The organism is Leifsonia sp. P73 (genome assembly GCF_051059105.1).
In the GTDB taxonomy this organism is placed as follows: domain Bacteria; phylum Actinomycetota; class Actinomycetes; order Actinomycetales; family Microbacteriaceae; genus Leifsonia.
The window spans coordinates 166,574-277,857 of record NZ_CP194931.1; the positions used below are offsets into that span (position 1 = coordinate 166,574).

A 111,284-nucleotide genomic window follows, 5' to 3' on the forward strand; every position below is an offset into this window, starting at 1 on the left:
GCCGGCAACCTCCGCTGGTCCTGGCATGAGCCGACCAAGGAGCTGTTCGCCCGCATCTCCCCGGAGCTGTGGCAGGAGGTCGAGCACGATCCGATCGCGCTGCTCGGGTCCGTCGAACCGGCCCGCCTGGCCGAGCTCGCCGCCGACCCCGGCTACGTCGACTGGGCGAACCACGTCCGCGACGAGTTGCGCGCGTACATCCGCGATCCGCGCTGGTATCAATCGCTGGACGGCTCGGCGCCGGCCTCCATCGCCTACTTCTCGCCCGAGTTCGGCATCGCGTCCACGCTGCCGCAGTACTCCGGCGGCCTCGGCATCCTCGCCGGCGACCACCTCAAGGCCGCCAGCGACCTCGGCGCTCCGCTGGTCGCGGTCGGCCTCTTCTACCGCTCCGGCTATTTCGCACAGGCGATCACGCCGGACGGCTGGCAGGTCGAGAGCTATCCGGCGCTCGACCCCGACGGCCTCCCGCTGAGCGTCCTGCGCGACCCGGACGGGGCGCCGGTGCAGATCACGCTCGCCCTGCCGGCCGGCGAGCTGCGCGCCAGGGTCTGGCAGGCCGCGGTGGGCCGGGTGACCCTGCTGCTGCTGGACACCGACATCCCCGAGAACGACGAGAGCCTGCGCTCGGTGACCGACCGGCTCTACGGCGGAGGCGGCGAGCACCGCCTGCTGCAGGAACTGCTGCTCGGCATCGGCGGCGTGCGCGCGGTCAAGGCGTGGACCGAGCTCACCGGCGCGCCGGCGGCGGAGGTCTTCCACACCAACGAGGGGCACGCCGGCTTCCTCGGCCTGGAGCGCATCTCCGACCTGATCGGCGAGGGGCTGACCTTCGACCAGGCCCTCCAGGTGGTGCGCGCCGGCACGGTGTTCACCACGCACACGCCGGTCCCCGCCGGCATCGACCGGTTCGACCGGCCGCTGGTCGAGCGCTACTTCTCGACGGCGCTCCTCCCGGGCGTCGAGCCCGCCCAGGTGCTCGCGCTCGGCGCGGAGGACTACCCCGGCGGCTCCGACGCGGTGTTCAACATGGCCGTCATGGGCCTCCGCCTCGGCCAGCACGCCAACGGCGTCTCCCGCCTGCACGGCGAGGTCAGCCGGCAGATGTTCGGCGGCCTGTTCCCCGGGTTCGACAGCCCGGAGGTGCCGATCGACTCGGTGACCAACGGCGTCCATGCGCCGACCTGGACCGACCCGATGCTGCGCTCCCTCGCGATGGAGCGGCTCGGCACCGACGACACCACGCACGCCGACTGGGCGAACCGCGGCGCGGTGAGCGACCTCGATCTGTGGAGCGTGCGCACCCGGATGCGCGAGCAGCTCGTCAGGGACGCCAGGCACCGCGTCGCCGCGGCCTGGGAGGCGCAGAACCCCGGCGGGATCGCGCCGGTCTGGATCGGCGACCTCCTCGACCCGAACGTGCTCACCATCGGGTTCGCCCGGCGCGTGCCGACCTACAAGCGGCTCACGCTGATGCTGCATGACCCGGAGCGGCTGAGGAACATCCTGCTGCACCCGGAGCGTCCGGTGCAGTTCGTGATCGCGGGCAAGTCGCACCCGGCCGACGACGAAGGCAAGCGACTGATCCAGAAGCTGGTGCAGTTCGCCTCCGAGCCGGAGATCCGCTCGCGGATGGTGTTCCTGCCGGACTACGACATCGGGATGGCCCAGCTGCTCTACCCGGGCACCGACGTCTGGCTGAACAACCCGTTGCGGCCGCTGGAGGCCTGCGGCACCTCCGGGATGAAGGCGGCGCTGAACGGCGGGCTCAACCTGTCCATCCTGGACGGCTGGTGGAACGAGTTCTACGACGGCGAGAACGGCTGGGCGATCCCGTCCGCCGACGCCGCGGGCGACGGGGCCGAGCGCGACGCGCTGGAGGCCGAGGCGATGTACGACCTGATCGAGCACCAGATCGCGCCGCGGTTCTACGACCGAGACGGCGACGGCGTGCCGGAGACCTGGGTCGGCCAGATCCGGCACACGCTCGCGACGCTGTCCTCCCCGCTGAGCGCCGAGCGGATGGTGCGCGAGTACGTGGAGCGGCTCTACATCCCGGCCGCGGCCAACGAGAAGCGGCTGAGCGCCGACGACTACCGCGACGCGCGCGAGCTCGCCGCCTGGAAGGACCGCGTGCGATCCGCGTGGCCCGGCGTGAACGTGGCCCACGTCGACGCGGGCGGCCTCGACGCCGTGCCGCAGGTGGGCGACCACCTCCGGGTGCGCGCCCTCGTGCACCTGAACGGGCTGCGCCCGGAGGACGTGGAGGTGCAGCTCGTCTACGGCCGCAGCTACGACGGCGAGGACCTGACCGGCGTGCACTACGAGCGGCTGACGCTCGACCACCCCATCCCCGGCGCCGACCCGTCCGTCGCGCACGAGTTCTCCGGCGGCGTGACGCTGACCTGGGCCGGCTCCTTCGGCTACACCGTCCGCGTCGTCCCCGTCAACGACCTGCTGCTGTCCTCCGCCGAGCTCGGCCTCGTCGCGGCCGCCTGACGATCTACCTGACAGGACACGCCGCCTCCGCCCGGGCCGAGGCGGCGTGTCCTGTCAGTTCGTTCGCGCGATGGGCGCGTAGGTGGCGTGCGTCGCGGCGACGAGCGCGGCCGGCGCGAGCTCCAGGTCGAGGCCGCGGCGGCCTCCCGAGACGTACACCGTGTCGAAGAGCTGCGCGGTCTCGTCCACGACGGTGACGTGCCGGGTCTTCTGGCCGATGGGGGAGATGCCGCCGACGACGTAGCCGGTCCGCCGCTCGGCGACGGCGGGGTCGGCCATCACCGCGCGCTTCGCGCCGACCGCCGCGGCCAGCGCCTTGAGGTCGAGCATCCCGGTCACCGGGACCACGCCGACCACGAGCCCGAGCTCGGTGTCGGCCAGCAGGGTCTTGAACACCCGGTCCGGCTCCACGCCCAGCGCGTCGGCGGCCTCCAGACCGTAGGAGGGTGCCGCCGGGTCGTGCTCGTAGGCGTGCACGGCGAACGGGATGTCCGCAGCTCCCAGCGCGACCGTGGCGGGCGTGCCGGCCGAGGCCGGGCGCTTCGCCATCAGGCCGTCCCCGCCGGCGTCTCGACGCGCGGCCCGTTCGCCCGGTAGAGCTGCATCGAGGTGCCGCCCACGAGGCGTTTGCTGCCCGGCGCGAGCTCGACGCCGTCCTCCAGGATCGGCACCTCGGTCGCGCTGTCCCAGAGCAGTTGGTACGACTCCACGCCCGGCGCGACCGGGAGGGAGACCTCCACGTCGTCCTCCACGCCGTGCACGATGAGGAGCACGCGGTTGAACTCCTCCTTGTCGGGCGTGGAGGCCGCCAGGTACTGCAGGGTGCGGTTCTCCGGGGAGTTCCAGTCCTCGTCGTCCATGAGCGCGCCGGTGGCGTCGTACCAGTCCATGTGGCTGGCGTTGGGCGTGGTCTGGCCGTAGACGGCGAACCGGCTCGGGCGCAGCGCCGGGTTCTCGCGGCGCAGCTCCAGCAGTCGGCGGGTGGTGTCGAGCATCTCGCGCTGCTCCCTGGTGCGCAGCCAGCTCATCCAGGTGAGCTCGCTGTCCTGACAGTAGGCGTTGTTGTTGCCGCGCTGGCTGCGGCCGAACTCGTCGCCGGCGGTGATCATCGGCACGCCCGCGGAGAGCAGCAGCGTGCCCATCAGGTTGCGCATGGCCTTGTGCCGGTCGAGCAGCACGTGCTCGTCCAGGGTCGGACCCTCCGCACCGTGGTTGAACGAGCGGTTGTTGTCGGTGCCGTCCCGGTTGTTCTCGCCGTTGCCGAGGTTGTGCTTGACGTTGTACGCGGTGAGGTCGGCCATCGTGAAGCCGTCGTGGGCGGTCACGAAGTTGATGGACGCCAGCGGCCCGCGCTCGGGCGAGAACGTGTTGGAGGAGCCGGCGAGGCGGGTGGCGAAGCCGCCGATGCCGATCGGGGCCTGGCCGTTGCGGCGCGCCTCCGCGATGTCGGCCAGCCAGAAGTTGCGGACCCGGTCGCGGTAGCGGTCGTTCCACTCCGACCAGCCGTCCCTGCCGCACGTGCCGTCGGCGTTCTCGGGGCCGCCGGGGAAGTTCCCGGTCTGCCAGCCGCCGATCCCGACGTCCCATGGCTCGGCGATGAGCTTGACGTCGGCGAGCGCCGGGTCGCTCAGCATGTCGTTGATGAGCGGGTGGTCGCGGCTGTAGGAGGCGTCCTCCCCGCGGCCCAGCGTCACGGCGAGGTCGAACCGGAACCCGTCGATCTGCACCTCCCGCGCCCAGTAGCGCAGCGAGTCGAGCACCAGGCGCTGCGGGACCGGATGCCCGAAGTCCACCGTGTTGCCGCAGCCGGTGACGTCGATGTAGACGCCGTTCGCGTCCTGGCGGTAGTAGGTGGCGTTGTCGATGCCGCGCAGGCTCGTGCGCGGGCCGCCGATGCCCTCCTCGGCGGTGTGGTTGTAGACCACGTCGAGTATCACCTCGATGCCCGCCTCGTGCAGCAGCTTCACCATCCCCTTGAACTCCACCAGCACGGCCTCCGGACCCGCAGCCTGAGCGGCGCGGGTGGCGTAGGGGGCGTGCGGGCTGAAGAAGTTGAGGGTGTTGTAGCCCCAGTAGTTGGTCAGGCCCTCGCGGATGAGGCGCTGCTCGGAGGTGAACGCGTGCACGGGAAGCAGCTCCACGGCGGTGACGCCGAGGTGCTTCAGGTAGCCGATGGTGGACTCGTGGGCGAGCCCCGCGTACGTGCCGCGCAGCTCCTCCGGCACGTCCGGGTTCTGCCGGCTGATGCCGCGCACGTGCGCCTCGTAGACGACGGTGTGGTCCAGCGGGGTGCCTGGCTTGCGGGAGTCCCCCCAGTCGAAGCCGTCGGAGACCACGGTCGAGCGCCACTCCTCCGGGCCGACGCGCGTCAGGCCCTTCGCGTACGGATCCATCAGCAGCGACTCGGGGTTGAACATGTTCTGCGGGCCGGACGGGCCCGAGACGTTGATCGCGTACAGGCTGCCGACCTGGAGACTGCGGGAGCGGCCCATCCAGACGTTGTTGGCGTCCTTGACCATCGTCACGGTCTTGGTCCGCCAGTCCGGGTCGTCGCGGTGGAACAGCAGGAGCTCCATCGCGTCGGCGTGCTCGGAGTACACCCGGAGCTCACCGCCGTGCGGACCGATGCGTACACCCAGGTTGCGCAGAGGATCGGCGGACGTCATGCGTTCTAGAGTAGGACCACACCGCGCCGCACCCTGAAGGAGGCTCCGGTGCCCGTCTACCTCGACCACGCCGCCACCACCCCCATGCGTCCGGAGGCGATCGCCGCCTTCACGGACGCGCTGGGGCTCGTCGGCAACCCGTCGAGCATCCACAGCCAGGGCCAGCAGGCCAAGCGGATGCTGGAGGAGGCCCGCGAGGCGGTCGCGTCGACGCTCGGCTGCGACCCCATCGAGGTCGTCTTCACCTCGGGCGGCACGGAGGCGATCAACCTCGCGGTCAAGGGGCTGTACTGGGCGCGCAACACCGGCGCCGCGCGTCCGCGCATCCTCGCGCCCGGTGGGGAGCACCACGCGACGCTCGACGCGGTGGAGTGGCTGGAGCGCGCGGAGGGGGCGCGGGCGCAGTGGCTGCCGCTCGACCCGGAGGGGCGGATCGCGCCGGCGGTCGTCGAGGACGCACTGGCCTCCCCGTCGGATGCCGCGCTGCTGACGTTCCTCGCCGTGAACAACGAGGTGGGGACGATCCAGCCGGTCGCAGAGCTGGCCGCCCTCGCACGCGACGCCGGGGTCCCCGTCCACGTGGACGCGGTCGCGGCGTACGGCCACCTGCCCCTCTCGTTCGCCGAACTCGGCGTGGACGCCCTCAGCGTCTCCGCTCACAAGATCGGGGGACCGGTCGGGATCGGGGCGCTCGTCCTCGGCCGGCGCTCGGCGGTGGTGCCGCTCATCCACGGCGGCGGGCAGCAGCGCCAGGTGCGCTCCGGGACGCAGGACGTCGCAGCGGCCGTCGCGTTCGCTGCGGCGGCGCTCGCCGCGGAGGCCGAGCGCGCCGACGAGGCGCGCAGGCTCGCGGGGCTGCGCGACCGGCTGATCCGCGGGGTGCGGGAGGCCGTGCCGGCGGCGGTGCTGAGCGGCCCCGAACCCGCGAGCGGCGACCGGGTGGCCTCCAACGCCCATTTCGTCTTCCCGGGAGCGCAGGGCGACTCGCTGCTGTTCCTGCTGGACCTCGCCGGGCTCTCGGTCTCCACCGGCGCCGCCTGCACCGCAGGCATCCCGGAGCCGTCGCACGTGCTGCTCGCGATGGGGCGCAGCGAGCAGGAGGCCCGCAGCGCGCTGCGCTTCACGCTCGGCCGCACCTCCAGCGAGGCGGACGTGGACGCGCTGCTCGCGGCGCTCCCGTCCGCGTACGCCCAGGCGGCGCGCGCGGGCCTGGCCGAGCGCGCACCCGGGAGCCGCTCAGCCGCCACGGCGTAGACTCCTCGGGTGCGAGTTCTGGCAGCGATGAGCGGTGGCGTCGATTCCGCCGTGGCCGCCGCGCGCGCCGTGGAGGCCGGGCACGACGTCGTCGGGGTGCACCTGGCTCTCAGCAGGATGCCGGGCACGCTGCGCACCGGCAGCCGCGGCTGCTGCACCATCGAGGACTCGATGGACGCCCAGCGCGCCGCGAACATCATCGGCATCCCGTACTACGTCTGGGACTTCTCCGAGCGGTTCAAGCTCGACGTCGTGGACGACTTCATCGCCGAGTACTCCGCCGGCCGCACCCCCAACCCGTGCATGCGCTGCAACGAGCGCATCAAGTTCGCCGCTCTGCTGGAGAAGGCGCTCGACCTCGGCTTCGACGCCGTGTGCACCGGGCACTACGCGAGCATCCTGACCGACGCCGACGGCAACCGGGAGCTGCACCGCGCGAGCGCGTGGGCCAAAGACCAGTCGTACGTCCTCGGCGTGCTGACGGCCGACCAGCTCGCGCACGCGATGTTCCCGCTCGGCGCGACGCCCTCGAAGGCGGAGGTGCGCGCGGAGGCGGCCGAGCGCGGCCTGAGCGTCGCGAACAAGCCGGACTCGCACGACATCTGCTTCATCCCCGACGGCGACACGCGCGGCTGGCTGGCCGAGCACGTCGGCGCGGCGGAGGGCGACATCCTCGACCGCGAGGGCAACCGGCTCGGCTCGCACGAGGGCGCGCACGCGTACACGGTCGGCCAGCGCAAGGGCCTCAACATCGGCTACCCGTCCCCGGACGGCCGCCCGCGCTTCGTGCTGGAGGTCCGGCCGAAGGACAACACCGTGGTGGTCGGCCCGAAGGAGGCCCTCGACATCGCCGAGATCGCGGGCTCCCGCTTCACCTGGGCCGGGCAGGCTCCCGTGTCGGCGGAGACCCCCTTCGCGTGCGAGGTGCAGATCCGCGCCCACGCCGACCCTGTCCCCGCGGTGGCGCAGGTGCGGGACGGCGAGCTCGTCATCCGCCCCGACGCCCCCCTGAACGGCGTCGCCCCCGGCCAGACCGCCGTCGTCTACGTCGGCACCCGCGTCCTCGGCCAGACCACCATCGACCGCACCGTCTCCGCCGTCCCCGCCTGACCCGTCCTCCGGTGGCCGCTGGGTGGCGCGGGGGGTCGGTGGTCGTGAATATGCTTGCTGGGTGACCGACGAGCAGGACGCGCACGCACGCGCGGAGGCCCAGGACCTGACCACCCGCATCCTCGAGCTGCGCGACGCGTACTACGAGCGCGACACCGTGCTCGTCAGCGACGAGGAGTACGACCGCATGCTGCGGCGCCTCGAGGAGCTGGAGCGCCTGCATCCCGAGCTGCAGAGCCAGGACAGCCCCACCCAGACCGTCGGCGGCCGCGCGCAGACGACGCTGTTCGCGCCGGTGCAGCACGCCGAGCGGATGCTCAGCCTCGACAACGTGTTCTCGCTCGAGGAGTTCGAGGGCTGGGCTGCCAAGGTCGAGCGCGACGCCGGCCGCCGGGTCGACTACCTCTGCGAGCTCAAGATCGACGGCCTCGCGATCAACCTCCGCTACGAGAACGGCGTGCTCGTCTCCGCCGCCACCCGTGGTGACGGCGTCGTGGGGAGGACGTCACCGAGAACGTCCGCCTGATCCCGGCCATCCCGCAGCGGCTCGCCGGCGACGGCCCGTTCCCGCCGCTGGTGGAGGTGCGCGGTGAGGTGTTCTTCCCGGTCGCCCAGTTCGACGAGCTCAACGCCCACCAGCAGGAGGCCGGCGAGCGCGTCTTCGCGAACGCCCGCAACGCCGCCAGCGGCTCGCTGCGGCAGAAGGCGGAGGGCAAGAACGCCGCCCAGCTCGCCCTCATGCGCGACCGGCTGCGCCGCCTGCACATGCTCGTCCACGGCATCGGCGCCTGGCGGAACCCGCCGGTCGACGCGCAGTCGCAGGTCTACGAGCTGCTGAGCTCGTGGGGCCTGCCGACCTCCACCCACTACCGGGTCCTCGGCTCGGTCGCCGAGGTGGACGAGTTCATCCGCTACTACGGGGAGCACCGCGGCAGCGTCGAGCACGAGATCGACGGCATCGTCATCAAGGTGGACGAGCTGGCCCTGCACGACGAGTTGGGGGCGACCTCCCGGGCTCCGCGCTGGGCGATCGCCTACAAGTACCCGCCGGAGCAGGTCAACACCAAGTTGCTCGACATCGTGGTCAGCGTCGGCCGCACCGGCCGGGCGACGCCGTTCGCGGTGATGGAGAAGGTGCGCGTCGCCGGCTCCGAGGTGCGCCAGGCGACGCTGCACAACCAGGACGTCGTCAAGGCGAAGGGCGTGCTCATCGGCGACACGGTCGTCCTGCGCAAGGCGGGCGACGTCATCCCGGAGGTGCTCGGCCCGGTGGTCGAGCTGCGCGACGGCACCGAGCGGGCCTTCGTGATGCCGGAGAACTGCCCGGAGTGCGGCACGAGGCTCGCTCCGGCCAAGGAAGGCGACATCGACCTCCGCTGCCCCAACGCCGAGTTCTGCCCGGCGCAGGTGCGCGGCCGGGTGGAGCACATCGGATCGCGCGGCGGGCTCGACATCGAGGCGCTGGGAGAGGTCGCGGCCGCTGCGCTCACCCAGCCGCGCTTCCCGGAGACGCCACCGCTGCCGACCGAGGCCGGGCTGTTCGGGCTGACCCTGCGGGAGCTGTTCCCGATCGAGGTGGTCGTCCGCGACTCCGAGACGGGGCTGCCGAAACTGACCGACTCCGGCGCCGAGAAGGTGGACACACCGTTCCGCCGTCGTCGCCAGAAGAAGGACGGACCGTTCCACCCCGATTCCGCGGAGTTCGACGGTGACGAGTTGTACGTTCCCTCCAAGAACGCGCTGGAGCTGGTCGCGAACCTCGCCGCCGCCCGCACGAAGCCGCTCTGGCGCATCCTCGTGTCGCTCAACATCCGGCACGTCGGCCCGGTCGCCGCCCGCGCGCTGGCCGACCACTTCGGGTCGCTCGACGCCATCCGCGGCGCCTCCCGGGAGGAGCTCGCCGCGGTCGACGGCGTCGGCGGCATCATCGCCGACGCGGTGCTCACCTGGTTCGAGGTCGACTGGCACCGCGAGATCATCGAGCGCTGGGCCGCCGACGGAGTGCAGTTCGCCACGCCTGGGCACGCCGGACCCGGCGAGCAGGCCGACGCGGGCGGCGTCCTGGCGGGACTGACCGTCGTCGCCACGGGCTCGCTGGAGGGCTTCACCCGCGAGGGGGCGCAGGAGGCGATCATCGCCGCAGGAGGAAAAGCGGCCTCCAGTGTGTCCAAGAAGACCGATTTCGTCGCCGCGGGACCGGGCGCGGGGTCTAAGCTCGCCAAGGCGGAAGAACTGGGGGTGCGTGTCATCGACGCCGCCCAATTCGCGATCCTTGTCGAGAAGGGCCCCTCCGGGCTCGAAAACTAGTCCGTCACTTTGTGGACAGACCACAAGTTATCCCCCTGAATCGGGGGTAGAACGGCCATCCGTCCACCCCCGGATGCGGCTAGAGTCGTGGTGTGCGCTCGCCCGGTGCACGCAAGGGCTTAGCTCGCTCGCTCTCGGAGGGACCCGGACGGAGTGCTGGTCGGCTTTGCAGCAGCTTCCATCGTCACCTCGGTCGTCACAGGACTGACCGGGGCCTTCGTCATGCCTGCCCACGTTGCGCAGGCGGCGCAGCTTCCCGCGGTCGCTCACCCCGCGCCGGCGGCGGTCGGGGACGCGCCGGCCAGCTCCGGCCCGGCGGGAGCGGGCGCCTCCGCCGCGAGCGCCGCGGCCGTCCTCGGCTCGATCCGCGCGGTCGACCCTGCGGCGCTGCCCGGGTTCCTCGGCGCGCACGCCTCCGACCTGAACCGGCTGCTGACCAACCCGCCCGCGGCGAGCGACGTCAGCCAGCTCTGGAAGCTCCTCGACCCGTCCCGCCAGGCTGCGCTCGTGAAGTTCGCGCCGCATGTGATCGGCAACCTGGAGGGCGTCCCGTACGACATCCGCGGCAAGGCGAACGTGCTCGACCTCGACCGCACCATCGCCTCCGCGAAGTCCGACCTGCGCACCCAGCGCGGCAAGACCGAGCGCGTCGCCCTCAAGCGCCAGCTCACGACGCTCGGCAACGTCGAGACCGCGCTGAAGAAGAAGGACGGCGTCACGCGCACCCTGGTCTCGCTCGACACGTCGGCGGACGCCAGGGCCGCGATCGTCGTCGGCGACCTCCGCACGGCGCGCTACGTGAGCGTGCTGGTCCCCGGGATGTACATGGCGGTGGGGGAGCAGGTCGAGGGCTGGGCCGGCGTCGCGCAGGACCTCTACTCGCAGGAGACCGGCTTCCTCAAGCGCTTCCTCGGCTCCCGGTCGAACGGCACGGCCCCCGGCGTCGCGGTCGTGGCATGGATCGGCTACCAGACCCCGGTGCTGACGAACATCGGCGGCATGGATCTCGCCAGGCAGGGCGCCGACAGCCTGGAGCGCACCCTGATCGGGCTCCAGTCGCTGCGCCAGGCGGACCCGCCGTACCTGAGCGTCCTCGCCCACTCGTACGGCTCGACCGCCGCGCTGCTCGCGCTGGAGAAGGGCACAGTCACGGTGGACGCGCTCGCGCTGATGGGGTCGCCCGGGTCGGACGCCCAGTCGGTGCACCAGCTCGGCGTCCGCGGCGGCAACGTGTACGTCGGCAAGGCGTCGATGGACCCGATCGTGAACAGCGCGTTCTTCGGCAGCGACCCGGGGGCGCCCTCGTACGGCGCGAAGAAGATGGGCGTCGGCGGCGGGACCGACCCGATCACCCACAAGAGGCTCACCGGGTCGAGCGGCCACAACGAGTACTTCAGCGCAGGGACCGAGAGCATGCGCAACCTCGCGCTGATCGGCATCGACCAGGGCGAGCGCGTCCTCAGCTAGCGGACGCCTCCGAAGGCCGTCCGCCTGGCGCCCCGGGGGCGGGCGCGCGCGGTCGCGGTCACCCTAGAATTGACTCAGCCCACTCAGACACCACCACGGAGACGCATGTCCGAAATCAGCGCAGAACAGGTCGCGCACCTGGCGAGCCTCGCCAGGATCGACCTCAGCCCGGAAGAGATCGAGAGCCTCACCAGCGAGCTCGGCCAGATCGTCGAGGCGGTCGCAAAGGTGCAGGAGGTCGCAGGTCCCGACGTCCCCGCGACGAGCCACCCGCTCCCGCTCACCAACGTGTTCCGGTCCGATGTGGTCCGCCCGTCGCTGACCGTCGAGCAGGCGCTCTCCGGCGCCCCCGAGCGCGAGGGCGACCGGTTCAAGGTCGCCACCATCCTGGACGAGGAGTAAGCATGACGGATCTGACCAGGCTCTCCGCCGCTGCCCTCGCCGACCTGCTCGCCACGCGCGAGGTCTCCTCGGTGGAGGCCACCCGCGCCCACCTCGACCGCATCGAGGCGGTCGACGCCGACGTGCACGCCTTCCTGCACGTCGCGGGCGAGAACGCCGTCCGCACCGCCGCCGAGATCGACGGCCGCCGGGCCGCAGGCGACCCGCTCGGCCCGCTCGCCGGCGTCCCCGTCGCGATCAAGGACGTGCTCGCCACCCACGACATGCCGTCGACCTCCGGTTCGCGGATCCTGGAGGGCTGGATGCCGCCGTATGACGCGACCGTCGTCCGCAAGCTGCGCGACGCCGACCTGGTGCCGCTCGGCAAGACCAACATGGACGAGTTCGCGATGGGCTCCTCCACCGAGCACTCCGCGTACGGCCCGACCCGCAACCCGTGGGACCTGGAGCGCATCCCCGGCGGCTCCGGCGGCGGCTCGGCCGCGGCCGTCTCCGCCTTCGAGGCGCCGTTCGCGCTCGGCTCCGACACCGGCGGCTCGATCCGCCAGCCCGCCGCCGTCACGGGCTCGGTGGGCGTCAAGCCGACCTATGGAGGCGTCAGCCGCTACGGCGCGATCGCGCTGGCGAGTTCGCTCGACCAGGTCGGCCCCGTCTCGCGCAGCGTGCTCGACGCGGGTCTGCTGCACGACGTGATCGCGGGGCACGACCCGTTCGACTCCACGTCGCTGACCGACACCTGGCCGTCGATGGCCGAGGCCGCCCGCGCGGGCCTGCGCGACGGCGCGCTGAAGGGCGTGCGCGTCGGCGTGGTCCGCGAGCTGAACGGCGAGGGCTTCCAGGCCGGCGTCAAGCAGCGCTTCGTGGAGGCGCTGGCGCTCCTGGAGGGCGCGGGCGCCGAGATCGTGGAGGTCGAGGCTCCGAGCTTCGAGTACGCGGTCGCCGCCTACTACCTGATCCTGCCCGCCGAGGCGTCCAGCAACCTGGCCCGCTTCGACTCGGTGCGCTTCGGCCTCCGGGTGAACCCGGAGGACGGCCCGGTCACCGTCGAGCGCGTGATGGCCGCGACCCGTGACGCGGGCTTCGGCCCCGAGGTCAAGCGCCGCATCATCCTCGGCACCTACGCGCTGAGCGCCGGCTACTACGACGCCTACTACGGCTCGGCCCAGAAGGTCCGCACGCTGATCCAGCGCGACTTCTCCGCCGCGTTCGAGAAGGTGGACGTGCTGGTCAGCCCGAGCGCCCCGACCACGGCGTTCAAGTTCGGCGAGAAGCTCGCCGACCCGATGGCGATGTACCTCAACGACATCACCACCATCCCCGCGAACCTCGCGGGCGTGCCCGGCATGGGCCTCCCGATCGGCCTCGCGCCGGAGGACGGCCTCCCCGTCGGCATCCAGCTCATGACACCGGCGCGCGCCGACGCCCGGCTCTACACCATCGGCGCCGCCCTGGAGCGGCTCCTGGAGGAGCAGTGGGGCGGCAGCCTGCTGAGCCAGGCGCCCGATCTGAGCGCCACCGAGATGTTCGCGAGCGAAGAGGGAGCGGTCTGATGGCCAAGGCCCAGTTGATGGACTACGAAAAGGCCCTCGAGCTGTTCGAGCCGGTGCTCGGCTTCGAGGTGCACGTCGAGCTGAACACCGCGACCAAGATGTTCTGCGGCTGCGCGAACGAGTTCGGCTCCGGCGCGAACACGAACACCTGCCCGACCTGCCTCGGCCTCCCCGGCGGCCTCCCGCAGGTCAACGAGAAGGCGATCGAGTCGAGCATCCGCCTCGGTCTGGCGCTCGGCTGCGACATCGCCGAGTCGAGCCGGTTCGCTCGGAAGAACTACTTCTACCCCGACCTGGCGAAGGACTTCCAGACCTCCCAGTACGACGAGCCGATCGCGCACGACGGCGTCGTCACCATCGAGCTGGAGAACGGGCGCGAGCTGACCATCGAGATCGAGCGCGCGCACATGGAGGAGGACGCCGGCAAGCTGACGCACGTCGGCGGCGCCACCGGCCGCATCCAGGGCGCCGACTACTCGCTGGTCGACTTCAACCGCGGCGGCGTCCCGCTGGTCGAGATCGTCACCAAGATGATCGAGGGAGCGGAGGGCGACGCCCCGGAGGTCGGCCGCACGTACGTGCGCGCCATCCGCGACCTGGTGAAGGCGCTCGGCGTCTCGAACGCGCGCATGGAGGAGGGCAACGTCCGCTGCGACGCCAACGTCTCGCTCCGCCGCCGTGGCTCGTCCGAGCTCGGCACCCGCACCGAGACCAAGAACGTGAACTCGCTGCGCTCGATCGAGCGCGCGGTGCGGTACGAGATCCAGCGCCAGGCCGCGATCCTCGACGCCGGCGGCACGATCACGCAGGAGACCCGGCACTGGCACGAGGACACCGGCACCACCTCCGCCGGCCGCCCGAAGTCGGACGCCGACGACTACCGGTACTTCCCGGAGCCCGACCTGGTGCCCGTGGCCCCGAGCCGCGAGTGGGTCGAGGAGCTGCGCGGCACGCTCCCGGAGGCGCCGGCCGCGCGCCGCAAGCGCCTGACCGCCGAGTGGGGCTTCACCGCCCTCGAGTTCCAGGACGTGGACAACGCCGAGCTGCTGGACGAGCTGGAGGCGACCATCGCCGCCGGCGCGACCCCGGCCGCCGCGCGCAAGTGGTGGACCGGCGAGATCGCGCGCCTCGCGAACGCGCAGGGCGTCCCCGCCGGCACCCTGGTCAGCCCGCAGCACGTGGCCGAGCTCGCCGCCCTGGTCGACGCCGGCACCCTCACCGACCGCCTGGCCCGCCAGGTGCTGGAGGGCGTCATCGCCGGCGAGGGCGCGCCGCAGGAGGTCGTGGACGCCCGCGGACTCGCGGTCGTCTCCGACGACGGAGCGCTGATCGCGGCCATCGACGAGGCGCTCGCGGCGCAGCCGGACGTGCTGGAGAAGATCCGCGACGGCAAGGTCCAGGCCGCCGGCGCGGTCATCGGCGCCGTCATGAAGGCGATGAAGGGCCAGGCGGACGCGGCGCGCGTACGCGAGCTGGTGCTGGAGCGCGCCTCGCAGTGACCCCGGCGGTCGAACTCGTCACGGACGCGAGCGCTGCTGCGGCGGCGCTCGCGCCCGTGCTGATCGACACCGTGGAATCGGGCGCGAGCGTCGGCTGGATCGAGCCTCCCACGCATGACGAGGCGGTGCGGTGGTGGAGCGCGCTCCTCGCCGACCCCGACACCCAGACCTGGATCGCCCGCGACGGCGACCGTGTACTCGGCACGATCAGCCTGGTGCGCGCGGCCAAGCGGAACGGCCCGCACCGCGCCGAGGTGATCAAGCTCATGGTGCACCGGGAGGCCAGGGGCCGCGGCATCGCGCCGGCGCTCATGGCGGCGCTGGAGGAGCACGCGGCCGCGAGCGGGCTCACGCTGCTCGTCCTCGACACCGAGACCGGGAGTCTGGCCGAGTCGCTGTACGGCCGCTGGGGCTGGCAGACGGTCGGCGGCATCCCCGATTACGCGGTGGCGCCCTCCGGAGAGCTCGGCGGCACGACGATCATGTTCAAGCGGCTCGACCCCCGCTGAGCCCGGGCCGACGCGGGGACGCAACACGCCGCGTGCGCCAGGACGTAGCGGCGTGTTGCGACCCCTGTGCGAGCAGAGCGAAGGACCGTGCCGCGCGCTAGCGTAGGCGCATGGGCGTCTTCACACTCGGCGGGCTGACCACGGCCCCCGCCTCCTCCCGCACCGACCTGCTGGCCCCGGCCACCCTCGCAGCCCTGACCGGGCTCGGCTGGCTCGACGAGGTCGGTGTCGTGGAGATCGACCCGCGCGTGTCCGACACCGCCGCTACGCAGGAGCAGTTCGGGCTGACGGCCGACACGCTCGCCAACTGCGTCGTGGTCGGGGGCAAGCGCGAGGGCGTGGAGCGGATCGCCGCCTGCGTCGTGCTCGCGACCACCCGCGCCGACGTCAACAACACCGTGAAGCGGCTGCTGGACGTCCGCAAGGCGTCCTTCCTGCCGATGGAGCGCGCCGTCGAACTGACCGGGATGGAGTATGGCGGCATCACGCCGATCGGCCTGCCGCCCGAGTGGCCGCTGCTCGTGGACTCGCGCGTGGTGGCCGACGGCGTCGTGGTCATCATCGGGTCCGGCGTGCGACGGTCGAAGATCCTGCTCCCCGGCCGGCTGCTCGGCGAGCTGCCGTCCGCGCAGGTGATCGACGGGCTCGGCCAGGAGTTCGCAGCGCGATGACCGACGCCGGCGTCGACCGCCTCCTCGGCCCGGTGCGGTCGCACCTGATCGAGACGCTGTCCGGGCGCTCCGACCGCATCCCGAGCTGGGTGCTGCGCCTGGAGGACGGCGAGGACGAGGGCTTCTTCCCCGCGGGAGGCGCCGCCTGGACGGTCCACGGCGGGATGCCGACCCTCGTCGCGGGCGTCCGCGCCCTCCTGCTGCAGGCGCTCCACCCGGGCGCGCTCGCGGGGGTGCGCGACCACTCCCGCTACCGCGAGGACCCGCTGGGCCGCTTGGCCGGCACGATCCAATGGATCCACACGGTCACCTTCGGCAGCCGCGGCCAGGCCGTCGCCGGCTCCGAGCTGGTGAAGACCCTGCACGAGCGCGTGCACGGCAGCTACGTCGACGGGCACGGCATCACCCGGCCGTACACCGCGAACGACCCCGACCTGGCCGAGTGGGTGCACCTGGCCTTCACCGACGCCTTCCTGACGGCGCACGAGCGCTGGGGGTCGCCGATCCCGGGCGGCGCGGACGGGTACGTGGGCGAGTGGGCGACCGCGGCCGAGCTGATGGGCGTCGGCGACCCGCCGCGCACCGCCGCCGACCTGCGCACCCGCATCGACGCGGTGACCGACGCGGGGAGCTGCGCGGCGGCCCGGAGGTGGAGGAGATCGTGCGCTTCATCCGGCGCGCTCCGCTGCGCGCGACGCTGCGCCCGTCGTACCGGGTGCTGTTCCGCGCAGCGGTCTCCACGCTGGAGCCGCGGCACCGCGCACTGCTCGGGCTGCCCGTGGCCGACCGGCTGCCGATCCACCGCGCGACGGCCGTCGTGCTCGGGGGAGCGCAGGTGCTGCTGGGGCCGCAGACACAGGCGGAGCTGGCGGCCCGGAGGCGGCTGGCGCGGCTCGCGGCGGCGCCGGGAGGCTGACCCGGGCGCGCAGGGGCTGCCGTCGTCTGTGAGAACGTGCAACCCCGCGGCCCGGCTTCGGAGCTACGCTGTGCTCCGGTGGCCCGTTCACCGGTGAGCGGACCCGAGTCACCGGAGGTGTTGCCATGACATCCACCCGTCCAACCGCGCCCGACGAGGCCGGGAACAAGGGCCTCAAGGGGGCGCGCTCGGCCTGGTGTCGAGCGTCGTGGTGGGGGTCGCCTCCACCGCGCCCGCCTACAGCCTCGCGGCCAGCCTGGGCTTCATCGTCGTCGGCGGCACGCTCGCCGCCGGCGTCAAAGCGCCCGGCATCGTGCTGCTCGCGTTCGTCCCGATGTACCTGATCGCGGTCGCGTACCAGGAGCTCAACAAGGCCGAGCCGGACTGCGGCACGACCTTCACCTGGGCGGCGAGAGCCTTCGGCCCGATCACCGGCTGGATGGGCGGCTGGGGCATCGTCATCGCCGACGTGATCGTGATGTCCAACCTGGCACAGATCGCCGGCAGCTACTCGTACACGTTCATCGGCGGCTTCGGCCTCCCCGGCGTCGCGGCGCTCGCCAACAACAATGTGGCCGTGACGATAGCCGGGTTGATCTGGATCGCCCTGATGACCTGGATCTGCTATCGCGGCATCGAGGTGTCGGCGCGCGTGCAGTACGTCCTGCTCGGCTTCGAGGTCGTCATCCTGATCTTCTTCGCGGTCTTCGCGCTCGTGAAGGTCTACACCGGCAATGCGGAGCCGTACTCGCTGATCCCGCAGTGGTCGTGGTTCAACCCGTTCACCCTCGACTTCGGTCAGACGATCGCCCCCGCACTGCTGACGGCGATCTTCATCTACTGGGGATGGGACACCGCGGTCTCGATCAACGAGGAGACCAAGAACCCCGAGAAGACCCCGGGCCGTGCGGCCGTCATCAGCACCCTGCTCCTGCTCGCCACCTACGCGATCGTCACGGTCGCCACTGTCGCGTTCGCGGGCGTCGGGGACAAGGGCATCGGCCTGGCGAACCCGGCGAACTCGTCCGACGTGTTCTCGGCGATCGGTCCGACGCTGTTCGGCAGCGGTCCGCTCGGCTCCATCCTGCTGACGCTGCTCGGCTTCTCGATCCTGACCTCGGCGTCGGCCTCGACCCAGACCACGATCCTGCCGACGGCCCGCACGACGCTGTCGATGGCCGTGTACAAGGCCATCCCGGAGAAGTTCGCGAAGATCCACCCGAAGTTCCTGACCCCGACGTGGTCGACGGTCGGCATGGGGATCGCCTCGGCGGCGTTCTACCTGCTGTTCACCGCGATCAGCGTCACCCTGCTGACCGCGCTGATCGGCTCGCTCGGCCTGATGATCGCGTTCTACTACGGCCTGACCGGCTTCGCCTGCGTCTGGTACTACCGCCGCACGCTGTTCACGAGCTTCCGGCACGCGATCATGCGCGGGCTGTTCCCGCTGCTCGGCGGCCTGATGCTGGTGGCCGTGTTCATCTACGGGGTGATCCAGTTCGCCGCACCCGACTGGCTGACGGACGAGAACGGCAAGAACGTCACGATCTTCGGGATCGGGGCGGAGGCCGTGGTCGGCATCGGCGGCATCCTGATCGGCGTCGTGCTGATGATCGTCTGGCGGATCATCCGGCCCGACTACTTCAAGGGGCTCACCCTGCCGAGGAAGAGCGACGACATCATCCTGGAGCCCGTCGCGGTGGGCGACGACTTGCCGTTCGGCACGGCGGCCTCCCGGCTGCCGGCGACCGTCATCGCGCCGGACTTCTCCAACCTCCCCGAAGGACAGACCCCGGTCAATGCGGATACGCTCGAAACGGTCGACGAGCCGGCGGACCTGCCGCCGGCCGACCCCGACCTCCCGCGGAAGGAGAGCGAGTGAGCGAACGCAGCCGAACCGTCCACTGGGAGGACCCCGCACCGGGCGTCGCCGTCATGCCGACGATGAGCGGCCTGGCCTACCTGCAGAAGATGATCGCGGGGGAGCTGCCGCCGCCGCCCATCGCGAGCCTGATGGGGATGACGCTGACGGAGGCCGAGACCGGCCGGGCGGTGTTCGTCTGCGAGCCGGACGAGTCGCACTACAACCCGATCGGGACGGTGCACGGCGGCCTGGTCTGCACCCTGCTGGACTCGGCGATCGGCTGTGCGGTGCAGTCGACGCTGGCGCAGGGCCAGGGCTACACGTCGATCGAGATCAAGGTGAACTACCTCCGGCCGGTGTTCGCCGGCAGCGGCCCGCTCACCTGCAGCGCGACCGTGACCAAGCCGGGGAACCGGGTGGCCTTCGCGGACGGGGTCGTGACGGACGGGAGCGGGAAGACGGTCGCGACGGCGACGGGGTCGCTGCTGGTGTTCCCTATCGGCTGAGCGGGCCGATCGGCTGAGTTCAGCCCGCCGCCTCCTGCTGCGCCACGAGCTGGTCGCGCACCTTCCTGCGGATGACCTTGCCGACGATGCTGCGCGGCAGCTCGTCCACCTGCACGACGTGCTTCGGCACCTTGTACGCGGTCAGGCAGTCGCGCCCGTAGGCGCGGATGGCCTCCTCGTCGAAGGACGCGCCCGGCTCCATGACGACGGCGGCCACGACATCCTCGCCGCCGCGGCGGTGCGGGAGGCCGACCACGGCGACGTCGGCGACCCCCTCGAAGCTGCGCAGCGCGTCCTCCACCTCCGTCGGGGAGACGTTGAAGCCGCCGGTGACGATGAGCTCCTTGATCCGGTCGACGATCCGCACGAAGCCGTCCTCGTCCATCGTGACGATGTCGCCGGTGCGGAACCAGCCGTCCGAGGTGAGCACCTTGGCCGACTCGTCGGCGTTGCGCCAGTAGCCGGAGAACACCTGCGGTCCGCGGGCGAGCAGCTCGCCCTCCTCGCCGAACGCGCGGTCGACGGCCGGGTCGTCGGGGTCGGCGACGCGCAGCTCGGTTCCGGGCAGCGGGAGGCCGACCGTGCCGGCCTTGCGGGTCGCGCCGACCGGGTTCGCCATCAGCACGGGCGAGCACTCGGAGAGGCCGTAGCCTTCCACCAGGTAGCCGCCGGTCTTCGACTCCCAGAGGTCCACGATGGCCTGCGGCAGGCTCATCGCGCCGGAGATCGCGATGTCGATGCCGGAGAGCGACACCTTGCGCTTCTCTGCAGCCTGCACCAGCCGCTCGTAGATCGGCGGCACGGCGGGCAGGAAGGTCGCCGGCCGCTTCTTCACGACGTCCAGCACCAGGTCCGGGTCGAACTTCGGGAAGAGCACGAGCCGCGACCCCATGCTCATGGCGAAGGTCAGGCAGAGCGTGAGCCCGTAGGCGTGGAACAGCGGCAGGACCGCGTACACCACCGAGGTGCCGCGCTCGATCGTGGGCACCCACGCGCGCGCCTGCGCCGCGTTGACGGCGAGGTTGAGGTGGCTGAGCATGACGCCCTTCGGCCGCCCGGTGGTGCCGCTGGTGTACTGGATGAGCGCCAGGTCGTCGCGCTCCGGCCGCGGCACCGACGCCTTCAGCCGCCGGGACGAGACCAGCGACTCCCAGGTGACGGCGCCGGAGACCTTCGCGGTGAGCTGATCGCGCGCCTTGCGGGCGGCGGGCACCGGGAGGCGGAGGGCGAAGCGCTTGGTCGCGGGCATGGCGCGGGTGATGTCCACCGAGATGACGGTCGTCACGCCGAGGTCGGCCGGGAGGTCCTGCACCGTCGGCACGACCTTGTCCCAGACGATCGCCACGGTGGCGCCGTGGTCCTCGAACTGGTGCCGGAGCTCGCGCGGCGTGTAGAGCGGGTTGTGCTCCACCACGACGGCGCCGAGCCGCAGCGCCGCGTAGAACGCGACGACGTGCTGGGGGCAGTTCGGCAGCACCAGCGCGACGCGGTCGCCCTTGCGGACGCCGCGCTTGCGCAGGCCCTCCGCGGCACGCGCGATCTGGTCGCCGAGCTCGGCGTAGGTCGTCGTCGCGCCGAAGAACTCCAGGGCGACGTGCGTGCCGTAGGTCGCGACCGAGTCGTCGATCAGGTGGGCGAGGGAGCCCTCCGGCAGCTCGATGTCGGCGGGGACACCCGGCGCGTAGGCGGAGACCCAGGGGCGATCGCTGTAACCACTCACGGACAAGAGCCTAGGGGGCCGCCGTCAGGGTGCGCACGGCCTCCTCGATCGGGACGTCGCCGGAGACGACCTCCCAGGTGCGGCCGATCGTGGCGGGATCGGCCAGGCAGACGGCGATCAGCCGGGCGACGTCCTCGCGGGCGATGGTGCCGCGCGGCACGCTCTCGCCGAGCTGGATCTCACCGGTGCCCTCGTCGAAAGTCAGTCCGCCCGGACGCAGGATCGTCCAGTCCAGCCCCGAGGCGCGCAGGTCGGCGTCGGCGTCGCGCTTGGCCTCCACGTAGGCGCGCCACTGGGGGTCGGCGTCCTCCGCCACGGGTCCGTCGACGCCCCAGGCGCTCACCTGCACGAACCGGCGGATGCCGGCGGCGGCCGCGGCCTCGGCGGACTTCACCGAGCCCGCGTAGTCGACCGTGCGCTTGCGGGCGACGCCTGAGCCCGCCCCGGCGCCCGCGGTGAACACGACCGCGTCGCAGCCGACGAACGCCATGGCGATCGCACCGGAGTCGGCCTGCTCGATGTCGAGGACGTGGCCCTCGCCGCCGAGGCGGTAGACGTCGTCGGCGTGCTCGTCGCTGCGGACGAGGCCGACGAACTCGTCCCCCCGGTCGTAGAGCACCCGCATGAGCTGCTGGGCGACTTTTCCGTGGGCTCCGACGATCGCGATTCGACTCATGCCTCCATCTTGCTCCTGTTCGGGGTCGCTCCGCTCACGGCGAACGCGCAAGCGGCCCGGCGGGCGGATGCGTTACGGTCGTGCACATGACCGGTCTGCTGGAGTTCGTGGCGCGCATCTTCGCGCCGGGCTCCGGCCTGTCGGTGCTGTGGCACTCCGCGGCCTGGCCCGGCGGGCTCTCCGGGATCGTCGCGCTCGCCGGCCTGGCCGGCGCGATCGGGATCGTCGCGGTCGCCGCGACGGCGGTCGTGCGCTCGGTCGCCGCGCTGGCGGCTTCACTGCGCGTCCGCGCCGTCTGGTCGAACCCGCTGCAGCCCGCCGCCGGCTGGCTGCTGCAGAGCCAGGCCGACCCGGACGCCGACGGCCGTCCGCGCCCCAGGGCCCCCGGAATCCTCCTGCCGGTCGCGTAGCCGGGCGCTGTTCGCCCGTCCCTGCGCGGCCAGACGACGTCTTCGTCCGTTCCGACAGCAGGGATACCACCCATGGACTTCTTCTCGTGGCCGCCGATCGCGGCCATCCTCGACGCCGCCTACGGCTTCGTCACCGCCCTCTCCGCCGCCGTCGAGCCCGTCGCGGGCGCGGCCGCCGGCATCGTCGCGATCGTCGCCCTGACGGTGATCGTGCGAGCCCTCCTCCTCCCCGTCGGCGTCAGTCAGGTGCGCGCCGAGTACACCCGGCGCCGGCTCGCCCCGGCCCTCGCCGAACTCCAGCGCAAGCACGGCAAGGACCGGGAGCTCCTGGCCCGCAAGACGATGGAGCTCTACCAGGCCGAGCGCACCTCCCCGTTCGCCGGGATGCTGCCGCTCTTGGCGCAGCTCCCCGTGATCTCGCTGGTCTACGCGCTGTTCACGCACGCCACGATCGCCGGCCACGCCAACACCCTGCTCGACACGCACGTGCTCGGCGCGCCGCTCGGCACCAGCTTCGTCGGCCTCGCCGGCGCCGGCCCGGTCTGGCCCGGGTTCCTGGTCTACGCGGGCGTCCTCGTGCTGATCGCCGCCGTGACCACGGTGTCGCGGCGCGTGCTCGCGCTGCCGCAGCCGGACGGCACTCCGGCGCCGACCGGCGTCGTGCGGGCGCTGTCGTTCCTGCCGTACGTCACGGTGGTCTTCGCGGCGTTCGTGCCGCTCGCCGCCGCCGTGTACATTCTGACCACGACGGCCTGGACCGTCGTCGAGCGGGCCACCCTGCGCCGCCTGCTCGGCCCGGAGCGGGGGAGGACGGAGCCGTCGACGTCGCACTGAGATGGGATGCTTGAACCATGTGGAAGCGTGATCGTCCCCGCCCGCCCCGCGACCCCCGCGCGGCGACACCGGCCCTGGGCGTCGGCGTGCAGGTGTACGTCGTCGAGCAGGAGCCGCCCTCGTCCGACGACTGGCCGGGTGAGCCCACCGGGGTGATCATCGCCAACGGGGAGCGCACCATGCGGTCCATCTCCCTGCCGAACGACGGCTTCACGCACTGGACCGTCGCCTTCACCGAGCCGCAGCACCGCCGGGACGGGAGCGGTCCGTACGAGACCGCGACCATCTCCGCCGTGCTGCTGGTGGCCGCCGAGCCCGCGGAGGCCTGAGCCGTGCTCGGGGTCGGCCTGATCCGCGGCATCAACGTCGGCGGAAACGCGCGCGTCGCGAAGGCCGACCTGGCGGCCGCGTTCGAGACGGCCGGCTTCGAGGACGTGGTCACCCTGCTGCAGAGCGGGAACGTCGTCTTCCGCGGGCGGGGCGCACCGACGGCCGCGCAGGCCGAGGCCGTCACCGCGGCGCTGGCCGAGTCGTCGGGAGTGTCCGCCGGCGTCGTCCTGCTGGCGGAGGAGCGCTTCCGCCGGATCGCCGCGGACAACCCCCTGGTGGGCATCGCGGACGACGACTCCCGGCTCGTCGTGACCTTCCTGGATCACGACGTCCCCGCCGGAGTGAGCGCGCCGGACGACGCCGAGCTCGCCCCGGAGGTGGTCCGGCTGGGGGACCGCGCGATCTACCAGTGGAGCCCGCTCGGCGTCTCCAAATCGGTCGTCCCCGCGGCGTTCTGGCGCGCCGTGGGGCCGGTGGCGACGGGACGCAACCAGCGCACCGTCCTCCGTCTGATCGCCGAGCTCGACCGGCGCGGTTGAACGCACGAACCGGTGCACTGCTGGAGGTCACCGGCTGCTCTTACAATGACGGCATGTTCGTCGAGGGCACCCTTCGATGGCAGGTCACCGAGGACTGTCCCTGGGACCTGCTGATCGCGCTCGCCCTGCGCGACCTCGTGGGGCTCGACAACAGCCTGGAGCCCGCCCTTCCGCGCGTGTCGCCGGCTGTCGTGCCCGCTCTGCACGGGGCATCCGAGCGGAGCGGACCCGCCGCGACCCCGGCGGCGAAGGACGTGCTGGAGACCCAGTGGCACGCCCTGTTCGAGCGCGCGGCCGACCGCGAGCACCGCCCGATCACCCCGCTGCTGCAGCCTCCGCACTTCGCTGCCCTCGACCGCGCGATCGAGCTCCAGGACATCGTGCTCGCCCAGCACGAGACCGCGGCGCGCTGGGCGCGCGAGCGCCGCGCCGAATACGCCCGCGCGAGCATCGAGCACCACGCCACCCGCGCCGCCGACATCGTGGACGTGGTCCACGAGCGGGAGCACGATCTGCGACGCCAGGCCGGATACTTCCGCCTGGACATCGACGTGCTCCCGCTCGCCGAGCGCGGCGCGTGGATCGTCGGCCCGCACACCGTGGTCGTCAGCACCTCGCTGCGCGACGACTCGCAGGCGTTCCGGGACTGGTTCCGGCCGCTCGTCGCCGCGCTCGTGTGAGCTAGGCCACGCGCTGCGCCGGGGAGGTCGTCTCCGCCGGGTCGGTCACCGCAACGTCCCCGACCGCCTCGTCGATGCGGGCGAGCACGTCGCCGCTGAGCCGGACGCCCGCGGCCTTCACGTTGGAGGCCACCTGCTCCGGACGCGAAGCGCCGACGATCGCGCCGGACACATTCGGGTTCTGCAGGACCCAGGCGATCGCGAGCTGCGCCATCGTCGCGCCGAGCTCGTCGGCGATCGGCTTCAGCCGCTGCACGGAGGTGAGCACGTCGTCGCGCAGGAAGCTCTTGATCGCGTTCGCGCCTCCCTTGTCGTCCGCCGCCCGGCTGCCCTCGGGGAGGGCGCGCCCGGCAGGTACTTGCCGGTCAGCACGCCCTGCGCCACCGGCGACCAGACGATCTGCGAGATGCCGAGCTCGGCGGAGGTCGGGACGACCTGCTTCTCGATGACGCGCCAGAGCATCGAGTACTGCGGCTGGTTCGAGATGAGCTGGAAGCCGAGCTCCTTCGCCAGCGCGTGCCCGGCGCGCAGCTGGTCGGCCGTCCACTCGCTCACGCCGATGTAGAGCGCCTTGCCCTCCCGCACGATGTCGGCGAAGGCCTGCATGGTCTCCTCCAGCGGCGTCTCGTAGTCGAAGCGGTGCGCCTGATAGAGGTCGACGTAGTCGGTGCCGAGCCGGGTGAGCGAGCCGTCGATGGACTCGAGGATGTGCTTGCGCGAGAGCCCGGTGTCGTTGTGGCCCTTCGGGCCGGTCGGCCAGTAGACCTTGGTGAAGATCTCCAGCGACTGCCGGCGCTGGCCCTTCAGTGCGTCGCCGAGCACCTGCTCCGCGGCGGTGTTCGCGTACGCGTCGGCGGTGTCGAAGGTGCTGATGCCGGCGTCGAGGGCGGCGTGGACGCACTGCGTCGCCGTCTCGTTCTCGACCTGGGAGGCATGCGTGAGCCAGTTGCCGTAGATGATCTCCGAGATCTTGAGACCGGAGTTGCCGAGGTATCTGAATTCCATGCCTCCACGCTAGCCGCGTCAGACCGGATGTCGTGGCCGGATGGGAGGATTGACCCATGGGGCAGGTTCTCGGTGGGTAGGGCGGACGGCAGCGACCGGCGGGTGACGACCGCCGACGTCGACGACGCCGACGCCACGATCCTGCACGTCGACATGGACGCCTTCTTCGCCTCCGTCGAGCTGCTGGACCGTCCGGACGCCCGCGGCAAACCCGCCATCGTCGGCCACGCGGGCGGTCGCGGGGTCGTCACGAGCGCGACGTACGAGGCACGCCGGTTCGGCGTGCGCAGCGCCATGCCGGTCTCCCAGGCGCTGCGGCTGTGCCCGACCGCGATCATCCTGCCGCCGCACTACGAGAAGTACACCGAGTACTCCGGCAAGGTGATGGACATCTTCCACGAGGTGACGCCGCTGGTCGAGCCGCTCAGCATCGACGAGGCGTTCCTCGACGTCGCCGGCGCGCGGCGGCTGCTGGGATCCCCGCGGCGCATCGCCGAGCTCATCCGCTCGCGCGTCAAGGAGGAGACCGGTCTCACCTGCTCGGTCGGCGTCGCCGGCACGAAGTTCATGGCCAAACTCGCCTCCGGGCACGCCAAGCCGGACGGGATGCTCGTCATCCCGCCGGCCGACACGGTCGCCTACCTCCGCCCGCTCCCGGTCGGCGCGCTCTGGGGCGTCGGCGCGAGCACGCAGTCCTCGCTGGAGCGGATGGGCATGCGCACCGTCGCCGACCTCGCCGACGCGCCCCTGCCCGTGCTGCAACGGGCGGTCGGCGACGCGACCGCGCACCGGCTGCACGAGCTCGCCAACGGCCGCGACCCGCGCCGGATCGTCACGGCATCCCGCGAGAAGAGCATCGGCCACGAGAACACGTTCTCGGTCGACGTGGAGGACGCCGACACCCTGCGCCGCGAGCTGCTGCGGCTCTCCGGGAGAGTCGGCGAGCGGCTGCGCAAGCACGGGATGGTCGGCCGGACCATCGCCCTCAAGGTGCGCTTCTCCGACTTCCGCACCATCACCCGCTCGCGCACCCTCGCCGAGCCGACCAATGTCGGGCGGCGGCTGTTCGAGGAGGCCTGGGACGTCTTCGAGACGCTCGACCTCCGCCTGAAGGACACCCCGATCCGGCTGATCGGCGTGCGGGCCGAGCAGCTCGCCGACGCCGGCGGCGACGCGCTCGCGCTCTGGGACCCCGACGAGGAGTGGCGGGAGGCCGAGCGCACGCTCGACGCGGTCAGCGCCCGCTTCGGCCGCGGCTCGATCGGGCCGGCCTCCCTGGTGCGGAGGTCGCGCGACGCCGAGCAGGCCGAGCGTGACGGCCGCAACCCGCGCTGGCTGAGCGACTAGCGCTGCCGGAACCCACCGGCCCTGGTCACACCGGAGGCCTCCGAGTACGGTGATCCCATGACGCAACTCTCCCTCAAGCTCGCCGAGACGATGAGCTCCTCCGGAATCAAGTCGGTCTACGGCGAGCCGATCGTCGTCGACGGCACCACGATCGTCCCCGTCGCCGCGGTGCAGTTCGGCTTCGGCGCGGGCGAAGGCCCCGGCGACGACTCCGCGCCGGGAGGTGCGGGAGGCGGCGGCGCCGCGGTCCCGTTCGGCGCCTACATCAGCGACGAGACAGGCGTACGGTTTCGGCCGAACCTGATCACGCTGCTCGCGGTCGCCATCCCGTTCGTGTGGGTGGCCGGCCACGCCTGGGCGCGCGTCATCCGCGCGCTCAAGCGGTAGCGCTCACGCGCACCGCCGCCCGGCGGTCTACACTCGACAGGAATGTCCTGGGATCCTGACGAGCTGCCGGAGCTGTGCGAGCTGTTCGGCGCGGTCGCGGCCGCGCTGGAGGCGACCGGGGAGAGGCTCCCCCGTCGTCCTGATCGACGGCCCGAGCGGTGCGGGCAAGAGCTCCCTCGCCGACCTGCTCGTACGGCACTGGCCCGGCGCCGAACAGCCCCGCCTGGTCAGGATGGACGACCTCTACCCGGGCTGGGACGGCCTCCTCGCCGCGAGCGACGCGCTGGCCGCCGACCTCCTGGAGCCGCTCGCCCTCGCCGGGCAGGGGCGCTGGCGGCGCTGGGACTGGGCGGCCGGGCGCCCGGCCGAATGGCACGACGTGGCGGGCACGGCGCCGGTCGTGGTGGAGGGGTGCGGCACGCTGGCCGCCGGCAACGTCCGCTGGGCGCACCTCGCGATCTGGCTGGACGCCGACGACGGCCTCCGCAAGGCACGCGCGTTGGACCGCGACGGCGAGACGTTCGCGTCGCACTGGGATCAGTGGCAGTCCGAGTTCGAGGAGTACCTGGCCCGGGAGGACCCGCGGGAGCGTGCCGACCTCGTGCTGGACGTCACCGACTGGCCGATGGGTTCTGCACCCCGGCATCCCTCGGGGTCTACGGTGGTTCCATGAGCGAGACATCCCACTCGGACCCTGAGTACATCGTCGAATACGCGGACGGCCCCCTCGTCGGAACGGCGGAACGGCGCTACCTGGTCGGCGGGAAAGTGGACGACCGGATCGGCGCGGTGGCCGCCATCGAGGGTCTGGAGTCGCTGTTCTGGTACGTCGCGGGCGAGCAGCGCACCGTCAACGGCGAGCGTCACGTCTCGTACCACTTCGACGCTCCCGACAGCGACCCGGTCGAGACCGACAAGGACGAGGAGTCGCTTTAGCGACTCGCGACGATGCCCCGGGAGTCGGTGACTCCCGGGGCATCGTGCGTCGGCGACTCAGCCGGTCAGGCGGTCAGCCGCTCAGCCCTGCTTGCGGGCCGTCCTGCGTCGCGCGATCACAGCGAGTCCGGTGCCGGCGAGGGCGAGCAGGGCGGCCAGCGGCGCGAGCCACGACAGCACCTCCAAGCCGGTGTCGGCCAGCGGGTTCCCCGGGGCGGGTCCGCCGCCGGCGGGTTCGCCACGGGCGGATTCGGCGCAGGCGGGTTCTCGACGGGCAGGTGGACGGCGTCGACCACGGCAGTGGACGCGGCGGACTGGACAGCCGCGCCGGTGGGGTCGGTCGCGTCGGCCACGGCCGTGTTGGTGATGCTGCCTGCGGCGTAGTCGGCGTCCGTCGACTCGTAGTCCGCCGTGCAGGTCAGGGAGGCCCCCGCCGCCAGCGTGGCGTCCGCCGGGCACATCACCGTCAGCGGGCCTCCGCTGCCGGAGAAGCTCTGCTCGGTGATCCCGACGGCCAGCAGGGTGACGTTCCCGCTGTTCGTCACCACGAACGAGTACGTGATCGGCTGTCCGGCGCCGGTGATGCTGGTCGGGTCCGCCTTCTTGTCGAGGGTCAGGCTCGGCGCTTGGTCGGCGGTCACCTCCGCCGTCGCGGCCGGGCTGCTCACCGCTCCGGCCACCGCGTCCTGGCCTCCCGCGACGGCCGCGTTCGAGATGGTCCCTGTATCGATGTCGGCGGCTGTCGCGTCGTAGGACGCAGTGCACTGCTCGCTCTCCCCGGGCGCCAGGGTGGTGCTCGGGCAGCTCGGAACCGGGGCGGTCCCCGTGCCGGTGAAGGCCGTCTCGGTGATGCCGATGCCGGTCAGGGGCGTGTTGCCGGTGTTGGTCACGGTGTAGGTGTACGTCACCGTGTCGCCGACCTTGCGATCGTCGCCGGGCTCGCCGTCTTCGTCAGCGACAGCGACGCCGCGCGCGGGGTGTTCGTGAAGGTGCAGACCACAGAAGGCGACTCGCCCGCGTACGTCGCCAGCGGGAACGAGACCGAGGTCCCGCTGCCCGTGATCGGGAACTGCGGGTTCCCCGGGTTCACCGAGTCGACGCAGGAGTACGTCGAGAGGTATTGGGCCAGGTCCGTCGTGCCCGCCGCCGTCTCGGTGGCGGTGTACGTGTCGCCGAAGCGGGCGAGGGCGGGTCCGGCCTGGAGGAGGCGGCCGTCCGCCGTCTGCTGCAGTCCGGTCGCGCTGCCCGTTGTCACGGCCGTGGCGGGGAGGCTGACCGTGGGGCCGGTGACGCTCAGCGCGAACTGGTCCGTCGCGTTCACGCGGGACACGACGTTCTTCTGGGCGCTGACGGCCGGAGGGAACGCGCAGCTCGCGAGGTCCACGAGGCCGGTGCCGGAGGGGCCGGTCTGAGACGCGGGCAGCGGGGTCAGGTTTCCGTCGGAGGACCCGGTGCCCGGGTCGATCGAGAAGATGCCGTTGGTGCTGCCCTGGCTCAGGTAGAGCGTCCCGTTGCCGTCGAAGGCGATGCCGTTGACCGCGGCGCCGCCGGGGACGGTGAACGTGCTCAGGGTCGCCGGTGTCAGGGTCGCGGCCTGCGCGGCGGTCTTCGGGAGCGGGCCGCTGATCGCTTCGAGCGAGCCGTCGGTGGCCGAGGAGAAGACGAGGTAGAGGTTGCCGCCGCCGTCGAAGGCGATGTCGCCGTTGTTCTGGCCCGCCACTGCGGGAAAGGTGACCAGCGGCGTCGGGCTGACCATCTGACCGGTCGTGGTGTCGAAGCCCCAGAGCTGACCCGTGACGCCGTTGGTGCCGACGTCCCCGAAGTAGTAGATCCCCGTGATCGGGTCGACAGCGCCGACCGTGACGCCGCTGCCGGGAGCCGGCTTGCCCTGATACGCGAGCCAGTTCCCGCTGGCGGCGTCGTAGCCCTCGATCACCGTGCCGTTCTCGGAGGCCATGAACGCTCCGGTGCCGCCGACGGTGAGGCCGAGCCCGTTCGGGTTGGTCCCGGGGAACGAGCTCGTGGACGCGACCGTTGCGGCCAGCTGGGCGCCGCCGACGGAGGTGTCGTCGATGCGCAGCAGGTCCGCGACGTCCGGAGCCCCGAGGGTGCCGGGCACGAGGCCGTAGATGGACGTACCGGAGCAGTCGAGGGCGCCGGCGGCCGTCGCGGGGCCCGCGGGTCCGGAGGTCGCGGCGAGCGACACCAGGACTCCGACGACCGTCGCGAGGATCAGTCCGGGGCGAACCGCGCGTTTCACGGTGTTCGCGGATGTGGGCATTGCCACCCTTTCGTTCGTTGCGTGGCGCTCCCCGCGTGAGACGAGTCGCGTGAGGGGTTTATAGCAACGAGGCGGGGGCGGTATTCCGGTGTGCTCGGACTCTGACCGCGCTGAATTCCGAAGGATTCACCCGCGCGTTAGCACGATGCGCGCGCGGGAGCGGATGCCGGGTGCGGCGTCAGGCCCAGCCGAGCTCGTGCAGCCGGTCGTCGTCGATCCCGTAATAGTGCGCGATCTCGTGCACGAGGGTCACGTGGACCTCCTCGCGCAGCTCGTCCTCGTCGGCGCAGATCGACAGCAGCGGTTCGCGGTACAGGATGAGGCGGTCGGGCATCTCGCCGAAGCCGTACGCGTCCCGTTCGGTGAGGGCGACGCCGTCGTAGAGGCCGAGCAGGTCGAGCGAGCCGTCCTCCGGGCGGTCCTCGACCACGAACACGACATTGTCCAGCCCGTCGATCATCTCGTCCGGCAACCGGTCGAGCTCGTCGGTGACGAGCTCCTCGAACGCGTCGGCGTCCAGGTGCAGGGGCATCGTCACCAGGCCTCGGCGACGGCGGCGTGCAGGTCGAGGAGGCCGATCGTCCGCTCCGAGGGTCCCCGGCCGAAGCCGCACTCCGTCGCCACCCCGAACCGCGGCCGGGCGGTCGCCGCCGCCGCGGCACGGCGGCGCGCGCCGTCCACGCCGTCCTCATGGTGCAGGAGGCCGAGGTACAGCTCGGTCGGCTCGGGCAGCTCCAGTGCGGCGAGCGGGGCGAAGTACTCCGGGTCGTCGCGCTCGATCGGCACCGGGAGGTGGAAGAACGCGATCGGTCGCGGCGCGTCGGCCAGGATTCCGGCGATGACCGCCGCCAGGTTGCCGGCGTCCGTGGGCTGCACGAAGTGCTGCTCCTCGACGTCGCCATAGCAGAGGTGGTAGCCGACCTCCACGTCGCCGGGCACCGCGGCGGCCTGGCGCACGGAGCGCTCCACGACGCCGGCGAGCACCCCGGCCGTGCCGGGCTCGGCGAACCACGGCTCGACGCGCCCCTCCAGGAGCGCGAACTCCGCCGCGGTGTCCCACTGGATCGCGAGGTCCTCGTGCGGGATGCCGTCGAGGATGCGCGTCAGCTCGCCGAGGAGCGCACGCTCGTACGCCGGCTCCAGCGCGGCCCGGTCGCCCGGCACGACGAACGCGCCGATCACCGCGGCCGGCGTCGGCAGCGACACCTGGAACCGGGTGCCCTGAGCGATCGTTCCGGCCTCCCGGAGCCGCGCGAACTCCGCGTAGGAGGCCAGCGCGGCCTCCGCGTAGCCGAGGTCGGGGAAGACCAGGTCGCCCGGCGCGACGTCCGCGTCGAGCTGGAACGGCCGGCCGTCGAAGATCTCGCGCAGATAGTACGGCTCGACCGGGATGCGGGACAGCCCGGTCATCGTGTCGAACCGCGCGGTCTGGAACTGGATCCAGTAGAACCGCTCGCCCACCTCGCCGTCGGGGATGCGCCGGAGCCGGTCGCCGAGGTGCTCGCTCACGGCGCCGAACACGGCGCCGGCGTCGGGGAGGTTGACGCTGCCGACGAGGTGCGCTCCGCGGATCTCGGGGACGACGGAGGGGGCGGGGGCCGGGCCGGTGCTCACCTGGGCGAGTCTACCGGCGCGGCCGCCGCCCCCTCATGTCGTGGAGGTGCGGAACCGGCTCAGTACCAGTTCATGGCCTCCGAGTGGCTCCACGCGGAGCACGGGGTGCCGTACGAGCCCTTGATGTAGGAGAGACCCCACTTGATCTGGGTGGTCGCGTTGGTCGCCCAGTCGCTGCCGAACGTCGCCATCTTGCTGCCGGGCAGCGCCTGCGGGATGCCGGTCGCACCGCTGCCGCTGTTCGAGGCCTGGTAGTTCCAGCCGGACTCCTTGGACCACAGGCTGTCGAGGCACTGGAACTGGTCGGAGCCCCAGCCGTAGGTGCTGGACATGATGGACTGCGCGGCGGTGCGGGCGCCGTTCGGGGTGTTGGCGTTCGCCTGCGCGGCGGCGGCTGCGGCAGCAGCGGCGGCTGCGGCGGCCGCGGCCTTCTGATCGGCGGCGACACCGGCGGCGGCGAGGGCCGTGGTGGCGGCGTCGGTGGTGTCGATCTGCGCGCGGAGCTTCGAGTCGTCGAGCTTCTTGAAGTCGTCGAGACCGGCGATCGCGGTCTTCGCCGCGGTGGTGTCCGCCTTGGCGGCGTTCGCCTGCACGGTCGACTGCGCTTTGGTCAGGGTCTGCTGGGCGATGCCCTCCAGGCGGTCGCGCCAGAGCTTGTCGTAGACGCCGAGCTGGTCGTGGTGGATCCCGGTGGACTGGGACAGTTCGCGGGTGGCGCGTTCGCTCTCCTGCTGCTGCGCGACCATCGGGGCGACGATGCTGGCCGACATGATGATCGCGGCGGCGCCGGTGAGGACGCGACCGAAGGAGAGGTTGGATGAGCGGACGACGTGGCTGAGAGTGCTGAGCATAGATTTCCTGGGTCGGGCTTCCCCGCCGAGCCGCGCGGCCTCCCGGTCGGGAGGCGCACGGCTCAGAGCGCTCCCGGGGGAGAGCGCTCGGACGGGCTGGCAACCGCGCCGGGACGCACGGAAGCGCGACTGGACCGGGTGGTCCCGAGGCGCGGCGTTCGACGCGGATGTGCCGCACCAGGTTTTTCGGGGTGGCGTCCGGGGTTCGGGGGTTGGACGCACGGCGCAGCACGGACAGCATTCACCGCTGTCGATCGACCACGCTAGACGCCTACTCTGGACGACTCGGGCATGAACGCTGGCAAAGTCGTGTGCGCGCGCTCTCGCGGCGTCGTGACGCGCGCCTGGCGGCGCCCGAACCTGGCAGTGCGGTGTGCGGCGGTGCGGGTCAGCCGCCGAAGGCCGCGTGGTCGCGCTCGTCGGCCTTCTCGGCCGCCGTCTCAGCCGCCGCCATGCGCGCGTCGGTGACCCAGATCATCCCGATCAGCATCGCGAGCGCGACGACGCTCATGCTGAGGAACACCGCGGGGATGCCGAAGAACTGGGCGATCACGCCCGCTGCGGCGGCGCCGAGCGGCATCGTGCCCCACGCCAGGACGCGGTAGGCGGAGTTCAGCCGTCCGAGCAGCCGCTGCGGCGTCACGCGCTGCCGGAGCGAGACCGTGATGACGTTCCAGATGGAGACGGTGACGCCGCCGAGGAGAAATCCGGCCCCGATGATGTACGGGTTCGTGGTGAACGCCGGCGTCGCGACTGTCAGCAGCGAGCCGAGGACCGTGAGGGTGAGCGCTTTCGAGCGGCCGAGCAGCCGTTCGGCGGGCTCGGCCAGGAACGTCCCGGCGACGCTGCCGAGCGCCGAAGCGGTGAGCAGCAGGCCGTAGCCGGGATCGGTGAGCTTCATCGCGGAGGAGGGGCCGACCGCGTACAGCACGAAGACGGTGAAGACGGCGCTGCTGGCGAAGTTGAAGCCGCCCACCATGACCGCGAGCGTGCGCAGCAGCGTGCTCCCGCGCAGGAACCGCAGCCCCTCCACGATGTCGGCGCGGATGGTGGTGGTGCGCGGATGGTCGGTCGTGAAGCGCCCACGGACGAGCAGCAGCATCCCGATCGCGGCGACCCAGAGCAGCACCGGCGTCCCGAAGGCGAGCCCGATTCCGGCCGCGACCAGGAAACCGCCGAGCGGAGGCCCGACGAACTCGTTCGTGGTGAGCTCGGCCGCGTACAGCCGGCCGTTCGCCCGGGAGAGCGCGGCCTTGTCCACGAGCTGCGGGAGGATCGACTGCGACGACGTGTCGTAGACGGTCTCCGCCACGCCGATGCAGACCGCCGCGGCGTAGAGCAGCCAGATCGACCCGGCACCGGCGACGGCCGCGATCGTGAGGAACCCGAGGAAGGCGGCCCGCGCGACGTTGGCCACGAGCATCAGCCGGCGCCGGTCGTACCGGTCGGCGAGGGCGCCCGCGAGGAGGGCGAACACCAGCCACGGCAGGGTGAAGGCGAAGGTGAGGCCGGCGATGAGCGCGGGGGAGTCGGTGTAGCGGATGGCGACCAGCGGCAGCGCGACCTTCATCACACCGTCGGCGAGGTTGGAGAGGGCCGACGACGTCCAGAGCCTCCAGTAGCGCGAGCCGAGGGGAGCGGATGCCGCACGTTCCGATGTCACGGGGACAGCCTGACACGCTGATTGAGAAAACTCAATCGATATCAAGAAGCTCAATCAGGCGAGTATTCTCGGGGTATGTCGACCCCGACGTCCCAGGAGGCACAGACGCCCGAGGAGGCCGCGCGCAGCGTGCCCGGCCCGTCCGCCGACCCGGACGCCAAACGCCGCCCCGCGTCCGTTGCGGAGATCAAGGCGCTGTCGCATCCGCTGCGGGTTCGCATCCTGCGGCTGTGCGGCGACCGCGAGCTGACCAACAAGCAGCTCGCCGACCGGCTGGGGGAGGACGCAGGCACGGTCTACTACCACGTCCGCCAGCTGGTGGCCGCGGGCTTCCTGGAGCCGGCGCCGGTGCGGTCGGGGGCGAGCGGCGCGCTGGAGAAGCCCTACCGTTCGACCGGCCGGAGCTGGTGGCTGTCGATGGCTCTGGACGACCAGGACCCCAGCCGGACCGTCGCGCCGGTGGAGGCCTTCCAGCAGGAGCTCGCGGAGGCCGGCCCGGCCTCCATCGCGACGTTCGCGCGCTTCTCGCTGCACCTGTCGCCGGAGGACGTCGCCGAGCTGGACCGCCGCATCGTGGCCGTCATCGACGCGTACGTCGAGACGGACCACGAGCGCAGCCACCTCCCGGCGCACGGCGGCATGTTGGTGGTGCACCGCAGCGCGGACTGAAACGCCGAAGGGCACGTCATCAAGGTGACGTGCCCTTCGTAATTGGGGTGAGTAACGGGGCTTGAACCCGCGACCTCCTGGACCACAACCAGGCGCTCTACCAGCTGAGCTATACCCACCATGTTCCGCGGTCGGAGGTCATCCGGGATGACCGTTCCTCGCGAGGCAACTCATCGATTCTAGTACATCTTGGCGGCCCATTTTTCCACCACACCCGCAGCCGCCTCCTGGGTCTGCTCGGTGGTGGGTCCCGGCTCGCCCACAAAGGCTGCAGCGCGGTAGTAGTCGAGCTCGCGGATCGACTCGAGGATGTCGGCCAGCGCTCGGTGGCCGCCGTTCTTCTCGGGGGCGTTGAAGTAGATGCGCGGGTACCAGCGCCGGGCCAGCTCCTTGATGGAGGAGACGTCGACGTTGCGGTAATGCAGGTGGTTGTCGAGGCGCGGCATGTACTTGGCGAGGAACATCCGGTCGGTGCCGATGGTGTTGCCCGCGAGCGGGGCCGTGCGTGCCGTCGGCGCGTACTTGAGGACGTACTCCAGCACCTCGTACTCGGCCTCGGCGAGGCTTTTGCCGTTCGGGATCTCCTCGATGAGTCCGGAGGTGGTGTGCATGTCGCGCACGAAGTCGTTCATGTTGGCGAGGGCGGAGGCGTCCGGCTTGATCACGATGCTGAGCCCCGGGTCGAGCACGTTCAGCTCGAAGTCGGTGATGACCACGGCGATCTCGACGAGCTCGTCGACCGCCAGGTCGAGTCCGGTCATTTCGCAGTCGATCCAGACCAGTCGATCACTTGAGGCAGCCATGCCCGCAAGTCTAGTGCGGGCCTCCGACCATCCGCGGCCGGCCCGCGACCAGCGCCTGGCCGGCGACCAGGGCCTGGCTGCGCACCGGCAGCGCCTCGGGGAGCTTGGGGCTGAGCCCGTCGCGGACCATCCGCGGCTGGCCCGCGACCAGCGGCTGGCTGCGGACCGGCAGCGGCTCGGGGAGCTTGGGGCTGAGCCCGTCGCCGGAGGAGATGCCGCGCAGCCGCCGGGCCGCCCACGGGATCGCGTGCACGCGCAGCCGGGTGCGCAGCGGGAGGTCGTCCGGCGGGGTCGGCGGGTCCTCCACCGCGCCCGGGGGCGCGTCGCTGCTCTCGGGCGAGGTCGTCTCCGCGTACGGCACGCCCAGCGCGTGCGCGGCGTGCGTCGCCAGCAGCCGGTGCCCGCGCGAGCTGAGGTGGACCCGGTCGGCGCCCCACATCGCCGGGTCGCGGAACTCCCGCACACCCCACACGTCGAGCACGACGGCGTGGTGGTCGCGGGCGATGCTCCAGATGTTCGCATTGAACACCGCGGCGCGCCCCGGAACGGCTTGAGGAAGAACGCGAACTGCGGGTCGAAGAGGTTCGCCAGCAGCACGGTCGTCCCGTGCGCGCGCAGCATCCGCACGCCGTCGGCGAGACGTTCGGCGAGCGCGTCCGGGTCGGCGGTCGGGCTCATCAGGTCGTTGGCGCCGACCAGGACCGACACCAGGTCGGGCTGCAGCGCGAGCGCCCCCGGCACCTGTTCGCCGACCACGTCGGCGATGCGCCTGCCACGGACGGCGAGGTTGGCGAACTCCACGGTCCCGCCGGAGAGCCGCGCGTCGCCGTCGAGGATGCCGGCGAGGCGGTCCGCCCAGCCGAGCCAGGCCCCGGGCCGTGCAGGCGCGGGATCGCAGAGCCCCTCGGTGATCGAGTCGCCGAGGGCCACGTAACGCGTGTAAGTGGTCCTGCTCACGCCCCGATTGTCGGTCGCCGGGGTGACGTGCGGGTGACGCGCCGGGCGCTGTCGCGGGATGGTCGCCGGGAATTCGCCGGACGTACACTGGTCGTCGTGGATGCGACACCCGCCATTGACCGTCCCGTCACCCGGGAGGTCGGCCTCACCCTGTACACGTCGGCGTTCTGCGAGCCGTGCATGCAGACCCGCGCCGTCCTCGCCGAGGCGGTGCGGCTCGTGCCGGGCCTGCGCGTGACGGAGCGTGACGTCGCCCGCGACCCCGCCCGAGCGGAGTCGGACGGCATCCGCTCGACGCCCACCGTCATCGTGCTCTGCGGGGACGGCGCCGAAGTCTTCCGCGCCGAGGGCGTCCCCACCCTCAACCAAGTCCTCGTCGCCGCAGCCCGCGCTCTCTGACGCGCCGCGAGACGGCTGATTCTCCGCCGCCTCGCGCGATTCGGGCCCACTTTGTGCCGCCTCGCGGCACCAGGGTGCCCCCGGCAGGAATCGAACCTGCGACCAAGAGATGAGAAGCACCGCGAGTTGTGCTCCTGCGCATGGGTGCCCCCGGCAGGAATCGAACCTGCGACCAAGAGATGAGAAGCACCGCGAGTTGTGCTCCTGCGCATGGGTGCCCCCGGCAGGAATCGAACCTGCGACCAAGAGATGAGAAGCACCGCGAGTTGTGCTCCTGCGCATGGGTGCCCCCGGCAGGAATCGAACCTGCGACCAAGAGATTAGAAGGCTCCTGCTCTATCCGCTGAGCTACGGGGGCGCGGGCTCCACGATACCGCAGGCGGATCGGGCGCCCGGCGCTAGAGCGTCGCCCCCGCCTTCCCTGCCCGGTTCACGATCGCGATCACCGGCCGCCGCCCGCGCAGCCCGAACCGCAGCCGGAGGCTGGCGTGCCGCGCGATCATCCACGCGACCACGACCGCCGCCGCCGCCGGCACCAGCCCGGAGATCGCCATCGCGATGTGCGGCCCGACGGCCTCCACCACCCAGCCCATCAGCGGTCCGCCGATCGCCTGGCCGCCGAGCAGCACCAGGATGTACAGCGAGATGACCCGGCCTCGGATCTGGACGTTCGACGACATCTGCACCAGCGAGTTCGCCGCCGTGATGAAGAGCAGGTTGCCGACGCCGATCCCGACGAGGAGGACACTGAAGGCGATCTGGTCCGGCGCCAGTCCCGCGAGGGCCTGGACGACGCCGAGTGCCGCGGCCGTGCCGACCACCATCGACAGGCGCACCGACGTGCGGCGGGTGGAGGCCAGCGCCCCGGCGAGCGCGCCGGCCGCGACGAGCGCGTTGAACATCCCGTAGCCGCGCGCCCCGACGTCGTACACGTTGTTGGCGTACGCGGCCAGGAACACCGGCATGTTGAAGGCGAAGACCGCGAGCACCGCGACCATCACCACGGTCCAGAAGATGACCGGCTTGCCGCGCACGTACCGCATCCCCTCGGCGAGCTGGCCCTTGCCGCGCGGCGCCGCCGGGGAGTGGTGCAGCTCCTTCGTCCGGAGGCTGAGCAGCGCGCCGACCACGGCCAGGCAGGCGGCCGAGTTGATCACGAACGACCATCCTCCGCCCACCGCGGTGATCAGGATGCCGCCGAGCGCCGGGCCGATGAGGCCGCCGAGCTGGAAGATCGAGGAGTTGAGGCTGATCGCGTTGCGGAGGTACTTCGGGCCGACCAGTTCGTTGACGAAGACCTGGCGCGCCGGGTTGTCGACGACGGTGACGAGGCCGAGCACGAACGAGATCGCGTAGACGTGCCAGACCTGCACGGCGTGCGTGAGCGTGAGGGTCGCGAGCAGCGCGGCGAGCGCGGCCGCCGCCGACTGCGTGCAGACGAGCAGCCGCTGCTTCGAGTAGCGGTCGGCGATCACGCCGCCCCACAGCCCGAACAGCAGCATCGGCGTGAACTGCATGAACACTGTCACGCCGACCGCGGCGACGCTGCCGGAGAGCTGGAGCACCAGCCAGTCCATCGCGATGCGCTGCATCCAGACGGCGGTGTTGGCGACGAGGTTGCCTGCGGCGAAGCGGCGGTAGTTGGTCACGCGCAGCGAGATGAAGGTCTCGCGCCACGGCGGCCGTGCGCTGAGGACGGGCATCGGGCCGGTGGGAGGGGCTGCTGCTGCTGCGGAGTTCGCCACGAGTCGTTCCTGCGTTCCTGGTTCCGTATGGTCTGTTCGAGTTCTCCCTCCACGCTACGGAATCCGCGGTATTCTTTCAGCGAATTGAACCTATAACTCCCATTGGGTTTCCGAATAGTCGCCGTGAACGGAGCACCGAATGTTCGACCCCGTCCTGCTGCGCACCTTCCTCGCGGTGGTCGACACGCGGTCGTTCACGCGCGCGGCCCAGCGGCTGGGCATCAGCCAGCCGACCGTCAGCCAGCACGTCCGCAGGCTGGAGCAGGCCGCCAAGCGCCAGCTCGTCTCGCGCGACACCCGGGAGGTGCGCCTGACCGACAACGGCGATGCGATGGCCGGGTTCGCCCGCACCATCCTCGCCGCGCACGCGGAGGCGGACAGCTACTTCAGCGGGTCGGCGATGCGCGGGAGGCTGCGGTTCGGCGCGGCGGACGACCTCGCGATCACGACCCTGCCGCGCATCCTCCGGCACTTCCGTCAGCAGAACCCGCAGGTCAACCTGGAGCTCACCGTCGACCAGTCCGCCCCGCTGCACCGGCGACTGAAGGCCGGCCACCTCGACCTCATCTTCATCAAACAGAACCCCGGCACCACCGACGGCACCGTGGTCGCGACCGACGAGCTGGTCTGGATCGGCCAGGAGAAGACCGCGCTCGAACCCGACCAGCCGGTCCCGCTGATCGCCTACCAGGGGCCGAGCCTCAGCCGTCAGATCACGATCGAGGCGCTGGAGGCCGCCGGCCGCACCTGGCGGATCACCTGCAACACCCGCGAGGTCAACGGCGTCCTCGCCGCCGTGCGCGCGGGCCTCGGGGTCGCGGTGTTCCCGCGGTCGCTCATCCCCACCGACCTGATCAAAGTCACCAACCGGTTCAGCCTCCCGGAACTCGGCCACGTGGACTTCACGCTGCTCTCCAACCCGTCCGCCGCGCGCGAACCGGTGGAGGCCCTCACGACGGCCATCCTCGCCAGGGCGGTCACGCGCGTGCCGTGACCGCCGTCTCAGCCCACGACCGGGATGCGATCCGGGTCGGGAGGCCGCACCCCGCCGTCCGCCGACCGCTGCCGCAGCAGCAGCGCGACGACCGGGAAGATCAGCACCGACAGCATCCCGGCGCCGACCAGCGCGGTGGCGGTCCCGGAGGTCAGGTCGTGGTCCTTCAGCCCGATGTTCGTCACGGCGACGATGATCGGCAGCCCGGTCGCGCTGAACAGCGTGAGCGACGCCCGGTCGGCGAACGTCGACCCGCGCGGGGCAGCGAGCGAGCCGGGGATGCCGCGAACGATGACCAGCAGCACCAGGAAGATCGGCAGCAGGAGCAGTGCGTGCGGATCGCCGAGGAGACCGCGCAGGTCGAAGGTGATCCCGGTCTCGATGAAGAACACCGGGACGAGCACGCCGAACGCCACGGCCTCCAGCTTGGTCTCGATGAGCTTCGCGTCCTCCTCGGCCGCGCCGGAGAGGAGGACTCGGACGACCACGCCCGCGGCGAACGCGCCGAGCAGCATGTCCAGGCCGAGCGCGAGGCTCAGCCCGACCAGCGCGGCGATGGCCAGCACCACGACGCGGACGGCGAACTGCCCGCTGGTGTGCAGGGTGGCGCGCACGAGCGCGTGGAACCGCGCGTGGCCTCCCCGCGCCGCGAACCACACCGCACCCGCAGCGACCACCGCGAACGCGATCAGCACCAGTGCGGCGGTGAGCGGCCTCCGACCGGAGAGGAACAACGAGATGGCCAGCAGCGGCCCGAACTCGCCCACGGCGCCGACGGCCGTGACCGCGAGGCCGAACGGGGTGCGCAGCTCGCCGGCGTCGCGCAGCATCGGCATGAGCGTCCCGAGCGCGGTGGAGCACAGCGCGATCCCGACGTAGACGCCGGCGATCGCGTCCGGCGCGAGCAGCACGCCGAGCAGCACGCCGCCGGCCAGCGAGATGACCCAGCCGAGCGAGGCGCGGCGCAGCGGCCGCCCGCGGATCGCGTGGAAGTCGATCTCGTTGCCCGCCATGAAGAACAGGAAGGCCAGGCCGAACTGGCCGACCGCGTGCAGCGCGTCCGACGCCGGCACCCAGCCCAGCACGCTCGGGCCGACCAGGATGCCGAGCAGGATCTCGAACACGACGAGCGGGATCTTCGCCACCCTCCCCACCACCGAGGCGAAGAGGGCGGCGACGACGGCGAGCAGCGGCACGAGGACGATCGTTCCGACGAGCGGGTTCATGCGGCCGATGCTAGAGCCGGCTCGCGGCGCGCGGGGAGTTCACACGGACGAAATCCGCCCCCGGTATCGTGGCAGCATGCGTGAACTCCAGGCCAGGATCATCGACGAGCTGAACGTGACGCCGAGCGTCGACGCCGCGGAGGAGGTCGCCAAGCGCGTCGACTTCCTCACGCGCTACCTGAGGGCGACCGGAGCCTCCGGCTTCGTGCTGGGGATCAGCGGAGGGCAGGACTCCTCCCTCGCCGGGCGGCTCTGCCAGCTCGCGGTCGAGCGGCTTGCCGCTGAGGGCGTCGAGGCCGAGTTCATCGCAGTGCGCCTGCCGTACGGGGTGCAGCACGACGAGGACGACGCGCAGCTCGCGCTGGGCTTCATCCGGCCCCAGCGCACCATCGAGTTCAACATCAAGCGCGGCGTGGACGGGGTGGACGCCGAGTTCGGCGACGCCGTCGGCGAGGCGATGACCGACTTCACCAAGGGCAACGTCAAGGCCCGCCTGCGGATGGTGGCGCAGTACGCCATCGCGGGCCAGCGGCGCCTGCTGGTGGTCGGCACCGACCACGCGGCGGAGGCCGTGACCGGCTTCTTCACCAAGTACGGAGACGGCGGCGCGGACGTGCTGCCGCTCAGCGGCCTCACCAAGCGCCAAGGCCGTGCGCTGCTGGAGTACCTGGAGGCGCCCGCGCGCCTCTACGAGAAGGCGCCGACCGCCGACCTCCTCGACCTCGACCCCGGCCAGACCGACGAGGCCAACCTGGGCATCCAGTACAGCGACATCGACGACTTCCTGGAGGGCCGGGAGGTCGCGGATGAGATCGCGTCGGCGATCGAGACGCGCTACCTGGCCACCGAGCACAAGCGCCGCGTGCCCGCGAGCATGTTCGACGACTGGTGGACGACGCGCGGCGACTACAGCCGCTGAGCGACGCCTCCCGGGCACGAGTAAGGGGCGCCGACCGGGTGGTCGGCGCCCCTTACTGTCCGTGGGGGAGGCTCGGGTGCGCGGAGGTCAGCCGACGGGCTGGCCGAAGCGCGGGTTCGGAGTGGTGTCGTTCTCGTCGCCGGCTGCGGCGAACGCGGACACCGGGAGCGGGGTCTCGTCGTTGGCGCCGCCCGCGGTGGGGTAGTTGGCGGAGGTGAACGAGGCGTCGGTGTGCGCGGCGGGGGCGCTGGGCGCAGGAGCGCTGGCCGCGGGAGCGGCGTAGGTCGTGGCCGGGACCGTCTCCTCCGTCGCGGCAGGCGCCGTGTACTGCTCGTGGTGCTGCTGCGCGACCCAGGCGTCCTGCTGGACCACCAGGGAGTTGCTGGGGTCGGCGCTCTCGAAGCGCCAGCGCTCGAGGTCACCCTGGAAGATGCGGCGCGCGCGGCCCGGCTTGTTCTGCCACTCGATCAGCCGGTCGCGGAACTCCGCGACGGCCGGGTCGAGCTGGTAGCCGAACGTCGCGGACGCGCGCTTCATCTCGGCGAGCTGGTGGCCCGCCCAGTTCGCGGCGATGCCGGAGCCCTTGATCGGCAGGAGCCGCACGAGGATGTCGGCCTGTCCCACGGCGCGGTCGGAGAGCACCTGCTCGGCCGGGGTCAGCGAGTTCCAGACGGACGCCTCGGTCGCCGCGTCGACGAGCGCGGCGATCGCGCTGGCCTTCTGCTGACGGTCGGTGCGCGAGAGGAGTCCACGGAGGGCGCCGCGCGCGATCCACGCGGCGAGCAGACCGGAGACGATGACGGCGATCGCGAGGACCGCCGCAGTGAAGACCGCGGGCTGCGCGGCCGACGAGTTGAGCCAATCGACGAAGTCATTCCACCACTGCATGCCGCGATGGTAACGGGGCGGACCGTTCGGTCCGCGCAGCGCGGCGCTGTGTCGCGCATCCCGCCTGCGAAGCCCGCGGAACGGCGGCGCCGTAGCAGAATGGAGGCCGGACCGATCGAAGGGATGGACCGATGCAGACTTTCGTCCTCGCCGGCGGGTGCTTCTGGTGCCTCGACGCCGTCTACCGCGTGCTCCGCGGGGTGCAGGACGTGGTGTCCGGCTACACCGGCGGCGCCACTGTGGACCCGAGCTACGAGGAGGTGTGCACCGGCACGACCGGGCACGCCGAGGCCGTCGCCGTGACCTTCGACCCGGAGGTCATCCCGGCCGAGGTGATCCTCGACGTCTTCTTCACGCTGCACGACCCGCGGCAGCTGAACCGGCAGGGCGCCGACGTCGGCACGCAGTACCGGTCGGCGATGTTCTTCGACGGCGATGAGCAGCGCGCGCTGTTCGAGGCCGCGCGCGACCGGGCGTCCGAGTACTGGGAGGGCGGCATCGTGACCACGATCGAGCCGCTCGGGCCGTTCTACCGCGCAGAGGACTACCACCAGGACTTCTTCGCCAAGAACCCCGGTCAGGGCTACTGCCTGGCGGTCGCGCTGCCCAAGGTGAACAAGATCCGCGCCTCGTACGCGCCGTACGTGGTCGCGGCCTGACGTCCGCCGGGTCGTCCTCCACAGGCCGACCGACTTCGCGCGTTCTCCACGGATCTCCGTTCTCGCCCCCGCGCCTCTTGCGGCTCGGCCATCGTTGACGTACGGCCTCACGGGAGGGCGTGGAGACGGGGGACGACATGGCAGAGACGGTGACGGTACGGGGCACGGTGGCGACGAGCCCGCGGCACGTCGAACCGGAGACGGGCGCGCCGATCACGAGCTTCCGGCTCGTGACGAACGACCGCAGGCGCGAACGGCGCTCGGGGGCGAAGGTCCCCGATGCGCAGTCCAACTGGTTCACGGTCACGGCGTTCGACGAGCTCGCCGTCAGCGCGGCGGCCTGCATCGCGCGCGGCGATCCGCTCGTGGTGGCCGGGAGGCTGTGCGTGCGCGATTGGGAGGGTGAACAGCTCGGCGTGACCGTCGAGATCGAGGCGGAGGCGATCGGGCACGACCTGAGCTGGGGCCGCAGCGAGTTCACGCGCTCCACGGCCGGAATCGCCCTGCCGCCGGCGCGCGGGGGCGTGGCGGTCGCGCCGTCATCGCTGCCGGATGCGGCAGAGCATCCGGGCGATCCCAGAGGCGCAGGGCCCTAGGGTGGAGGGCATGAGAGCGCCCGCCCGCCCCGCCGCCGTCCTGCTCGCGGGCGCGGCCGTCGCGGCGGCGCTTCTGCTGAGCGCGTGCACCGGGGGTCATCCGGGGGCGACGACCGATCCGGCGCCGCATACGACGGCGACGGACTCGGCTTCCGGGACGCCGACGCCGACCGCGAGCGCGGCGCCGGCGCTCGTCCCCGGGGAACCGCGGAGCAGAACCTGCCCTACTTCGACAAGGTCAACCAGGCGACGATCGCGGCCAAGCCCGCCGCGCAGGGGCGCGACTTCATCGACGCGCTCGTCGCAGCGGGGTTCACCAAGTCCGACATGCAGGTCACTCCGGACATGACCACGATCGGGCTCAAGGCGGCCTCCATCCAGTTCTCCGTGCGATTCGGAGCGGGCTGCGTGATCGGCCAGTACGGGCCGGACTCCGGCGGCTACACCAGCCTCACCAGCCCCACGCTCGCGACCGGAGGCTGCCTGATCGGACAGACCCGGCCGATCGACTGGTAGTTCCCGGTATCCTCGTACAGGGCTTCGACCCCGCGAGTCCAAGACAGGGAGTTCAGGAACAAGAGTGGCCGAATACATTTACTCGATGGTCAGGGCCCGCAAGGCCGTCGGCGACAAGGTGATCCTCGACGACGTGACGATGGCGTTCCTGCCGGGAGCGAAGATCGGCGTCGTCGGGCCGAACGGCGCCGGTAAGTCGACCATCCTGAAGATCATGGCCGGCCTCGACACCCCGTCCAACGGCGAGGCCAAGCTGTCTCCCGGCTACACGGTCGGCATCCTCATGCAGGAGCCGGTGCTCGACGAGAACAAGACCGTCCTGGAGAACGTGCAGGAGGGCGTCGGCGAGATCAAGGGCAAGGTCGACCGCTTCAACGAGATCTCCGGGCTGCTGGCCGACCCCGACGCCGACTTCGACACGCTGCTGGCCGAGATGGGCACGCTGCAGGAGCAGATCGACGCCGCCGACGCCTGGGACCTCGACTCCCAGCTCGAACAGGCGATGGACGCGCTGCGCTGCCCGCCGGGGGACTGGCCGGTCAACACGCTCTCCGGCGGTGAGAAGCGCCGCGTCGCGCTCTGCAAGCTGCTGCTGCAGAAGCCCGACCTCCTGCTCCTGGACGAGCCCACCAACCACCTCGACGCCGAGAGCGTGCTCTGGCTGGAGCAGCACCTCGCCAAGTACCACGGCGCCGTGCTCGCCGTCACCCACGACCGGTACTTCCTCGACCACGTGGCCGAGTGGATCGCCGAGGTCGACCGCGGCCACCTCTACCCGTACGAGGGCAACTACTCCACCTACCTGGAGAAGAAGCGCGAGCGTCTCGCGATTCAGGGCAAGAAGGACGCCAAGCTGGCCAAGCGACTGTCGGACGAGCTCGACTGGGTGCGCAGCAACGCCAAGGGCCGCCAGGCCAAGTCCAAGGCGCGTCTGGCGCGCTACGAGGAGATGGCGGCCGAGGCCGAGCGCACCAGGAAGCTCGACTTCGAGGAGATCCAGATCCCGCCGGGGCCGCGCCTCGGCCAGATCGTGATCGACGCGAAGAACCTGCAGAAGGGCTTCGGCGACCGCGTCCTCATCGACGGCCTCACCTTCACGCTGCCGCGCAACGGCATCGTCGGCGTCATCGGCCCGAACGGCGTCGGCAAGACCACGCTGTTCAAGACGATCGTCGGACTGGAGCCCCTCGACAACGGCGACCTGAAGGTCGGCGAGACCGTCCAGATCTCGTACGTCGACCAGACCCGAGGCGGCATCGACCCGAACAAGAACGTCTGGGAGGTCGTCTCCGACGGGCTCGACTACATCCAGGTCGGCAAGACCGAGGTCCCATCGCGCGCGTACGTCTCCACCTTCGGGTTCAAGGGACCGGACCAGCAGAAGAAGTCGGGCGTGCTCTCCGGCGGTGAGCGCAACCGCCTGAACCTGGCGCTGACGCTCAAGCAGGGCGGCAACCTGCTGCTGCTGGACGAGCCGACCAACGACCTCGACGTCGAGACGCTCTCCAGCCTGGAGAACGCCCTGCTCGAGTTCCCCGGCTGCGCCGTGGTCATCACCCACGACCGGTGGTTCCTCGACCGCATCGCGACCCACATCCTCGCCTACGAGGGCACCGAGGAGAACCCGTCCGACTGGTACTGGTTCGAGGGCAACTTCGAGGCGTACGAGGAGAACAAGGTCGACCGCCTGGGCCCGGATGCCGCGAAGCCGCACCGCTCCGCGTACCGCAAGCTGACGCGCGACTGACGCCGGCATGCGACTGCACGTCCCGATCAAGCTCCGCTGGAGCGACCTCGACGCGTACGGCCACGTGAACAACGCCGCGATGCTGCGCCTCCTGGAGGAGGCGCGCATCGAGGCGTTCTGGGCGAGTGACGAGCACGCTGTGGGCGGCTCGACCGCGGTGCTCGACGGCACGCCCGGCGCCGACACGCTGACGCTCATCGCGCGGCAGGAGATCGAGTACCTCGCGCCCATCCCGTACCTGCGGCAGCCGCTCGACGTGCAGCTGTGGCTCGGCAGGCTGGGCGGCGCGAGCCTGGAGGTCAACTACGAGGTGTGGACGCCCGAGGGCGTCGAGCCGCGCACGATGTACTCGCGCGCGTCGACCACGATCGTGCTGGTCGACGCCGCGAGCGAGCGCCCGCGCCGGATCAACGACCGCGAGCGCGAGGCCTGGACCCCGTACCTCGACGCCCCCGTCCAGTTCACCAAGCGCTGACCCGCCCCGTCGCTCCGCCGAGGGCACGTCGTTGTCACTTCTGGAGACCGGAAGTGACAACAACGCGCCCCTCGATCGGTGAAGGGGCTATTGGGTGATGGTGACTTTGCCGGCGGAGACGGTCGCCGTCAGCTTCGTCAGGGGCGTGCTCGCCGGTCCGTTGATGACGTCGCCCGTCGCCGCGTCGAAGCGGGAGCCGTGGCACGGGCAGTCGAACTCCTTGCCCTGCGGCGCCACGGTGCAGCCCGCGTGCGTGCACACCGCGCTGAAGGCGACCACCGAGCCGGCCGAGGGCTGCGAGACGACGATCGGCGTGGAGCCGAGCTGTGCGGAGACAGCGCCGCCGACCGGGATCGACGAGAGAGCGACGGTGGCCGAGCCGCCGTTCCCCGATCCGTCGCCCGACGACGCGCCCGAACCCTGCGGAGTGCATGCCGCCAGCAGCAGCGCCCCCGCGCCTGCTGCGGACACGCCGCCGATCTGAACGAGGGTGCGGCGCGTCAGCGGCGCGGATTCGGTCATTGTGGATCCTCCCGGTCGGCAGTGCTTTCTCTTAGGTTAGGCACGGGAGGGTGACGACAGCGGTTCACACATCGAGTTCTGAACTTTTCCATCACCCTCTCCGTGGTTAGTGCAGGAGGTGACCATGCCGGATGAGGACGCACGCCTGCTGCGGGAGCTGCACGACCAGCACGCGCAGGCGGTCTGGCGTTACGTCGTCCACCTCACCGGCGACCGAGCGATGGCCGACGACGTCGTGCAGGAGACCCTGCTGCGCGCCTGGCGCAAGCCGGCGGTGCTGGATCAGACCCAGCAGTCCGCGCGCGCCTGGCTGTTCACCGTCGCCCGCAACATCGTCATCGACGACAAGCGGAGCGCGCACTCGCAGCACGAGTTCGGAACCGACACCCTCCCGGAGCGGCCGTCGTCGCTGGACGACGGCGCCGACGCCGTCCTCGACGCGTGGCTCGTCTCCGACGCGCTGGCCGAACTGTCGGACGAGCACCGCGCCGTGATCGTCCACGCGTACTACGGGGGCAGGTCCATCGCCGAGATCTCCCGTGAGCTGGACATCCCGGAGGGCACGGTCAAGTCGCGGCTGCACTACGGCCTGCGGGCCATGCGGCTCGCGCTGCAGGAGAGAGGGGTGACGGAGCGATGAACCACGACGAGTTCGCCACCTGGGACGCCGCCTACGTCCTCGGCGCCCTCGCTCCGGCGGAGCGCAAGGAGTTCGAGGAGCACCTGCGCGAGTGCGGGCGCTGCTCGGCGGCGGTCGCCGAGCTCGCCGGCATGCCCGGGCTGCTCGGCCGGGTGCCCCGGGAGCAGGCGTTCGCCCTGCTCGACGAGGAGGCCCCCCAGGACGCCGGGCTCGGCGCGGAGGTGCTCCCGTCGCTGCTGGACGCCGCCCGGCGGCGCAGGCGGCGGTCGCGCTGGCTGGTGGGCGGTCTCGCCGCTGCGGCGGCGGCCGTGCTCGTGGGGGCCATCGCGATCGCCGTCCCGGCGCTGGAGCCCGGCTCGCCCGCGGGCACGAGCGTCGCGATGGAACAGGTGGAGCCGAGCGCGCTGTCCGCCGACCTCCACCTCACGTCGGAGCCGTGGGGCACGCGGATCGACTCGCGCTGCGCCTACGCGAAGGTCGGCGGCGACGACGGCGGCCGCACCTGGACCTACGCGATGGTCGTCACCGACAAGTCCGGCCACCAGACGCAGATCTCGACCTGGACGGCCGCGGAGGGAACCGTCGTCGAGCCCGCGGCCACGACGAGCGTGCCGCTGCCCGACATCGCCGCCATCGACATCCGGTCGGCGGCCAACGGGACGGTGCTGCTGCGCAGCACGTTCGGCTAGGTCAGTCGCGCAGCTTCGCCGCGTCCGGGACCCGGATGGTCGCCTCCTGCGCGACGCTCGCCACGAGGCGCCCGTCTCGGCTGAAGATGCGTCCGAGCGCCAGCCCGCGGCCTCCGTTCGCGCTCGGCGACTCCTGCGTGTACAGCAGCCACTCGTCCACCCGGGCCGGCCGGTGCCACCACATCGCGTGGTCCAGGCTCGCCGCCTTGAGGCCGGGGGTCGCCCAGGCGACGCCGTGCCGTCGCATGACCGACTCCATGATCGTGTAGTCGCTGGCATACGCGAGCGCCGCGCGGTGCAGCGCCGGGTCGTCGGGGAGGTCTCCGATGGAGCGGAACCAGACCGCCTGGTGCGCGACGTGCGCGCCCTCGACCGACAGGAAGATGGGCGAGGGCACGTGCCGCATGTCGAACGGCCGCTTGCTGGCCCAGTACTGCGCGACCGGGTGATCGATCTCCTCCAGCGTCTCCGCCGAGTTCGACAGCGACTCCGGGTCGGGCAGGTCGTGCGGCATCTCGACCTGGTGCTCCAGGCCCTCGTCCTCGTCCTGGAACGACGCGATCATCGACAGGATAGGCAGCCCGTTCTGGTACGCCTGGGTGCGCCTGGTCGAGAACGAGCGCCCGTCGTGGATGCGGTCGACCGAGAAGGTGATCGGGTAGTTGACGTCCCCTGGCCGCAGGAAGTAGCCGTGCATCGAGTGGATGCTGCGATCGTCGGCGACCGTGCGGGTCGCCGCGACGATGGACTGCGCGAGCACCTGGCCGCCGAACACGCGGCCCAGCGGCATCCACTGGGACGGGCCGGTGAAGATGTCCTCGCTGGTGCGGGCACCGGTGTCGGTGAGGTCGAGTGCGGTGAGCAGCGATTCCAGGGGCTCTGTCACAGTGTCTCCGTCCGGGGTCTCTAGTAGCTTAGAGGTCAGATGAGCCAGTCGTTTTCCCTCCAGGACACCCTCGCCGCCGCCGACTTGCAGACGTACCTGTCGCGCGCCGCCCGCGTCGAGGAAGGGTCGGTGCGCCTGATCGCAGGATCGGGCGTGCTCGCCGTGTACACCGCCATCCTCTATCCGAGGGGGCTGCTCGACCAGACGCCGACCGTGCTCGGGCTGCGCACCTTCCTGACCGGGAACGACGTCGAGTTCGACGTCGTCGTGCCGATCCGCTCGCTGCTCGACCGGCTCGCGCGCGTGCGCGAAGCCGCGGAGAGCGCTGCTGCCGCCTCCGAGACCGGCGCGGTCGAGGAGGAGGGCCGCGACGGCGACGAGTCCGGAGCGGTGGACGGCGCCGTCGAGAGCGCGCCGTTGGAGGTCCGGCTGCCGATGGAGGCGCCGTCCGTGACGTGGGCGGGCATCTCCCCGCCGCGCGGCGGCTGGCGCCCGGTCGGCGAGACGACCTACGAGCTCCTGCAGGCGACCGCGGCCGCCGGCATCTCCGAGGTCGCGGAGGCCGTGCCGACGGGGACGGGCGAGCAGCTCGTCCAGCGCGTGCGCGCCGAGGTGTGGGGCCGTCCCATCGACCAGCTGGAGTACGTCCCGGCGGGTGCGGCGTTCGCGGCGGAGAGCCTCGGCTTCCTGGCGGCGGGCGAGCCGGTCTCGATCCTGGAGACCGGGCCCTGGACGCGACTGACGACGCGGCGCGGGCACACGCTCATCCGTCGCCAGTCGTGGAGCCTGCGCGGTTAGGTGCAGTGCGGGGCTAGGTGTCCTCGGCGGTCAGACCGCCCGCGCCACCGCGCGCCCGGCCTGGCGCCCGGAGAACAGGCAGCCGCCGAGGAAGGTGCCCTCCAGCGCCCGGTAGCCGTGGACGCCTCCGCCGCCGAAGCCGCTCGCCTCGCCCGCCGCGTAGAGCCCGGGCACCGGTGCGCCGTCGGCGCCGAGCACGCGGCCGTCGAGGTCCGTCTCGATGCCGCCGAGGCTCTTGCGGGTCAGGATGTGCAGCTTCACCGCGATCATCGGCCCGGCCTTCGGATCGGTGAGCTTGTGCGGCGACGCCACCCGGATGAGCTTGTCGCCGCGGTAGGCGCGGGCGCCGCGCACCGCCGCGAGCTGGAGGTCCTTGCCGAACGGGTTGTCGAGCTGACGGTCGCGCTCGCGCACGTGCCGGGTGACCAGCCCGGTGTCGAGCGGGACCTCCGACAGCCGCTGCATCCCGGCGAGCAGCTCGTCCAGGGTGTGCGCCACGACGAAGTCGGCGCCTTTCTCCTTGAACGCCTCCACCGGGCCCGGCGCTCCCGGGCCGACGCGCCTGGCGAGCAACCCGTAGTCCTTGCCCGTCAGGTCGGGGTTCTGCTCGCTGCCGGACAGCGCGAACTCCTTCTCGATGATCTTCTGGGTGAGGATGAACCAGGAGTAGTCCGAGCCGGTCTTCCGGAGGTGCTCCAGCGTCCCGAGCGTGTCGAAGCCGGGGAACAGCGGCGCGGGCAGCCGCTCGCCGCGCGCGTCCAGCCAGAGCGACGACGGCCCGGGCAGGATGCGGATGCCGTGCCGCTGCCAGATCGGGTCCCAGTTCTGGATGCCCTCGGTGTAGTGCCACATCCGGTCGCCGTTGATCAGGCGCGCGCCCGCCGCCTCGGCGATGCCGAGCATCCGCCCGTCGACGTGCGCGGGCACCCCGGAGAGCATGAAGTCCGGGGGAGTGCCGAGCCGCTCCGGCCACGCGGCGCGGACCAGGTCGTGGTTGCCGCCGATCCCGCCGCTGGCGACGACGACCGCGGGCGCGCGCAGCTCGAAGTCCGCGATCCGCTCCCGGTTGCTGGCCGCACCGCGCACGGCGGCGTCGGGCTTCAGGACCGTGCCGCGGACCCCGGCCACGCGGCCGTCCTCCACGATCAGCTCGTCCACCCGGTGGCGGTGCAGGAGGCGGGCCTTCCCCGTCGCCGCTGCGGCCTGCACCTGGCGGACGAACGGCGCGATGACGCCGGGGCCGGTGCCCCAGGTGATGTGGAAGCGCGGCACCGAGTTGCCGTGGCCTTCCGCGGTTCCGTCGCCCCGCTCGGCCCACCCCACCACCGGGAAGAACCGGACGCCCTTCTCGTGCAGCCAGGCGCGCTTCTCGCCGGCGGCGAACTGGAGGTACGCCTCGGCCCAGCGCTTCGGCCAGTGGTCCTCCGCGCGGTCGAAGCCGGCGCTGCCGAACCAGTCCTGGCGGGCGAGGGCGAGCGAGTCGGAGACGCCCATCCTGCGCTGCTCGGGGGAGTCGATGAGGAAGAGCCCGCCGAACGACCAGAACGCCTGCCCGCCGAGGGACGCCGCGGGCTCCTGGTCGAGGATCGTCACCGTCTTCCCGGCGTCAAGGAGCTCGCACGCGGCGACCAGTCCGGCGAGTCCGGCTCCCACGACGAGGCAGTCGGGTTCTGACGTCATGGCGTGTCTCCTTCGGCACGGCGGGAGGGCGAGGGGCGCGCTATTCCTCGAATGTGTTGACCATAGCGAACGCGGCGCGCTCCAGGTAGCTCCAGAGGGTCTCGTCCAGCAGCGGCGGGAGCGCGAGCTCGTCCACCGCGACGCGCATGTGCGCCAGCCAGCGGTCGCGCGCGTCCGGGTTGACCCGGAACGGGTTGTGCCGCATCCGCAGCCGCGGGTGGCCGCGCTGCTCGCTGTAGGTCGTCGGGCCGCCCCAGTACTGCTCCAGGAAGAGCGTGAGCCGCTCCTTGGCGGGGCCGAGGTCCTCCTCCGGGTACATCGGCCGGAGCACCGGGTCGTCCGCGACGCCGCGGTAGAAGTTGTCCACGAGGCGTACGAACGTGGCGTGGCCGCCGAGCTGCTCGAAGAAGGACGGTCCGGCCGGAGGGCCGACGGGGATGGTGGTCATGTCACTCGGCTTCTTCCGCGGGAGGCCGATCGGCCGCCGGAGGCTTCGGGGTGCGGGGCTTGGGGGTCGCCGTGGGCGGGGTCGCGGCGGCGTCGTCCTGCGATGCCGGCTTCGCGGTGGTGGCCGGCTTCGCGGCCGAGGCGGGCTTCGCCGTCGCTGCGCCGGGCTTCGTCTCGATCGCCGGCCGGATGCGGATGGCTCCCGGATCGGGCGCCCGGGTCGCGGTGCGCTTCGCCGCCGCGCGGGCCTTGCGCCCGGTGAGCGGCCGGTCCGGGACGACCGGCGTCGGCCGCGTGCGGGGCGGCTTGGCGCCGCCGACGCTGCCCGCACCGTCGAAGCCGGACAGCACCACGGCCGAGAGCGACGGCAGCGTGACGCCGAGCTCGTCGGTGGCCTGCTTGAGCCGGAGGCGCAGCTCGCGGGAGACGTCGTCCTTCGCCGTCGTGCGGGTCTTCAGCACGATCCGGATCACGATCGCCTCGGCGGAGATCGACTCCAGGCCCCACAGCTCCGGCTTGTCGAGGATGCGCGAGCGCCACTTGGGGCTCGTCGCGAGCGCGGTCGCGGCCTCCATCATCTTCGCCTGCACCGTCTCGATGTCGGCGTCGTACGGCACGGCGAGGTCCACGATCACGCGCGACCAGCCCTGCGACATGTTGCCCACGCGCAGGATCTCGCCGTTGCGGACGAACCAGAGCACGCCGTTGACGTCGCGCACCTGGGTGATCCGGATGCCGACTCCTTCCACGACGCCGGTCGCGGGGCCGAGGTCCACCACGTCGCCGACGCCGAGCTGGTCCTCCATGACCATGAACAGGCCGTTGAGGACGTCCTTGACGATGTTCTGCGCGCCGAAGCCGAGGCCGGCGCCGATCGCGGCGGTGAGGAGGGCGAGCGAGCTGGACGCGCCGGGCGCGACGACCCCGAAGATCAGCACGATGGCGATGATCCCGATCGTCACGTTGACGATGTTGCTCAGCACGGAGCCCAGCGTCCGGGTGCGCTGCACCACCCGCACCGCGGCGAGAGGGGAGGCCACGAGGGCCTGCGTGTCGGTGACGCTCTGCCCCTTCTTGACGCCGCTGACGATCTGCTTCACCACGCGGCGGATGATCACGCGCAGCAGCCAGCTCACCAGGACGGCGCCGGCGATGATGCAGACGACGTTGACGAGGGTCCATCCGGTGCTGACGGCCCAGTCGCCGAGTGAGGTCCAGAAGTTCGCTTTCAGAATGCTCATCGCAGGAAATCCTATCGAGAGCCGCCTTGGCGTCGTCTGGAACGCCTCGCGCCTCAGCTCTCCACAAGCCCGTTCTCGTAGGCGAAGATGACCGCGTGCACGCGGTCGCGCAGTTGCAGCTTGGCGAGGACGCGGCCGACGTGCGTCTTGACCGTCGACTCGGTGAGGAAGAACTTGGCGCCGATCTCGCCGTTGGTCAGGCCGTCCGCCATCGCGAGGAGGATCTCGCGCTCGCGCGGCGTGAGGGCTGCGGTCGGATCGGCGGCCGCGGTCGCGCCCGCGCCGCTCGCGGGCAGCCGGTCGGCGAACAGCTCCAGCATCGAGCGGGTCACGCGGCCGGACACAGCGGCGTCGCCCGCGGCGACGGCCCGAATGGCCGCGGAGAGCTCGGCCGGGCGCGCGTCCTTGAGCAGGAAGCCGCTCGCGCCCGCGCGCAGACCGCCGAAGGCGTACTCGTCCAGGTCGAAGGTGGTGAGGATGATGATGCGCGCGCCCGGGTTCGCCGCGACGATGCGCCTGGTCGCCTCGATGCCGTCCAGGTTCGGCATCCGGACGTCCATCAGGATGACGTCGGGCCGGGTCTCGACGGCGAGCCGCACCGCCTCGACGCCGTCGGCCGCCTCGCCGACCACCTGGAGGTCGGGCTCGGCCTCCAGCACCATCCGGAAGCCCAGCCGGACGAGCGCCTGGTCATCGACGAGCAGGACGCGGAGGGGCTGTGGGTGGCCGGGGTCGGTCATTCGGGTCTCCTGGCGGGGTCGGTGGCGGGGGCGGGGTCGGTGGAGGCCGGTTCGGCGGATGCCGCCTCGGCGGAGGACGGCACGGTCGCGAACTCCGCGACGAGCCGCCAGCCGCCGCCGCGACGCGGTCCGGCCTCCAGCGTCCCACCGTAGAGCGCGACGCGCTCGCGCAGTCCGAGCAGCCCGCTCCCCGAGCCCTGCACCGACCCGGTGTGCACCGTGGCGTCGTCCTCCACGGTGATGCGGGTCACCCGCTCGCCGAACTCGATGGTCACGGCGACCGTGGTCGCGAGGGCGGCGTGTCGGAGGGTGTTGGTGAGCGCCTCCTGGACGACCCGGAAGACCGTGAGCTGCTGCCCGACGTCGGCGGTCGGCGTGCCGGAGACGGTGATCCGCACCGGGAGGCCGGCCGCCCGGAACCGTTCGACCAGTTCGCGCAGGTCGGCGAGCCCGGGCTGCGGAGCGTGGGCCACGGCCTCCTCGTCGCCCGCGCGCAGCACCCCGAGCAGGCGGCGCATGTCGCCGAGGGCGCCGCGGCCGGTCTCCGCGACCAGCCGCATCGTCTCGGCGGAGCGCTCGGGGGCCGTGCTCACGAGGCCGGCGGAGCCGTCGGCGAGGGCGATCATCACCGTCAGGCTGTGCGAGACGATGTCGTGCATCTCACGCGCCACGCGGCTGCGCTCGGCCGCGGTGGCGATCTCCGCCTGCTGGTCGCGCTCCCGGGCGAGCTGGCGGGCGCGATCGATGAGCGCGTTCAGGTAGCGCCGCCGGTTGCCGACGTTGCTGCCGATCAGCACCGCCACGATGCAGAACGCGAGCGCGGCGAAGCCCGACGGCACGGCCTCCGTCGACAGCGGGGCGAAGTCCGGCACCTCGGACACGATGGTCGCGATGGCCAGGGAGACGACGGTCACGACCACCGTGATGCCGTAGCCGATCCACGCCGAGCGCACCGTTCGGTAGACCGCGAGGGCGTAGAGCGCGAACACCGCGGGCACGAAGTCGAGGTTGCGGCCGAGGAAGACGCTGACGACGAGGACGACGATCGCGATCCCGAACACCGCGCGCGGGTGCAGCCGCCGTGCGAAGAGCGCAGCGCCGGCGACGACCACGAGCAGGAGCTGGATCGCCGACGCCAGGCTCGGCGTCCGCACCATGTGGACGATGCCCTCCGCGAGCGACGGCACCAGGTAGACGCCCGCGACGATCGCGTCCACCACCAGCGGGTGCGCACCGAAATAGCGCCGCACCGCCCCGGGCGGCCTCGGGAGTTCGAGGTCGGCCGGGGCGGCGTCGGCTGCGGTCACCGCTGTCGTCACGCGTCCCGTCGCTGCAGCAGGACGGCTCCCACGATGAATGAGACGGCGGTCCAGATGCAGACGGTGAGCACGTTCTGCCACGGCTCCAGGCTGCCGTTCGCGAGCCCGGCTATTCCGTCCCCGTTGTTGTTGATCAGGTAGTGCGACCAGTCGGCGAGCCAGGTGACCTTGGGCAGCAGCCCGATCGCCACCTGGACGAGGATCGGCACGACGAACAGGATGCCGACGACGGCCGCGATACCTCCCGCGCTCGCCTTGATGATCGTCCCGATCCCCAGGGCGAAGACGGCGACCAGGCCGAGATAGACGGCGGCGCCGAGGATGGACCAGAGCGTCGACGCGGCGAACAGCTCGCGGTGGTAGCCCTTGCCGCTCATCACGCCGATCGCGATCGACCAGGACGCGGCCATGCTGACGAGGCCGACGACGAAGGACACGGCGAACAGCATGATCGCCTTGGCCGCCAGCACCGGGAAGCGGTGCGGGACGGCGGCGAACGACGAGCGGATCATCCCGGTCGAGAACTCGCCGCTGATCACGAGGACGCCGAGCACGGCGACGACCAGCTGGGCGAACCGGAGTCCGAACGTGGCCGCCGTCGCGACGATGTTGTTGAGGTCGAGCGTCGCGCCGCGTGGTCCGGACTCGGTGGCGAGGGTCGTGGCGTTAGGGATGGCAGCGCTCAGCAGCGCCGCGAACCCGACCACCAGGACCACGACGGCCACGAGCGTCCAGAACGTCGACCGCAGCGAGCGCAGCTTGATCCACTCCGAGCGCAGCACGCGCAGGAAGCTCAGCCGCCCGACCTCGGCGTGGACGTACCCGGTGGCGGGTGCGGTTGCGGTGCTCATGAGGCGACCTCCGAGTGGTATTCGACCTCGTCCTGCGTGAGTTCGAGGTACGCCTCCTCGAGGGAGGCGCTGAGCGGGGTGAGTTCGTGGAGGGCGATGCCCGCGCCGGCCGCCGCGTCGCCGATCTGCGCCGCGCTGAGCCCGGTGACCTCGATGAGCTGGGCCTCCACGCCGGTGATGGTGACGTCCCCGCCCTGGATGGCGTTGGCGAGCCGCTCGACCTCCGGCGTGCGGACCCGGACCGCGCTGCGCGTCGCGCCGGCGAGGATCTGGTCGACCGGGGCGTCGGCGAGGATGCGCCCACGGCCCAGCACGATGATGTGGTCCGCGGTCTGCGACATCTCGCTCATCAGGTGCGAGGAGAGGAAGACCGTGCGCCCCTGGCCGGCGAGGTGCCGCGCGAACTGGCGCACCCAGAGCACGCCCTCCGGGTCGAGTCCGTTGACCGGCTCGTCCAGGATGAGCGTCGCGGGGTCGCCGAGCATGGCGGCGGCGATCCCGAGCCGCTGGCCCATGCCGAGCGAGAACCCCCCGACGCGCTTGCCCGCGACCGACTCCAGTCCGGTGAGGCCGATGACCTCGTGCACGCGGCGCTTGGAGATCCCGTGGGTCGCGGCCATGGCCAGCAGGTGGTTGTAGGCGGTGCGGCCGGTGTGGACGGCCTTGGCGTCGAGCAGCGCGCCGACCTCCCCGAGCGGCGACCGCAGCTCGGCGTACCGCTTGCCGTTGATGGTCGCGATGCCGTGGGTCGGCCGGTCGAGTCCCATGATCATGCGCATGGTGGTCGACTTGCCCGCGCCGTTCGGCCCGAGGAAGCCGGTGACCTTGCCCGGCTGGATGGTCGCCGAGATGTCGTCGACAGCGGTCTTGCTGCCGAACCTCTTGGTGAGGCGTTCGAGTTGGATCATGGCTCCGAGAGTAGGGCCGGGGGAGGCCTCCCGTCATCGAACCTGAGTACCACCTGCGTGTCGGGAGGGTAGGGCGGTGGGAGGAGGCGTCCGCAGTGTATGTGAAATGCATTACGTGCGATGGGTTGATTTGTCCAAATGCATGCACTTAGGTTGGCGGGCGACGACGTAGTCGACCGATTGGACAACGATGAAACACCGCACCACCTTCGTCATCGCCGCTGCCATGACGGGAGCGCTGACCCTGGGACTCTGTTCGCCCGCGCACGCTGAGGATGAGACGAGCGACGTCCTGGACGCCCTCGCTTCGGTGAGTGAGGGCGCGGGGACCTCACCCGCAGACAACTCGGACGTGCTCAGCCGTGTCGCGGACGTCGAGACGACGGAGAGCGGTGAGCTCGCGATCGCCGAACGTGTCGGCGCGACCGACGTGGCGATTCCGACGGACCCGCGCGACGCCCTCTCGCTTGCCGTCGAGCACGTCGGTATCGAGATCTCGATCGGGCTGCCGTTCGCCGACCAGGCGAAGCGAGCCACCGTCGAGGCGGACGGGATCGTGTCCTACGACAACCGCAACGGCACGACGACGGTCCCGGTCGTCAAGGACGACGGCAGCGTCCAGATCACCACCGTCATCGACAACGCCTCCGCGCCGACCCGGTTCGACTACACGATCGCGCTTCCCGCCGGCGGCTATCTGGAGCAGCTCGACGGCGGCATGATCGTCATCCGGGACGCGGACGGCGGGTTCCAGGGCGGTGTCCTGCCCGCGTGGGCGAAGGATGCCGACGGCGCGGACGTGCCGACGCACTTCGAGGTCGACGGTGGCGTGTTGACGCAGGTGGTCGAGCACGATGTATCGACGGCGTACCCGGTGGTGGCCGATCCGGAGGTGGGTGGCGGACTTCTCGCCGGCTACTGGCAGAACCGGCACGGTACATACAAGGGCAAAGACGTGTGGTCGACGCACCTCTCGGCGTGGGGCGCTGCGCTCTACACCCAAGGCATCGTGGGCATCGAGATCGTCAAGAACCAGGGCTGGACGGAGTGGCGCAACTTTCCGAGGACGCCGGTCACAGCGACCATCGAGCAGCAGTACAAGTGCCACGCCCAGTTCGGCTATGCCGTGTGGTTGTCAGGTGTGTGGTGGGATTTCGAGACGGTGCGTTATTCCCACCCGAACTGGCTGTGGGACCCGCGCCAGTGCAATTGGGAGTGACTCATGGTAGGGCGCAGCTGGAAACGGACGACGGTGGCCGGGGGTCTGGGGATCGTGTGCGCCTTGGCGTTCGCCTCGTGCACGTACTTCGACCCGCGCGCCACAATTGATCCACAGAAGGACTTGGGGTCGGACGCCTACTTGCTGCCGCCCTTGGAGCAACCCGTCGACGTGACCGATGAGGTGTGCCCTAGCCGCTTGGGCTGCGAGAAGGCAGCCCAGTCGGAGCGGGTGCGGATCATGAAGTTCAGCACCTACCCCAAGGCGCAGCTCGAGACCTACAAGCTGGCCCGATCTGGATTCCGCTCGGACCGCCTCGTGATCGAATTCCTGGATCCCGCCATCACGGACGAGGAGTGGAGGTTCGTCACGTCCGGCGTCGACGGAACGTGGACAGCTTCACCCGACTAACAGCGACAAGATGGGGAGCCCGGCATCAGCCGGGCTCCCCATGAGCGTGTCAGCAGCGGATTACCCCTGCGCGTCCCGCGCCTGCGCCGCGAGCGCCCGCTCCACGCCCGCCAGGTTCTCCACCACGAGCCGCCGCAGCGCCGCCGGCTCCTGGTTCGCGTCGAGCCACGCGCGCGTCGCGTCCCGCAGCTCGGCGTTCGCCAGCGGCGCCGGGTACATGCCCGCGACCAGGTACTCCGCGATCTTGTACGTGCGCGACGCCCAGACGTCCTGCAGCGCGGCGAAGTACGGCGCGACGAACGACGCCAGCACCTCCTTGTCGGCCGCGCGCTGGAAGCCCAGGCCCGTGAAGCGGACGATCGTGTTCGGCAGCGCGTCCGAGCCGAACACCGAGTCCCACGCGGCCTGCTTGCCCGCGAGCGTCGGGATGGACGCGCGCGCCTGGGCGGCGAACTGCGCGCCGTTGGCGGTGTTGTCCTCGGCGAGGGCGGCGTCCACCTCCGCGTCGCCCGCGACCCCGCCGGCGACGAGCGCGATGAGGAGCTCCCAGGCCAGGTCCGTGTCCACCGTCAGACCCGGGAGGGTCACCGTCCCGTCGCGCAGGGCGGCGACGTTCGCGAGCTGCTCCGGGGTGGAGGCCAGCGCGGCGAAGAACTTGACGAACTGGAACTGGGCGTCGCTGCCGGCCTCGGCCTGCTGGGCGAGCTCCCACAGGGCGGCCGCGGCCTCCTCGCCGGTCTGCTTCTGGCGCTCGGGCGCGACGTAGCTGCCGGCGGCGAGCACGAGCTGCGTGAGCGTGGTGCGCAGCGTGGTGGACTCGGTCTCCGACGCGATGTTGCCGAGCACGAGGCGTACGTAGTCGCTCGCGGGGGTCTCGGCGTCGCGGGTGGCGTCCCAGACCGCGCCCCAGACGAGCGAGCGGGCGAGCGGGCTCTCGATCGAGGACAGGTGCTCCAGCGCGACGCGGTGCGAGTCCTCGTCGAGGCGGATCTTCGCGTAGGCGAGGTCGTCGTCGTTGAGGAGGATGAGCGCGGGGCGCTTCTGGCCGACCAGCTCGGCGACCTCCGTCCGCTCGCCGTCCACGTCCAGCTCGACGCGCGAGGTACGGACCAGGCGGCCCTCCACCAGGTCGTAGAAGCCGACCGCGAGGCGGTGCGGGCGGATGGTCGGGTAGTCGGCGGCGGCCGTCTGCAGCACGGCGAACGCGGTGATCGTGCCGTCGGCGTCCACCGTCAGCTCCGGGCGGAGGGTGTTGACGCCCGCGGTCTCCAGCCACAGCTTCGACCACTCGGTCAGGTCGCGGCCGCTGGTGGCCTCCAGCTCGACCAGGAGGTCGGTCAGCTCGGTGTTGCCGTGCTGGTGCTTCTTGAAGTACTGCGCGACGCCGGCGAGGAAGTCGTCCTGGCCGACCCACGCAACGAGCTGCTTGAGCACCGAGGCGCCCTTGGCGTACGTGATGCCGTCGAAGTTGACCTGCACGTCCTCCAGGTCGTTGATCGTCGCGACGATCGGGTGCGTGGAGGGCAGCTGGTCCTGGCGGTACGCCCAGCTCTTCTCCATCGCGGCGAACGTGGTCCAGGCCTCGGTCCACTCGGTGGCCTCGGCGGTGGCGAGGGTGGAGGCGTACTCGGCGAACGACTCGTTCAGCCAGAGGTCGTTCCACCACTTCATCGTCACCAGGTCGCCGAACCACATGTGCGCCAGCTCGTGCAGGATCGTGACGACCCGGCGCTCCTTGATCGCGTCGGTGACCTTGGAGCGGAACACGTAGGTCTCGGTGAAGGTCACCGCGCCGGCGTTCTCCATCGCGCCCGCGTTGAACTCGGGGACGAAGAGCTGGTCGTACTTCTCGAACGGGTACGCGTAGTCGAACTTCTCCTCGTAGAACGCGAAGCCCTCGCGGGTCTTCTCGAAGATGTAGTCGGCGTCCAGGAAGCCCGCGAGGCTCTGTCGCGCGTACACGCCGAGCGGGATGGTGCGGCCGTCGCGGCTGGTCAGCTCGCTGTGCACCGACTCGTAGGGGCCGGCGATGAGCGCGGTGATGTAGGAGGAGATGACCGGGGTCGCGGCGAAGGACCAGGTCTTGGCGCCCTCCCCGGCGGCGACGGGCTCCGGGGTGGGGGAGTTGCTGACGACCGACCAGTGCGCGGGGGCGGTCACGGTGAACGTGAACTCGGCCTTCAGGTCGGGCTGCTCGAACACCGCGAACATGCGGCGGGAGTCCGGGACCTCGAACTGGGAGTAGAGGTACACCTCACCGTCGACCGGGTCCACGAAGCGGTGCAGGCCCTCACCGGTGTTGGTGTAGATCATGTCGGCGTCGACCACGAGGGTGTTCTCCGCCGCCAGGCCGTCGAGCTGGATGCGCACGCCGTCCGAGACCGCAGCCGGGTCCAGCTCCACGCCGTTGAGCGTGACCGAGTGGACCGTGCGCGTGATCGCGTCGATGAAGGTCGAGGCGCCCGGCGTCGCGGAGAAGCGCACGGTCGTCGTGCTGCGGAAGGTCTCCGGGCCGGTGGTCAGATCGAGGACGACGTCGTAGCTGCTGGTGCGGACGAGCGACGCGCGCTCCTGGGCTTCGATGCGGGTGAGGTTTTCTCCGGGCAACGCTGACTCCTTGGAAAAAGCGGGATGGGTGTGGATCGTGTCCACCGGATCCACCTTAGTGAGGTGCGCCGGGGAGCGTCGGCGGCCTTCCCTAGACTGTCTCCATGCGCATCCACATCGCCACCGATCACGCCGGTCTCGAGTTCAGTCAGCACCTCCAGGCGCACCTCACCGAGGCCGGCCACGAGGTCGTCGACCACGGCCCGACCGAGTACGACCCGATCGACGACTACCCGGCGTTCTGCATCAATGCGGCCAAGGGCGTCGTCCGCGACCAGCAGGCGGGCGTTGAGGCCCTGGGCGTGGTCTTCGGCGGCTCGGGCAACGGCGAGCAGATCGCGGCCAACAAGGTGCTCGGCGTGCGCGCCGCCCTGGTCTGGAACGAGAGCACCGCCGAGCTCGCCCGCCAGCACAACGATGCCAACGTCATCTCGATCGGCGCCCGCCAGCACACCGTCGAGGAGGCCACCCGCTTCATCGACCTCTTCATCGCCACGCCGTTCTCGCTGGAGGAGCGCCACGTGCGCCGCATCGCGCAGCTCGCGGAGTACGAGGCCACCGGCGACATCGCGGGCAAGAACGTGGACCGCTGATGCCCGAGGGCCACTCCGTCCATCGGATCGCGAAGCAGTTCGCGGTCAACTTCGTCGGTCACCGCGTCGCGGTGTCCTCCCCGCAGGGTCGTTTTGCGGACGACGCGAAGCGCATCGACGGGCACACGATGATCGCCGCGAAGGCGGTCGGCAAGCAGATGTTCCTGGAGTTCGACAACGAGCTCTGGCTGCGCATCCACCTCGGCATCTACGGCGCCTGGGACTTCGCGGGCGACATCAGCATCGACCCGACCATCGCGAGCGCGAACGGGCGGATGGGCCAGACGAACCAGACCGGGACGGTCCTTGATGAGGCGGGCGAGAACTCCCTGCACTCCATCGGCGCTCCCCGCCGAACCCGGCTGCGCATGTCGGAGTCGGAGAAGGTGGAGGCCGACATCGACGTCTTCCCGCCGGAGCCCATCGGCCAGGTCCGAGTCCGGCTGCTGACGGACACCGCGGTCGCAGACCTCCGCGGGCCGACGGCCTGCGAAGTGCTCGACCCCGCCGAGGTGGACGCGGTGATCGCGAAGCTCGGCCCCGACCCTCAGGTGGACCACGGCCCGGAGGCCGAGGAGGCATTCGTGGCGAAGGTCCGTAAGAAGCCGACCGCCATCGCGCTGCTGCTCATGGACCAGAGCGTCGTGAGCGGCATCGGCAACGTCTACCGCGCCGAGCTGCTGTTCCGCGCCAGACAGAACCCGCACACGCCGGGCAAGCTCGTCCCGGAGGACACCGTCCGGGAGCTGTGGCGCGACTGGGTGCACCTTCTCAAGATCGGCGTCGAGACCGGCCAGATGATGACGATGGACGACCTGGACGAGGAGTCGTACCGCAAGGCGATGGCCAAGCGCGAGGACCGGCACTGGGTCTACAAGCGCGAGGGCCTGCCGTGCCGGGTCTGCGGAACGCACATCGTGATGGAGGAGCTGGGCGGCCGCAAGCTGTACTGGTGCCCGAAGGATCAGAAGTAAGGAGCGCTCCGTGCGTCAGAACCCCAGCTTCACGCTGACCGACCGGGTCGAGATCGAGCGGATCATCCGCGAGAACCCGTGGGGCACCTTCGTGAGCAACGCCTCGACCGGGCTGGTCGCCTCGCACTATCCGGTCATCCTCGACGACACGCGCGAGGAGCTCAGCATCGTCAGCCACGTCGGCCGGCCCGACGAGCAGCTGCACGAGCTGGGCGAGCACGAGCTGCTGGTGATCCTCCAGGGCCCGCACGGCTACATCTCGTCGTCCTGGTACGACGCCGACCCGGCCGTGCCGACCTGGAACTTCGTCGCCGTCCACCTCTCGGGCGTGCCCGAGTTGCTGAGTCCGGAGGAGAACCTCCAGGTGCTGGAGAAGCTGGTCGACCACTTCGAGCGCGAGCTGCCGGAGCCGCGGCGGATGCGGGGGACGCTGGAGGACGAGCGCTACGCCGAGCGCATCTCCTCCGGCACGGTCGGCGTGCGGCTGACGCCGACGAGGATCGTCGCCAAGCAGAAGATGAGCCAGAACCGCCCCGACCACATCGTGGACTCGATCATGACCGAGCTCGGCGGCGGCTCGCCGTACGCGAGCCCGGCGCTGCTGCGTGAGATGCAGCTCGTGCACGACCGCCGCCGCGCGGCGCGATGACGCTCCTCCTGGCGGACGCGCGGCTCCCCGGGTCGGGTGACCTGGTCGATGTGACCGTCCGTGCCGGCAGGATCGCGTCCATCGCCCCAGCCGGTGCTCCCGGCGAGCGCTGCCTGGAGCGCCTCCCGCTCGACGGGCGGTGGCTCATCCCCGGACTGTGGGACCAGCACGTCCACTTCACCCAGTGGGCGCAGACCGCGCGTCGACTGGACGTGTCCCGCGCGTCGTCGGCGGCGGAGGCGGCCGGCCTGGTGCGCTCGCGCGCCGAGCGGGATCCCGGGACGGACGTACTGGTCGGCTTCGGCTTCCACGACGCGCTGTGGCCCGACCTCCCGACCCGCGGGCTCCTCGACGCCGTCGCGGGGGACCGGCCCGTGGTGCTGATCGCGGGCGACCTGCACTGCTCGTGGCTCAACACGGCCGCGTTCGAGCGCTTCGCGCCGGGCGCGGACGGTGCGCTGTTACGGGAGGACGCGAGCTTCGCCCTGACGAGCCGGCTCACGCCCTCCGACGAGGCCACGCTCGACCGGTGGGCCGCGGAGGCCGCTGACGCCGCGGCAGCGCGCGGTGTGGTCGGGATCGTGGACCTGGAGTACGGCGGGAACCTGGAGGTGTGGACGCGCCGGTTCGCCGCAGGGTTCCACAGCCTGCGGGTCGAGTTCGGCGTCTACCGCGACCGCCTGGCCGACGCGGTCGCCCTCGGACTGCGCACCGGCGCCCCGGTGGAGGGCACGGACGGCCTCCTCACGATGGGCCCCTTCAAGGTCATCTCGGACGGCTCGCTGAACACCCGCACCGCGCTGTGCCTGCACCCGTACCCGGACGGCGGCCACGGCGTCGCGAACCTGACGCCGGCCGAGCTGCTGGCGGACCTGCGGTTCGCGGCCGGGAACGGCATCGAGCCAGCCGTGCACGCGATCGGCGACGAGGCCAACCGGCTCGCGCTCGACGCGTTCGAGGCGCTGGGCGCGGGTGGCCGCATCGAGCACGCGCAGCTCATCGACCCGGCCGACATCCCCCGGTTCGCCGCGCTCGGGGTCGTGGCGAGCGTCCAGCCCGAGCACGCGATGGACGACCGCGACGTGGCCGACCGACTCTGGGCCGGCCGCGCCGCCGACGCGTTCCCGCTCGCGGCGCTGCTCGCCTCCGGCGCCCGGCTGGCGTTCGGCTCGGACGCGCCGGTCGCGCCGCTCGACCCGTGGGGGGCCGTCGCCTCGGCGGCCGGGCGCACGCGGGACGGCCGGGAGCCGTGGCATCCCGAGCAGCGCATCCCGGTGGAGGCCGCCCTGGCCGCCTCCACCCGGACGCGCGTCGCCGTCGGCGAGCCCGCCGACCTCGCCGTCGTGGAGAGCGACCCGCTCGGCGCGACCCCCGACGAACTGCGCGGGATGCGCGTCGCCGCCACCCTCCTCGCCGGCCGCCTCACCCACGACGCCCTCTGACCCGCCGAGGGGCACGTCGTTGTCACTTCGGACGCCCGAAAGCGACAACGACGTGCCCCTCGGCGCAGGGGATAACCCCGCACGTTTCGGGAGGGTCGCGGGATGGGGCCGCGCCCGCAGTTTCGCGAGGCTGGAGGCATGAACGAACAGAGCACCGTCCCGCTGGCCGCGGGCGACATCCCCGGCGCGGCCGCCGCGTCTGCCAGTCTGGATGCCGTGACCCCATCCTCCGCCGCCCCGCGCGCCGTCTCCCGTACGTCGTACGGGTCGCTGTGGCGCGGGGTCCCGCGCGAGCTCGGCTTCCTGCTGCTGACCATGCCCATCGCGATCATCGGCCTCTCGGTGCTCGCGTCGCTGTTCTGGACCGGCCTCGGCACCATCGTCATCTACGTCGGCTTCCTCATCGTCGTCGCGACCTTCTACGCGGCGCGCGCGTTCGGCGTCGTCGAGCTGACGCGCCTGGACTGGGCGGGGAGGCCCGCCATCCCGCGCCCGGTGTGGGACCCCGCCGACAAGCCGCGAACGTTCTGGCGCATCCTCTTCGGCCCGTGGGCGAACGGCCACTACTGGCTGTACCTGCTGCACGGGATGATCATCAACCCGATCGTCAGCGTGGTGAGCTGGAGCATCACGATCGCGTGGACGTCCGTCGCCCTCGGCGGCCTGACCGGCTGGCTCTGGCTCGGCTTCATCCCGCAAGGGAACCGCGAGTTCTTCCTCTCCCGGGTGGTGGTTGACGCGGTCTTCGGCATCCACTCGACGTTCGACCCGGTCGCCGGGGACCGCATCCTCTACCTGATCGCCGGCATCCTGTTCGCCGCGACCCTGCCGTTCGTCACCCGCGCCCTCACCCTGTTGCACCACGCCGTCGCCCGCGGCCTCCTCGGCGCCTGGCCGTCCGAGGCCCTGCAGCGCGAGGTCGCGGACCTGTCGGCCCAGCGCGGCGCAGCCGTCTCCGCCGAGGACCAGTCGCTGCGCCGCCTGGAGCGCGACCTCCACGACGGCCCGCAGCAGCGGCTCATCCGGCTGCAGATGGACATCGCCGCCGCCGAGCGCAAGCTCTCCGACGACCCGGAGGCTGCCGCGTCGCTGCTCCGCGAGGCGCGCAAGCAGGCCGGGGACACCCTGGAGGAGCTGCGCGCCCTGTCCCGCGGCTTCGCCCCGCCGATCCTCCAGGACCGCGGCCTCGGCGCGGCGGTCGACTCGCTCGCCGCACGCAGCACCATCCCGCTGACGGTCGAGTCGACGCTGGAGCCGGGGGAGCGGTTCAGCCCCGAAGTCGAGCGCAACGCCTACTACGTGCTGGCCGAGCTGTCCGCGAACCTCGCCAAGCACTCCGGCGCGACCGCCGGCCGGCTGGTGCTGGAGCGGACCGTCGACACCGCGGGCGCCCCGTGGCTCTCGGTGTGGTTGACCGACAACGGCCACGGCGGCGCGACCATCGTGCCGGGGCACGGGCTGAGCGGGCTGGCCGAGCGGGTGCACGGCCTCCGCGGCGAGCTCGTGGTGGACAGCCCCGAGGGCGGCCCGACGGCGATCGGCGCGCGCCTGCCGCTGACGTGATCGCCGCCACATTCGGCCCGAATGTCCGGATTCGCCGCCGCATTCGCGACATTCGGCACGAATCGCCGGGCCCTAGGGTGGAGGGGTGCGTGAACCCGGCCCCTCCGCCTCGTCGTCGCGGACGACTCCGTCCTCCTCCGCGAGGGCCTCGCGCGCCTCTTCGACGAGGCCGGCTTCGAGACCGTGGGAGCGTTCGGCGAAGCGGACTCCCTGCTCGCCGCCCTCCCGTCGCTGACGCCCGACGTGGCGGTGCTGGACGTCCGGATGCCGCCGACGTTCCGCGACGAGGGCGTCCGTGCCGCTCTCACGCTGCGATCGACGTTCCCCGCGGTGGGTGTCCTGCTGCTGAGCCAGTACGTGGAGGGCACCTACGCCCAGGAGCTGCTGGCCAGCGGCCGCGGCGGCACCGGCTACCTCCTGAAGGACCGCATCGCCTCCCTGGACGAGCTGCGCGACGCCGTCTCCAGGATCGCGGCGGGCGGAACGGTCCTCGACCCGGAGGTGGTGCGCGAGCTGCTGGTGCGCCGCACGGACCCGCTGGGCGCCCTGACACCGCGCGAGCGCGACGTCCTGACGCTGATGGCGGAAGGCCGCACGAACGCCGCGATCGGCGCGCGGCTGGTCATCGGGGTGGGCGCGGTGGAGAAGAACGTGACGTCGATCTTCCAGAAGCTGGCGCTGGAGGACTCGGGGGACGACCACCGGCGGGTGCTGGCGGTGCTGGCGTACCTGCAGCGGTGACCCGCAACGACCGAAGGGCACGTAAACGCCCCTAAAACTGCGGTTCAGGGGCGTTTACGTGCCCTTCGGCGAGTGCAAACGAGGGGATGACGGGAATCGAACCCGCGTAATCAGTTTGGAAGACTGAGGCTCTACCATTGAGCTACATCCCCGAAGGCCGTCCTGGCGCGGATGGCCGACGACCATCGTAGTACACGCGGGGGATGCCCGCGTGCAGTAGACTTGCGCACGGTCTTTCGCACCGCTTGAAGCCGGGGCGTAGCTCAGCTTGGCTAGAGCGCCCGCTTTGGGAGCGGGAGGTCGCAGGTTCGAATCCTGTCGCCCCGACGAGGACCTCGTTCCTTGCGAGTAGACCATCGTTCGAACATTCAGGAGAACCCAGACATCGTGAAGACCACGGTCGAGAAGCTCAGCCCCACGCGTACCAAGCTCATCATCTCGGTGACGCCGGAGGAACTGCAGCCGTCCATCAAGCACGCCTACGAGCACATCGCGGAGCAGGTGAGCATCCCCGGTTTCCGCAAGGGCAAGGTGCCGCCGCCCATCATCGACCAGCGGGTCGGCAAGGCCGCCGTCCTGGAGCACGCGGTCAACGAGGGCCTCGACACCTTCTACCGCCAGGCGGTCGAGGAGAACGACGTGCGTCCGCTCGGCCGGCCGCAGGCCGACATCACCGAGTGGCCCAGCGAGAGCGACTTCTCGGGTGACCTTCTGCTCACCATCGAGGTCGACACCCGCCCGGAGGTCACCCTTCCCGACTTCGGCGACATCACCCTCACCGTCGACGCCGCCGAGGTGTCCGTCGACGACGTCGAGGAGGAGCTCGACCGCCTGCGCAGCCGCTTCGGCACGCTCGTCACGGTCGACCGCCCGGCCAAGTCCGGCGACTTCGCCCAGATCGACCTGACCGCCGTCATCGGCGGCGAGGAGGTCGACACCGCCGCGAACATCTCTTACGAGATCGGCTCCGGCGAGCTCATCGACGGCATCGACGAGGCGCTCGACACGCTGACCGCCGGCGAGACCACCACCTTCGAGGCCCCGCTCATGGGCGGCGACCACGAGGGCGAGAACGCCCAGATCACCGTCACCCTGAACGCCGTCAAGGAGCGCGAGCTCCCGGAGGCCGACGACGACTTCGCGCAGATCGCCAGCGAGTTCGACACCATCGGCGAGCTCCGCACCAGCCTCCGCGGCCAGGTCGAGCGCGCAAAGTCGTTCGGCCAGGGCACCGCGGCGCGCGACCAGCTGGTCGACAAGCTGCTCGAGCTGGTGGAGATCCCGGTCCCCGCCTCGCTGGTCGAGGACGAGGTGCACCGCCACCTGGAGCAGGAGAACCGCCTCGAGGACGACGAGCACCGCGCCGAGGTCACCGAGTCGAGCGAGAAGACCTTCCGCACGCAGATCCTGCTGGACGAGGTCGCGCAGGCGGAGGACGTCAAGGTCAGCCAGGACGAGCTCACCCAGTACCTCGTGCAGGGCGCCGCCCAGTACGGCATGGACCCGAACGAGTTCGTCAAGATCCTCAGCGAGAACGGCCAGATCCCGTCGATGGTCGGCGAGGTCGCCCGCAACAAGGCGCTCGCGATCATCCTCGGTAAGACCGAGGTCGTCGACACCAACGGCAAGAAGGTCGACCTCAGCGAGTTCGTCGCCCTCCCCGGCGACGAGGACGCGGACGAGGACGCTGCGGCCGACGACGCCGCTGCCGAGGCCCCGGCCGAGGAGCCGGCCGCCGAGGAGAAGCCGAAGAAGCGCGCCGCCAAGAAGAAGGCGGAGTAACCTCCCCTCATCCACGAAGGCCGGGCACCCCTCTGGGACGCCCGGCCTTCGTGCGTCTAGGGGACGCGACACGCCGTCTGGCACGATGGGTGACGGCGAGTTGCGACCCCTGCGTGGCGCATCGCGGCGAGGAGGGCGACATGGACGACTGGCGACAGCGGGTGGACGCGGTGTGGGCCGCGGCCGACGACGCGGGGAGGCCGCCACGGTGGCGGCCATCGACGCACTCGTCGCCGAGCGCCCCGAAGGCGACGCCGAAGCGCTCTTCGAAGCTGCCGGCGCGCGCGATTTCGCCGGACGGGAGGCCGAGGCCGAGCCGCTGTACCGTGCAGCGCTGGCGGCGGACATCGGCGAGCCGGAGCGCGGCCAGGCGATCGTCCAGCTCGCGAGCACGCTCCGCAACCTCGACCGCCCGGACGAGGCGCTCGGCCTGCTGCGGGACTTCCTCTTAGCCGAGCCTGAGCACCCGCTCGCCGACGCCGCGCGCGCCTTCGCGGCGCTCGCCCTGTTCGACGACGGCTTCCCCGCCGATGCCCTGCGCGAGGCGCTCGGGGCACTCGCCCCGCACCTGCCGCGCTACCGCCGGGCGGTGGAGGCCTACGCCGCCGCGCTGGACGACGACTGACGCGCCGCGGCAGGCGCCGCGCGACACCCGCTCTGCCCAGGGCGAACAGCGCGGAAATGCGTTCAACGCTCCGATAGATTCGATGCCAAGCGACAAAGGAAACGGAGCGAACAATGGCCGACATGGGTATCCAGCCCAATGTTTTCGACAGACTGCTGAAGGACCGGATCATCTGGCTCGGTTCCGAGGTGCGCGACGAGAACGCCAACGAGATCGCCGCGAAGCTGCTGCTCCTCGCCGCAGAAGACCCCAAGCGTGACATCTACCTGTACATCAACTCTCCCGGCGGCTCGATCACCGCGGGAATGGCCATCTACGACACCATGCAGTTCGTCCCGAACGACATCGTCACGGTCGGCATCGGCATGGCCGCCTCGATGGGTCAGCTCCTGCTGACCGCGGGCACCAAGGGCAAGCGGTACATCACGCCGAACGCGCGCGTGCTGCTGCACCAGCCGCACGGCGGCTTCGGCGGCACCGCCAGCGACATCCAGACCCAGGCCCAGTTGATCCTCGACATGAAGAAGCGTCTGGCCGAGATCACCGCGTCGGCGACCGGCAAGTCGGTCGAGCAGATCAACGCCGACGGCGACCGCGACCGCTGGTTCAGCGCCCAGGAGGCCCTGGACTACGGCTTCGTCGACCACATCCGGGAGTCCGCGCTCGACGTCTCCGGCGGCGGCGGCACCGACCAGGACGCCAAGTAGCAGACCGCCGGAAGGATAAGGACATCACTATGAACACCCCCATGCTCGGCGGATACGCCGCAGGCGGCCAGGCCCTCGGCGGCCTGCAGGCGCCAGGCTCCCGCTACATCCTCCCGTCGTTCGAGGAGCGCACGGCCTACGGCTACAAGCGCCAGGACCCGTACGCGAAGCTGTTCGAGGACCGCATCATCTTCCTCGGCGTGCAGGTCGACGACGCCTCGGCCGACGACATCATGGCCCAGCTCCTCGTGCTCGAGAGCCAGGACCCGGACCGCGACATCGTCATGTACATCAACTCGCCCGGCGGCTCGTTCACGGCCATGACCGCGATCTACGACACGATGCAGTACATCCGCCCGCAGATCCAGACCGTGGTGCTCGGCCAGGCGGCCTCCGCCGCGGCCGTGCTGACCGCCGCCGGCACCCCGGGCAAGCGTCTGGCGCTGCCGAACGCACGCATCCTGATCCACCAGCCCGCCGTCGGCGAGGCCGGCCAGGGGCAGGCCTCGGACATCGAGATCCAGGCGAACGAGATCATGCGCATGCGCACCTGGCTGGAGGAGACGCTCGCCAAGCACTCCAACCGCTCGGTCGCGCAGGTCAACAAGGACATCGACCGCGACAAGATCCTCTCGGCCGAGGAGGCGCTGGAGTACGGCCTCATCGACCAGGTGCTGACCAGCCGCAAGACGCTGCCGGCGCTCGTCAAGTAGCTCCACACGGATGAACGAACGGGACGGTCTGAACGACGACCGTCCCGTTCGCCGTGTACGCCGCCCCACGGGAGGAGGGCGAGGCGCCGCTCGACCACGGCAGCTGGCCATACGACATCCCGGCGGTCAGGCAGCTGTTGCGCGACGGGCTGGAGCTGCCCCGCGGGGTGACGTTCCTCGTCGGAGAGAACGGCAGCGGCAAGTCCACCATCGTCGAGGCGATCGCAACCGCGTACGGCCTTCCGCCGGAGGGCGGGAGCACCAACGGCTCGCATCGCACCCGGCCGACCGAGTCGCCGCTGGGCGCCCGCCTGCTCATCGAGCGCACGCCGGGAGCGCCGCGGTTCGGGTTCTTCCTGCGTGCCGAGACGATGCACGGCTACTACACCTATCTGGAGTCCATCGGGAGCCCGGACCGCCTTCACACCGTGAGCCACGGCGAGTCCTTCAACGAGTTGCTGGCCACGAAGCTCAACCATCCTCGCTACGTCACCGGATTCGCGTGCCTCGACGAACCGGAGGCCGCTCTCTCGTTCGACTCGACGCTGAAGTGGCTGGCCGAGCTGAACGACATGGTCGCCCGAGGCACCCAGATCCTCTGCGCGACGCACTCGCCGGTCCTGGCGGCTCTGCCCGGCGCCCGCATCCTCGAGGTGGGCGACTGGGGGATGCGCGAGGTCGCGTGGGAGGACCTGGAGCTGGTGAGGAACTGGCGTCTGTTCCTCGACGCGCCCGGCCGCTACTTCCGGCATCTGCTCTGAGCGGTCCTTCGGGCGTGTCTGCTCCTGGCATAACCACCCCGCGTGTCGAATCCCCTCCGGTGCGCCCCAATGTCGCCGTCTCGGGTTAGGCTCGACGGAGAGACCCGAAGAAGGAGGGGGAGACGGATGGCACGCATCGGGGAGAGCGCCGATCTGCTCAAGTGTTCCTTCTGTGGCAAGAGCCAGAAGCAGGTGCAGCAGCTGATCGCCGGTCCTGGCGTGTACATCTGCGACGAGTGCGTCGAGCTCTGCAACGAGATCATCGAGGAGCGGCTCGCCGAGGCGGGCGAGGAGGCCTCCGGTGAGTTCGACCTCCCGAAACCGAAGGAGATCTTCGGCTTCCTCGAGGAGTACGTCATCGGCCAGGAGCAGGCGAAGCGCGCCCTGGCCGTCGCCGTCTACAACCACTACAAGCGGGTGCGGGCCAAGCAGACCCTCACCTCGGCCGACGCCATGGACGACGTCGAGATCGCCAAGTCGAACATCCTGCTGATCGGCCCCACCGGCTGCGGCAAGACCTACCTGGCCCAGACGCTCGCGCGCCGGCTCAACGTGCCGTTCGCGGTCGCCGACGCCACCGCTCTGACGGAGGCCGGTTACGTCGGCGAGGATGTCGAGAACATCCTGCTCAAGCTCATCCAGGCCGCCGACTACGACGTCAAGCGCGCTGAGACCGGCATCATCTACATCGACGAGGTCGACAAGATCGCCCGCAAGGCCGAGAACCCGTCGATCACGCGCGACGTCTCCGGCGAGGGCGTGCAGCAGGCGCTGCTCAAGATCCTTGAGGGCACGGTCGCCTCGGTGCCGCCGCAGGGCGGCCGCAAGCACCCGCACCAGGAGTTCATCCAGATCGACACGACGAACGTCCTGTTCATCGTGGCCGGCGCCTTCGCCGGGCTGGAGGACATCATCTCCTCGCGTGCAGGCAAGAAGGGCATCGGCTTCGGCGCCCCGCTCCACTCCAAGGGCGACGACATCAACCTCTTCTCCGAGGTGCTGCCGGAGGACCTGCACAAGTTCGGTCTCATCCCGGAGTTCATCGGCCGCCTCCCGGTCGTCACCACGGTGACCCCGCTCGACCAGGACGCGCTCATGCAGATCCTGACGGTGCCGAAGAACGCGCTCGTGCGGCAGTATCAGCGCATGTTCGAGCTCGACGGCGTGCAGCTGGAGTTCGAGCACTCGGCCCTGGAGGCCATCGCCGACCTCGCGGTGCTTCGCAAGACCGGCGCCCGCGGCCTCCGCGCGATCATGGAGGAGGTGCTCGGCCCGATCATGTTCGAGGTGCCGTCCAGCTCCGAGGTCGCCCGGGTCGTCGTCACCAGGGAGGCCGTGCTGGAGAACGCGGCTCCGACTATCGTCCCGCACCGCCCGCGGCGCGAGGAGAAGTCGGCGTAATCGTCGCCGGCTTGATCAGGAACTCGGGCGCCTTCGTCACCATCAGCCAGGCCGGGAGTACGGCGAGCGACAGGATGGGCAGCACGAGCAGGTTCTGAGTGACGGCGACGCCGATGAAGATGGCGATCCAGCCGTCCCGGGTGACCGCGAGCGTGATTCCGAAGACCCCGGCGGCGACCGCCACGGGCAGCGGGATGCCCGGCACGAGCGCAGCGGCCAGCGTTCCCACGGCCGCCCCGATGAACACCGCAGGGAAGACGCGGCCGCCGCGGAACCCGGCGCCGGCCGCCACGAGCAGCGCGGCCAGCTTGACGCCGATGATCAACGCCAGCTGTCCCACCGCGTAGTCGGCGCGGTTCTGGACGAGCGCGCTCATCTGCTCCAGCCCCTTGAAGAGCGTGATCGGGCCGCCGAGCGCGCCGAGCAGGCCGAGCACGACACCGCCGGCGAGCGTGATGAGCAGCGGATGGCGCAGCGCGTGGAACGCGCGGTGGACCAGCGGGAACAGCACGGCGCCGAGCAGGCCGAGCGCGGTGGACACCACCCCGATGATCAGCGCGGCCAGCACGTCCCAGCCGCTGATCTGCGTGTACGCCGGCATCGGGATCCCGAAGTGGGGGTGCGCCAGCAGGGTCATGGTGAGCGACCCGGCGGCCGCCGAGACGAGCGGGAGGAACAGCTTGTCCCACAGCGCACCGCCGCCCTTCACCGCGGCGACGACGCCCGTGAAGACCAGCGCCGCGGCCACCGGGGTGCCGAACAGCGCTCCGATCGTGCCGGCGGCGGCCATCAGCATGACGATGCGCGCCGGGACGGCCTTCCAGAGCCGGCCGACCAGCGCGACCAGGAGGCTGACGTTGATGGCGATGATCGGGTTCTCCGGCCCGAGGCTCACGCCGCCGGCCAGCCCGAGCACCGCCGCGAGGGCGAGCGATGGCACTACGCCGACCTTCAGCGGGGCGGAGACCAGATCGGTCGTCGCGGAGTCGGGTCCGGCGTGGCCGGGGACGAGCCAGACGGTCAGCCCGACCGCGATGCCGGTGGCGGTGAGGATCAGGAAGATCCACCAGCCCGACGACGGGTCGATCCCGAGCGCCTTCGGCAGCGAGGTCCAGATGCCGTCGTCGATGACGGCGGCCAGCTCGTCCACCGCCCACAGCGTGAGCGCGCTGACCACGCCGATGACGACGGCGGGGATGGAGAGGAGGAGCAGCGACCGCACAGAGGGTGCGGCCAGTTCCGGTTCCGGTGCCGTCGAGGTCATGATGCCCCCTTCTCACGTTGCGCTCAGGCTAGAGGGCGCCGAGGGAAGGGGGCTAGGTGCAGTTCGGGACCGCCGGCTCAGCCGTCGAGGCCGCGGCGCTTCAGCAGCGGCTCGATCACGGCGTCACGGCCGCGGAAGTCGCGGTACGCCTCCAGCGGGTCCTTCGAACCGCCGACGCCGAGCAGGCGGTTGCGGAACCGGTCGCCGTTCTCGCGGCTGAGGCCGCCGTTCTCCGTGAACCACTCCACCGTGTCGGCGTCCAGGACCTCGCTCCAGATGTAGGAGTAGTAGCCCGCGTCGTAGCCGCCGGAGAAGGTGTGCGCGAAGTAGGTGCTCGCGTAGCGCGGCGGCACGGCCGGGTTGTCGAGTCCGACCGCCGCGAGGGCGGCCGCCTCGAACGCGGCGACGTCGGTCACCGTGTCGTCGGCGGTGATCGCGTGCCAGGCCTGGTCGAGCAGGGCGGCGGCCAGGTACTCGCTCGTCGCGAAGCCCTCGTTGAACGACTCGGAGGCGTGCAGCTTGTCGATGAGCTCCTGCGGCATCCGCGCGCCGGTCTCGTGGTGCACCGCGTAGTTCGAGACGATCTCGGGCCACAGCATCCACATCTCGTTCACCTGGCTCGGGAACTCGACGAAGTCGCGGAAGACGTTGGTGCCGGCGAACTTGGGGTAGGTCACACGCGCGAACAACCCGTGGAGGGCGTGGCCGAACTCGTGGAACAGCGTGTTGGTCTCGTCGTAGGTGAGCAGGGTCGGCTCGCCGGCGGCCGGCTTCGGCACGTTGAGGTTGTTGACCACGACGGTCGGGTAGCCCAGAAGCTCGGACTGCGAGATGAGCGGGTTCATCCAGGCCCCGCCGCGCTTGGAGTCGCGCGTGTAGAGGTCGAGGAGGTAGAGGCCGAGCCCGGAGCCGTCCTCGTTGCGCACCTCGAAGACGCGCGCGTCCGGGTGGTAGGCGACCAGGTCGGGCCGCTCCTCGAAGGTGATGCCGTACAGGCTGGTGGCGGCGAAGAAGACGCCGTCGCGCAACACGCGCTCCGCCTCGAAGTACGGGCGCATCGCCGCGAAGTCGACGTCGTAGGTCGCCTGGCGCACGGTGTCGGTGAGCTTCGCCCAGTCCCAGCTCTCGACCGTCTCGCCGTCGCCGAGCTGTCCGGCGAGCACAGCGTGCTTCTGGAGGTCGGCCTGCTCGGAGCGCGCGTTGCGGGCGGCGGGAGGCGCGAGCCGTCCGAGCATGTCCGCGACCGCCTGCGGTGTCCGCGCCGTCTCGTCCGCCGTGACGAAGGCGGCGTGCGTGTCGAAGCCGAGCAGGCGGGCCCGCTCGGCGCGCAGCCGCGTGATCTCCAGCACCAGGTCGCGGTTGTCGTGCTCGCCGCCGCGGATGCCTCGGGAGCGGGAGGCCGCCATGATCCGCTCGCGGGCGCGGCGGTCGGTCAGGCTCGCGAGCCACGGGTGGCCGGTCGGCAGCACGAGGGTGACGACGTACTTGCCGTCGAGCCCGCGCTCGCGGGCGGCCTCCGCCGCAGCCGAGAGCTCGCCCTCGCCGAGGCCGTCCAGCTCCTCGGCCGAGTCGAACACGACCGCGAGCTCGTTGGTGTCGGCGAGCAGGTTCTTCTCGAAGCGCGTCGTGAGCGTGGAGAGCCGCTGGTTGTACTCGCGCAGGCGCTCCTTCTGCTCGTCGTCGAGCCCGGCGCCGGCGAGCGTGAACTCGGTGAAGTACCGCTCGATCAGGTACACGCCCTCAGCGTCGAGCCCGAGGTCGTGGCGCCGCTCGTGCAGCGACTCGATGCGAGCGTAGAGCGCGGGGTCCAGCCGGATGGCGTCCTGGTGCGCGGAGAGCAGGGGAGCGATCTCCTCCTCCAGTGCGTTGGTGAAGTCGGTGCTGTCGGACGAGCTCTTGTTGAAGAACACCTCGGCGACGCGCTGCAGCACCTGCCCGGAGCGTTCCAGCGCGACCATCGTGTTCTCGAACGTCGGCGCGTCGGGGGAGGACGCGATCGCCTCGACCTCGGCCAGCTGCTCCGCGAAGCCCTGCTCGAACGCGGGACGGTAGTGCTCGTCCCTGATGTCGGCGAACGGCGGGAGCTGGTAGGGGAGCGGACTGGGGGAGAGGAAAGGGTTCGAGGAGTCGGCCATGCCCTCAGCCTAGAGGCACCGAATTAATCGCTCAGCGCGCCGCGGCGGCGCTCGGGGTCGAACCTAGGATTGCACCATGAAGATTGTCGATCGCTACATGCACGGTCATCACGAGAGCGTCCTCCGATCCCACGAGTGGCGGAATCTGGCCAATTCGGGCGCGTACTTCGCCGGCCTCCTCCGGCCGGGGATGACCGTGCTCGACGTCGGAAGCGGCCCGGGCACGCTCACGTTCGACATCGCGGCGCGCGTGGCGCCGGGCTCGGTGATCGGGGTCGACCGGAGTTCTGACATCGTCGAGCACGCCACCGAAGCCGCGACCCGTCGCGGTGCGGCGGGAGTGTCCTTCGCGGTGGGTGACGCGTACGCGCTCGACTTCCCGGACGACTCCTTCGACGTGGTGCACGCGCACCAGGTGCTCCAGCACCTGTCGGACCCTGTGGCGGCGCTGCGGGAGTTCCGCCGGATCGTGCGCCCGGGCGGCTTCGTCGTCGCGCGCGACGTGGATTGGGGCGGCACGATGTGGGCGCCGCTGCTCCCGGGCCTGGCCGAGTGGATGCGGATAACCCAGGCCGTCCAGCGCGGCAACGGCGGCGAACCCTCGGCCGGCCGCTTCCTCCGGTCATGGGCGCTCGACGCCGGCTTCGCGGACGTGACGAGCTCCGCGTCGGTGTGGTGCTTCGCGTCCGACGAGGAGCGGCGCTGGTGGGGCGGGCTCTGGAGCGAGCGGGTGACGGATTCCGACTGGGGCGCCCAGGCGCGGGAGGCGGGCGAGGCGGACGCGGACACGCTCGACGCGGTCTCCCGGGCATGGCTGGAGTGGGCCGCGGACGCGTCGGGCTGGTACGGGATGCCGCACGGGGAGATCATCGCGCGCGGCTGAGCGGGCTCCTCCGAAGGCTCTCTTGCAAAGAGTCGATTGCAAACGAACAATTGCAAAGTAGTGCTTGCAAAGAACTCTTTGCGTAGCTACTCTGGTCTCATGTCCACCGATGACGAGTACGAGCCGCACTTCGAGTCCCTCGGCATGCCCGCCCTGCGCGCACTCGCGCACCCGCTGCGCGTCGAGATCATGAACGAGCTGTCCGACTTCGGCCCGGCGACGGCCTCCATGCTGGCGGAGCGGCTGGGGGAGTCGAGCGGGGCCACCAGCTACCACCTCCGACAGCTCGCCAAGCACGACATCATCGTGGAGGACACCGAGCGCGGCAGCGGCCGTGAGCGCTGGTGGCGGATGGCGCCGGGCGGCGTCACGATCGGCGGCCCGGAGACGCTGGAGACGCCGGCCGGCCGCGAGGTCACCGAGCAGATCTCGCTGAGCTGGGCGCAGAACAACGAGCGCCGGCTCAACTCATACCTCCGCCGCGGTCTCGACACGTTCGGGACGGAGTGGGTGGAGGCGTCGGCGTTGTCGACCTCCCACCTGGAGGTGACCCGCGAGCAGCTCGCCGAGTTCGCGACCGAGTACTACAAGCTGCTCAACCGCCTCAAGGAGAAGTGGAAGGCCGAGCCGGCCGGCGAGCGCAAGCGCATCCAGGCGCAGTTCAACGCGTTCCCGCTGGTCGAGCAGGAGCACCGCACAGAGGAGCGCCGCACAGAGGATCGGCCATGACCGCCGCGACGACGGAGAAGACCCGCCTCGGCGACGGCTTCGGCCGGCTCTGGAGCGCCGCCATCGCGAGCAACCTCGCCGACGGCATCGGCCGCACCGCGGTCCCTCTGATCGCCACCACGCTGACCCACGATCCCGCGCTCATCGCCGGGCTGACCGCCGTGACCTTCCTGCCCTGGCTGCTGTTCGGCATCCCGGCCGGGATGCTGCTCGACCGCGTCGACCGGCGGGCGGCGATGGCCGTCGCCAACGCGGTCCGGTTCGCCGTCGCCGCCGTCGTGGCGCTGCTCATCGCCACGGACGCGCTGACCATCTGGAGCCTGTACGCCTGCATCCTCGCTTTCGGGCTCGGCGAGACGGTCTTCGACACCGCGACCACCACGGTCACGCCCAGCATGGTGACCCGCGGCCAGCTCGACCGCGCGAACGGACGGCTCCAGTCCGCCGAGATCGTCGTGGAGAACTTCATCGCGACGCCGATCGCCGGCTTCCTGTTCGCCGCCGCGATCGCGCTGCCGCTCTGGCTGACCGGCGCCGGCTTCCTCATCTCGGTGCTGCTCGTCCTCACCATCCCGGTGGCGGCGGCGCGCGCGCACCTGCTCGGCGAGGAGGGCGGGGAGGCCGCTCCTCGTCCGCGGCTGGGCGCCGTGGTGCGCTTCCTCTGGGACGACCGCTTCCTGCGCAAGATGATCGTCCTCACCTCGATCACCGCGTCCGCGCTGGCGTTCGCGCAGGGCAGCGTCGTGCTGCTGCTCCTGCAGACCTACGCACTGCCCCCGTCGCTGGTCGGCGTCGTCACCGCGGTGATCGGCGCCGGCGCGCTGGTCGGCGCGCTGTGCGCCAGCGGGTTCGTGACCCGGTTCGGCCGCGGACGCGTGATGTACGTCGCCATGCTGCTCGGCGGCCTCGGCCTCCTCGGTGTCGGGCTCACCGACAACATGGTGGCCGGCATCCTCGCCTACGCGCTCGGCGCCTTCGGCGTCGCGGTGTGGAACGTCCCGTGGGGCGCGCTGCGCCAGGCGATCGTCCCGGGAGCCATCCTCGGCCGGGCGATGGGGATCGTCCGCACCATCGGCTGGGGACTGACGCCGATCGCCACCGTGCTCGGCGGCTTCGTCGCCCGTATCGATCTGCGCCTGCCGTTCCTCATCGGCGGCGTGGTCGTGGTGGTGCTCGCCCTGATCGCCACGCGCCTCCTGCTCAGCGCCGGCCGCTACGGCCAGGCGGCTGAGACCGCAACAGCAGAGACCTCAACAGCAGAGACCTCAACAGCAGAGACCTCGACACCAGAAGTCCAGACCATCCCGGAAGGAACCGCATCATGACCGCCATCGCCGTGCCCGTGCACCGGCCGTTCAGCCACCGCGCAGCACTCCGGCTCGGTCGCGCCCTCACCGCGTGGGGGATGCGCCAGCCGGCCCGCCACGACCGTCACGCCGAGCTCGTCGCGACCGTCGAGCAGACCCGCGACCGGGCCGCGCGGACGCTGCCGCAGCTCCCGCGCTGACCCGCCGTCACACTGACGCGCCGGCCCGTTACGCCTCGTCGTAGTCCGAGGGCTCGGTCTTGACCACCTGCGTGATCGTGGCCGAGTCCTCGCGCGCGTTGTAGCGGATGATCGTGCCGTCGTCGAGTTCGACGACGGGGTTGCCCTCCAGCCAGGTCAGCGTCCAGCGCCAGCCCGCGGTCTCGATGTCCGTCGCCGCCAGCTCCTCCTCGACGGTGGAGACGGCGTAGGTCACGACCTCGGGGAGGTTCGCCGGCGGGGTCTCGCCAACGGCCCAGCGGGTTCCGAGCTGCATCAGGCGCTCTCGGCGTTCTGGGCGGCCGCGAGGTCGATCTCGTAGGTGACCCACGCGGTCCTGCTCGCGACCGAGTCGTAGACGCGCTGCGCGTCGGCGTTGTCGGTCGCGGTGATCCACTGCACGACGCCGAGGCGGCGCTCCTCCGCGAGGGCGCGGACGGCCGCGATGAGCTGGTGGCCGACGCCCTTGCTGCGCTCGTCCTCCAGCACGTAGAGGTCGTCGAGGAAGAGGCCGCGGTCGCCCTCCAGCGGCCGGGCGAACTCACGAACGTTGGCGAGGCCGACGATGCGGTCGCCGTCCACGGCGACGAAGCCCTGCTCCTCGTGGTCGGGGTCACTGAGCCAGGACCACAGGACGAGCGCCCTCTGGTCGGTCAGCTCGGTGTCGTAGAACTCCGCGTACTTCGCGTACAGGTCCAACCAGGCGAAGAAGTCGCCATCCTTGACCGGTCGAACTACCGTCGACATCAGCCCCTCCGTTCGCCTTGCTCCCCGGCTCAGGAGTCCGGGAGTCGTATCGACCCTATCGCGGACCCGTTCAGGGGACGAGGTCGTAGGTGACCCACTTCGTCTTCTCCGCCACCCGATCGTAGAGGCGGCGGGCCGTCTGGTTGTCCTTCGCGGTGATCCAGCGCACGACCGAGAGGCCGCGCTCCTGGGCCAGATCGCGCAGCTTCTCGAGGAGGGCGGTGCCCGCCCCTTCGCCGCGCGCGTCCGGGAGGACGAACAGGTCGTCCAGGTAGAGACCGGTGCTGCCGTCGAGCGGGCGGGCGAACTCGCGCACGTGCGCCAGGCCGATCGGGGTGCCCTCCGCGTCGACCGCGAAGTAGGCCTCCAGGCTGTTCTCCGCGTCGGTGATCCAGCTCCACACGAGGAGGGCCTTCTCGTCCGTCACGGGGGTCTCGTAGAACTCGCCGTAGCCGGCGTAGAGGTCGAGCCAGGTGAAGAACTCGTTGTCCTCCACGCGCCGGACGTCAGCCGTCATCGTTCCTCCTCGCTCAGCGTCTGCGCAAGGAGGATATCCGTTACTTCGAGCGTGTCGGCGGCTACGAAACGCAGTTCTGCGATTCTGCCCACCGAAGCCAGGTCGGCCGAGGCCGACTCGATGGCGGCCAGCTCGTCCGCCGGCGCGCCGATGACGGCCGAGTCGACGGGCGTGCGCTGGGAGGCCTTGGCGGCCGTCTTGGCGCCGCGGATGCCGGTCAGGGCGCGGCCGACGACGGTGAGGACGGCGCGGGCGTCATCCCAGTCCCCGGCGACCTCGGCGGTCTGCGGCCACGGCGCGAGGTGCACCGATCCGGTCTCCGACCAGCTCCACGCCTCCTCGGACGCGAACGGCAGCACCGGCGCGAACAGGCGCAGGAAGGCGGACAGCGCCGTGCGGAGGGCGACCACCGCGGAGACCTGGCCGGCGTTGTGCTCGCCGTAGGCGCGCTCCTTGACCAACTCCAGGTAGTCGTCGCAGAAGGTCCAGAAGAAGGTCTCCGCCGTCTCCAGCGCGCGGGCGTGGTCGTAGCCCTCCAGCGCGGTGGTGGCGTCGGTCACGACATCCGCGAGCTGCTGCAGCATGCTGCGGTCGAGTGGCGCGGTCACCTGGGCGAGGTCGAGCGACTCCGGGGCGTCGAAGCCGTGGATGAACTTCGCCGCGTTGAGCAGCTTGATCGCCAGGCGGCGGCCGATCTTGATCTGGGTCGGGTTCTGCGGGTCGAAGGACGCGTCGGTGCCGAGCCGGGACGACGCCGCCCAGTAGCGCACCGCGTCGGAGCCGTGCTTCTCCAGGATGTCGGCCGGGGTGACGACGTTGCCCTTGGACTTCGACATCTTCTTGCGGTCGGGGTCCACGATGAAGCCGGAGATCGCGGCGTTGGACCACGGTGCGACGCCGTGCTCCAGCTGCGAGCGCAGCATGGTCGAGAACAGCCAGGTGCGGATGATGTCCTGGCCCTGCGGGCGCAGGTCGAACGGGTAGACGGTCTGGAACAGCTCGGGGTCGTCCACCCAGCCGCCCGCGAGCTGCGGGGTCAGCGAGGAGGTCATCCAGGTGTCCATCACGTCGTGCTCGCCGACGAAGCCGCCGGCCTGGCCGCGCTGCGACTCCTGGAACCCCGGCGCCGGGTCGGAGGACGGGTCGACGGGGAGGTCGTCCTCGGCCGGCAGGATCGGCTGGTCGAACAGCGGGTTGCCCACGCCGTCGAGGGGGTACCAGACCGGGATCGGCACGCCGAAGAAGCGCTGGCGCGAGATGAGCCAGTCGCCGGTGAGGCCGTTCACCCAGTTCTCGTAGCGGACGCGCATGAAGTCGGGGTGCCAGTCGAGGCTGCGGCCGAGCTCGATGAGGCGCTCGCGCAGCTTCTCGTCGCGGGCGCCGTTCTTGACGTACCACTGGCGCGTCGAGACGATCTCCAGCGGCTTGTCGCCCTTCTCGAAGAACTTGACCGGGTGCTGGATGGGCTTCGGCTCGCCGACCAGGTCGCCGGAGGCGCGCAGCAGCTCCACGACGGCCTGCTTGGCCGAGAACACGGTCTTTCCCGCGAGCTGCGCGTAGGCCTCGCGGCCCTCGTGGCTCTCGATCGCCGCCGGCGGCTCCGCGATGATGCGGCCGTCGAAGCCGATGATCGCGCGGTTCGGGAGGTCGAGCTCGCGCCACCAGGTCACGTCGGTGATGTCGCCGAAGGTGCAGATCATGGCGATGCCGGTGCCCTTGTCGGGCTGTGCGAGGTGGTGGGCGACCACGGGCACGTCGACGCCGAAGACGGGCGTGCGCACCGTCGTGCCGAACAGCGGCTGGTAGCGCTCGTCGTCGGGGTGCGCCACGAGCGCCACGCACGCGGGCAGCAGCTCGGGACGGGTGGTCTCGATGTAGATCGGGCCGTCGGCGCCGTGGAAGCCGACGCGGTGGTACGCGCTCGGCTGCTCGCGGTCCTCCAGCTCGGCCTGCGCGACGGCGGTGCGGAAGGTGATGTCCCAGAGGGTGGGCGCGAGGGCCTGGTAGGCCTCGCCGCGGGCGACGTTGCGGACGAATGCGAGCTGCGAGGTGTGCAGCGCCTCCCGGCCGATGGTCCGGTAGGTCTGCGACCAGTCGACGGAGAGGCCGAGTGTGCGCCAGAGCGCCTCGAACTGCTTCTCGTCCTCCACGGTCAGCCGCTCGCACAGCTCGATGAAGTTGCGGCGCGAGATCGGCTTCTGGTCGGCCGCCTTGGCGCTCTTGTTGTCGCCGCCCTCGTACGGAGGCACGAACTCGGCCTCGTAGGGGAGCGACGGGTCGCAGCGCACGCCGTAGTAGTTCTGGACGCGGCGCTCGGTGGGCAGGCCGTTGTCGTCCCAGCCCATCGGGTAGAAGACGCGCTTGCCGCGCATGCGCTGGTAGCGCGCCACGATGTCGGTGTGCGTGTAGCTGAACACGTGCCCGATGTGGAGGGAGCCGGAGGCCGTGGGCGGCGGGGTGTCGATCGAGTAGATCGCGGCGCGTCCGGCGGCGATGGCGCCGTCCCGATCGAATTCGAAGGTGCCGTCCTGCTGCCAGCGGCCGCCCCAGACGGCCTCCAGGCCTTCGAGTGCTGGCTTGTCGGGCACGGGGTTCGCGGCGGTCATGGCTCTCCGATTCGATATGTGCGGCACCGTGTCAACGGGGTGCCTGAGTGTGGGGATCCCTTAAAGCGTACCGGAGCGCGCCGAAGGGCACGTCGTTGTCACTTCCGGGCTCGAAAAGTGACAACGACGCGCCCCTCGATTGGTCAGGAGGCTGCGGAGGACTCCACGGCCTCGATGGTCTGGGCGTCGGCGGTGCCCTCGTCGATGATCGGGCGACGGCGTGCGGCCGCCCAGGCCGCGACCAGCGTGATGATCGACATGACCGCGAGCACGACGCCCGGGTGCCACCACGCGTTGCGCACGGCCTGCCCGAACACCAGCGTCAGCGCGGGCACGAACGAGGTGACCAGCGCCGCGACGCTGTACGCCACCGAGAGCGCGCTGTAGCGGATCGGGCTCGGGAACAGGTCGGACATCAGGCCGCCGAGGCCCGCCCAGGACAGGGTGGGCAGGATGCCGCCGATGATCATGCTCCCGACGAGGACGCCGAATGACGCGCTCTGCAGCAGGAAGTACATCGGGAAGGCGACCACCAGCGTGCCGATCGCGCCGATCGCGACGACGCGCGCCGAGCCGATCTTCGCGGCCCACAGCCCGAACAGCGGGATCGTGACCAGCTGCAGCAGGCCGCCGATCGTGGTCGCCACCAGCAGGTCCTGGAACTTGAACCCGAGCACGGCGGTGCCGTAGTCGACCATGTAGGTGTTCATCAGCGAGTACGAGCCGATGCCGAGCACGGCGGCGCCGATCGCGATGACGAACGCGACGGGGGCCTTGGTGAAGACGTCGAGCACCGGGAAGCGGTCGCGACGGCCGGTCTCCACGAGCTTGCGGAACACCGGGGTCTCGTCGATCGACCAGCGCAGGTACAGCGAGACCAGCAGCAGCGGGAACGCCGTGAGGAACGGGATGCGCCAGCCCCACGAGGCGATGTCGGCCGGGGACATGGTCAGCGTCAGGACGATGAACACCACGGCGCTGAGGATGGAGCCGACCGGCGAGCCGAGCTGGGGGAGGGCGGCGCAGAAGCCGCGGCGCTTCGGGTTGGCGTACTCGGTCGCCAGCAGGATGGAGCCGCCCCACTCGCCCCCGAGCGACAGGCCCTGCACGAGACGCAGGAGGACGAGCACGACCCCGCCGACCCAGCCGGCCGCGGCGTAGGTCGGGAGCACTCCCACGAGGCCGGTGGCGACGCCCATCAGGAGGATCGTCATCAGCAGCACGGGACGGCGGCCGATCCGGTCGCCCAGGTGGCCGAAGACCACGGCGCCGACCGGGCGGATCACGAAGCCGGCGGCGATGGCCAGGAACCCGGCGAGGACGCCGCCGAACGGGCCGAGCGGGGTGAAGAACAGCGGGCCGACGAAGAAGGCGGCGAAGTACGCGTAGAGGTAGAAGTCGTACGATTCGAGGGAGGTCCCGACGAACGATGCGATGGCGACGCGGCGAGCGGTGCCCGGCGTGATGCCCGGGCGATCGGTCTCGCTGGACGGCGAGCGTGGGGGTGGAGGTCACTGGTGTCCTTCTGACGGGGGTATTTGAACCGGGTCCAATATTAGGCGTGAGGAGACAACGCATCGTGACACCGCGGCATTCCGACGGCCAGGGCGCGCCCGGATCCGGCCGGCCCCGCGCCTCCTCGCGCGGCATGCTGGCCGAGGCGGCGGGCGAGCTGTTCCTGGAGCAGACCTACGCCGGGACGACCGTCGACGACATCGCCCGCCGGGCCGGGGTGAGCCGGGCGACCTTCTTCAACTACTTCTCCGCCAAGAGCGATCTGCTCTGGCTGGAGGTCGACGAATCCCTGGCGGCGTTCCCCGCCATGCTCGCCGAAGCCGGCGACGACGTGGAGCCGATGGCGGCCGTGCTCGCCGCGGTCCTTCGCCTGGCCGACGGCTTCGGGCCCGAACGGCTGCCGCTCGCGGTGACGCAGGTGGAGCTGATGGGCACCGACGCCGAGCTGCAGGCGTCCGCCCTCCCGCGCTTCCTCTCCGTCGTGCGTCAGGTGGCCGCCGCGATCGCCCGGCGGTCGGGCGACGATCCGGATGGCCTCCTGCCCCGGGCAGCCGCCACGGCGGTCGTCGGGGCAGCGGTCGCGGCGGCGGGCGTCTGGGCGCGCGCCGGCGTGGGCCGCGGCCCGTTGACCCCGGTGGTGCGCGACGCCGTCGAGCCGGTGTGCGCCGGCTACGCGGCGGCGCTCGCGAACCGATAGAATGGTGCGAACGACGTCGACCCGGCTATCACCGGCGAGTCTTCGGAAGAACGGCGGGCCCTCGCCCGCTCAGTAGAACCGAACGGGGCAGGCCCGTCACAGCCGCAGAACGAGAGGCTTCATCCGGCGCCGCAGGCGGAGGGGGCAAGCGGGGTGGTACCGCGACGGGCGTGCGAGCGCCCGGCGTCCTCGTGCAGATCACGACTGCCAGGAGAGACATGCCGTACCCCAAGTCCTCACCGGACGGAGCGCCCGAGCCCGCTGGGCGCCAGCCTCAGGACGTCACGCCGTCCCCGGTCTTCCCGGAGATCGAGACCGACGTCCTCGCCTTCTGGGCGGAGGACGGCACCTTCCGCGCCTCGGTCGAGAACCGCGAGGGCGCGCCCGAGTGGGTCTTCTACGACGGGCCGCCGTTCGCCAACGGCCTCCCGCACTACGGCCACCTGCTCACCGGCTACGCCAAGGACGTCTTCCCGCGCTTCCAGACGATGCGCGGCAAGAAGGTCGAGCGCCGGTTCGGCTGGGACACCCACGGGCTCCCGGCCGAGCTGGAGGCGGAGCGGCAGCTCGGCATCACCGACAAGAGCCAGATCGAGGAGATGGGACTCGCCGCCTTCAACCAGGCCGCGAAGGACTCCGTGCTGCGCTACACGCGCGAGTGGCAGGAGTACGTCACCCGCCAGGCGCGCTGGGTCGACTTCGACAACGACTACAAGACGCTCGACACCTCCTACATGGAGTCGGTGATCTGGGCGTTCAAGCAGCTCCACGAGAAGGGACTGGCTTACGAGGGCCATCGCGTCCTCCCGTATTGCTGGCGCGACCAGACCCCGCTGTCCAACCACGAGCTGCGCATGGACGACGACGTCTACAAGATGCGCCAGGACCAGACCGTCACCGTCACCTTCCCGCTGACCGGCGCGAAGGCGGAGGCCCTCGGCCTCACCGGCGTGCGCGCCCTGGCCTGGACGACCACCCCGTGGACCCTGCCCACCAACCTGGCGCTCGTCGTCGGGCCCGACATCGAGTACGCGGTCGTCCCCGCCGGCCCCAACGGCGCGGCGGACGTGCACGGGCGCGCGAGCGGCCGGCACAGCGCCGGGCTGCGCGAGGAGGACTCGCTGAGCGGCGAGTACCTGCTGGCCGTCGACCTGGTCGGCAACTACGCCAAGGACCTCGGCTACGGCTCCCCGGAGGCCGCGCGCGACGCGGTCAGCCGCACGGTCCGCGGCCGCGAGCTGCAGGGCGTCACCTACGACCGCCTCTGGGACTACTACGCCGACACCGAGAAGTACGGCACGCAGAACGCCTGGCAGATCCTCGTCGACGACTACGTGACCACCGAGGACGGCACCGGCATCGTCCACCAGGCCCCGGCCTACGGCGAGGACGACCAGCGCGTCTGCGAGGCCGCAGGCATCCCCGTGATCATCTCGGTGGACGACGGCGCGCGCTTCCTCGCCGAGGTGCAGGACGTCGCGGGCCTCCAGGTCTTCGAGGCGAACAAGCCGCTCACCACGCTGCTGCGCGAGGACGGCCGGCTGCTGCGCCAGGCGAGCTACGAGCACTCGTACCCGCACTGCTGGCGCTGCCGCAACCCGCTGATCTACAAGGCGGTGTCGAGCTGGTTCGTGCGCGTGACGGAGTTCCGCGACCGGATGGTCGAGCTCAACCAGGGCATCAACTGGGTGCCGGAGAACGTCAAGGACGGCCAGTTCGGCAAGTGGCTGGCCGGCGCCCGCGACTGGTCGGTGTCGCGCAACCGCTACTTCGGCTCGCCGATCCCGGTGTGGAAGAGCGACGACCCGGAGTTCCCGCGCATCGACGTGTACGGCTCGCTGGAGGAGCTGGAGCGCGACTTCGGGAGGCTGCCGGTCAACGCCGCGGGCGAGCCCGACCTGCACCGCCCGTTCATCGACGAGCTCACCCGCCCGAACCCCGACGACCCGTCCGGACGCTCGACCATGCGCCGCATCCCGGACGTGCTCGACGTCTGGTTCGACTCCGGCTCGATGCCGTTCGCCCAGGTGCACTACCCGTTCGAGAACCACGACTGGTTCGACAGCCACAACCCGGCCGACTTCATCGTGGAGTACATCGGGCAGACCCGAGGCTGGTTCTACCTGCTGCACACGCTCGGCACCGCGCTGTTCGACCGCCCGGCCTTCACGAACGTGATCTCGCACGGCATCGTGCTGGGCAGCGACGGGCAGAAGATGTCCAAGTCGCTGCGCAACTACCCGGACGTCAACGAGGTCTTCGACCGCGACGGCTCCGACGCGATGCGCTGGTTCCTGATGTCGAGCCCCGTGCTGCGCGGCGGCAACCTCATCGTCACCGAGGAGGGCATCCGCGAGGGCGTCCGCCAGGTGCTGCTGCCGCTGTGGAGCACGTGGTACTTCTTCTCCCTCTACGCGAACGCCACCGGCTACGACGCGACGCGCTCGACCGCGTCCACCGACGTGCTCGACCGCTACCTGCTCGCCAAGACGCGCGACCTGGTGGAGGCCGTGACCGCCGACCTGGAGGGGCTGGACTCGACGCTCGCCTCGGCCAAGCTGCGCGACTTCGCCGACGTGCTCACCAACTGGTACGTGCGGCGCTCCCGCGACCGGTTCTGGACCGGCGTGGCCGAGGACGGCTCGGGCGCCGAGGCGTTCGACACCCTCTACACGGTGCTGGAGACCCTGACCCGGGTCGCCGCCCCGCTGCTCCCGCTGGTCAGCGAGCGCATCTGGAAGGACCTCACCGGCGGCCGCAGCGTGCACCTCGCCGACTGGCCGGAGGCGGCCGAGTTCCCGGCCGACGACGCGCTCGTCGACGCGATGGACCGCATCCGCGCGATCAGCTCGACCGCTCTCTCGCTGCGCAAGCAGTCCGGCCGTCGCGTGCGCCTGCCGCTCGCGTCGCTGACCGTGGTCGCATCCGACGCGGACGCGCTGCGGCCGTTCGAGGGCATCCTGCGCGACGAGCTCAACGTCAAGGCGGTCGAGCTGGTCGAGCTCGCCGACGACAGCGCGGACGCCTACGGCATCACCAGCAAGCTGACCGTGAACGCCCGCGCCGCGGGACCACGCCTCGGCAAGCAGGTGCAGCAGGTCATCCAGGCCGCCCGCGCCGGCGACTGGTCGGAACACGACGGAGTCGTTACGGTGGGCGGCGTGGAGCTGGTCGAGGGCGAGTACGAGCTGGTCCTGGAGACCGCTCAGGCCGACGACGAGGCCACCTCGGCACTGGCGCTGCTGCCCGGCGGCGGCTTCGTCCTCCTCGACACGGCCACGACGCCGGAGCTGGAGGCCGAGGGCCTGGCCCGCGACGTCATCCGCGCCGTGCAGGACACCCGCAAGGCGGCCGGGCTCGACGTGAGCGACCGGATCGAGCTGAGCGTCGCGTTCGAGCACGACGACGACGTGGCGGCCATCGCGCTCGCGGGCGAGGCCGTCGACATCGCGGCCGAGACCCTGGCGCTGGAGTTCGAGTTCGTCTCGGCGGGCGACCGCTCCGGCGACGGCCGCGACGACTTCAGCAAGGACTTCGCCGCAGGACTGTACGCGAACGCGGGCCGGTTCACGGTCGGCGTGACGAAGGTCGAGGTGACCCGATGACCGACGACGACGACCTGCGCGAGGAGGCCGAGGCGGTCTACCAGGCGCTCCTCGCCCGCGTCGGCGAGGGCGCCCCCGAACGCCGCCTCGACGCGACCCGCCGCGCCGTCGAGCTGCTGGGCGACCCGCAGCGGGCGTACCCGATCATCCACATCACCGGGACGAACGGGAAGACCTCGACCAGCCGGATCGCCGAGAGCATCCTGCGCGCCTACGGCCTGCGCACGGGCCTCCTGACCAGCCCGCACCTGGTGCGCTTCAACGAGCGGATCATGATCGACGGCGTGCCGATCACCGACGAGGCCCTGGTGAGCAACTGGGAGGACGTCCGTCCGTACCTGGAGATCGTCGACGCCGAGCTGCAGGAGCAGGGCAAGGCGCCGCTGACCTTCTTCGAGGCGCTGACCGCCTTGGCGTTCGCCGCGTTCGCCGACGCCCCGGTCGACGTCGCCGTGATCGAGGTCGGCATGGGCGGCGAGTGGGACTCCACGAACGTCGGCGACGGCCAGGTGGCCGTCTTCACGCCCATCTCGCTCGACCACACCAAACAGCTGGGCGGCACCGTGCGGGAGATCGCGCGCACCAAGTCGGGCATCATCAAGCCGTCCGCCGACGTCGTGACCTCGGCGCAGGCTCCGGAGGCCATGACCGAGCTGGAGGAGGCCGCCCGGCTCACGGAGTCGACCCTCGCGGCGCAGCCGCAGGCGTTCGACGTCGTGAGCACGCAGGTCGCTGTCGGCGGCCAGCTGGTCACCGTGCGCGGCCGCGCCGCCACGTACGAGGACGTCTTCCTCCCGCTCTACGGCGACCACCAGGCGCAGAACGCCGCGGTGGCGGTCGCGGCGGTCGAGACGTTCCTCGGGCGCGGCACCCAGCCGCTCAAGACGGATCTGGTGGAGGAGGGCTTCGCCACCGCCACGTCGCCCGGCCGCCTCCAGCTGATCGGCGTCGAGCCGACCATCCTGGTCGACGCCGCTCACAACCCGGCCGGCGCCGCGACCCTCTCCGACGCGCTGCGGAGGTACTTCGACTTCGACGAGCTCACCTTCGTGGTCGGCAGCCTGAGCGACAAGGACGCCCGCGGCGTCATCCGCGCCCTCACCCCGGTGGCGACCCAGTTCTTCGTGACGGAGCCCGCGTCCGACCGCGCGCTGCCCGCCGAGGACCTCGGCGACATCGTGCGCGAGGAGGCCGGCGACGAGGCGACGATCGTCTACAGCGACGGGCTCGACGCCCTGGAGGCCGCCCGCGAGTGGGCGGGCGAGGAGCCGCGCCGCGCCGTGGTCGTCACCGGCTCCATCGTGCTGGTCGGCGCCGCGATGGCGTACGCCGACGAGCAGGGCTGGAAGGACGCGACCGCGTGAGCGACGCCAAGCAGCCGCGCGCGCGCCGGCAGCGCTCCCTCCGCGAGAGCCTGGGCTCGATCGTGCTCGGCTTCGAGCTGATCGTGGTCTTCCTCGGCGCCCTCGTGCTCTTCGGGCTGAACGCCCTGCCCGCGTGGGCCGCGCTCGGCGGGGGAGCGCTGGTGGTCGTGTTGATGATCGCGGCCATCGGGCTGATGCGCAACCGCGTCGGCGTCGTCCTCGGCTGGATCGTCCAGCTCCTCGTCGTCGCCGCCGGCTTCCTCCAGCCCGCCTTCTTCATCGTGGGGGCGATCTTCACGGCCATGTGGACCTACTGCATGATCGTCGCCTCCCGCATCGACCGGAACAACATCGACCGGAACAACCGAACGGAGACCAGATGACCACCGCCGTCGAAGAGACCCTCGTCCTCGTCAAGCCCGACGGAGTCGCCCGCAACCTCACGGGCGAGATCCTGCGCCGCATCGAGGCCAAGGGCTACTCGCTCGTCGACCTCCGCATGCTGCAGGCCGACCGTGAGCTGCTCGCGAAGCACTACGCCGAGCACGAGGGCAAGCCCTTCTACGAGCCGCTCGTGGAGTTCATGGAGTCGGGCCCCGTCGTCGCCCTGCGCGTCGCGGGCAACCGCGTGATCGAGGGCTTCCGCTCGCTCGCCGGCGCCACCGACCCGACCACCGCGCTGCCCGGAACGATCCGCGGCGACCTGGCCCGCGACTGGGGCCTGAAGGTGCAGCAGAACCTCGTCCACGGCTCCGACTCGCCCGAGTCGGCGCAGCGCGAGCTCGCGCTCTGGTTCGGCTGAGCAGTCGCCGAAACGAGAACGGCTCCCGGCCTTGAGGCCGGGAGCCGTTCTGCATGTTCGAGCCGATCAGACGAAGGCGCGGTGGATCCAGTCGAGCTGGATCTGAGCCAGCACCGCGACGATCGCGTAGCTGACGATCGTGATGAGCGGCACCCAGCTGTAGAGGGTCCCGAAGAACCGGCGGGCGCGCTCGGGCACCGGGATGTGCCCCTCCTTGAGGTTGTAGAGCGTCACCGCCCAGAACGTCGGGATGGTCACGGTCCAGGTGACCATGCACCACGGGCAGAGCACGTTGAGCACGGTCAGTGACTGGGTGATGAGGAAGATCACCAGCACCAGCGCGAGCACGACGCCGACGTTGAACGCGATCCAGTACCAGCGCGCGAAGCGCCCGGCGGCGAACAGGCCGACGCCGACCGCGATGGTCGCCGTCCAGCCGGCGAGGCCGAGGAGCGGGTTCGGGAACCCGAGGAGGGAGCCCTGCCACGAGTTCAGGTTCTTGCTGCAGCCGACGAGCACATTGAAGTTGCAGGAGAGCTGGGCGTGCGCGTTCTCGAGCAGGTGGAACTTGTCCTGCGTCAGCATGAACGCGGCCCAGAAGCCGATGGCTCCGGCGACGATCAGGAAGATCGCGAGGGCGGTCGGGCGGCGGTACTCCACGGGAGCGGGATCGGTCGTCTGGTCGGCGGTCGCGGTCTTCGAGGCAGGCACAGTCGGATTATGGCATGACGCGGCGCGCCCGATCTGTGAACGCGGGTTGCGCCGGTCCACGGCCCCCGACATGCGATAATCATTGGATACGTCGTCCCGGCAGCATGCCGGCCGACACGAACAGAAGGCTTGAGGGCGCCAGGTGCGCCCGAATGAACAGCCGGCCACGCAGGCCGGCACAAGACAAGGAGAGCCGGACGCGGGTGCCACGAGCACCGGCAGTCCGAGCCAGGATTACGGCAGGCGCCGCGTGCGGCGCCTCCGACGGAGAGTACCCGGTGAGCGGGTTGCCGCCACCGGTCGAGGAGTGCACCAGCGATGGTGGAAAACGAGAATATCGACAGCACGAGCAGCAACGATGAGGGAGCGGGAGGCCGCAGGCGCCGGGGCATCTTCGGCAGCAGACGGGTGACCCGTCCTGCCGGGACCGCTGAGACGCCGGTGTTCGCCGGTGAGCGCGAGATCGCCGAGCAGGAGGTCGTCGCCGAGCAGGCGGCGACCGACGTGACGGTGGCGGTCACCGAGGAGACGGCCGCGGCCGTCCCCGCCGCGGAGTCCGTCGTCGACGTCGCGACGATCGCCGCCGACGGTCACGAGCCCCCGGCCCTGCCGGAGCGCCACGGCGAGGAGCCGGAGGCGGCCGGCGCCGTCATCCCCGGCCTGCCGCCGACCACGCTCCTGTTCCAGGCGCCTGACATCCTGCCGCTGCCCCCGCTCCCGGACGAGGAGCCGACCGGCACCATGCGCCGCCGCTCGCGCCGTCGCGCGGGCGAGAACGGCCGCACCGAGGCGAACGACCCGGCGAACACCGTCGTCAAGGTCCGTACGCCGCGTGAGCCGGAGCTGATCACCGAGCCGCAGAAGGTCAAGGGCTCGACCCGCCTGGAGGCCAAGAAGCAGCGCCGCCGCGACGGCCGCGACGCCGGCCGCCGCCGCCCGGTCATCACCGAGGCGGAGTTCCTGGCGCGCCGCGAGTCCGTCGACCGGCAGATGGTCGTCCGCTCGAAGGGCGGCCGCATTCAGATCGGCGTGCTGGAGGACAAGGTCCTGGTCGAGCACTACGTCGCCCGGTCGCAGGAGGCCTCCCTCATCGGCAACGTCTACCTCGGCCGCGTGCAGAACGTGCTGCCGAGCATGGAAGCGGCCTTCGTCGACATCGGCCGCGGCCGCAACGCCGTGCTGTACTCCGGCGAGGTCGACTGGGACGCCGTCGAGACCGGCAACCAGCCGCGCCGCATCGAGCTCGCCCTCAAGGCGGGCGACCGCGTGCTCGTCCAGGTCACCAAGGACCCGGTCGGCCACAAGGGTGCGCGCCTGACCAGCCAGATCTCGCTGCCCGGCCGCTACCTCGTGTACGTGCCGAACGGCTCGATGAACGGGATCAGCCGCAAGCTGCCCGACACCGAGCGCTCGCGGCTCAAGAAGATCCTCAAGGAGGTGCTCCCCGAGAGCGCCGGCGTCATCGTGCGCACGGCCGCCGAGGGCGCCACCGAGGAGCAGCTCACCCTCGATGTCACCCGCCTCACCGCGCAGTGGGCGGACATCAGCCGTCAGGTCGAGACGCAGCAGGCGCCCGCGCTCCTGCACAGCGAGCCGGACCTCCTGATCAAGATCATCCGCGACGTCTTCAACGAGGACTTCCAGAAGCTCGTCATCGCCGGCGACGACGCGCGCCAGACGATCGAGAGCTACCTGCGCCAGGTCGCGCCCGACCTGATCGACCGCGTGGAGGCCTACACCGGCGACCGCGACGCGTTCGACGAGTACCGCGTCACCGAGCAGATCGAGAAGGCGCTCGAGCGCAAGGTCTGGCTGCCCTCCGGCGGCTCGCTGGTCATCGACCGCACCGAGGCCATGACCGTGGTCGACGTCAACACCGGCAAGTTCGTCGGCTCCGGCGGCAACCTGGAGGAGACGGTCACCAAGAACAACCTGGAGGCGGCGGAGGAGATCGTCCGCCAGCTCCGGCTGCGCGACATCGGCGGCATCATCGTGGTCGACTTCATCGACATGGTGCTGGAGTCGAACCGCGACCTGGTGCTGCGCCGCCTGATCGAGTGCCTGAGCCGCGACAGGACCAAGCACCAGGTGGCGGAGGTCACCTCGCTCGGCCTCGTCCAGATGACCCGCAAGAAGCTCGGCCTCGGCCTGCTGGAGACCTTCAGCGAGGCCTGCGAGGTCTGCGCCGGCCGCGGCGTGATCGTGCACCACGACCCTGTGGTGAAGCACCGCCAGCCGCAGCAGCAGCAGCCGCAGGGCGAGCGCCGCCGCGGCCGTGGCGGCAGCGGGAACGGGAACGGCGGCGGTCAGCAGCAGACGAGCGTGCCGCACACCACCGGCACCCACGCGATCACCGACGACGCCAAGAACGCGCTCGCGCAGATCGCGGCGTCGACCATCCACCCGCACCACGAGGGGGAGGCCGCACCGGCCGAGGCCGCGCCCGCTCCCGAGGCGCCCGCCGCCGACGCCTCGCCCAAGAAACGCCGGCGCAAGGCCAAGGGCCCCCGCGACGAGCAGCGTCCGGCTGAGACCCCGGAGGCCCCTGCCGAGCCCGCCGCGGCACCGGAGTCCGCTCCGGTCGCCGACGAGCACCCGCACCTGGACTTCCCGGTGATCGAACTCCCCGAGCCGACCGCCCCGGTGGCGCACGCCCCGGTCGCGACCGCGGTGGAGACCGAGCTGCTGCTCGACTCCGTGCTGGACTCCCTCCCGCAGCCGAAGGCGCCGGGCCAGGGTCGCAGCCGCGGCAGCCGCCGGGCGAGCACGGCCGTCATCAGCGGCGGCCAGATCGCCGGAGAGCGGCGCGAGGACTGATCCGCCTCCCGTGCGCCGTCGCCGACCCTGTCAGTGACGGCGCACGCGGTCGCGCGCCCGCACACGCAGGCCGCTGGCGATGAGCCGGGCGACCAGCTCCTTGCCGCCGACCGCGACCGCTCCCGCCGCCACGAGCTCGTCGTAGCGGCGGTCCGGCACGTCGTAGTGGTCGAGGTCGAACGCGCGCGCCGGGACGTCCGCCGCCGCGGCGAACGCGTGCAGCTCGTCCAGCGAGGAGTCGCTGACCAGGTGCGACCACAACATGCCGTGGGCGGGCCATGCCGGGGATCGATCAGGACCGTCATACAATGATTGTAGGAACCGGTCCCGTACCGGGTTCCGGTCGGTCTCGACGCCCCCTCGCTGAATTGACGGGTCGTGCGGCGTCGGGTAAAGTTGACCGTTGGTGTGTGCCGGTAGCCTGGTGCACCTCCACGGTTTTCTGAGAGCCACCCGCCGCCATCGGTGGGCGAGAAGCTCGCCAGTAACTCCCTGAACAAACAAGAGCAGGACAGGTCCACGGCTTCGCCGGGGGAGCTGATCCCCGACGAAAAGGTACGTGAAAGTGGTTTACGCAGTTGTGCGCGCCGGTGGCCGGCAGGAGAAGGTCGAGGTCGGCACCATCGTGACGATGGACCGCATCAAGGCCGACAAGGACGGCAACGTCGAGCTGGCCGCCGTCCTGCTCGTCGACGGTGACAAGATCACCTCCGACGCGAAGTCCCTCGCCAAGGTGACGGTGACCGCCGAGGTCCTGGGTGACCTGCGCGGCCCGAAGATCCACATCCAGAAGTTCAAGAACAAGACCGGCTACAAGAAGCGCCAGGGCCACCGTCAGGAGCTCACGCGCGTCAAGATCACCGGCATCAAGTAGCCGACAGAGAACCTCTCGAGGAGAAGAAGACATGGCACACAAAAAGGGCGCGAGCTCCACTCGCAACGGTCGTGACTCCAACGCGCAGCGCCTCGGCGTGAAGCGCTTCGGCGGTCAGACCGTCAACGCCGGCGAGATCCTGGTCCGCCAGCGCGGCACGCACTTCCACCCGGGCGCCAACGTCGGCCGCGGTGGCGACGACACGCTGTTCGCCCTGTCGGCCGGCGCGGTCGAGTTCGGCACCAAGGGCGGCCGCAAGGTCGTCAACATCGTGGCCGTCGAGGCCTGAGCCTCACCCCACGACAGCACTTCACGGATGGGCGGGCTTCGGCCCGCCCATCCGTCGTTTCACCGATCTAGAGGAGCACCCATGGCCACGTTCGTGGACCGCGTGACATTGCATCTGCGCGCGGGCAACGGCGGAAACGGGTGCGTCTCGGTCCGCCGCGAGAAGTTCAAGCCGCTCGCCGGCCCCGACGGCGGCAACGGCGGCAACGGCGGCGACATCGTGCTCGTGGCCGACCCGCAGGTCACCACGCTGCTCGGCTACCACCGCGCACCCCACCGCTCCAGCGACAACGGCGGCTTCGGGATGGGCGACCACCGCAGCGGCCACACCGGCGGCGAGCTGGAGCTGCCCGTGCCGGTCGGCACCGTGGTCAAGTCACCCGACGGCGAGGAGCTCGCCGACCTGACCGAGCCCGGCATGCGCTTCGTCGCGGCCGCCGGCGGTCTCGGCGGCCTCGGCAACGCCGCGCTCGCCACCACGAAGCGCAAGGCGCCCGGGTTCGCGCTGCTCGGCACGCCCGGCTGGGAGGGCGACGTCCTCCTGGAGCTGAAGACCGTCGCCGACGTCGCGCTCGTCGGCTACCCGTCCGCGGGCAAGTCGAGCCTGATCGCCGCGCTGTCGGCGGCCAAGCCGAAGATCGCGGACTACCCGTTCACCACGCTGCACCCGAACCTCGGCGTCGTGCAGGCCGGCGACGTGCGCTACACGGTCGCTGACGTCCCCGGCCTCATCGAGGGTGCGAGCGAGGGCCGCGGCCTCGGGCTGGAGTTCCTGCGCCACGTCGAGCGCTGCTCCGCCCTCCTGCACGTGCTCGACTGCGCCACGCTGGAGCCCGGCCGCGACCCGCTGAGCGACCTGGAGGTCATCCTCGGCGAGCTCGCCGCCTATCCGGTTCCCGAGGGTCAGGTGCCGCTGCTGGAGCGCCCGCAGCTCATCGCGCTCAACAAGATCGACGTGCCCGAGGGTCGCGAGCTGGCCGACTTCGTCCGCCCCGACCTGGAGGCCCGCGGCTACCGCGTGTTCGAGATCTCGACGGTCAGCCACGAGGGCCTGCGCGCGCTGTCGTTCGCGCTGGGCGAGCTGGTCGAGGAGGCCCGCGCCGCCGAGGCGGCGGAGGCGGAGATCCGGCCCCGCATCGTCATCCGTCCGAAGGCCGTGGACGACTCCGGCTTCACCGTCAAGGTCGAGGGCGGCTCGGACGGCCCCGTCTACCGCATCCTCGGCGCGAAGCCGGAGCGCTGGGTCGCCCAGACCGACTTCGCCAACGACGAGGCCGTGGGCTACCTGGCCGACCGCCTCGCCAAGCTGGGTGTCGAGGACCGCCTCTTCACCGCGGGCGCCGTCGCCGGCTCCACGGTCGTGATCGGCCGGAACAACGGCGTGGTCTTCGACTGGGAGCCGACGCTGACCTCCACGGCCGAGCTGATCGCCTCGCCGCGCGGCACGGACGCGCGCATCGACGCGAGCGCGCGCCCCACCCGCAACCAGCGCCGCGAGGACTACTTCGACCGGATGGACGGCAAGGCCGAGGCCCGTGCCGAGCTCCTCCGCGAGAAGGAGGCCGGCCTCTGGCAGGACGACGACTACGACGACTACGACGGCCAGGACTCCGGATCCCGGGGTGAGGCGGAAGGCGGGACGACCAGGTAATGACGATCGACCAGCGCGCCCAGGTCCCGACCGCACGACGGATCGTCGTCAAGGTCGGCTCGTCGTCGATCAGCGGCGACAACGCAGGGCAGATCGGCCCGCTGGTCGACGCCCTCGCCGAGGCCCACGGCCGCGGCTCGCAGGTCATCCTGGTGTCCTCCGGAGCGATCGCCACCGGCATCCCGTACCTCTCGCTGGACGGCCGCCCCACCGACCTGGCCACCCAGCAGGCGGCCGCCGCCGTCGGCCAGAACGTGCTGATCTACCGGTACCAGGACAGCCTGGACCGCTACGAGATCGTCGCGGGCCAGGTGCTGCTGACCGCGGGCGACATGGAGAACCCGACCCACCGCAGCAACGCCAAGCGCGCGATGGAGCGGCTCCTCGACCTGCGCATCCTGCCCATCGTCAACGAGAACGACACCGTGGCCACCCACGAGATCCGGTTCGGCGACAACGACCGGCTCGCCGCGCTGGTGGCGCTGCTGGTGGAGGCGGACCTCCTCGTCCTGCTCTCCGACGTGGACGCGCTCTACACCAAGCCTCCGCAGGAGCCCGGCGCGGAGCGCATCGGGCACGTCGGCTGGCAGGACGAGCTCGCGGGCGTCGAGATCGGCTCCACCGGGCTGTCCGGGGTCGGCACCGGGGGAGCGCTGACCAAGGTGTCGGCCGCGCGTCAGGCCGCCGAGCGCGGGACGGCCGTCATCCTCACCGCGACGACCCTCGTGGCCGAGGCGCTGCGCGGCGAGACCGTCGGCACCTGGTTCGCTCCGGCGCCCAGCTCGGACGCCGTGGCGACCCCCGCCCCGGCGCACGACGCCGAGGCCGCTGAGGCCGCCACGGCCTAGACTTGAGCCATGTCCTCGACCGTCGCCGCCCCCACCTCGCTCGCCGATCGCCTGGCTGCGGCCAAGGCCGCGTCGCTGCCGCTGGCGACGGCGACCACCGAGCAGAAGAACGCGGCGCTGCGTGCGATCGCCGAAGGCGTCGTCTCGGCCGAGGAAGGCATCCTCGCCGCCAACGAGCTCGACCTCGCCAACGGGCGTGAGAACGGGCTGTCCGCCGGCCTGCTCGACCGGCTCACTCTGACCCCGGCCCGGCTGCAGAGCCTCGCCGACGCGGTGCTGGAGGTCGTCGGGCTCACCGACCCGGTCGGGCAGGTGGTGCGCGGCAGCGACCTCCCCAACGGCGTGAAGATCGCCCAGACCCGCGTCCCGTTCGGCGTGGTCGGCGCGATCTACGAGGCCCGGCCGAACGTCACCATCGACATCGCGTCGCTCGCGATCAAGAGCGGCAACGCCGTCGTCCTGCGCGGCGGCACCGCGGCCCTCAACACCAATGCCGTGCTCGTGGAGGTCGTCCGCGACGCCCTCCAGAGCGCCGGCCTCCCGGCCGACGCCGCGCAGACCATCGACGAGTTCGGCCGCGACGGCGCCGCCGAGCTGATGCGTGCCCGCGGCCTGGTCGACGTGCTGATCCCGCGGGGGAGCGCCGACCTCATCCAGGCCGTCGTCACGCAGTCCAGCGTCCCCGTGATCGAGACCGGCGCCGGCGTCGTCCACATCGTGCTGGACGAGAGCGCGCGTGAGGACTGGGCGGTGGACATCGTCCGCAACGCCAAGGTCCAGCGTCCCAGCGTGTGCAACGCCGTGGAGACCCTGCTGGTGCACCGGAACGCCGCGGAGCGCCTGCTGCGTCCCGTGCTCGGCGCGCTCGCGGAGGCCGGCGTCACCATCCACGCCGACGAGACCGCGCTGCCGTACGCCCCGGGCGGCGTCCCGGTCACGGACGAGGACTACGCGACGGAGCACATGAGCCTGGACATCTCGGTGCGGGTCGTGGACGACCTCGACGCCGCGATCGCGCACATCCGCCGCTACTCCACCCAGCACACCGAGGCGATCGTCACCAACGACCTCGCCAACGCCGACCGCTTCCTCGCGGAGGTCGACTCGGCGGTCGTCATGGTCAATGCCTCCACCCGGTTCACCGACGGCGGCGAGTTCGGCTTCGGCGCGGAGGTCGGCATCTCCACGCAGAAGCTGCACGCGCGCGGCCCGATGGGGCTGCCGGAGCTGACGAGCACCAAGTGGATCGTGCGCGGGTCCGGCCAGATCCGCGGCTGAACGACCGCTAGACTGAGGAACGGCCTCGCGCCACCGCGCCTTCACCACAGCGCCCGAAAGGAACACCACCGATGTCCCAGTTGACGACCATCATCGCCGCGGCCGCAGCGGAGACCCACGTCGAGCTGCCCATGCCCGCCTGGGCCTACGGCACGATCGCGATCGTCACCTTCCTGTGCCTGCTCGGTGTCATGTTCAGCTTCCGCGACGTGTCCAACCGCCACGCCCACCGCTCTGCGCCCGACGCCGCGTCGCACGCCGCCGCCCCGGGCGCCACCCACCACGGCACCGGTCACCCGACGCAGGGGCACTGAGGCCTCACCGACCCCCACACATGGAGCTGACCGAGAAGAGCCGTCCACGCATCGGCGTGATGGGCGGCACGTTCGATCCGATCCATCACGGCCACCTGGTCGCCGCGAGCGAGGTCGCGCAGTCGTTCGACCTCGACGAGGTGGTCTTCGTGCCCACCGGCCAGCCCTGGCAGAAGGGTGAGGTCACGACCGCCGAGCACCGCTATCTGATGACGGTGATCGCCACGGCCTCGAACCCCCGGTTCACGGTCAGCCGGGTCGACGTCGACCGCGTCGGACCCACCTACACGATCGACACCCTCCGCGATCTGCGCGCGGAGCGACCGGATGCGGAGCTCTTCTTCATCACCGGCGCCGACGCGATCGCGCAGATCCTGAGCTGGCGCGATATCGACGAGCTCTGGAAGCTCGCGCACTTCGTTGCTGTGAGTCGCCCGGGACACGACCTCAATATTTCTGGATTGCCGAAACAGGACGTAAGCTTGTTGGAAGTTCCGGCCCTGGCGATCTCGTCCACCGACTGCCGGAGCCGGGTGAGCAGGGGATTCCCCGTCTGGTACCTCGTCCCCGACGGGGTGGTCCAGTACATCTCCAAACATCACTTGTATCGGAGCGTGGAATGACGTCATGGCCTGAACAGCCAGCGGAAGCGAGCCAGCCGCCGCAGACACGGCGACAGGCCAGAGAGAGCGAGCGTACGGCGGCTCGTCAAGCGGCGCGCCGCGCGGGCACCTCCGAGGCGACCCCGGCAGGGGAGATCCCCGAGACGTCGGCGACGCCCGGCGCCGAGGCCCAGCCCTCCGATGAGGAGCAGGCTCCCGCCATCCCCGCCTCCGCGTTCGCCGAGCCCGGCGTCTCGTCGGGCGGAAGCTTCGACAACCTCCTCTTCAGTGCTCCGCAGCGGACGGCCGCCGACCCCGGCGCCGACGCCTCGTCGTTCGACCTGTTCCGGCAGGCGCCGGACACGTCCAAGCCCGAGCCGGTCACGCAGCCGATGTCCGTGCTGCCGTCGTCCGCCTCCGCTCCGGTCCGCGCGACCTCGCAGCAGATCACCACGGCTCCGTCCACGGCGTCGGACGACGAGTCCGACCCGACCGGCGAGCGCACGCTCACCCGCCGCGAGCTGCGGGCGATGCTGCAGGCGCAGGCGGCGAACCAGGCGAGCCACTCGCCGGCCATCGCCGAGCCGATCATCCCCGTGACCTTCACCGACGAGGCGGCTCCCGTGTCCGCGGCGCCGCAGGCCGACACCGCGGTGACGCCCTCGCCGGCGTCCGTCTTCACCGGCTTCGGGTCGCAGGCCGCCGCCGCTCCCGCGCCGGCCGCTGCCGTGCCCGCAGAGACGGAGGAGGACGTCTCCGCCCAGGAGCGCCGTCCGTTCACTCCGCCGACCGGCCACTGGTCGACGGCGGCCGAGCTGGAGGACGGCTCCGAGCCGATCACCTCCCGCAACGTCGGCCACTCCACGGCGGCCACCACGACCAACGCGCTCATCCTCCCGTCGCTGCCCCAGGCGGACGCGACAGGCCCGCTCACCAGCACGGGCGAGATCCTCGTCACCGGCTCGATCGACCTCCCGCGCACGCTGGGGGCGACCGGCGCCCACGACCGCATCGACTCCTCGGACATCGACCGGCTGCTGGACAGCGAGGAGAACGAGTTCAACACCTCCGAGGTCGCGCCGGTGCGCGCGTCGCGCGCGATCAGCACGCACACGTCGACGCGCGGCGTGATCGCCCCGCCGAAGAAGCGCGGCAACGCCCTCCCCGTCGTGCTCATGGTGACCGCGGGTGTCCTCGCCGTCGGCGTGATCGGCCTGCTGATCGCGGCGTACGTTCTCCACGTCTTCTGATGACCCGCGAACGCCTCTTCTCGACCCGCACTCTCCCTAAGGACTCTCTGTGACCGCATCCCCGCACGCCCGGGACATCCTCCAGCTCGCGGCCGCGGCCGCCGACTCGAAGGGCGGCATCGACCTGGTGGCGCTCGACGTCTCCGGCCCGCTGCCGCTGACGGACGCCTTCCTCCTGGTGTCGGGCTCGGTCGAGCGCAACGTGATCGCGATCGCCTCCGAGGTGGAGGACCGCCTCAATGACGCGGGCGTCCGCACCCTGCGCCGCGAGGGCAAGTCGGAGGGCCGCTGGATCCTCCTCGACTTCGGCGACCTGGTGGTGCACGTCTTCCACGAGGAGGACCGCATGTACTACGCCCTCGAACGTCTGTGGAAGGACTGCCCGGTCCTCCCGCTGGAACTGCCCGTCCACAGCGCGGAGTAGCCTCCCACCCGCACACGCCCGGGCTGCACGACCGATTTACGTTGCGCCGCCCGCGTGTAGTACGCTTGATGAGCTGCCCGGGGGAGCCCGGCCAACGCGAAGAAATTGAATACGGGTCTGTGGCGCAGCTGGTAGCGCACCTGCATGGCATGCAGGGGGTCAGGGGTTCGAGTCCCCTCAGATCCACTTCTGGAAGGTCGTCTTCCGCGTGATCACGCGGAAGACGATTTTTTTCGTTGTCAGGCGTCATTCTCGCGCTGTCAGGCGATCTCTTGGGTGAAGCTCCACCCCGCACTCGCCGACACCCGTAAAGGAACGACCATGACCATCACCGAATCGAGCAGCAGGAAGCGTCGCAGACTGACGCCGCTGGCGCTCATCGCCGGAGCGGTGGGAACCGTGCTGCTCGCGCTCAGCCTCACCGGGACCCTGTCCGGATTCGTGGCGAGCATCACCAACACGACGAACACGGCCGGCACCGGCGCGCTCGTCATGCAGGAGAAGGACTCGACCGGCACCATCATCTGCCTGAGCACGAACGGCGGCTCGGTGTCCACCAACGCCGCGACGTGCTCGACCATCAACAAGTTCGGCGGCAACCTGGCCATGGTGCCGGGCACCGCAGTCTCGACCAACATCACGATCACGAACACCGGCACGGCGCCGGCGAACACGTTCACGCTGACCCCGGGCGCGACGTGCACCCAGTCGGCCAACGGCGCCGCGAACGGCACCGCGACCGACCTCTGCGCGAAGCTGAACGTGGTCATCACCTCCGGGGCGACCACGGTCTATTCCGGGACGGCGGCGGCCCTCGCCGGCCACGCGCCGTTCGCCCTGGCCGCGCCGGTGGCGCCGGGCAGCACGGTGCCGTTCACGTTCGCCGTGACGCTCGCGTCGACGGCGGACAACACCTACCAGGGCCTGCAGGCGTCGCTGCCGCTCACCTGGGCCTTCGCCAGCTGAGTCCCGTTCCCCCTCCCGACCCGAAGGGCCAGGCGGTGCAGCGTGCCACCCCCGTCGCGCTGCACCGCCGCCACCATCATGAACGCACCCACCCGCACCCCTGCGCGCGTCGCCGCGATCATCACTGCCGGCCTGGCCGGCGTCGTGATCGCGATCCTCGCCGCGTTCTGGAGCACGGGGTGGCGCTGGTTCATCGTCGAGTCCCCGTCGATGGGCCGGACCGCCCCCGTCGGCACGCTCGTCGTCACGAGTCCCGTCTCGGTATCCGCCGTCCACGTCGGTGACGTCATCACCTTCCACCCGCCGACCTCCCCGGACGAGACCTACACGCACCGGGTGAGGGAGGTCACCCCGCCGGGACGCTCGTCACCCGCGGCGACATCAACGGTGCCACCGACCCGTGGCAGCTCAGCGGGCATGACCTCGTCGGCAGGGCGGCCGCGATCCTCCCCGGGTGGGGCTGGCTCATCCGCTGCCTGCCGTTCCTCTTCGTCGGCGGCCTGCTCGTGTGGGCGCTCACCGGCTGGTTCGCCACCGCACGATGGCGGGCGCCGCTGCGCGTCATCGGTGCGAGCCTGGTGTTCGCGGTCACAGCCGCGATCGTCCGTCCATTCGTCGGCGTGATGGTCCTCGCCACCCGGTCCACCCACCACGGTGCGAACGCGACCCTCGTGTCCACCGGCCTGCTGCCCATCCACATGCAGGCCATCGGCGGCACCGGAGTCGAGCTGGTCAGCGGGCAGGTCGGGTCCGTCCACGTGCCCCGCCTCGCCGACGACGGCTACTACCACCTCGCCGCGACGCCCACCTTCAGCCTCCTCGGCTGGATCATCGTCGGGATCGTCTGCGCGGCACCGCTCCTCTGGTGCCTGATCGTCGGGCTGCCCGGCGAGAAGGCGACCGCATGACGCTCACCACTCGCATCGTCCGCCGCCTGTCGTTCCGCTGGCCGGTGGTCGTGGGGCTGGCAGCGATCGTCGCGCTCGTCATCACGTTCGGGCTCGTGCCGTCCACGTCGGGCGGCTTCCTCGCGCAGGTGACGAACACCACGAACACCGCCGGCACCGCCGCCTACTTCACCTGCCGCGCGGCGATCAGCGACCCCGCCCTCGGCCCGCTGGTCGCGCTCCCGCTCACCGAAGCGGCAGGGTCCACCACCGCGACCGACATCTCCGGCACCGCGAACACCGGCACGTACCGCGGGCCGATGACCACGACCGGCGCCCTCACCGCGTCGGACGCCTGCCCGCGCGATCCGGGTACGGCCTGGCAGCCTCGCGCGACCGTGAGCTACATCACGACCGCGACGTCGCGCACCGCCCCGACCCAGTACACGCTGGAGGTCTGGTTCAACACGCTGGCGACCGGCGGCAAGCTCATCGGCTGGGGCGACAGCAACACCACCTCCGCGCCGCTGACGACCGACCGGCAGCTGTTCATCAACAGCACGGGGAACCTGGTGTTCGGCGCGCTCGACTCCAGCAGCGTCAAACACACCATCGCGTCCCCGGCGGCGCTCAGCATGAGCACCTGGTACCACGCCGTCGCGACGTTCTCACCGGCGACGGGGATGCGGCTCTACCTCAACGGCATCCTGGTGGCCTCCGACCCGACCGTCACGACCTCCTGGCCGTATTTCGGATACTGGCGGTTCGGCTACGACTCCCTGACCGGCTGGGCGACCCCCACGCCCTCGTCGTTCTTCCACGGGTCGATGCGGTTCGCGGCCGCGTACTCCACGGTGTTCACGCAGGCTCAGGTCACGGCGCACTACAACGCAGGCCGGTGAGGTCGCGGCGGCTCACTCCGCCGCGACCGGCGGCGACCGGCGGGCGCCCTTGTGCCGGGACGCCGGCTTCTCCCGCCGCCCGAACACGATCACCGCGACCAGCGCCGCCACGTACGTCGCCACCGCCGCGATGCCCAGCGGAGTCCGGGCGGCGAGCGCGATCGTGCCGGCCACCGGGATGACGCCGACGAAGCCGCCCACCGATGAGACCACGTACGGCAGCGGGTCCTCTGTCGCGTTGGCGTCGCCCTTCAGGCGCAGCGTGGTCACGCCGCCCTTCGTGGTGGCCTCCTTCACCCGGTGCGTGATGAGGCCCGTGGCGCCGTCCTGCCGCGGGACCGTCACGATGTCGCCCTTCGCGACCTCCGTCGCGGGGACCGTGCGGTAGAAGATCAGCGATCCGACCGGCAGCGTCGGCTCCATCGAGCCGGAGATCACGACGACCGGGCGCAGGCCGAGCACCGCGCAGACGGCGACGGTGACGATCGCGATCACGCCCAGGACGGCCGAGAACGTGAGCAGTGCCGAGCCGAGCCACTGCCACAGCGAACGACGGGGACGATCACGACGTGGACGCGCCATCGAACTCCACCTCCAAAGCGGTCTGACCGAAGTTGTAGGCGACGGTGGCCGGAGAGTCCACGTAGTAGAGGCTGATGGCGAGGTCGTGCCGGCTGCCGGCGTTCCCGGGCGCCCACGTGCTCCCGTCGCTGAGCGCGGGGGCCCCGCGCGACGCGAGCCGGCCGATCACGCCCGACGCGTTCGCGACCGGGACGCCCTGGGTGGGGTCGGTCGCGCTTCCGCCGACGAGGAGCTGGCCGGTCGTGGTGTCCACCACGGTGACGAGCAGGAACCCGGTGATGTTGGGACTGCTGCCCGCCTGGCCGTAGCCGGCCGGGTCCGACGGCTTGACGGCCACCGTCACGGCCGCGGCGAGGTCGGCGCTGTTGTTCGCCACTCCCAGGTTCACCGTGACCGTCCGGCCGGGGACGAAGCTGTCGTCGCCGGCGATCGGCACCGTCACACCCTGACCCGGCTGCGCCTGGGCGACCTGCTCGCCCGGCAGGATGGAGACGATGTCGAACGGCGCCGAGCCGATGCCGTCCGGGCCGACGGTCAGCTGGGCGGAGTCGGTGAACGCGCTCATGGTCTGTCCGGCCGTGACCAGCGCGGCGGTCACGACCAGCGTGCCGGCGGCGACGGTGGCCAGGGCGATCCGTCTCTTCGGTGTCTTCCGGTGCTTCATCACGCCCCCGGCGGAATCATGGTCGTCAGCCCCTGAACGGCGGTCGTCGGCGTGGTGTTCGCCGCCCAGCTGTTGATGATGGACGAGTACGTGTTGTTGTTGCCGCCCGCGGTCCCGCCGCCCCAGTTGACGTAGGAGCCGTCGGCGTTCAGCGCCGTGCCGGAGTAGCCGAAGGCGCCGACCGCGGTGACCGTGCTGCCGAGCGGGAGGAGCTGCGCGGGAGTGACGAGGTTCGTCGTGGAGGGCGTTCCGAGGGTCGGGTCCGGCCCCCGCCCGAACGAGTAGCGGCCGTAGATGTAGACCTGGCCGGACTCGCCGAGCACCTGGACGTAGTCCTGGCTCGGGGCGACCGCTTTGACGGGGTCGTCGTTCGGCAGCGTCAGCGCCAAAGGCTGAGCGCTGACGGCGCCCGAGACGTACGGCCGACCGGTGCCGTAGTTGGTCGCGTCGCCCCACGTCACGAGGTGACCGCCGTCGAAGACGAGCTGGTTGCCGTAGTAGTGGCCGGTGAGGGAGGTGATCGTGCAGGTGTCGGCGGCGGAGCCCATGACGACGCCGACGGTGTCGCACCCGGACTGCGCGAACGCCGACAGGATGGTCGAGCGGAACGGGGCGTTCCGGTTCACGCCCAGGTTGTCTCCCGACGGGTCGGAGGCGAACGACGCGCCCGAGTTCGCCCAGCCCCACCAGAACACCCCTGTGGTCGAGTCGTTGGGGTTGAAGTTGCCGCGGACCGCCCAGCCGTTCCACATCCCGGCGCCGATGCTGTGCACGCCGGACATGATCAGGGACGGCGTCGGCGAGGACGCGGTCGCCGTGCCCTGGCCGGTGATCCCGCGAGCCTGCGGGTATCCCCAGGTGTAGAGATCGCCCGTGCTGGTGAGTGCCATGAAGACGCCGGAGGACGAGCGCAGGTCCACGACCGTGCCGGGGATGGAGACCGGACCGGGCTGCGTGTAGGGGATCGGCGAGCTCGGGCGTCCCATCACATTGTTCGAGTTGCTGCCGCCCCAGGTGTAGACCACGCCGTCGTCGGACAGCGCGGCCAGCCCGGTGTAGTTGATGTCCGTCGGGTAGTAGTCGTCGAGGCTCGTGCCCGCGACCCGCACGATGTAGCGGTGACCCCGGCCGGTGTAGCCGTCGTTCGGGAGGACGACGGGTGTCGGCGGCGCCGTCGAGGGGACGGTCAGCGTCCCGCTGCCGGAGAGGCCGTTGCCGCGGAAGCCCCACACCCAGAGCGTGCCGTCGTTCTGGAGCGCGGTCGCGGTGTTGGCGAGGTACGTGTTGGTCGGGACCATCCGCGTGCTCTGGGTGGTGAGCGGCGACTGGACCGCCGAGGTCTCCGCCTGGGCGGTGTCCCGGTAGGCGGCGGACGTGGACGGCACGACGAGGAGAGCGGCGAACGCCACGGCGAGAAGGCCGACGACGCCGGCGAGGCGAGGGCCAGTGCGTCTCAGCACCGGGCGTCTGCGCGCCGCTCGATCGAGCGTTGGGCGTTTCATACCTGTTCACCGGCCTTTCGACGGCGGAGTCGGAGCAGGACGCCCGCGACGACGAGGGCGAGCGGGACGCCGACGCCGATGACCGTGAGCCCGGTGTCGGCGAGTGGCGGGGTCGGAGTGGCCTCCAGCGAGCTGAGCCGGAGCGTGAACTCCGCGCTCAGCCCCTGGTACTCGTTCCCCGCGGTCGAGGCGAGGACGACGTCGCCAGAGACGGTCTTGACGCCTCCGCCGGCGACCGTTCCGAGGGGAACGCCCTCGCCGGAGAGCAGTCGGCGCAGCGGGGTCTGCGGGATCACGGTGACGCCGTCGACCTGGACGCTGACCTGGAGCGCGTCGTCGATCCGGGAGGCGTCGCCTGCGACGTCCAGCACCGCGAGGGAGACCGCCGACGGAGAGGACTCGGGGTTCTGCACTGTGGCCGACCACTCGCTCCGGTGGCCTGGGGCCGGCATCTGCACGGTCACCGGCTGCGAGGAGGCCGGGACGGCGGCAACGGCCGGCAGGGCGCCGCCCAGGCTGAGCAGCGCAGCGGCGGCGACGATGAGTGCGCGCCTCACGAGGTGCTCCCGTCGAACCGGACGCCGAGTACGAGGGCCCGGTTGAAGACGTAGGGGTTCCCGATCGCGTGCGGCAGGGACACCTGCACCTCGATGGTCTTGGGCACGGACTGGGTCCAGCCGGTGACGACGGGCGGGGACGCGGTGATCGCGGCGGCGGTGGACGCGCTCGCGACGGCCGTCCCATCGACCGAGATCGTGTAGAGAGCGTAGTCGTACGGGTCGGCGCCCGGGCCGGTCCCGCCCGGGTCGCTCGGCCTGCTGCCGGGGTACGCGTTGTAGAGCGTGATGCGGACGGGGCCGGTGGCCGGGGTGGTCGTGACGACCCGCATGTCCACGGTCGCGGCCGAGGCGAGCGTGATGGCGCCGCTTCCCGAGGTGTCGAGCGCGAACGGGGTGGGGTTGCCCTCCTGGACGGCCCCTCCCGGATCGAGGAATGCGATGTTGTAGCCGCCGCCGACGGCGCCGTTCGTGCCGAGCCCCGGCGCCGACTGATCGGTGAACGCGGCGGAGGTCGTGCCGATCGCGGAGGCCCCGAGGACGACGCTGAGGCCCAGGAGCCCGGTCGCGGCCAGCGCACCCCGCCGGGATCGGGTGGCCGTGGAGCGGACCCGCCGCCCGCTCACAGGCTCGCCCCCGTGAACATGAGCTGGATGGGAGTCGTCGTCCCGTTCACCGACGCCGGCGCGTCGGCCGGCAGGGTGACCTCGACGTCCAGCACGCGGTCGGCGCCGGGCGCGGTGGCCCCGGTGAGCGGGATGTCCGCCGCGCCGGTCGCCGGTACTGCGGCCGCGTACACGTGGCCTCCTTCCGAGATGGTGAAGCGCAGTTCGGGGAACAGGGGGTTGGGGGAGGCCGGGTCGACGAGATGGACGCTGATCGCTCCGGCGAGTCGCGGGCTGTTGTTGCGGACCGCCACGCGGGCCTGGACCGAGGAACCGGGTTCGAGCACCGTAGCCGGCAGTGCGACCACGACCGGGTCGGGGCGGCCCTGCTGCCATTCGGCGGCGGTCGGCGCCCAGCCGGGCAGGTCGCTGCCCGCCGTCTGCAGGTCGAAGGTGTTGCCGGTTCCGTCCAGCGCGACGGTGACGTCGGCCCAGTTCACTGTGCTGGCGGCGGTGACGGCGATCGCGGAGGCGACGCAGACTCCCGCCAGCGACAGTGCAGGACGACGCCACCGTCGCGCCGGCGTGGTGGATGAGGGCATCAGGTCAGGGAGTCGAGGTGCCGTTGAACTGAGCCTGGATGTAGGCCTTGGAGCCGTTCAGGTCGTTGTCGGTGTAGGTGGACCCCGACTCCGCCTGGGTGAGCAGCCGCACCTCGATGGTGACGTCCGATTGCTCGCCGGCGGCGAGGCCGTTGAGCGCGAGGGTGCTGAGCTGGGCGTACGTCTGGTCGGTCACGCTGATCGGCGTCGCCCCCAGGGAGGTCGCCGGCTGTGTGATCGTGAACCGCAGGCTGGCCAGGTAGTTCGGATCGGTGACGTCCGGGGGTGCGTCCGGGAGCTGCATGAGCCCGAGCGACAACGTCGAGTTCAGCGTCGCGGACGCGTTCCTGACGGGGATGTCGACCGAGATCGGGGTGCTCCCGGGGAAGAGCGTGTTCGCTCCGACGAGCTCGATCGGCGCGCCGGCCGGGGTGTTCGCCTCCTGCCACGAGCCGGGGATCTGCGCACCGGTGACGGGGTCGGTGTCGACCACCTGGATGTTGTACTGATCGGCGCCGATCCCGTTCGCCCCGAGGTTCAGGTTCGCGAAGTCGGTGAAGGCGGCGGCGGTGATCC

At 71.2% G+C, this 111,284-nt stretch carries 109 protein-coding genes, 5 tRNA genes and 6 pseudogenes (2 of these 120 running past the window's edge); 73 read left to right on the forward strand and 47 right to left on the reverse strand.

The features are described from left to right. On the forward strand, positions 1–2,499 hold the 3' portion of the coding sequence (glgP, locus tag ACQ86L_RS00865; protein ID WP_434318955.1) for an alpha-glucan family phosphorylase. 69 nt of this gene lie to the left of the window's left edge; the window shows 2,499 of its 2,568 coding nt (coding positions 70–2,568); the start codon falls outside the window, past its left edge; the stop codon is at positions 2,497–2,499. A 54-nt stretch (positions 2,500–2,553) separates the two neighbouring features. Here glgP and ybaK read toward each other — a convergent pair whose 3' ends face one another. Then, a complete protein-coding gene (gene ybaK, locus ACQ86L_RS00870) occupies positions 2,554–3,048 on the reverse strand; it encodes a Cys-tRNA(Pro) deacylase (protein ID WP_434317292.1) in 495 nt (164 codons plus the stop codon). Further along, positions 3,048–5,165, reverse strand: coding sequence for a glycogen debranching protein GlgX (glgX, locus tag ACQ86L_RS00875; protein ID WP_434317293.1), 2,118 nt, complete (start codon positions 5,163–5,165; stop codon positions 3,048–3,050). Before glgX ends, ybaK begins: the two co-directional genes overlap by 1 nt. Positions 5,166–5,213: 48 nt before the next feature. Between glgX and ACQ86L_RS00880 the strand changes: the two genes are divergently transcribed. From ACQ86L_RS00880 to ACQ86L_RS00935, 12 genes and pseudogenes are all read left to right on the forward strand, one after another. Next, positions 5,214–6,419: a cysteine desulfurase family protein gene (locus ACQ86L_RS00880; protein ID WP_434317294.1), complete on the forward strand. Its 1,206-nt coding sequence runs from the start codon at positions 5,214–5,216 to the stop codon at positions 6,417–6,419. A 9-nt stretch (positions 6,420–6,428) separates the two neighbouring features. Continuing rightward, on the forward strand, positions 6,429–7,529 hold the full coding sequence (gene mnmA, locus ACQ86L_RS00885; protein WP_434317295.1) for a tRNA 2-thiouridine(34) synthase MnmA: 1,101 nt from the start codon (positions 6,429–6,431) through the stop codon (positions 7,527–7,529). A gap of 61 nt (positions 7,530–7,590) precedes the next feature. Next, positions 7,591–9,836: pseudogene (gene ligA, locus ACQ86L_RS00890) on the forward strand (NAD-dependent DNA ligase LigA). 222 nt (positions 9,837–10,058) lie between these two features. Further along, a complete protein-coding gene (locus ACQ86L_RS00895) occupies positions 10,059–11,303 on the forward strand; it encodes an alpha/beta hydrolase (protein WP_434317296.1) in 1,245 nt (414 codons plus the stop codon). A gap of 105 nt (positions 11,304–11,408) precedes the next feature. Beyond that, the gene (gene gatC, locus ACQ86L_RS00900; RefSeq protein ID WP_382463298.1) at positions 11,409–11,705 is read left to right on the forward strand and encodes an Asp-tRNA(Asn)/Glu-tRNA(Gln) amidotransferase subunit GatC; all 297 of its coding nucleotides are present in this window, start codon (positions 11,409–11,411) and stop codon (positions 11,703–11,705) included. 2 nt (positions 11,706–11,707) lie between these two features. Then, positions 11,708–13,255 (forward strand): Asp-tRNA(Asn)/Glu-tRNA(Gln) amidotransferase subunit GatA, encoded by a 1,548-nt coding sequence (gatA, locus tag ACQ86L_RS00905; protein WP_434317297.1) that lies wholly within the window; start codon positions 11,708–11,710, stop codon positions 13,253–13,255. Next, on the forward strand, positions 13,255–14,754 hold the full coding sequence (gene gatB, locus ACQ86L_RS00910; protein WP_434317298.1) for an Asp-tRNA(Asn)/Glu-tRNA(Gln) amidotransferase subunit GatB: 1,500 nt from the start codon (positions 13,255–13,257) through the stop codon (positions 14,752–14,754). Before gatA ends, gatB begins: the two co-directional genes overlap by 1 nt. Beyond that, positions 14,751–15,263 (forward strand): GNAT family N-acetyltransferase, encoded by a 513-nt coding sequence (locus ACQ86L_RS00915; protein WP_434317299.1) that lies wholly within the window; start codon positions 14,751–14,753, stop codon positions 15,261–15,263. Before gatB ends, ACQ86L_RS00915 begins: the two co-directional genes overlap by 4 nt. 110 nt (positions 15,264–15,373) lie before the next feature. Then, positions 15,374–15,934, forward strand: coding sequence for a YbaK/EbsC family protein (locus ACQ86L_RS00920; RefSeq protein WP_434317300.1), 561 nt, complete (start codon positions 15,374–15,376; stop codon positions 15,932–15,934). Then, positions 15,931–16,850, forward strand: a pseudogene (locus tag ACQ86L_RS00925) (oxygenase MpaB family protein). The gene ACQ86L_RS00920 and the pseudogene ACQ86L_RS00925 overlap by 4 nt, the downstream one beginning before the upstream one ends. Before the next feature lie 196 nt (positions 16,851–17,046). After that, positions 17,047–18,732 (forward strand): APC family permease, encoded by a 1,686-nt coding sequence (locus ACQ86L_RS00930; protein WP_434317301.1) that lies wholly within the window; start codon positions 17,047–17,049, stop codon positions 18,730–18,732. A 53-nt stretch (positions 18,733–18,785) separates the two neighbouring features. Then, positions 18,786–19,220 carry a PaaI family thioesterase gene (locus ACQ86L_RS00935; RefSeq protein WP_434318956.1) on the forward strand — a complete coding sequence of 145 codons (435 nt, stop codon included), beginning with the start codon at positions 18,786–18,788 and terminating at the stop codon, positions 19,218–19,220. A gap of 19 nt (positions 19,221–19,239) precedes the next feature. Here ACQ86L_RS00935 and ACQ86L_RS00940 read toward each other — a convergent pair whose 3' ends face one another. Together ACQ86L_RS00940 and ACQ86L_RS00945 are read right to left on the reverse strand one after the other, a co-directional pair. Continuing rightward, positions 19,240–20,940: a long-chain-fatty-acid--CoA ligase gene (locus ACQ86L_RS00940; RefSeq protein ID WP_434317302.1), complete on the reverse strand. Its 1,701-nt coding sequence runs from the start codon at positions 20,938–20,940 to the stop codon at positions 19,240–19,242. A gap of 10 nt (positions 20,941–20,950) precedes the next feature. Beyond that, positions 20,951–21,616: an SDR family oxidoreductase gene (locus tag ACQ86L_RS00945; protein ID WP_434317303.1), complete on the reverse strand. Its 666-nt coding sequence runs from the start codon at positions 21,614–21,616 to the stop codon at positions 20,951–20,953. Positions 21,617–21,702: 86 nt separating this feature from the next. Here ACQ86L_RS00945 and ACQ86L_RS00950 point away from each other — a divergent pair, with 86 nt between their 5' ends. From ACQ86L_RS00950 to ACQ86L_RS00970, 5 genes are all read left to right on the forward strand, one after another. Then, positions 21,703–22,026, forward strand: coding sequence for a DUF6412 domain-containing protein (locus ACQ86L_RS00950; RefSeq protein ID WP_434317304.1), 324 nt, complete (start codon positions 21,703–21,705; stop codon positions 22,024–22,026). 72 nt (positions 22,027–22,098) lie between these two features. Continuing rightward, positions 22,099–22,860: a YidC/Oxa1 family membrane protein insertase gene (locus ACQ86L_RS00955; RefSeq protein ID WP_434317305.1), complete on the forward strand. Its 762-nt coding sequence runs from the start codon at positions 22,099–22,101 to the stop codon at positions 22,858–22,860. 17 nt (positions 22,861–22,877) lie between these two features. Further along, on the forward strand, positions 22,878–23,189 hold the full coding sequence (locus ACQ86L_RS00960) for a hypothetical protein (RefSeq protein WP_345839278.1): 312 nt from the start codon (positions 22,878–22,880) through the stop codon (positions 23,187–23,189). Positions 23,190–23,192: 3 nt separating this feature from the next. Further along, complete coding sequence (locus ACQ86L_RS00965; protein WP_434317306.1) at positions 23,193–23,729, forward strand: DUF1697 domain-containing protein; 537 nt, start codon at positions 23,193–23,195, stop codon at positions 23,727–23,729. A 53-nt stretch (positions 23,730–23,782) separates the two neighbouring features. Then, on the forward strand, positions 23,783–24,409 hold the full coding sequence (locus ACQ86L_RS00970) for a hypothetical protein (protein ID WP_434317307.1): 627 nt from the start codon (positions 23,783–23,785) through the stop codon (positions 24,407–24,409). Position 24,410: 1 nt separating this feature from the next. Here the strand turns inward: ACQ86L_RS00970 and ACQ86L_RS00975 are convergent. Continuing rightward, positions 24,411–25,414, reverse strand: a pseudogene (locus tag ACQ86L_RS00975) (aldo/keto reductase family protein). Between the two features lie 72 nt (positions 25,415–25,486). Between ACQ86L_RS00975 and dinB the strand changes: the two are divergent. The 4 genes from dinB (at position 25,487) to ACQ86L_RS00995 (ending at position 28,084) form a co-directional block, all read left to right on the forward strand. Further along, positions 25,487–26,761: a DNA polymerase IV gene (gene dinB, locus ACQ86L_RS00980; protein ID WP_434317308.1), complete on the forward strand. Its 1,275-nt coding sequence runs from the start codon at positions 25,487–25,489 to the stop codon at positions 26,759–26,761. Between the two features lie 57 nt (positions 26,762–26,818). After that, positions 26,819–27,148: a GerW family sporulation protein gene (locus ACQ86L_RS00985; protein ID WP_345839274.1), complete on the forward strand. Its 330-nt coding sequence runs from the start codon at positions 26,819–26,821 to the stop codon at positions 27,146–27,148. Between the two features lie 142 nt (positions 27,149–27,290). Continuing rightward, the gene (locus ACQ86L_RS00990; RefSeq protein WP_434318957.1) at positions 27,291–27,821 is read left to right on the forward strand and encodes an ATP-binding protein; all 531 of its coding nucleotides are present in this window, start codon (positions 27,291–27,293) and stop codon (positions 27,819–27,821) included. Next, positions 27,818–28,084, forward strand: a complete 267-nt coding sequence (locus tag ACQ86L_RS00995) for a hypothetical protein (protein ID WP_434317309.1) — start codon at positions 27,818–27,820, stop codon at positions 28,082–28,084. The genes ACQ86L_RS00990 and ACQ86L_RS00995 overlap by 4 nt, the downstream gene beginning before the upstream one ends. A 116-nt stretch (positions 28,085–28,200) precedes the next feature. Here the strand turns inward: ACQ86L_RS00995 and ACQ86L_RS01000 are convergent, their stop codons facing one another. The 6 genes from ACQ86L_RS01000 to ACQ86L_RS01025 all read right to left on the reverse strand — a co-directional run bounded on the left by ACQ86L_RS01000 (position 28,201) and on the right by ACQ86L_RS01025 (position 34,493). Continuing rightward, on the reverse strand, positions 28,201–28,992 hold the full coding sequence (locus tag ACQ86L_RS01000) for a DUF7507 domain-containing protein (protein ID WP_434317310.1): 792 nt from the start codon (positions 28,990–28,992) through the stop codon (positions 28,201–28,203). Then, positions 28,989–30,365: a hypothetical protein gene (locus ACQ86L_RS01005; RefSeq protein ID WP_434317311.1), complete on the reverse strand. Its 1,377-nt coding sequence runs from the start codon at positions 30,363–30,365 to the stop codon at positions 28,989–28,991. Before ACQ86L_RS01005 ends, ACQ86L_RS01000 begins: the two co-directional genes overlap by 4 nt. Positions 30,366–30,543: 178 nt before the next feature. After that, positions 30,544–30,897, reverse strand: coding sequence for a metallopeptidase family protein (locus tag ACQ86L_RS01010; RefSeq protein ID WP_434318958.1), 354 nt, complete (start codon positions 30,895–30,897; stop codon positions 30,544–30,546). Between the two features lie 2 nt (positions 30,898–30,899). Then, positions 30,900–31,979: a hypothetical protein gene (locus ACQ86L_RS01015; RefSeq protein WP_434317312.1), complete on the reverse strand. Its 1,080-nt coding sequence runs from the start codon at positions 31,977–31,979 to the stop codon at positions 30,900–30,902. Between the two features lie 59 nt (positions 31,980–32,038). Next, entirely contained in the window at positions 32,039–32,830 is a 792-nt protein-coding gene (locus tag ACQ86L_RS01020) for a hypothetical protein (RefSeq protein ID WP_434317313.1), read from the reverse strand. Positions 32,831–33,218: 388 nt separating this feature from the next. Then, on the reverse strand, positions 33,219–34,493 hold the full coding sequence (locus ACQ86L_RS01025) for an MFS transporter (RefSeq protein WP_434317314.1): 1,275 nt from the start codon (positions 34,491–34,493) through the stop codon (positions 33,219–33,221). Positions 34,494–34,568: 75 nt separating this feature from the next. On the opposite strand from ACQ86L_RS01025, the gene ACQ86L_RS01030 reads away from it, so the two are divergent. Next, positions 34,569–35,162 carry an ArsR/SmtB family transcription factor gene (locus ACQ86L_RS01030; RefSeq protein WP_434317315.1) on the forward strand — a complete coding sequence of 198 codons (594 nt, stop codon included), beginning with the start codon at positions 34,569–34,571 and terminating at the stop codon, positions 35,160–35,162. Positions 35,163–35,205: 43 nt separating this feature from the next. Here ACQ86L_RS01030 and ACQ86L_RS01035 read toward each other — a convergent pair. From ACQ86L_RS01035 to ACQ86L_RS01050, 4 genes and pseudogenes are all read right to left on the reverse strand, one after another. Next, a tRNA-His gene (locus ACQ86L_RS01035) sits at positions 35,206–35,281 on the reverse strand. A 60-nt stretch (positions 35,282–35,341) separates the two neighbouring features. Further along, the gene (gene orn / locus ACQ86L_RS01040; protein WP_434318959.1) at positions 35,342–35,965 is read right to left on the reverse strand and encodes an oligoribonuclease; all 624 of its coding nucleotides are present in this window, start codon (positions 35,963–35,965) and stop codon (positions 35,342–35,344) included. Between the two features lie 10 nt (positions 35,966–35,975). Next, complete coding sequence (locus tag ACQ86L_RS01045; protein WP_434318991.1) at positions 35,976–36,494, reverse strand: hypothetical protein; 519 nt, start codon at positions 36,492–36,494, stop codon at positions 35,976–35,978. Positions 36,495–36,595: 101 nt separating this feature from the next. After that, a pseudogene (locus ACQ86L_RS01050) lies at positions 36,596–36,922 on the reverse strand (SGNH/GDSL hydrolase family protein); the annotation flags it as partial. A gap of 96 nt (positions 36,923–37,018) precedes the next feature. Here ACQ86L_RS01050 and ACQ86L_RS01055 point away from each other — a divergent pair. Further along, positions 37,019–37,321, forward strand: a complete 303-nt coding sequence (locus ACQ86L_RS01055) for a glutaredoxin family protein (RefSeq protein WP_434317316.1) — start codon at positions 37,019–37,021, stop codon at positions 37,319–37,321. Between the two features lie 285 nt (positions 37,322–37,606). Here ACQ86L_RS01055 and ACQ86L_RS01060 read toward each other — a convergent pair. Together ACQ86L_RS01060 and ACQ86L_RS01065 are read right to left on the reverse strand one after the other, a co-directional pair. Further along, positions 37,607–37,679, reverse strand: a tRNA-Arg gene (locus ACQ86L_RS01060). Between the two features lie 40 nt (positions 37,680–37,719). Continuing rightward, the gene (locus tag ACQ86L_RS01065) at positions 37,720–39,024 is read right to left on the reverse strand and encodes an MFS transporter (protein WP_434318960.1); all 1,305 of its coding nucleotides are present in this window, start codon (positions 39,022–39,024) and stop codon (positions 37,720–37,722) included. Positions 39,025–39,205: 181 nt separating this feature from the next. Here ACQ86L_RS01065 and ACQ86L_RS01070 point away from each other — a divergent pair, with 181 nt between their 5' ends. Next, complete coding sequence (locus ACQ86L_RS01070) at positions 39,206–40,060, forward strand: LysR substrate-binding domain-containing protein (protein WP_345839262.1); 855 nt, start codon at positions 39,206–39,208, stop codon at positions 40,058–40,060. An 8-nt stretch (positions 40,061–40,068) separates the two neighbouring features. On the opposite strand, the gene ACQ86L_RS01075 is transcribed toward ACQ86L_RS01070, so the two are convergent. Further along, positions 40,069–41,286 (reverse strand): cation:proton antiporter, encoded by a 1,218-nt coding sequence (locus tag ACQ86L_RS01075; RefSeq protein WP_434317317.1) that lies wholly within the window; start codon positions 41,284–41,286, stop codon positions 40,069–40,071. 76 nt (positions 41,287–41,362) lie between these two features. On the opposite strand from ACQ86L_RS01075, the gene nadE reads away from it, so the two are divergent. Further along, positions 41,363–42,205 carry an ammonia-dependent NAD(+) synthetase gene (nadE, locus tag ACQ86L_RS01080; protein WP_434317318.1) on the forward strand — a complete coding sequence of 281 codons (843 nt, stop codon included), beginning with the start codon at positions 41,363–41,365 and terminating at the stop codon, positions 42,203–42,205. 87 nt (positions 42,206–42,292) lie between these two features. Here nadE and ACQ86L_RS01085 read toward each other — a convergent pair whose 3' ends face one another. Continuing rightward, a complete protein-coding gene (locus ACQ86L_RS01085; RefSeq protein WP_434317319.1) occupies positions 42,293–43,093 on the reverse strand; it encodes a hypothetical protein in 801 nt (266 codons plus the stop codon). Positions 43,094–43,224: 131 nt separating this feature from the next. Here ACQ86L_RS01085 and msrA point away from each other — a divergent pair, with 131 nt between their 5' ends. The 5 genes from msrA (at position 43,225) to ACQ86L_RS01110 (ending at position 47,086) form a co-directional block, all read left to right on the forward strand. Then, complete coding sequence (msrA, locus tag ACQ86L_RS01090) at positions 43,225–43,752, forward strand: peptide-methionine (S)-S-oxide reductase MsrA (RefSeq protein ID WP_434317320.1); 528 nt, start codon at positions 43,225–43,227, stop codon at positions 43,750–43,752. A gap of 137 nt (positions 43,753–43,889) precedes the next feature. Beyond that, positions 43,890–44,348 (forward strand): single-stranded DNA-binding protein, encoded by a 459-nt coding sequence (locus ACQ86L_RS01095; protein ID WP_434317321.1) that lies wholly within the window; start codon positions 43,890–43,892, stop codon positions 44,346–44,348. A gap of 84 nt (positions 44,349–44,432) precedes the next feature. Further along, positions 44,433–44,864, forward strand: a complete 432-nt coding sequence (locus ACQ86L_RS01100; protein WP_434317322.1) for a DUF6993 domain-containing protein — start codon at positions 44,433–44,435, stop codon at positions 44,862–44,864. Positions 44,865–44,928: 64 nt separating this feature from the next. Further along, positions 44,929–46,611: an energy-dependent translational throttle protein EttA gene (gene ettA, locus ACQ86L_RS01105; protein WP_434317323.1), complete on the forward strand. Its 1,683-nt coding sequence runs from the start codon at positions 44,929–44,931 to the stop codon at positions 46,609–46,611. Between the two features lie 7 nt (positions 46,612–46,618). After that, the gene (locus ACQ86L_RS01110; RefSeq protein ID WP_434317324.1) at positions 46,619–47,086 is read left to right on the forward strand and encodes an acyl-CoA thioesterase; all 468 of its coding nucleotides are present in this window, start codon (positions 46,619–46,621) and stop codon (positions 47,084–47,086) included. 87 nt (positions 47,087–47,173) lie between these two features. Here the strand turns inward: ACQ86L_RS01110 and ACQ86L_RS01115 are convergent, their stop codons facing one another. Then, on the reverse strand, positions 47,174–47,608 hold the full coding sequence (locus ACQ86L_RS01115; RefSeq protein ID WP_434317325.1) for a ubiquinol-cytochrome c reductase iron-sulfur subunit: 435 nt from the start codon (positions 47,606–47,608) through the stop codon (positions 47,174–47,176). Positions 47,609–47,732: 124 nt separating this feature from the next. Here ACQ86L_RS01115 and ACQ86L_RS01120 point away from each other — a divergent pair, with 124 nt between their 5' ends. Further along, complete coding sequence (locus ACQ86L_RS01120) at positions 47,733–48,248, forward strand: sigma-70 family RNA polymerase sigma factor (protein WP_434317326.1); 516 nt, start codon at positions 47,733–47,735, stop codon at positions 48,246–48,248. Beyond that, a complete protein-coding gene (locus ACQ86L_RS01125) occupies positions 48,245–48,937 on the forward strand; it encodes an anti-sigma factor family protein (protein WP_434317327.1) in 693 nt (230 codons plus the stop codon). Before ACQ86L_RS01120 ends, ACQ86L_RS01125 begins: the two co-directional genes overlap by 4 nt. A 1-nt stretch (position 48,938) precedes the next feature. Here the strand turns inward: ACQ86L_RS01125 and ACQ86L_RS01130 are convergent, their stop codons facing one another. After that, positions 48,939–49,823 carry an acyl-CoA thioesterase gene (locus ACQ86L_RS01130; protein ID WP_434317328.1) on the reverse strand — a complete coding sequence of 295 codons (885 nt, stop codon included), beginning with the start codon at positions 49,821–49,823 and terminating at the stop codon, positions 48,939–48,941. Between the two features lie 39 nt (positions 49,824–49,862). Here ACQ86L_RS01130 and ACQ86L_RS01135 point away from each other — a divergent pair, with 39 nt between their 5' ends. After that, positions 49,863–50,621, forward strand: coding sequence for a hypothetical protein (locus tag ACQ86L_RS01135; RefSeq protein ID WP_434317329.1), 759 nt, complete (start codon positions 49,863–49,865; stop codon positions 50,619–50,621). 30 nt (positions 50,622–50,651) lie between these two features. Here the strand turns inward: ACQ86L_RS01135 and ACQ86L_RS01140 are convergent, their stop codons facing one another. From ACQ86L_RS01140 to ACQ86L_RS01170, 7 genes are read right to left on the reverse strand one after another with little or no spacing between them, the layout of a single operon-like run. Beyond that, positions 50,652–52,301 carry an FAD-binding dehydrogenase gene (locus ACQ86L_RS01140; RefSeq protein WP_434317330.1) on the reverse strand — a complete coding sequence of 550 codons (1,650 nt, stop codon included), beginning with the start codon at positions 52,299–52,301 and terminating at the stop codon, positions 50,652–50,654. A gap of 40 nt (positions 52,302–52,341) precedes the next feature. Beyond that, positions 52,342–52,749: a globin gene (locus ACQ86L_RS01145; protein WP_434317331.1), complete on the reverse strand. Its 408-nt coding sequence runs from the start codon at positions 52,747–52,749 to the stop codon at positions 52,342–52,344. Between the two features lies 1 nt (position 52,750). Continuing rightward, entirely contained in the window at positions 52,751–53,989 is a 1,239-nt protein-coding gene (locus tag ACQ86L_RS01150; RefSeq protein ID WP_434317332.1) for a mechanosensitive ion channel family protein, read from the reverse strand. 53 nt (positions 53,990–54,042) lie between these two features. Next, the gene (locus tag ACQ86L_RS01155; protein ID WP_434317333.1) at positions 54,043–54,729 is read right to left on the reverse strand and encodes a response regulator; all 687 of its coding nucleotides are present in this window, start codon (positions 54,727–54,729) and stop codon (positions 54,043–54,045) included. Next, complete coding sequence (locus ACQ86L_RS01160; RefSeq protein ID WP_434317334.1) at positions 54,726–56,036, reverse strand: sensor histidine kinase; 1,311 nt, start codon at positions 56,034–56,036, stop codon at positions 54,726–54,728. The genes ACQ86L_RS01155 and ACQ86L_RS01160 overlap by 4 nt, the downstream gene beginning before the upstream one ends. A gap of 8 nt (positions 56,037–56,044) precedes the next feature. Then, a complete protein-coding gene (locus ACQ86L_RS01165) occupies positions 56,045–56,899 on the reverse strand; it encodes an ABC transporter permease subunit (RefSeq protein ID WP_434317335.1) in 855 nt (284 codons plus the stop codon). Then, positions 56,896–57,807, reverse strand: a complete 912-nt coding sequence (locus ACQ86L_RS01170; protein WP_434317336.1) for an ATP-binding cassette domain-containing protein — start codon at positions 57,805–57,807, stop codon at positions 56,896–56,898. The genes ACQ86L_RS01165 and ACQ86L_RS01170 overlap by 4 nt, the downstream gene beginning before the upstream one ends. A 190-nt stretch (positions 57,808–57,997) precedes the next feature. Here ACQ86L_RS01170 and ACQ86L_RS01175 point away from each other — a divergent pair, with 190 nt between their 5' ends. Then, complete coding sequence (locus tag ACQ86L_RS01175) at positions 57,998–59,026, forward strand: hypothetical protein (protein WP_434317337.1); 1,029 nt, start codon at positions 57,998–58,000, stop codon at positions 59,024–59,026. A gap of 63 nt (positions 59,027–59,089) precedes the next feature. Next, positions 59,090–59,437: a hypothetical protein gene (locus ACQ86L_RS01180; RefSeq protein ID WP_434317338.1), complete on the forward strand. Its 348-nt coding sequence runs from the start codon at positions 59,090–59,092 to the stop codon at positions 59,435–59,437. 60 nt (positions 59,438–59,497) lie between these two features. Here the strand turns inward: ACQ86L_RS01180 and pepN are convergent, their stop codons facing one another. Next, entirely contained in the window at positions 59,498–62,044 is a 2,547-nt protein-coding gene (gene pepN, locus ACQ86L_RS01185) for an aminopeptidase N (RefSeq protein WP_434317339.1), read from the reverse strand. A 104-nt stretch (positions 62,045–62,148) separates the two neighbouring features. Between pepN and ACQ86L_RS01190 the strand changes: the two genes are divergently transcribed. From ACQ86L_RS01190 to ACQ86L_RS01215, 6 genes and pseudogenes are all read left to right on the forward strand, one after another. Continuing rightward, positions 62,149–62,637, forward strand: coding sequence for a ribose-5-phosphate isomerase (locus ACQ86L_RS01190; RefSeq protein WP_345839238.1), 489 nt, complete (start codon positions 62,149–62,151; stop codon positions 62,635–62,637). Next, on the forward strand, positions 62,637–63,611 hold the full coding sequence (locus ACQ86L_RS01195; RefSeq protein WP_434317340.1) for an Fpg/Nei family DNA glycosylase: 975 nt from the start codon (positions 62,637–62,639) through the stop codon (positions 63,609–63,611). The genes ACQ86L_RS01190 and ACQ86L_RS01195 overlap by 1 nt, the downstream gene beginning before the upstream one ends. Before the next feature lie 10 nt (positions 63,612–63,621). After that, positions 63,622–64,260: an FMN-binding negative transcriptional regulator gene (locus tag ACQ86L_RS01200; protein ID WP_434317341.1), complete on the forward strand. Its 639-nt coding sequence runs from the start codon at positions 63,622–63,624 to the stop codon at positions 64,258–64,260. Next, positions 64,257–65,702 carry an amidohydrolase gene (locus ACQ86L_RS01205; protein ID WP_434317342.1) on the forward strand — a complete coding sequence of 482 codons (1,446 nt, stop codon included), beginning with the start codon at positions 64,257–64,259 and terminating at the stop codon, positions 65,700–65,702. Before ACQ86L_RS01200 ends, ACQ86L_RS01205 begins: the two co-directional genes overlap by 4 nt. Before the next feature lie 138 nt (positions 65,703–65,840). Next, on the forward strand, positions 65,841–67,265 hold the full coding sequence (locus tag ACQ86L_RS01210; RefSeq protein ID WP_434317343.1) for a sensor histidine kinase: 1,425 nt from the start codon (positions 65,841–65,843) through the stop codon (positions 67,263–67,265). Between the two features lie 99 nt (positions 67,266–67,364). Then, positions 67,365–68,006 (forward strand): annotated as a pseudogene (locus tag ACQ86L_RS01215) (response regulator transcription factor); the annotation flags it as partial. An 81-nt stretch (positions 68,007–68,087) separates the two neighbouring features. On the opposite strand, the gene ACQ86L_RS01220 reads toward ACQ86L_RS01215, so the two are convergent. Then, positions 68,088–68,158: transfer RNA gene (locus ACQ86L_RS01220), tRNA-Gly, on the reverse strand. A gap of 100 nt (positions 68,159–68,258) precedes the next feature. On the opposite strand from ACQ86L_RS01220, the gene ACQ86L_RS01225 reads away from it, so the two are divergent. From ACQ86L_RS01225 to clpX, 7 genes are all read left to right on the forward strand, one after another. Then, positions 68,259–68,333 (forward strand) — tRNA-Pro (locus ACQ86L_RS01225). 60 nt (positions 68,334–68,393) lie between these two features. Beyond that, positions 68,394–69,788: a trigger factor gene (gene tig, locus ACQ86L_RS01230; protein ID WP_434317344.1), complete on the forward strand. Its 1,395-nt coding sequence runs from the start codon at positions 68,394–68,396 to the stop codon at positions 69,786–69,788. A gap of 208 nt (positions 69,789–69,996) precedes the next feature. Beyond that, entirely contained in the window at positions 69,997–70,413 is a 417-nt protein-coding gene (locus ACQ86L_RS01235; protein ID WP_434317345.1) for a tetratricopeptide repeat protein, read from the forward strand. A gap of 113 nt (positions 70,414–70,526) precedes the next feature. Then, positions 70,527–71,120: an ATP-dependent Clp protease proteolytic subunit gene (locus tag ACQ86L_RS01240; protein ID WP_369963546.1), complete on the forward strand. Its 594-nt coding sequence runs from the start codon at positions 70,527–70,529 to the stop codon at positions 71,118–71,120. Positions 71,121–71,149: 29 nt separating this feature from the next. After that, complete coding sequence (locus tag ACQ86L_RS01245) at positions 71,150–71,833, forward strand: ATP-dependent Clp protease proteolytic subunit (protein ID WP_434317346.1); 684 nt, start codon at positions 71,150–71,152, stop codon at positions 71,831–71,833. A 53-nt stretch (positions 71,834–71,886) separates the two neighbouring features. Then, a complete protein-coding gene (locus tag ACQ86L_RS01250; protein WP_434317347.1) occupies positions 71,887–72,594 on the forward strand; it encodes an AAA family ATPase in 708 nt (235 codons plus the stop codon). A 126-nt stretch (positions 72,595–72,720) separates the two neighbouring features. Continuing rightward, positions 72,721–73,995 carry an ATP-dependent Clp protease ATP-binding subunit ClpX gene (clpX, locus tag ACQ86L_RS01255; RefSeq protein WP_345839226.1) on the forward strand — a complete coding sequence of 425 codons (1,275 nt, stop codon included), beginning with the start codon at positions 72,721–72,723 and terminating at the stop codon, positions 73,993–73,995. Here clpX and ACQ86L_RS01260 read toward each other — a convergent pair. Then, positions 73,952–75,259 carry an ion channel protein gene (locus ACQ86L_RS01260; RefSeq protein ID WP_434317348.1) on the reverse strand — a complete coding sequence of 436 codons (1,308 nt, stop codon included), beginning with the start codon at positions 75,257–75,259 and terminating at the stop codon, positions 73,952–73,954. The two genes, clpX and ACQ86L_RS01260, sit on opposite strands and share 44 nt — an antisense overlap. Positions 75,260–75,336: 77 nt before the next feature. Then, entirely contained in the window at positions 75,337–77,394 is a 2,058-nt protein-coding gene (locus ACQ86L_RS01265) for a M3 family metallopeptidase (RefSeq protein WP_434317349.1), read from the reverse strand. Positions 77,395–77,470: 76 nt separating this feature from the next. Between ACQ86L_RS01265 and ACQ86L_RS01270 the strand changes: the two genes are divergently transcribed. From ACQ86L_RS01270 to ACQ86L_RS01285, 4 genes are all read left to right on the forward strand, one after another. Next, entirely contained in the window at positions 77,471–78,277 is an 807-nt protein-coding gene (locus ACQ86L_RS01270) for a methyltransferase domain-containing protein (RefSeq protein ID WP_434317350.1), read from the forward strand. A gap of 99 nt (positions 78,278–78,376) precedes the next feature. Beyond that, complete coding sequence (locus ACQ86L_RS01275; protein WP_434317351.1) at positions 78,377–79,006, forward strand: ArsR/SmtB family transcription factor; 630 nt, start codon at positions 78,377–78,379, stop codon at positions 79,004–79,006. After that, entirely contained in the window at positions 79,003–80,331 is a 1,329-nt protein-coding gene (locus ACQ86L_RS01280; protein ID WP_434317352.1) for an MFS transporter, read from the forward strand. The genes ACQ86L_RS01275 and ACQ86L_RS01280 overlap by 4 nt, the downstream gene beginning before the upstream one ends. Further along, positions 80,328–80,513 carry a hypothetical protein gene (locus ACQ86L_RS01285; protein ID WP_434317353.1) on the forward strand — a complete coding sequence of 62 codons (186 nt, stop codon included), beginning with the start codon at positions 80,328–80,330 and terminating at the stop codon, positions 80,511–80,513. Before ACQ86L_RS01280 ends, ACQ86L_RS01285 begins: the two co-directional genes overlap by 4 nt. A 28-nt stretch (positions 80,514–80,541) precedes the next feature. Here the strand turns inward: ACQ86L_RS01285 and ACQ86L_RS01290 are convergent, their stop codons facing one another. The 5 genes from ACQ86L_RS01290 to ACQ86L_RS01310 all read right to left on the reverse strand — a co-directional run bounded on the left by ACQ86L_RS01290 (position 80,542) and on the right by ACQ86L_RS01310 (position 85,867). Further along, entirely contained in the window at positions 80,542–80,808 is a 267-nt protein-coding gene (locus tag ACQ86L_RS01290; RefSeq protein ID WP_434317354.1) for a hypothetical protein, read from the reverse strand. Next, positions 80,808–81,278, reverse strand: coding sequence for a GNAT family N-acetyltransferase (locus tag ACQ86L_RS01295; RefSeq protein ID WP_345839218.1), 471 nt, complete (start codon positions 81,276–81,278; stop codon positions 80,808–80,810). Before ACQ86L_RS01295 ends, ACQ86L_RS01290 begins: the two co-directional genes overlap by 1 nt. A 70-nt stretch (positions 81,279–81,348) precedes the next feature. After that, positions 81,349–81,795, reverse strand: a complete 447-nt coding sequence (locus ACQ86L_RS01300) for a GNAT family N-acetyltransferase (RefSeq protein ID WP_434317355.1) — start codon at positions 81,793–81,795, stop codon at positions 81,349–81,351. Then, on the reverse strand, positions 81,792–84,401 hold the full coding sequence (gene valS, locus ACQ86L_RS01305; RefSeq protein ID WP_434317356.1) for a valine--tRNA ligase: 2,610 nt from the start codon (positions 84,399–84,401) through the stop codon (positions 81,792–81,794). Before valS ends, ACQ86L_RS01300 begins: the two co-directional genes overlap by 4 nt. Positions 84,402–84,544: 143 nt before the next feature. Further along, positions 84,545–85,867, reverse strand: coding sequence for an MFS transporter (locus tag ACQ86L_RS01310; RefSeq protein WP_434318961.1), 1,323 nt, complete (start codon positions 85,865–85,867; stop codon positions 84,545–84,547). A gap of 113 nt (positions 85,868–85,980) precedes the next feature. On the opposite strand from ACQ86L_RS01310, the gene ACQ86L_RS01315 reads away from it, so the two are divergent. From ACQ86L_RS01315 to ndk, 5 genes are all read left to right on the forward strand, one after another. Further along, the gene (locus ACQ86L_RS01315; protein WP_434317357.1) at positions 85,981–86,613 is read left to right on the forward strand and encodes a TetR/AcrR family transcriptional regulator; all 633 of its coding nucleotides are present in this window, start codon (positions 85,981–85,983) and stop codon (positions 86,611–86,613) included. Positions 86,614–86,831: 218 nt separating this feature from the next. Next, the gene (gene ileS, locus ACQ86L_RS01320) at positions 86,832–90,218 is read left to right on the forward strand and encodes an isoleucine--tRNA ligase (RefSeq protein WP_434317358.1); all 3,387 of its coding nucleotides are present in this window, start codon (positions 86,832–86,834) and stop codon (positions 90,216–90,218) included. Then, a complete protein-coding gene (locus ACQ86L_RS01325) occupies positions 90,215–91,582 on the forward strand; it encodes a bifunctional folylpolyglutamate synthase/dihydrofolate synthase (RefSeq protein WP_434317359.1) in 1,368 nt (455 codons plus the stop codon). The genes ileS and ACQ86L_RS01325 overlap by 4 nt, the downstream gene beginning before the upstream one ends. Further along, positions 91,579–91,965, forward strand: coding sequence for a DUF4233 domain-containing protein (locus ACQ86L_RS01330; RefSeq protein WP_345839211.1), 387 nt, complete (start codon positions 91,579–91,581; stop codon positions 91,963–91,965). Before ACQ86L_RS01325 ends, ACQ86L_RS01330 begins: the two co-directional genes overlap by 4 nt. After that, positions 91,962–92,384 carry a nucleoside-diphosphate kinase gene (ndk, locus tag ACQ86L_RS01335; RefSeq protein WP_345839210.1) on the forward strand — a complete coding sequence of 141 codons (423 nt, stop codon included), beginning with the start codon at positions 91,962–91,964 and terminating at the stop codon, positions 92,382–92,384. Before ACQ86L_RS01330 ends, ndk begins: the two co-directional genes overlap by 4 nt. A gap of 66 nt (positions 92,385–92,450) precedes the next feature. On the opposite strand, the gene ACQ86L_RS01340 is transcribed toward ndk, so the two are convergent. Beyond that, positions 92,451–93,095 (reverse strand): vitamin K epoxide reductase family protein, encoded by a 645-nt coding sequence (locus ACQ86L_RS01340; protein ID WP_434317360.1) that lies wholly within the window; start codon positions 93,093–93,095, stop codon positions 92,451–92,453. Positions 93,096–93,413: 318 nt separating this feature from the next. On the opposite strand from ACQ86L_RS01340, the gene ACQ86L_RS01345 reads away from it, so the two are divergent. Further along, a complete protein-coding gene (locus tag ACQ86L_RS01345; RefSeq protein WP_434317361.1) occupies positions 93,414–95,912 on the forward strand; it encodes an Rne/Rng family ribonuclease in 2,499 nt (832 codons plus the stop codon). Positions 95,913–95,942: 30 nt separating this feature from the next. On the opposite strand, the pseudogene ACQ86L_RS01350 reads toward ACQ86L_RS01345, so the two are convergent. Further along, positions 95,943–96,217 (reverse strand): annotated as a pseudogene (locus ACQ86L_RS01350) (DUF4031 domain-containing protein). Positions 96,218–96,477: 260 nt separating this feature from the next. Here ACQ86L_RS01350 and rplU point away from each other — a divergent pair. The 11 genes from rplU (at position 96,478) to ACQ86L_RS01405 (ending at position 104,407) form a co-directional block, all read left to right on the forward strand. Beyond that, on the forward strand, positions 96,478–96,786 hold the full coding sequence (gene rplU, locus ACQ86L_RS01355) for a 50S ribosomal protein L21 (protein WP_434317362.1): 309 nt from the start codon (positions 96,478–96,480) through the stop codon (positions 96,784–96,786). A gap of 31 nt (positions 96,787–96,817) precedes the next feature. Then, positions 96,818–97,075 carry a 50S ribosomal protein L27 gene (gene rpmA, locus ACQ86L_RS01360; RefSeq protein ID WP_434317363.1) on the forward strand — a complete coding sequence of 86 codons (258 nt, stop codon included), beginning with the start codon at positions 96,818–96,820 and terminating at the stop codon, positions 97,073–97,075. 81 nt (positions 97,076–97,156) lie between these two features. Beyond that, positions 97,157–98,725, forward strand: a complete 1,569-nt coding sequence (obgE, locus tag ACQ86L_RS01365; RefSeq protein WP_434317364.1) for a GTPase ObgE — start codon at positions 97,157–97,159, stop codon at positions 98,723–98,725. Further along, positions 98,725–99,573, forward strand: a complete 849-nt coding sequence (gene proB, locus ACQ86L_RS01370) for a glutamate 5-kinase (protein ID WP_434317365.1) — start codon at positions 98,725–98,727, stop codon at positions 99,571–99,573. Before obgE ends, proB begins: the two co-directional genes overlap by 1 nt. Positions 99,574–99,582: 9 nt before the next feature. Then, the gene (locus ACQ86L_RS01375; protein ID WP_434317366.1) at positions 99,583–100,851 is read left to right on the forward strand and encodes a glutamate-5-semialdehyde dehydrogenase; all 1,269 of its coding nucleotides are present in this window, start codon (positions 99,583–99,585) and stop codon (positions 100,849–100,851) included. 71 nt (positions 100,852–100,922) lie between these two features. Beyond that, positions 100,923–101,165: a hypothetical protein gene (locus tag ACQ86L_RS01380; RefSeq protein WP_434317367.1), complete on the forward strand. Its 243-nt coding sequence runs from the start codon at positions 100,923–100,925 to the stop codon at positions 101,163–101,165. A gap of 20 nt (positions 101,166–101,185) precedes the next feature. Beyond that, the gene (gene nadD / locus ACQ86L_RS01385; RefSeq protein ID WP_345839200.1) at positions 101,186–101,788 is read left to right on the forward strand and encodes a nicotinate-nucleotide adenylyltransferase; all 603 of its coding nucleotides are present in this window, start codon (positions 101,186–101,188) and stop codon (positions 101,786–101,788) included. After that, entirely contained in the window at positions 101,785–103,017 is a 1,233-nt protein-coding gene (locus tag ACQ86L_RS01390; protein ID WP_434317368.1) for a hypothetical protein, read from the forward strand. Before nadD ends, ACQ86L_RS01390 begins: the two co-directional genes overlap by 4 nt. A gap of 49 nt (positions 103,018–103,066) precedes the next feature. Continuing rightward, positions 103,067–103,441: a ribosome silencing factor gene (gene rsfS / locus ACQ86L_RS01395; RefSeq protein WP_345839198.1), complete on the forward strand. Its 375-nt coding sequence runs from the start codon at positions 103,067–103,069 to the stop codon at positions 103,439–103,441. Between the two features lie 113 nt (positions 103,442–103,554). After that, positions 103,555–103,627, forward strand: a tRNA-Ala gene (locus ACQ86L_RS01400). A 135-nt stretch (positions 103,628–103,762) separates the two neighbouring features. After that, positions 103,763–104,407 (forward strand): hypothetical protein, encoded by a 645-nt coding sequence (locus ACQ86L_RS01405; RefSeq protein ID WP_434317369.1) that lies wholly within the window; start codon positions 103,763–103,765, stop codon positions 104,405–104,407. Here the strand turns inward: ACQ86L_RS01405 and ACQ86L_RS01410 are convergent. Then, the gene (locus tag ACQ86L_RS01410; RefSeq protein WP_434318992.1) at positions 104,356–104,655 is read right to left on the reverse strand and encodes a hypothetical protein; all 300 of its coding nucleotides are present in this window, start codon (positions 104,653–104,655) and stop codon (positions 104,356–104,358) included. The genes ACQ86L_RS01405 and ACQ86L_RS01410 overlap by 52 nt on opposite strands. On the opposite strand from ACQ86L_RS01410, the gene ACQ86L_RS01415 reads away from it, so the two are divergent. Genes ACQ86L_RS01415 through ACQ86L_RS01425 form a run of 3 tightly spaced genes read left to right on the forward strand, consistent with a single transcriptional unit; the run spans position 104,552 to position 106,196 of the window. Next, a complete protein-coding gene (locus ACQ86L_RS01415) occupies positions 104,552–105,031 on the forward strand; it encodes a S26 family signal peptidase (RefSeq protein ID WP_434318962.1) in 480 nt (159 codons plus the stop codon). The two genes, ACQ86L_RS01410 and ACQ86L_RS01415, sit on opposite strands and share 104 nt — an antisense overlap. Next, positions 104,914–105,315: a hypothetical protein gene (locus ACQ86L_RS01420; protein ID WP_434318993.1), complete on the forward strand. Its 402-nt coding sequence runs from the start codon at positions 104,914–104,916 to the stop codon at positions 105,313–105,315. The genes ACQ86L_RS01415 and ACQ86L_RS01420 overlap by 118 nt, the downstream gene beginning before the upstream one ends. Next, positions 105,312–106,196, forward strand: coding sequence for a LamG domain-containing protein (locus ACQ86L_RS01425; RefSeq protein WP_434317370.1), 885 nt, complete (start codon positions 105,312–105,314; stop codon positions 106,194–106,196). Before ACQ86L_RS01420 ends, ACQ86L_RS01425 begins: the two co-directional genes overlap by 4 nt. Positions 106,197–106,208: 12 nt before the next feature. Here the strand turns inward: ACQ86L_RS01425 and ACQ86L_RS01430 are convergent, their stop codons facing one another. The 7 genes in view from ACQ86L_RS01430 to ACQ86L_RS01460 are tightly spaced (at most 38 nt apart) and all read right to left on the reverse strand, a layout consistent with a single transcriptional unit that may run on beyond the window. Then, positions 106,209–106,778: a signal peptidase I gene (locus tag ACQ86L_RS01430; protein ID WP_434317371.1), complete on the reverse strand. Its 570-nt coding sequence runs from the start codon at positions 106,776–106,778 to the stop codon at positions 106,209–106,211. After that, positions 106,759–107,442, reverse strand: coding sequence for a hypothetical protein (locus ACQ86L_RS01435; protein WP_434317372.1), 684 nt, complete (start codon positions 107,440–107,442; stop codon positions 106,759–106,761). The genes ACQ86L_RS01430 and ACQ86L_RS01435 overlap by 20 nt, the downstream gene beginning before the upstream one ends. Beyond that, the gene (locus ACQ86L_RS01440) at positions 107,442–108,902 is read right to left on the reverse strand and encodes a hypothetical protein (protein ID WP_434317373.1); all 1,461 of its coding nucleotides are present in this window, start codon (positions 108,900–108,902) and stop codon (positions 107,442–107,444) included. Before ACQ86L_RS01440 ends, ACQ86L_RS01435 begins: the two co-directional genes overlap by 1 nt. A 38-nt stretch (positions 108,903–108,940) precedes the next feature. Then, positions 108,941–109,501 (reverse strand): hypothetical protein, encoded by a 561-nt coding sequence (locus ACQ86L_RS01445; protein WP_434317374.1) that lies wholly within the window; start codon positions 109,499–109,501, stop codon positions 108,941–108,943. Then, positions 109,498–110,127: a hypothetical protein gene (locus ACQ86L_RS01450; protein ID WP_434317375.1), complete on the reverse strand. Its 630-nt coding sequence runs from the start codon at positions 110,125–110,127 to the stop codon at positions 109,498–109,500. The genes ACQ86L_RS01445 and ACQ86L_RS01450 overlap by 4 nt, the downstream gene beginning before the upstream one ends. Next, positions 110,124–110,708 carry a hypothetical protein gene (locus ACQ86L_RS01455; RefSeq protein WP_434317376.1) on the reverse strand — a complete coding sequence of 195 codons (585 nt, stop codon included), beginning with the start codon at positions 110,706–110,708 and terminating at the stop codon, positions 110,124–110,126. The genes ACQ86L_RS01450 and ACQ86L_RS01455 overlap by 4 nt, the downstream gene beginning before the upstream one ends. Before the next feature lie 4 nt (positions 110,709–110,712). Then, positions 110,713–111,284, reverse strand: partial view of a hypothetical protein gene (locus ACQ86L_RS01460; protein ID WP_434317377.1) — the 3' portion only. The gene runs 58 nt beyond the window's last position; 572 of the gene's 630 nt are visible here — the last part of the coding sequence; its start codon lies off the right edge, out of view; its stop codon occupies positions 110,713–110,715.

What these genes read in the sequence shown, in the direction of transcription:
- ACQ86L_RS00985 (WP_345839274.1), top strand. Translation starts at nt 26,819, where the DNA reads ATGACGCAACTCTCCCTCAAGCTCGCCGAGACGATGAGCTCCTCCGGA.
- obgE (WP_434317364.1), top strand. Translation starts at nt 97,157, where the DNA reads ATGGCCACGTTCGTGGACCGCGTGACATTGCATCTGCGCGCGGGCAAC.
- ACQ86L_RS01135 (WP_434317329.1), top strand. Translation starts at nt 49,863, where the DNA reads ATGAGCCAGTCGTTTTCCCTCCAGGACACCCTCGCCGCCGCCGACTTG.
- ACQ86L_RS00970 (WP_434317307.1), top strand. Translation starts at nt 23,783, where the DNA reads ATGTTCGTCGAGGGCACCCTTCGATGGCAGGTCACCGAGGACTGTCCC.
- ACQ86L_RS00935 (WP_434318956.1), top strand. Translation starts at nt 18,786, where the DNA reads ATGCCGACGATGAGCGGCCTGGCCTACCTGCAGAAGATGATCGCGGGG.
- ACQ86L_RS01295 (WP_345839218.1), bottom strand. Translation starts at nt 81,278, where the DNA reads ATGTCGACGGTAGTTCGACCGGTCAAGGATGGCGACTTCTTCGCCTGG.
- ACQ86L_RS01095 (WP_434317321.1), top strand. Translation starts at nt 43,890, where the DNA reads ATGGCAGAGACGGTGACGGTACGGGGCACGGTGGCGACGAGCCCGCGG.
- gatB (WP_434317298.1), top strand. Translation starts at nt 13,255, where the DNA reads ATGGCCAAGGCCCAGTTGATGGACTACGAAAAGGCCCTCGAGCTGTTC.
- gatC (WP_382463298.1), top strand. Translation starts at nt 11,409, where the DNA reads ATGTCCGAAATCAGCGCAGAACAGGTCGCGCACCTGGCGAGCCTCGCC.
- ndk (WP_345839210.1), top strand. Translation starts at nt 91,962, where the DNA reads ATGACCACCGCCGTCGAAGAGACCCTCGTCCTCGTCAAGCCCGACGGA.
- ACQ86L_RS01145 (WP_434317331.1), bottom strand. Translation starts at nt 52,749, where the DNA reads ATGACCACCATCCCCGTCGGCCCTCCGGCCGGACCGTCCTTCTTCGAG.
- ACQ86L_RS01285 (WP_434317353.1), top strand. Translation starts at nt 80,328, where the DNA reads ATGACCGCCATCGCCGTGCCCGTGCACCGGCCGTTCAGCCACCGCGCA.
- rpmA (WP_434317363.1), top strand. Translation starts at nt 96,818, where the DNA reads ATGGCACACAAAAAGGGCGCGAGCTCCACTCGCAACGGTCGTGACTCC.
- ACQ86L_RS01345 (WP_434317361.1), top strand. Translation starts at nt 93,414, where the DNA reads ATGGTGGAAAACGAGAATATCGACAGCACGAGCAGCAACGATGAGGGA.
- ACQ86L_RS00995 (WP_434317309.1), top strand. Translation starts at nt 27,818, where the DNA reads ATGAGCGAGACATCCCACTCGGACCCTGAGTACATCGTCGAATACGCG.
- ACQ86L_RS01150 (WP_434317332.1), bottom strand. Translation starts at nt 53,989, where the DNA reads ATGAGCATTCTGAAAGCGAACTTCTGGACCTCACTCGGCGACTGGGCC.
- ACQ86L_RS01300 (WP_434317355.1), bottom strand. Translation starts at nt 81,795, where the DNA reads ATGACGGCTGACGTCCGGCGCGTGGAGGACAACGAGTTCTTCACCTGG.
- ACQ86L_RS01240 (WP_369963546.1), top strand. Translation starts at nt 70,527, where the DNA reads ATGGCCGACATGGGTATCCAGCCCAATGTTTTCGACAGACTGCTGAAG.
- ileS (WP_434317358.1), top strand. Translation starts at nt 86,832, where the DNA reads ATGCCGTACCCCAAGTCCTCACCGGACGGAGCGCCCGAGCCCGCTGGG.
- glgX (WP_434317293.1), bottom strand. Translation starts at nt 5,165, where the DNA reads ATGACGTCCGCCGATCCTCTGCGCAACCTGGGTGTACGCATCGGTCCG.
- ACQ86L_RS01275 (WP_434317351.1), top strand. Translation starts at nt 78,377, where the DNA reads ATGTCCACCGATGACGAGTACGAGCCGCACTTCGAGTCCCTCGGCATG.
- ACQ86L_RS01085 (WP_434317319.1), bottom strand. Translation starts at nt 43,093, where the DNA reads ATGCAGTGGTGGAATGACTTCGTCGATTGGCTCAACTCGTCGGCCGCG.
- ACQ86L_RS00920 (WP_434317300.1), top strand. Translation starts at nt 15,374, where the DNA reads ATGGGCGTCTTCACACTCGGCGGGCTGACCACGGCCCCCGCCTCCTCC.
- ACQ86L_RS00945 (WP_434317303.1), bottom strand. Translation starts at nt 21,616, where the DNA reads ATGAGTCGAATCGCGATCGTCGGAGCCCACGGAAAAGTCGCCCAGCAG.
- ACQ86L_RS01325 (WP_434317359.1), top strand. Translation starts at nt 90,215, where the DNA reads ATGACCGACGACGACGACCTGCGCGAGGAGGCCGAGGCGGTCTACCAG.
- ACQ86L_RS01115 (WP_434317325.1), bottom strand. Translation starts at nt 47,608, where the DNA reads ATGACCGAATCCGCGCCGCTGACGCGCCGCACCCTCGTTCAGATCGGC.
- proB (WP_434317365.1), top strand. Translation starts at nt 98,725, where the DNA reads ATGACGATCGACCAGCGCGCCCAGGTCCCGACCGCACGACGGATCGTC.
- ACQ86L_RS01030 (WP_434317315.1), top strand. Translation starts at nt 34,569, where the DNA reads ATGTCGACCCCGACGTCCCAGGAGGCACAGACGCCCGAGGAGGCCGCG.
- gatA (WP_434317297.1), top strand. Translation starts at nt 11,708, where the DNA reads ATGACGGATCTGACCAGGCTCTCCGCCGCTGCCCTCGCCGACCTGCTC.
- ACQ86L_RS01205 (WP_434317342.1), top strand. Translation starts at nt 64,257, where the DNA reads ATGACGCTCCTCCTGGCGGACGCGCGGCTCCCCGGGTCGGGTGACCTG.
- ACQ86L_RS01375 (WP_434317366.1), top strand. Translation starts at nt 99,583, where the DNA reads ATGTCCTCGACCGTCGCCGCCCCCACCTCGCTCGCCGATCGCCTGGCT.
- ACQ86L_RS01245 (WP_434317346.1), top strand. Translation starts at nt 71,150, where the DNA reads ATGAACACCCCCATGCTCGGCGGATACGCCGCAGGCGGCCAGGCCCTC.
- ACQ86L_RS01380 (WP_434317367.1), top strand. Translation starts at nt 100,923, where the DNA reads ATGTCCCAGTTGACGACCATCATCGCCGCGGCCGCAGCGGAGACCCAC.
- ACQ86L_RS01120 (WP_434317326.1), top strand. Translation starts at nt 47,733, where the DNA reads ATGCCGGATGAGGACGCACGCCTGCTGCGGGAGCTGCACGACCAGCAC.
- orn (WP_434318959.1), bottom strand. Translation starts at nt 35,965, where the DNA reads ATGGCTGCCTCAAGTGATCGACTGGTCTGGATCGACTGCGAAATGACC.
- ACQ86L_RS00950 (WP_434317304.1), top strand. Translation starts at nt 21,703, where the DNA reads ATGACCGGTCTGCTGGAGTTCGTGGCGCGCATCTTCGCGCCGGGCTCC.
- ACQ86L_RS01425 (WP_434317370.1), top strand. Translation starts at nt 105,312, where the DNA reads ATGACGCTCACCACTCGCATCGTCCGCCGCCTGTCGTTCCGCTGGCCG.
- nadD (WP_345839200.1), top strand. Translation starts at nt 101,186, where the DNA reads ATGGAGCTGACCGAGAAGAGCCGTCCACGCATCGGCGTGATGGGCGGC.
- ACQ86L_RS01070 (WP_345839262.1), top strand. Translation starts at nt 39,206, where the DNA reads ATGTTCGACCCCGTCCTGCTGCGCACCTTCCTCGCGGTGGTCGACACG.
- ACQ86L_RS01260 (WP_434317348.1), bottom strand. Translation starts at nt 75,259, where the DNA reads ATGACCTCGACGGCACCGGAACCGGAACTGGCCGCACCCTCTGTGCGG.
- ACQ86L_RS01010 (WP_434318958.1), bottom strand. Translation starts at nt 30,897, where the DNA reads ATGCCCCTGCACCTGGACGCCGACGCGTTCGAGGAGCTCGTCACCGAC.
- ACQ86L_RS01175 (WP_434317337.1), top strand. Translation starts at nt 57,998, where the DNA reads ATGAAACACCGCACCACCTTCGTCATCGCCGCTGCCATGACGGGAGCG.
- valS (WP_434317356.1), bottom strand. Translation starts at nt 84,401, where the DNA reads ATGACCGCCGCGAACCCCGTGCCCGACAAGCCAGCACTCGAAGGCCTG.
- ACQ86L_RS01110 (WP_434317324.1), top strand. Translation starts at nt 46,619, where the DNA reads ATGCGACTGCACGTCCCGATCAAGCTCCGCTGGAGCGACCTCGACGCG.
- ACQ86L_RS00955 (WP_434317305.1), top strand. Translation starts at nt 22,099, where the DNA reads ATGGACTTCTTCTCGTGGCCGCCGATCGCGGCCATCCTCGACGCCGCC.
- ACQ86L_RS01065 (WP_434318960.1), bottom strand. Translation starts at nt 39,024, where the DNA reads ATGCCCGTCCTCAGCGCACGGCCGCCGTGGCGCGAGACCTTCATCTCG.
- ACQ86L_RS01005 (WP_434317311.1), bottom strand. Translation starts at nt 30,365, where the DNA reads ATGCCCACATCCGCGAACACCGTGAAACGCGCGGTTCGCCCCGGACTG.
- ACQ86L_RS01290 (WP_434317354.1), bottom strand. Translation starts at nt 80,808, where the DNA reads ATGCAGCTCGGAACCCGCTGGGCCGTTGGCGAGACCCCGCCGGCGAAC.
- ACQ86L_RS01390 (WP_434317368.1), top strand. Translation starts at nt 101,785, where the DNA reads ATGACGTCATGGCCTGAACAGCCAGCGGAAGCGAGCCAGCCGCCGCAG.
- ACQ86L_RS01020 (WP_434317313.1), bottom strand. Translation starts at nt 32,830, where the DNA reads ATGCTCAGCACTCTCAGCCACGTCGTCCGCTCATCCAACCTCTCCTTC.
- ACQ86L_RS01165 (WP_434317335.1), bottom strand. Translation starts at nt 56,899, where the DNA reads ATGAGCACCGCAACCGCACCCGCCACCGGGTACGTCCACGCCGAGGTC.
- nadE (WP_434317318.1), top strand. Translation starts at nt 41,363, where the DNA reads ATGCGTGAACTCCAGGCCAGGATCATCGACGAGCTGAACGTGACGCCG.
- ACQ86L_RS01270 (WP_434317350.1), top strand. Translation starts at nt 77,471, where the DNA reads ATGAAGATTGTCGATCGCTACATGCACGGTCATCACGAGAGCGTCCTC.
- clpX (WP_345839226.1), top strand. Translation starts at nt 72,721, where the DNA reads ATGGCACGCATCGGGGAGAGCGCCGATCTGCTCAAGTGTTCCTTCTGT.
- ACQ86L_RS01125 (WP_434317327.1), top strand. Translation starts at nt 48,245, where the DNA reads ATGAACCACGACGAGTTCGCCACCTGGGACGCCGCCTACGTCCTCGGC.
- ACQ86L_RS01140 (WP_434317330.1), bottom strand. Translation starts at nt 52,301, where the DNA reads ATGACGTCAGAACCCGACTGCCTCGTCGTGGGAGCCGGACTCGCCGGA.
- ACQ86L_RS01435 (WP_434317372.1), bottom strand. Translation starts at nt 107,442, where the DNA reads ATGAAGCACCGGAAGACACCGAAGAGACGGATCGCCCTGGCCACCGTC.
- ACQ86L_RS01155 (WP_434317333.1), bottom strand. Translation starts at nt 54,729, where the DNA reads ATGACCGACCCCGGCCACCCACAGCCCCTCCGCGTCCTGCTCGTCGAT.
- msrA (WP_434317320.1), top strand. Translation starts at nt 43,225, where the DNA reads ATGCAGACTTTCGTCCTCGCCGGCGGGTGCTTCTGGTGCCTCGACGCC.
- ACQ86L_RS00960 (WP_345839278.1), top strand. Translation starts at nt 22,878, where the DNA reads ATGTGGAAGCGTGATCGTCCCCGCCCGCCCCGCGACCCCCGCGCGGCG.
- ACQ86L_RS01170 (WP_434317336.1), bottom strand. Translation starts at nt 57,807, where the DNA reads ATGATCCAACTCGAACGCCTCACCAAGAGGTTCGGCAGCAAGACCGCT.
- ACQ86L_RS01430 (WP_434317371.1), bottom strand. Translation starts at nt 106,778, where the DNA reads ATGGCGCGTCCACGTCGTGATCGTCCCCGTCGTTCGCTGTGGCAGTGG.
- ACQ86L_RS01280 (WP_434317352.1), top strand. Translation starts at nt 79,003, where the DNA reads ATGACCGCCGCGACGACGGAGAAGACCCGCCTCGGCGACGGCTTCGGC.
- ACQ86L_RS01075 (WP_434317317.1), bottom strand. Translation starts at nt 41,286, where the DNA reads ATGAACCCGCTCGTCGGAACGATCGTCCTCGTGCCGCTGCTCGCCGTC.
- ACQ86L_RS01190 (WP_345839238.1), top strand. Translation starts at nt 62,149, where the DNA reads ATGCGCATCCACATCGCCACCGATCACGCCGGTCTCGAGTTCAGTCAG.
- ybaK (WP_434317292.1), bottom strand. Translation starts at nt 3,048, where the DNA reads ATGGCGAAGCGCCCGGCCTCGGCCGGCACGCCCGCCACGGTCGCGCTG.
- ACQ86L_RS01210 (WP_434317343.1), top strand. Translation starts at nt 65,841, where the DNA reads ATGAACGAACAGAGCACCGTCCCGCTGGCCGCGGGCGACATCCCCGGC.
- ACQ86L_RS00895 (WP_434317296.1), top strand. Translation starts at nt 10,059, where the DNA reads ATGCCTGCCCACGTTGCGCAGGCGGCGCAGCTTCCCGCGGTCGCTCAC.
- ACQ86L_RS01405 (WP_434317369.1), top strand. Translation starts at nt 103,763, where the DNA reads ATGACCATCACCGAATCGAGCAGCAGGAAGCGTCGCAGACTGACGCCG.
- ACQ86L_RS01195 (WP_434317340.1), top strand. Translation starts at nt 62,637, where the DNA reads ATGCCCGAGGGCCACTCCGTCCATCGGATCGCGAAGCAGTTCGCGGTC.
- ACQ86L_RS01265 (WP_434317349.1), bottom strand. Translation starts at nt 77,394, where the DNA reads ATGGCCGACTCCTCGAACCCTTTCCTCTCCCCCAGTCCGCTCCCCTAC.
- ACQ86L_RS01455 (WP_434317376.1), bottom strand. Translation starts at nt 110,708, where the DNA reads ATGCCCTCATCCACCACGCCGGCGCGACGGTGGCGTCGTCCTGCACTG.